Here is a 115343-nt window from a genome sequence, read left to right as displayed (position 1 = left end):
CTGTAGCATATAAAGTAGAAGTTATGGATGAAAGTGGACAGTGGAAAACAGTATCAGATAAATCTGAGGATTATTCTAGTAAGGGAGTCATTGAAAAGGTTGATTTTACTGGAAAGGCTCAAAAAGTTAAGGTTTCACTAAGTGGGGTGAATCTAGAATTAAGTCCATCATATAAAATACCAGAATTAGCAGAAATAATGGTATATGGAGGAAAAGAAAAGGAAGATGAGTATACTAACGTTGCTTTAGGAAAACCAGTTACTGGAGCAGAGGCTGAAAATGGAAAACCATTATCTAATATTACAGATGGAGATTTAAATTCTCTTTGGGTTAGTAATAATGGACAAACTCCAGCAACTACATCTATCGATTTAAAAGGAACAGAAAATGTTGAGTTCTTAGAGCTTCACTTTGAAAAGCCAGGACTTAGATTCCAATTTAAAGTAGAAGTAGAAGATGCAAATGGAAATAAAGAAACTGTATTAGATATGACTTCAAATAAAGAAGATAATGAAAAATCATATAAAATACCTGTAGGAAAAGAAATAAATAAAGTTCATGTTACTATGACAGGAAAAGCAGAAGGTGGACAACATCCAGGGGCTTGGGCAGCTATTGCAGAAGTAAAGGCCATGTCAAAAGAAAAACCAGCTAACTATGTAAATATAGCAGAGAATAAAAATGTAAGTGGTTCTAACTCTCAAAGTGGAAATCCTTTATCTAATATTACAGACGGAGATTTAAGTTCACTTTGGATAAGTGATAATGGAGCTATGCCAGCTAATGCCACAATTGACTTAGAAGGAAATAGTTTTGTAGATTTCTTAGAGCTTCATTTTGAAAAGGAAGGATTTAGATTCCAATTTAAAGTGGAAGTTGAAGATGAGAGTGGAAATAGAGAAACAGTATTGGATATGACTTCTAATACAGAGGATAATAAAAAGTCATATAATATTCCTGTAAAAAAAGAAATAAGTAAAATACATGCTACTATTATAGGAAAAGCTGATGGTGGACAATATCCTTTAGCGTGGGCAGCTATTGCAGAAATTAAAGCTATGAGCAAAGAGGCTATAAATAAAGTTGAGCAAGCTTCCATAGCATTACCACAAGGAAATATGAAAGCTACAGCAACATCAGAGCATCCTGATGTAGGAAATGAAGGCTTAGCTAAGTTTGCTATTGATGGAAAGGAAAATACTATATGGCATACAAAATATAATCCTGTAGAAGAGTTACCACAAAGTATTACTTTAGAACTTGGAGGAAGTTACGAAATTAATAAGTTTACTTACTTACCAAGAAGTGGTGCTAAAAATGGAAATATAACTAAATATGAGCTTCATGTAAGTGAGGATGGAAATGATTTTAGAAAAATATCTGAAGGAAATTGGGATGATAGTGGAAGTTTAAAAACATTAAAATTCAATAGTACAAAGGCAACTCATGTTAAACTTGTAGCTTTAGAAGGGGTTGGAGGATTTGCTTCAGCTGCTGAATTAAATGTATTTGCAATTCCAGAAAACCTAGCTATGAAAGATGAGACTAAGGTTGAGACGACTTCAAATAATTCTGAAGCAAATAATTTAAGAGATGGAAATGAAAATACTCTTTGGGTTCCAGGACAAGAAGAGGAAAAGTCTGTAACTTTTGATTTAAGTAAGGAAAAGGATATATCCGCAATAGATATAGTAAGCAAGGGAAATTCTCCATTAAAATACTCTATAGAGATTTCTAATGATGGAACAGAATGGACAAAGATAGTTGATGAGAACAACAATGAAGAGAATAAAGCTGTATATTCTAATATATTAAAGTCAGGCAAAATAGGAAGATTTGTAAGATTTAATTTTAATAGTGAGAATGTTAAAATTGGAGAAATCAAAATTTATAAAGGAGATTCTACTTCAAGTCTTGCTTCTTATATAAGAGTAGTTGAAGATATATATAATAGTGCAGTAGTTGGGGATATGGCTGGAAACTATACTGAAGAGGCTAAGGAATCCCTTGGAAATGCTATAGATGAGGCAAAATTAGCTTTAGGAAATGATATAAATTCAAAAGAGGCTAATGAAGTTATGAGCACTTTAAAATCAGCCTTAAATGAATTCTATAAGGGATTTGTTCAAATAAACAGAACTAAACTTGCAGCTTTAATAAGTGATGTTGATATTTTACTAAATGAAATATTACCAAGTCTTATGAATAGCATGAACTATAATGAAAAAGCTATAGTAAATGCAGAAATTCAAAAGCTAAAGTTAGAAAATAATGAGGCTAAAGAAGTTTACAATAAAAAGCAAGTTTCACAAAGTGAGATAGACACAGCTTATGAGGAGTTAAAAAATACATTAGATTCATACTATGATGCTGTAAGTGCTGAAACTGCATATAAATCAATTGTACTTTTAGCTAAGGAAAAAGTAGAAAATGCAGTAGTGGGAAATGGAAATGGACAATATTCTCAAGAATCTGTAGATGCTTTAAATGAAGCTATAAGAATTGCTGAGGAAGGTTTTGAAAGTTCTACAATCTTAGAAGAGATTAGAAATATAACAAAGACTTTAAAAGAAGCTATAGATACTTTCGTTGAATCAGTTAATGTAATTGATAAAGCACAATTAGAAGAGATAATATCTTCAATAGAAAGTAAATTAGAAAATGCAGAAGGAGTATATATTCCTAATGCTATAGAAGAACTTAAAAAAGCTTTAGATAAAGCTAAGGAAGTGTTAAACAATGAAGGTGCAAATGAAGAGGATATAAATAAGGCTATTTCTGATTTAACTGAAGCAGAAGCTAATTTTGAACTTTCAAAAGTTCCTAATAAAGACGAATTAAATTCTGAGATAGAAAGAGCATATGATGTTTTAGAAAAACTTAAAGGATTTGATCATCTTGAAGGAATAAAAATAAAGTTAGAAGATGCTATTTTAGAGGCTGAAAGAGTTAAAAATGATGAAAATTCATTAAAAGTAGATGTGGATAAAGTTTTAGGTGAATTAAAGATTGTAATAGAAGAAGCTTTAAAAGCTATTGATTCCTCAGAAGTTATAGTAAGCCCAGTTAGAGATTTTAAAGCAACTAATATTTCAAAGAAAAATGTAACTGTTCAGTGGAGCGCACCTGAAAATTCATTTGGATTAGAAGGATACGTACTATATAAAGATGGTAAAAAAGTAGCTGAATTAGGAAAAGATGAGACTACCTATAAGTTTAAAGGATTAAATAGACATACTATATATAACTTTAAAATTGCAGCAAAATATAATAATGGAGAGCTTTCTTCAAAAGAATCCATAACTTTAAGAACTGAAAGATAAAATAAAAATTAAATAATTATATTTTTTATATGAAAAGGAGCTGTATTAAAAAGCTAAGTACAATTAAGTTTAATTTATTTAACTATATTTATACAGCTTCTTTTGTTTTTTATTAGAATTTTATTTTTTAAGGGAGCATATATATAATAGGGGAGGTTTATTTAAACAGAAATTAATTATTTTAAAGATATAATAAAAAGAAAAAACTTGTTTAATAATAGATTTTTAGAAAAATAGGTTTAATTATAGGAGAGGATTTATGGGGTATATTATAATTTTATTAAGTCCAATTTTAGGATTAATTTTTTCAGAAATATATGTTTTTTTAACTTCATTTATGTCATGGATATCTGCAGATGGTTTTGTTACATCCACTAGTGTGATGTTTGCTATTTTAGGAATGATAATAGTGTTTAATGATAAGGAAAAACAAAATATAAATTAGTGCTAGAAATAATTATGATTAAATTAGGTTAGGGTTTATTTAAATTTTAATGACTAAATTAAGGGAGTGTATTAAAATAACTTTTAATACACTCCTATTTTTATTAAATATAGTTTCTTACCTTAACTATTTCATTATTCTTTTTATATATTCTAGGAACTCTATGGCTGATCATACAAAGTATTTCGTAGTTTATTGTTCCCATAATTTCAGCCATATCATTAGCATCAAATTTTAATCCATTTTCTTCACCTAAAAGAATTACCTCATCACCAATTTTAACATCTTCTATATGAGTTACATCAATCATACATTGATCCATACAAACTCTTCCTATAACATTAGCAAATTGCCCCTTTATTATAACTTTGGCTTTTCCACTAAGAAGTCTTGAGTATCCATCAGCATATCCTATTGGAAGAGTGGCAATTTTACTTTTCTTTTCAGTTTTATAAGTTCTTCCGTAGCTTACATACATATCTTCATCTAACTCTTTAACAAAGGCTACATTAGTTTTTAATGTAAGTGCTGGTTTAAGTTTTAAGTTTTCTTTTTTTACTTCTTCAGATGGATAGTATCCATAAGAAATAATTCCACATCTAACTCCGTCTAAATAAGTTTCTGGTAAATCCATAATAGCCCCACTATTAGAAGCATGTTTTAAAGGAATGTGTATTCCATTGTCTTCTAAAGCTTTATTAAAAGCAGTTAATTTTGAAAATTGTTCATAAGTATAAGTTTTATCTTTTTCATCTGATGTTGAGAAGTGAGTAAATAGGCCTATTACCTCAACTCCAGGTAAAGAGCAGATTTCTAAAACTTTATTTAATCCCTCTTCATTTGGAAGGAAACCTATTCTACCCATTCCTGTATCTATTGCAATGTGTACTTTAGCTTTTTTGCCAAGCTTTAAGGCAAAGTCAGATAATTCCTTAGCATATTCCACATCATAAACTGTTTGTTCAATTTCATTATTGATTAAATTTTCAGCAAAATTTATAGGAGTATAACCTAAAATCATAATAGGTGCAGTTATTCCAGCATCCCTAAGTTCATCAGCCTCTGTGATTATAGCTACTGCCAATCTAGAAGCACCATTTTCTAAAAGAGTGGAAGCTATGTCTAAAGCTCCATGACCATAAGCATTAGCCTTAACAACGGCTATTATTTCCTTTTCACCAACTAGGTTTCTTATTTCTTTCATATTATTTGCTATTATATCTAAATCTATTTCAGCCCATACAGGTCTAACACATATATCCATTTAAAACACCTCAAATTAATTACAGCTTTTATTACTTTTATTTAATTAATTTCAACTTAAATCATTAAATTAATAAGTCGTAGCTAAATTATTATGCTCATATAAAGTATTACATATAAATCACCATATTTTTATTAAAAAACTTAACTACATATACTATTATAAGATATTGTATCATAAAGTGAAGAACCACCATAATTGTAATTTTTATATATAGTGGTTTCAATATTAAGAATATGTCATACTTTTTTATGAGTGAGTTCAATAATGTTATAATTAATATCTACAAATTAATAGGGATTTCTGTGGATATACAAATACTAGGTTGAAAAGGTATTTACTTAATTAAATTATTATTTTCTTTGGATCAATTAATATCTAGATATAAAGAATGAAAAAAAGTAGTGTAATATTAAAATTATAAGTTTAATGATAAAATTAAATATAGAAAGGTATAAGCGATTATTTATAGTCTTATTAATGAGTATCTATAAGGATAAAAATTAAGTTTCAATAGGTTATATGGTTTATCTGGAGGGGATAGAATGTTAGATAAAAGTATAGAATTTTTTAAAATAATTTTAAAGAGAGAAAAGGGAAAAGAATTAAAAGATGAAACTTTACCAGATGGTTTTAGATTTGTTAAGTTTAAAAAAGGTGATGAAAAAGCTTGGGCAGAAATAGAAAAATCTGTACTGGAATTTGAAAATGTTAAAGATGGAGAAGAATATTTTAAAAATAAATATTTACCTCATATAGATGAGTTAGAAAGAAGAACTATATTTATAGAAAATAATAATGGAGAAAAAATTGCTACATTTACAGCTTGGTGGAGATATACAGGGGAAAGAAGACATCCATTTATGGAGTGGGTTGCTGTGAAGCCTGAATATCAAGGAAAAGGATTAGGAAAAGCTCTTATCTCAGAAGGAGTTAAACTTATGATAGCTATTGAAGGAGATTGTGATATGTACATACCAACTCAGACTTGGAGTTATAAAGCAATTAGGCTATATAGATGGGCAGGGTTTGAATTTGAAACTGAAGAAAAGTTTCCAGGTGGAATTAAAAATGAAACCCTAGAAGGTATTAAAGTAATAAAAAACTTAATATAATTATAAAATAAAGTTTAAAAAGAAACAGAGGATAGAACTCTGTTTCTTTTCTTATTTTATTGTAGGTAAGTATATTGTAAACTCAGTGAATTCATCAGTACTACTTACTTGAATTTTTCCATTATATGATTCTACTAACTCCTTTACTATAGCTAGTCCAAATCCATTATTACTTTCTTTATTTTCTTTTGTGGTAAATCCACTATCAAATATTTTATTTAATATTTTATCTGGAATTTCAGGACCATTATTTTGGATTTTTAACACAAAATAATTAAAACTATAATAAGTATTAATTTTTATTGAACCACTACCATCTAAAGCTTCAATAGAATTTCTTAATATATTAGAAACTATACGTTGAAAGTCTAATTCGTTTACATTGGTTTCTAATAAATCAGCATTTTCATCTATAAATACAGTAATATCTTTTAGATTAATAGTATTTACTATCATTGATATAATTGAAGTGTCATTAGATACAACAATATTATTAATAATATTATCATTACCATCAATTATGTTTTTTAATAATTCTCCTAATTTTTCATAGTTCCCCATAAGATGTAATCCATATAAATAAGAAATTTGAGAGCCATAATCATGTTTTAATTTTCTTAATGAGCTAATATTCTGTTCTAAATTTGAATTTAGTAGTTCAATTTCTTTCGATTTTTTCTCTATATTAGAAAAATATATTATTATAAATATTATAAATATGAATAATAAAGTTAATATTATTTCTGTAAATATAGGATTATCCTTTGCATTAATAATAGCATTAAATGAAGCTATAAAGTCTAGTACTATTGTAAAGAGTATTAAATAGATAATTGAGCTATTCCTAGACTTTATGGTTTTGTAAAGTGAGTATATACTTTTCTTTTTATATAAAACTAAAAAGGCAAGTATATACTGTGGAAAATACATTATAGTTATGAAAAATATATTACTTTTATTTATTAATGATATATTTTGGGATAAGATATTATATAGAAAAGATGAAATTATTAAGGTTATAACAATGAATGAATAAATCAAACTAAATCCAATAGCAGCAGCTAAAAAATCATCTTTATATATTAGACCTCCAATGATTAACATTACTAAATGAAGAATTAATGTTGCAACACTGGAATTTCCCATAAAAAAAGTTGTTAGTGATATCATTGTCCACAAAAGAAATATATAAAATAACATCTTTGACTTTGGTTTTTTGCAATCTTCTTTACTACATAAATTTATTGTGCTTATAAATAATACACATTGTAAAAAAGTGTTTATCGTATCAGCTAAAAATATAGTTTTATTCATTTTTATCTAGATTTTTTCATAGACTCAGGCATTTCTTCTAATCCTATAGTAGCAAAAGAAGTAGTTGAAGCGTTGATAGTTAATGTAGTTAATAATGCTAACATTGATAATATTGATTTTCTCATTTTAAGAATCCTCCCTTTTATACTTATTAAATAATAGTAATGTTTGTATTAATAAAGTCCACGTTATTGTTTGAGAAATCCATGAAATTTTGAAAAATATTAAGGTTATTAAAAAAAGAATACTTGAGTTTGTAACACTTAATATTTTATTTTTTTTAATTAAATGTTCTTTAGTCAATGGAAATCTACTATCTATTACTGGAGCTTTATTATAAATACTAAAAATACTAAACAAATTTAAAATAACAATGCTAAATAGATTTAGCTTGTTAAAAGTAACAAGCATGATTATACTTGTTGTAATAATTAATGTTGCAATAAAACATTTTAATTGGCTATCTTCATGATATCCACCAATAAATGGCTTTATAAAGCACATGCTAAGAATTACTATTAAGCTCTCTTTGAAATATCCAAGTATTCCAGCAATTAGAATTACAGAAATACATTTAATAAATTCAAAGGTCAATACAATTACAACATATTGAATTTGCTCTAATAATTCTTTATCCAAGTCAAGATCTTTTGCTAAATACTCTATAGCAGATTTTAAAAATTTTCTCATAAAGAATCTCTCTTATCTATTTTTTATAAACATTAAAATAAATGTAATATGCTTACATTATAATAAAAAAATAATTGATTTACATAAGATAATTCCTTTTTTAAAGGTATATTTACAATTTTTTCATAATGTAGCCAATATATATGTTTTATATTGTAATTTTATAAGGGATTATGTAATTTTTTAAGAAAACTTATTAATAACATTAATAAGTTATACTTATAAAGTTAATTAATTTTTATTAATTGGTATTTTTAGGAGAATATTTTTGTGTTACTATTATTGAAAGCAGAAAATTAAATTGAGGTTTGAAAAGTTAAATCAAATTACAATTTAGATTAAAAAATAGGGGGCTATAATTATGAAGGTGACTGAAAGATTAGAAAAATTAAGAAAAATTATGAAGTATAAAGGAATTGACTATTATATAATTCCTAGTGAAGATGCTCATCAAAGTGAATATGTATGCGAACATTACAGGGGTAGAGCATATATGTCAGGTTTTACAGGATCAGCAGGAACTTTACTTGTCGGTTTAGAAAATGCTATTTTGTGGACTGACGGTAGATATTTCATACAAGCTTTAGAGGAGTTAAAGGGTTCTGGAATTGAAATGTTTAAAATGAGAATTCCAGGATGGCCAAGCTTATTAGAATGGCTTAAAGAAAATGCAAAGGCAGGAGAAACTATTGCTTTTGATGGAAAGGTATTTTCAGTAGGAGAATATAAAGATTTTAAAAAATTAGAGAAAGAAAATAATCTTAATATAAAAATAGATGAGGACCTTTTAGATGAGGTTTGGAAAGAGAGACCATCTCTTCCTAAGGAAAAGGCATTTTTACATGAAGTTAAGTACTGTGGAAAAAGTGCGAGAGAAAAATTAAGAGAAGTTAGAGAGGAAATGAAAAAACTAGGCGCTAATAATTATATTATAGCTTCTTTAGATGACATAGCTTGGCTTTATAATATTAGAGGAAATGATGTTAAATGCAATCCTGTAGTTTTAAGCTATGCCTTAGTTAAAGAAAATGAAGCATATCTTTATGTAGATAAATCAAAGTTCATTTCTAAAATGGATGAAGAAATTTTAAATGAAGGGGTTACTTTAAAATCATATGAGAAAATTGGAGAGGATATTAGTAATTTAGAAGGAAAGATTTTAATTGATCCAAATAAGATAAGTGCTTATTTATACGAGTGCATTAAGAATAAAAATAATATTGTGGAATTTGGAAACATAACAACTAAGTTTAAGGCTATTAAGAATGAAGTTGAATTAGATAACTTAAGAAAGTGTCAAGTTAGAGATGGAGTAGCCATGGTTAAGTTTATGAAATGGCTTAAGGATAACATTGGAAAGATAGAAATAAGTGAAATATCAGCTTCAGATAAGTTAGAAGAGCTTAGAAGTTTAGATAAGTTATTTAAAGGAATTAGTTTTGAAACCATAGCAGGGCATAAAGAACATGGTGCTATGATGCATTATTCAGCAACTCCAGAGAGTGATTACACTTTAGAACCAAGAGGATTTTTATTAATAGATTCAGGTGGACAATACCTAGATGGAACTACAGATATAACAAGAACTTTTGTTTTAGGAGAATTAACTGAGGAAGAGAGAAAAGATTATACTTTAGTTTTAAAAGGACATATAGGCCTTATGAGAGCTAAGTTCTTAAAGGGAGCTACTGGATCAGCCCTTGATATAAAAGCTAGAGAGCCATTATGGAATGAAGGAATTGATTATAAATGTGGAACAGGTCATGGAGTTGGATTTTTCTTAAATGTTCATGAAGGACCACAAAGCATAAGTCCAGTACCAAATAAGGTTGCCTTAGAGCCAGGAATGATCATAACTAATGAACCTGGAGTTTATAGAGAAGGAAAACATGGAATAAGAACAGAGAATACAATGGTAGTTGTTAAAGATACTTATTCAGAAGAGTTTGGAGAATTTTATAAGTTTGATACTATTTCACTTTGTCCAATAGATTTAGAAGGATTAGATATAAGTTTATTAAATGAAGAGGAAAAGGCTTGGCTAAGTAATTATCATAAAAAGGTTTATGATTTATTATCACCATATTTAGATGAAGAGGAAAAAGAATTCTTAAAGAATGAAACAAGGGAAATATAATTTAACATATGAATAGATTTATAAAAGAAGATGGAATAATTCTTCCACCTTCTTTTATATTTATATAGTTTACAAATTTTTATAGGAGTATAATAAAATTAATAGATAAAACTTATGAAATAGATAGAAACAAATTGGTGATTTTATGGAGAGAGAAAAAGGTTTGGCTAAAGGGAAGATTTTATCTAAAAAGAGAATAAAGGTATTATTTGTATTAAATATTATTCTTTCTATAATAATGGCAATACTACTTTTAAAAAATATATATGATAAAAATTACTCTAATATTACGGCACTTTTAGCACCTTTAATTATTATTACTTATAATTTTTATTTTTTAAATTTAAATATTAAAGCAAGAAAAAGATTAGGAGAAAATTAGAAAACTAGTTTTAAAAATTTATTGTTATTAATAAAAAAATAGTAAGTTAAAATAGAGTTCAGAAATTAAAATATATAAATTTGTATGTTTAGGAGGGATATATATGGCAGATCAAAGATTAAATAAGTTAGCTAAACTGCTTGTAAATTATTCAACAGGAGTTAAGGAAGGTGACTTTGTTTTTGTATCTTGTAATGAGGTTGCAAATCCTTGGCTTACTGAGGTAGTAAAGGAAGCTACTAAGGCAGGAGCTCATGTTGAGTATATTTTAGAATCAGAAGAAGCTAAGGAGGCAAGACTTAAATTTTCTACAAAGGATCAATTATTATCAGGGAATTTAATAATGGAAACTATGCTTGAAAAGGCAGATGTTTGGTTAAGTGCATGGGGAGCTAGAAATACTAGAGCCTTTAGTAATATAGATTCAGAAAAAATAAAAGATAGCAGAGCTGGAGAAAAGGGATGGAGAAAGTTCTATTCAGGAAGAATGGGAGATGGTTCTTTAAGATGGTGTGGAACTCAATTTCCTACATATGCAGATGCACAGGAAGCTTCAATGAGTTTTAGTGAATATGAAGATTTTGTTTATGGAGCAGGACTTTTAGACCATGAAGATCCTGTGGCAGAATGGAATAGAGTAAGCAAAGAGCAGGAAAGATGGGTTAAATATTTAGATACTAAAAAAGAACTTCATATTTTAGCAGAAGGAACTGATATTAAGGTCTCAGTAGAGGGAAGAAAGTGGATAAATTGTGATGGTAGAGTAAACTTTCCAGATGGTGAAATATTTACATCACCAGTTGAAAATAAGATAAATGGACACATAACTTTTTCATTCCCAGGTATTTATGCAGGAAAGGAAATAGAAGGGATAGAACTTGAAGTTAAAGATGGTAAAGTTGTTTCATATAAAGCTAAAAAAGGAGAAGATTTATTAAAGGCTTTATTAGAAACTGATGAAGGAGCAAGCCATTTTGGAGAAGTAGCTATAGGTACAAACTATGGAATTAAGAAGTTTACTAGAAATATGCTATTTGATGAGAAAATAGGAGGAACAGTTCATATGGCTATAGGAGATTCTATGCCAGAGGCTGGTGGTAAAAATAGATCATCACTTCATTGGGACATGCTTTGTGACATGAGAAATGGTGGAAGAATATATGCAGATGGAGAACTTTTCTATGAAAATGGAGAGTTTAAAAAAGAAATATTAGAAAAATATAATCTTTAATATTATATATAAATTATAGAATAATAATTAAATTAGGGGATGAAGAGACTCATCTCCTAATTTAATTCTAGTTGAATTTTAAAATAATAGGAGTATAAGAATTATGAGTAATATATATGAGTTTAAAAAAGAAGACTTAAATGAATGTGCTGAGCTTTTTGTTAAAACCTTTAGTAAGGAACCATGGAATGAACCTTGGGATTTTGAAAATGCTAAAAAAAGACTTAATGATGTGGTTTTAACTCCAGGATTTAGGGGTGCTGTTTTAAGAAATGATGAAAAAATAGAAGGTGTTATCTTAGGAAATTTAGAGCAATGGTATGATGGAGAGCATTTTTGTGTTAAGGAATTCTTTGTGGATTCAAGTTCACAGGGGAAAGGAACAGGAAAGAAACTTTTAAACGCTTTAGAGAATATACTTATGGAAAAGGAAGTAGGAGTAATTCACTTTTGGACTATGAAAGGAAGCACAGCTGAAGCCTTTTATAATAAGAGAGGGTATGAAATTCCAAAGGAATTAATAATGATGAGAAAAAAGTTAAAATAGTAAATTTTTAAATAATGAAGTTCTAGTGGACAATTAAAATTATTTTAATACACATAGAAATTAAAAAATTTAAAATAATACTATATGTTAAATTTTAATATAGAAGATATAAAAGAGCATGTAATAAGTTTAAAACATTAATACATGCTCTTTTTACTATTTAATTTAAATTCTATATATTATTAAACTGTAAGAGAACCATTTTTCTCTAAAACTTCAGCTTCTTTATTTTCATCTTTAGTATCAATACCATCATTTTTATATTCATAAATTACGCTTATTAGTTTACCACTTATACATACTGCTATTATTGAGAAGAATATTTGCTTAAAGTCTAAATAAACTAAAGACATTAATAAAACAATGGCATCTGTTAACATGTAGACATGTTGTACCTTAAGAGGAGTAAATTTATTACCTAATAAGGCTATTACATCATCTCCACCAGAAGCACCACCACCACGTAATACTATTCCAGCGCCAACACCAACTCCAATACCTGCTAAAACACTAGCAACTAGCATATTATTAGTAAAGTTAGGTGTTAAAAATCCTATGCTTTCCCATAATCTATAGGATACTGAGAAGCAAAAAGTTGCAAATATTGAACATGCTAAGAATTTTTTGCCAAAGAATTTAGAACCTATTGCAAATAATGAAAAATCAATTATTAAGTTTGTTATAGATGGAGATATATCAAAAACATTTTTTACTAAAAGTAATAAGCCTAAGACTCCACCTTCTGTTACATTATTTTGATAGTTAAAGTTATAGCTACCAAAGGCTAAGATACTTGAACCTAGTGCTATTAATAAAACACTTCTCAAGATCTTCTTTTTCGATTCCAAAATATCACTCTGCTACTCAAAATATGGTCAAACATATCCATATTGAGAATTTTCCTTCTTCATAAAGCCTCGCCTTGCCTAAGCTACTACGATTTTGTATGGCTCTCCAAAGGCTTAAATTCCGAAATTAGCCCTCCGTACATATATAAGTGCTTTTGATTTTAAGCTATCTTATATTCTTTAGCATTTTTAAGATTAATACTTGCGTTTAAATCTCTATCAATAGTAAATCCGCAATCGCATTTATAAATTCTATCTGATAGTTTTAAATCTTTCTTAACCTTTCCACATTGACTACAAGTCTTTGATGATGGATAAAATCTATCCACTATTCTAAGTTCTATATGATTTTCTTTGCATTTAACTGTTAACTTAGTTTTAAATTCAAAGAACTTCTGACTTGCAATAGCTTTAGATAAATGCTTGTTCTTCATCATTCCTTTAACATTTAAATCTTCAATTGTTATATAGCTTGGTTTTTGCTTTATAATTGAAAATACTGTTTTATTTATATAATCAGTTCGTATATTTGTTAATCTCTGATGAAGTTTTTGTACTTTGACTATTTGTTTTTGAATATTTTGACGAGTAGCTCTCCCTTCTTTTATATTTTTATTTCTTATTTTTAAACTTTCATATTTCCTTGAAAGTTTTCTTTGTTCTCTTTTTAATTTCTTTTCTATTTTTTTAATAGTAGATATTTTATTTATATTTTTAAACTTAATTCCATCACTACATACAGCAAATTCCTTAATACCTAGATCAATTCCTACGCCTTCATTATTGTGATTAAATATTTTTATACCTGTATTGCCATTAGATATTTCTATATCTCTTTCTTCAACAAGTATAGATACATAATATCTATCAGCTTTTTGACTTACTGTACCACTTTTAACTATTGAATTAGTTGGTATATATCCAAACTCTTTTAGTCTTACCCATCCAAGTGTTGGTATTTTGACTCTATGTCTTTCAATAGTCCAATCAGTCTTATTATTCTTAGGAAAATAAGCTTTTACATCTTGATTTTTCTTTTTTTTAAATTTTGGAAAGCCTTTAGCTTTTTTAAAGAAATCTCTAAAAGATTTATCTCCATTCATAATAGCTTGTTTAGTAGCTTTTGAAGATACTTCTTTAATCCACTTCATTTCTTGATTATTAGGAATATATTCATTATTTAACCATTTTGAAAAATCCATTCCACTAACAAACTTTCCTTCTCTCTCGTAAATTTCTTTATTACGAGCAATGTAGAAATTATATATAAATCTTGATACACCAATAGTTCGGTGTATTTTAGATTTTTGCTTATCAGTAGGATTAATCTCCATCTTGTATGCCCTTTTCAACTTCTTCATCCTCTCTAACCTTTTTCTTAAAACCTTAATAACTTCATCTAATATTATTCCTTTATCATTAGCATATTATTAAGAAATTCAATTTAATTTTTTAAATCACATTTTAGGTTAGAAGTTGAAACTTGTGTATAAATAACTATTTTTCTACTATCTGTTTCTTTACCTATTCCTATATACTAAAGATACTGTTCATAAGTGTAGTACCTTCTATTTGTAGTAGTTCTAAATGCTTTTAATTTTCCATCCTTATCCCATCTTTTCAATGTAATAACTGATACATTTAATAATTCTGCAAATTCTTTAGGTTTATAATGTTTGCTCATATAATCACTTCCTTTTGTGATTATATTATGTCATATTAGACTATATTTGATTATATTTTTATTAAATAAATAATATCTCCTAAAATTAAGGTAATTTAGCTATAAAGAAAATAGCAGACCTCATATGTCTACTATATAGAAATAAAAAATTATGAATTTTAAATTATATTTTATAGTAAATTACTGTATATTTTAATTATAATCTCAATAAATATTAAGAGCAAACTATATAAAATAAGAGTAATAAGGATTAAAGAGGTAATTCTTTAATAGAAATAAATAGCCTCTGTGGTCATCTGTTTTTCTTTAAAGTGTTCATTTTTACAAGGTTTTCCGAAAGGTTAAAATATTGTTGTTAATAGTAAGAAAACTTCAAATGAATAAATGGTTAATATATATAAATTTATTTTTATTTGAAATACTATAAATGAAAGCAAATACATAGATGGTTCTTAAATTTAAAAGTAATTATTTTACATAAAATATATCTTAATTTTTAAATTTAAGAATAAAACATATGAGAAAGGATGTTATAGTTATGAAAGTAATTGTTAGAAAAGAGTTAGAACAAGATCATAAAACAGTAGAGCTTTTAGTAGAAGAAGCCTTTAAAGATGCTGAGTACAGTGATCATATGGAACATGTTTTAGTTAGCAAACTTAGAAAGGGAGAAAACTTTATTGATGGTTTATCTTTAGTTGCTGAAAGAGAAGGGGAAATAGTAGGACACATATTATTAACTAAAGCTAATATAGAAAATGAAACAGAAAAATATGAAACTTTAGCCTTAGCACCAGTTTCAGTATTACCTAAATATCAAGGTATTGGAATTGGAGGAGAGCTTATAAGAGAAGGTATGAGAATGGCTAAGGAACTTGGATATGATTCAATAATAGTTTTAGGACATGATAAATACTATCCTAAATTTGGATTTAAAAAAGCTGGAGATTTTGGAATAAAAGCTCCTTTTGAAGTGCCAGAAGAAAACTTTATGGCAATAGAATTAAATGAAGAAGCTTTAAAAAATATAAGTGGTGTTGTAAGATATGCCAATGAATTTTTAGCAGATAATAATAAGTAATAACTTTGATATATTTATTTAAATATTAATTAAATATTGAGACTATAGTTGTATTAATTTAAGGTAAAATAATAAGGTGGTTGTATAAAAAAATTATAAGTTTTATAATTTTTTATCAATCACCTTGTTATTTTTTAGATTAAAGTTTTAAACTTTTGTTTTTTATATAGATATAGGAGAACACATCGATATACAATTAGGGTTTAAATATTTATATAATAATAAATATTTAAAATAGAATCTATTTATAATATTTAAAAAGTATTTTTATTTAAATAATTTATTCCAAAGTAAACATATATTATTGATACTAAAAAGCTTAGGGGAAGAGTAATGAGCATATTTAAGCTTAATAAATTTAGTAATGCTAATAATACTAAGCATGGAGTTATTCCATAAGTACTTAGTTTTATTATTTCCAAAAATCCAATAGGATTATTTCTTATACTACATAGAATTTTAGTTATTATAGCTAATATTAAGGTTATAATGTATGAGAAAGCAATAAATATAATAACCATTAAGGATAAATATGTATTTCCAAAGGTTCTCTCTAAACTATTTATATAATTTTTTAAGTCATTATCATTTAAAGATAGATTCATATTTGAATAATTAGCTTCAGTAATTTTATTATTGTTATATTTAATTATTAAAGATTCATTTCCAAAGGCAATTCCTGATTCATAATCCTTTAATAAGTCTTTTGCAGGTTCCTTATCATTTAGTACAAAGGTCCAATTTTCTTCTTGAAAAACTACAAAGTTAGAATCTTTTAGGTCTAAAACTCCATCCTTAATTTCAAAGGGAGGAATTTTGTCTTCAAAGGCAGATTTTCTAGAAATTAAAAATCTATTAAGTTCAGTGTAATTTCTACTAAAAGCTAAAAGTCCTAATAAAAGAGATAAAATAAGTAAATAAAAGAAAGTGCTTATTCCAGAAGTTTTAATAAGTTCTTTATATCTTTTAGGAGTAAATAAACTTATATAAAATCTTTTAAATAGGTTCATATAATCACCCTTTCTATTTTTTATTAGTTTGTTCATTAAATAGAAATTTATTAATACTGTTAACTTTTGTTTAATTAATTTGAAAACGATTTTAAAACATAGTGTCGTATGATATCATAAAAATGTATTAAATGGAAAATAAAGAATAAAAAGACTTTTAAAGGATTTGATACAATTAAATATTAAATGAAATATTGGGGGATTTTTATGATTAAAAGGGATTTTAGAAAAAGGTTAACTATGTGTTTAGCATCTGTTATGGCTTTAAACCTAGGTATAAGTGTATCGGTAAAAGCTGATGAGGGATTAAAAAATGAGATTAAGAATAATGATATTACTAAAGATATAAGCATATATCCAACTCCTAAGGATATGTCTGTAGGAAATAGTGAATTTACCTTAGAAGATTCAGTTAATATAGTTGGAGGAGATTTAGCAGATACATATGCCTTTGAACTTTTGAAAAATATGTTAACTGAATTTGGCATAAAAATTAATGAATCAGAAATTGAGGGGGCTACTACTATTTATATAGGAGAGAGCGATGACAATATTGAAGAGATGGAAAATACATTAGAAGAAATGAATGTAGACACATCTTCAATAAGCAAAGATGAGGGCTATGTATTAGTAACTGATGAAAATACAGAGGGAAATAAAATAGTTATAAGAGGAAATGATGAAACAGGAACTTTTTATGGGGTAAAAAGTTTAAAGCAATTAATTAAAAAGGAAGATAATAAGGTTATCTTAGATGAAGTTGTTATAAAAGATGAGCCGAGTTTTAAAATGAGAGCTGTAGTTGAAGGTTTCTATGGAACACCATGGTCTCAAGAGGAAAGATTGGATCAAATAAAAATGTATGGAGAATATAAAATGAATGCTTATATATACGCTCCAAAGTCAGATCCATATCATAGAGAAAAGTGGAGAGAGCCGTATCCAGCTTCTGAATTAGATAGAATGAAAGAACTTATAAAAACAGCTAATGAAAATAAGGTTGATTTTGTTTTTGCAATATCACCAGGTTTAGATATAAAGTTTGAGGGAGAAGAGGGAGAAGCAGATTTTAAAGCTTTAATAAATAAAGCGGAGACTCTATATGATATGGGAGTTAGAAGCTTTGCAATTCTTTGGGACGATATAGAAAATCGTAGTGGAGTTCAACAAGCAGAAGTTTTAAATAGATTTAATAAAGAATTTATAAAAAATAAAGAAGGGGTTAAGCCATTAATAACTGTTCCAGTAGAATATTGGGGAAGCTCAATGTTTAATGGGGAAGAGGTAAAGACTTATACTAAAGAGTTTGCAGAAACTTTAGATAAGGATATTGAAGTAATGTGGACAGGAAATGATGTTATTCCTCCAAATGGAGTTAGCTTAGAGGATGCAAAGAAGGTTTCAAATGTATACAATAGAAAAATGATGTTATGGTGGAATTATCCTGTTAATGATTATAAAGAGGATAAAATGGCTTTAGGACCAATATATGATTTAGATAGAAATTTAGATGAGGAAGTGTCAGGATTTATAGTTAATCCTATGAGATTTTCTGATGCATCAAAGATTTCTACATTAACAGGAGCTGATTATGGATGGAATTCAGTTTCATATGAAGCAGAAAAATCATGGGACAAAGCTATTGAAATTATTGCAGGAGAAATGAAAGAAGAATTTAAGATTTTTGCTAATCATTCAACTAGATTAGATACAGGAAGACCAGACTCACCAGAGATTAAAAATACTATAGATAGCTTATGGGAAAAGTGGGAAGCAGGTTCTGATATTAGTTTAGAGTTAAGCAATTTACAAAATGAGTTTTCTAAAATGGTTCAGGTACCAAATAAATTAAGAAGTAATTTAGAAAATAAAGCTTTATTAAATCAATTAGATTCACACTTATCAAAGTTTGAGATTTATGGAAATGCTGGACTTAAATCTATAGAAATATTACAAGACATATTAAATAAGGATATGTCAGAGTTTTGGAGTGATAATTTTGAAGGAATAAAACTTCTTAGAAATTTAGATGGAATAAAAGCTACAATTGCTAACAATGTGGTAGATCCATTTATAAGAAAAGTCCATGAAGTTGGAAATGAATATTTCAATAAGGAAACTACTGTTTTAGAGGACAAGGAATATTCTTATACATCAATTGGAAATATTGCTGACCATAAATATTCAGAATGGTTTATTTCTGAAGAAACGCACGTTCCAAATTATATGTTTGATGATAAAGATAATACAGGCTTTTGGTCAGCAGCACCAGTACAAAAGGATGAGTTCATAGGATTTGATTTAGGTGAAGCTGAAGAGATTAAAGACATATATCTTCTTATGGGAAGAAATAATAATGATACAGATGTTTTAACAAATGGAGTAATAGAGTATTCATTAGATGGAGAAAATTGGACAGAGTTAGAGGTTAATAAGGGAGAGAGAGAATTACTAGTTGAAACAGGAATAAAAGCTAGATTTATAAGATATAGAGCTCTTTCAGACTCTGAAAATAAGTTGTATGTTAGAGATTTTAAAGTTAATACTGGAAAGAGTAAGGAAAAATTAATAGGAAATATAGAAGTTAAAGACTCAAATATTAATAAGTCTTCAGAGGGAGAAAATGAAATTATATCTGCAAGTAATATAAATAAGATTTCCTTTGAAGAGGGAGATTCTATAGGACTTGCTATAAATGATGTTAAAAATGTAATTGGATTTGAAGTCTTAGGAGATGTAGAAAGTAATAAATTTGTATTAGAAAGTTCCTTTGATAATATAGAGTGGGAAGAAGTTTGTCATGGAACTAGCTTTAAAGATGAGACTCCTTTAGTAGGAAAGTTCTTTAGAATAAGAGCGAAGGAAAAAACTGAAGCTAATATTAATGAAATTAAGATTTCATTAGAAGGATATTCTAAGGGAATAGTTTCAACAAATAGAAGAATAAGCTCAAATGCAAATATACATCCTGATTTTGTTGCTGATAATGATTATGGCACATCTTTTGTATGCTCAGATACTATTAAAAAAGGTGACTTTGTACAATTAGATCTTGGGGTAGAAAAGAAAATTAGAGATATAAGCTTAGTTCAAGGACCAGGCGGAGATTATATGGATGGAGATATTGAGTATTCTTTAGATGGAGAAAATTGGACAAAGTTAGGTGTTGTAGAAGGAACTGATACCTTAATAAAAGATTTAGATGTAAAAGCTAGATATGTTAGAGTTATTTCAACTGGATATAAGGATCGTTGGTCAAGAGTTAGAGAATTTACTGTAAATACAACCGTAAAAGAATTTGAGACTAAGGCTACTTCAGAAGGAACCTACACAGATAGAAGTGAGAATATAAGAGATAATAATTTAAATTCTGCATATATACCAGAAGGTGAAATTAAGAGTGGAGACTATCTTCTACGCAGAATTTTTAATGAGAGATTAATTTCAAAAGTTACAGTTGCTCAGAGTACAGATAATTTATCAGGAGCGAAAGTTATTGGAAAGACTGTAAATGGAGAAACTTTAGACCTTGGAGTGTTAGATAAGGGATTAAATGAGCTTGTTCTTAAGAATCCAAGACAATTAGTATCTGTAAAGTTAGTGTGGGAAAAAGATGCTGGAAAGGTGGAAATCTTTGAAGTAAAACCTACCTTTGTATCTTTAGATTCTATAATTGAAGATATTAAAAATGAAATTCAGCGTGGAAAAGATGTTTTAGTTGAGCATAAAGATAAAGAAAATAAAGAAAGAACTCAGTTAGAAGAAGCATTAAAAAATATTGAGAATTTATTAAATAATAAAGCTTCAGATGATGAGATTGTAAGAGCATATGAGGATTTAACAAATAAAATAAATAACTTTATTGATTCAGAGCCAAATAAAGAAGAAGAGAATAAGCCAAGTAAACCAGAAGGTGGAGAAAATGGTTCTGAAGGTGAAGAAGACAAAGAAGACTCTGGAGATAAGAATGAAAATGAAGACAATAAGGATGAGAATGGAAATCTTCCAAACACTGGATCACCTTTAGGAGCAGGTGAGTTAATGCTAGTAGGTGCAGCTTTGGCTACACTTGGAGGAGTAACTATTAAAAAGAAAAAGTAATTAAAAAGAAATAAAATTATTTTATAATATAGTAGCTGTATCAAAATAAGTTTTAATTTTGATACAGCTATTTATTAATAGAAATTTTTCTTATATTAAATATGATCTTAAGAAACATATAAAATCAGTATTAAACAAAAATATAATTATACACTAAATTAAAATTAATATTTTTTATATTTTTCGTGATCAATTTTTTCACGTTTTTTTTCTTTAATTCTACTTCTAATTGTCCAAATAATTAAAATTATAGAGCCTAGGATTATAGAGCCATAAAACAAGGCAATAATTCCTAATATAATCATAAAAACACTTCCTATCTAGGCATCTTCATAAATAACTGCTGTACCATAAGCAACCATTTCAGCAGCCCCTGCAGCAAGAGAAGAAGAAACAAGTCTCATTCCTATAATAGCATTTGCACCTAAAGATTCAGCTTCATCTACCATTCTTCCTATAGCAATTTGTCTAGCCTCTGTAAGCATTTCTGTATAAGAATTCATTTCACCACCAACTAAGTTTTTAAAACTTGAAGCGATATCCTTACCTATATTTTTACATCTTACAGTACTTCCTTTAACAAGTCCTTTAACTTCTTTTATTCCTTTGCCTGGTATTGTTTCAGTTGTTAATACTAACATAATTTATACCTCCTGAAAGTATTTTTATATTTATATTTTAAATTAAAATATATTCTAAATATAAACTTAGTTAATAAAATAATAAATTGAAAAATCAACCAACTAAATTGTTAGATAAATCATATCATAAGTTAAAGTACAATTCAATATATAGTATTAAAAAACTTATTAGAAGATAACTATAAGTTTATATATTGCTAAAAATTGTAAATAATTTAATGTAATATTAATATTGTGTGAATAAGAATGGTAGTGTAAAATAATGCTATAATGTAAAATTTTACTTGAAAAGTTATTTGTTTGATAGGGTTTTGGTGTATTTAAATAGGCTTTGAAATTGAAAAAAGAATTTTAAAATTTCTTTTAAAAAACTTCATTAATAAATTACTTAATAGGTTTGGTTTTATATTAAATAATCTTAGAAAAGAGGATAAGAAGATGAAAAATATTGATAATTACACAAGTAACAAAGAGGCTAGAAATAAGATTCTTAAAGAATCTTCTGAAATTGTTGCAGATGAAATGAGAAAGTTACAAGAACAAGAGGATGAGAAGAAAAGAGAAGAAGGTATAAAAGAAACTTCTGAAAAATTAGCTAACTATATGAGAGAGCTAGAAGAAAAATAATTTTAAAATAAGGTGGATAATTAGTAAGGGTTTTTAGGGACAAAAATTATAAAATGGGGGAATTATTAGTGGCTTTAGAAAATTCTAATGAGTTAATTATAAAAATAAGAGATTTGAAGATGAATTTTGGAACAAAAGAGGTTTTAAAAGGAATAAATTTAGATATACACAAGGGAGAAATAATAGGCTATATTGGAACAAATGGTGCTGGAAAAAGTACAACAGTAAAAATAATGTTAGGAATTATAAGTGGCTATACAGGAACAGTTGAAATTTTTGGAGAAAATATTTTAAAGAGTGATGGAAGTTATAAAAGAAAGATAGGATATGTTCCGGAAATGGCAGACATATATGATACTTTAACTGCTAAGGAATATTTAACTTTTATGGGACAATTATATGGTATGGAATATAAAGATGTTTTATATAAAAGTAAGCAGCTTATGAAGATATTAGGCATAGAAGATGTTTATAATTCAAGAATTTCAAGCTTTTCTAAGGGAATGAGACAGAAAGTTCTTTTAATATCAAGTCTTATACATAATCCAGATATATTATTTTTAGATGAACCTTTAAATGGCTTAGATGCAAATAGTGTTATGGTTATAAAGGAAATATTATCTGAGCTAGCTAGAAATGGGAAAACCATATTCTATTCATCACATATAATTGATGTTGTTGAGAAAATAAGTCATAGAATAATTCTTTTAAACAATGGAGTAGTTGCTGCTGATGGTAGTTTTGAAGAGCTTAAGAAAAATTCTAATGAAGAATCCTTAGAAGAAATATTTAATGACTTAACTGGTTTTAATGATCATAAAAGATTAGCAGAGGAATTTACTGCACTTATAAAGGGGTGTAGTTTATGAAAAAGGATAAATCTTTAGCTGTAGTTCATAGATTAAGGGGATTTTATGAAAAGCTTGGTGTTGATTATGAAATGATGAGATTAATATTAGAGACTAAGCTTACAATGGACAAAAGAAGAGAACCTACAATAAACATGAATAATAAAAGTAGTGATGAGAAAGATAATAGTTTTGGCAAGGCATTAATTCTTTATGGAGTAATGGGAGCTTTTATGTCTATGCTTATAATTATTAAGCAAAATATAATGCTTCAAATGGCTGTTTATTTTGGATTTTTTATGTTTGTAATAGGTAGTAGCTTTATAGCTGATTTTGCTTATGTTCTTTTAGATGTTAGGGATAAAAATCTACTTGGAATTACTGGTGTAAGTTCTAAAACTATAAATGCAGCTAAGATTACTAATATTTTGATTTATATGACTAAGCTAAGTTTAGCTTATGGGGGAGTAGGAATACTTGTTTCTTTAAGACATGGTATATTATTTACTCTTGTTTTTATAATTGAGATTATACTTATTAATTTATTTATGATACTTATAACAGCATTTATTTATTATTTAGTTCTTAAGTTTTTTAATGGAGAAAAGCTTAAAGACATAATAAATGTAGTTCAAATAGTTCTTACTGTTGGAATAATGATTATGTATCAACTTGTAGGAAGACTTTTTGATATTTTAGATGTAGGTAGTAGATTTACCATAACAAGTTGGTGGCAAGGATTTATAGCTCCTTTATGGTTTGCTGCACCTCTTGAAATAATAGAAAGTGGAGTAATAGATAGAACATTAATAATATTTACAGGGTTAGCAATTTTGTCACCAATATTATCAATACTTATTTATTTTAAAATAGCTAAAAAGTTTGAAGATTATATTCAAAAATTAAATGATAATACTTATAAAGGTAAAGATAGAATTCCATTTTCCTTTAAGATTGGAAATTTGGTGTGTAGAAGTAATACTGAGAAAAGTTTCTTTAATTTTACTGTAAATATAATAAAAAGTGAGAGAAACTTTAAGTTAAAAACATATCCCAATATAGCTATGTCCTTAGTTTTCCCTTTCATATTCTTATTTAACTTTATTAGAAGTTATGAAAGTTTTGCAGATTGGAAAAATCATATGGCTAGTTCAAATGAGTTTTTCACATTGTATATATGTATATTTATGTTGACTCCTGTAATCCTTATGGTTAAATATTCAGATCAGTTTAAAGCATCTTGGGTTTATAAAGCTGTTCCTATAGATGATATGGCTTCAATATTTAAAGGGGTATATAAAGGTGTGTTTTATAAAATGATTCTGCCTGTATATATAGTATTGGCTTTAGTATATTTATGGGTATTTGGACTAAGGATTATTCCTCAAATTATAGCTATATTATTTGTAATAATTATTCTAAATCTAATAACAGTTAAGTTGATGGATAAACATCTTCCATTTTCAGTTAGTTTTAAAGATGGTGAAAAGATGGATGATTTAGGAATAACCTTATTTATTTTTATGCTAAGTGGAATATTTGGAGTAGTTCATTATATAATTAATAGACTTAATTATGGAGTATATATCTTTATCCTTATAGAGTTAATATTAATAGGAATTTTATGGACAATAATAAGTAAGAGCAAATATCATAAAATTAATTAAATAAAAACAAATTAGAGTTTAATAGTTATAGAATATATAAGCTAGAGTTAAATAAAATTAACCTTAACTTTATATATAAAAATAAATTTAAAAATCTTAACCTTATTTTTAAGAAGGTTAAGATTTTTATTATATATTTAAGTGGTAAGATATTTAAATATTAGGTAAGAATATATCTTCACCTAATGGAAGAATATCATTTTTAAATGGGTTGATATCCATAAGAAAATCTATAACTACCTCATGATTATAATTAGGATAGTATTTTCTAGCTATGCTATACCAAGTATCCCCTTCTTTTACAGAGTATTTTTTCCCATCTTGAAAAGCGTTAACAGGAACTAATACTATATCCCCTGATTCTAGTGATGAAGTATTGCTTATTTGATTGAGAGATTTTATAATATTCAAACTAGAATTAACAGTACAAGTATCCTTAAACTTTTTAGCCACGTCACTTAATTTTTCATCCTCTTTAAGAGTATATTTTTCTGTTTCTAAATCTTTCAAGTAAGAAGAGTAGCTTATTGTATTTTTACTTTCTGATTTAGAGTTTTCAGATTTGTTTTTATCATTATTTAATGTTTCTTTTGAATTAGTATTTTTATCAGAAGTATTTTTTTTGTTTTCATTAGTAGAATTATTTGATTTATCATTAGCAGATTTATTTTCTGAACTATTAGCAGTTTTTTCTGATTTCTTTTCATCAGTATTGTTTTTATTTTTTTCCTTCTTTTGGTCAGTTTCTTTTAATCTTTCACTTAAGTCATCTTGTGAGTTTTTATCTTTATTCTCAGAGGAGGTATCTTCAGTAACAGTAACCTCTTGAGAAACGGATTTAGATTTCATTAATGTAGAAACCGTTGAATATGTAAAATAACCTAATAAAGCTACACATGTCAATGATCCTACAAGTACTAAAATATTTTTTTTATTCATTTAATAGCCCTCCTAATATGAATTTATACTGAGATTATTGACAGCTATAAGAAAAATATACATAAAAAAGAATCTTAAAAAATATTAAATATTATTTCTAAGATTCTTTATAATCAATAAATTTAAGAGGGAGAGAAATATTATATTTAAAGTTTTCCTCTTTATTATGGATAAAAATAACTATTTTTTGAAAAAAGCTTGATTTGGTCTAAAATTAGAATTATAATGTAAACGTATTAAGATATTGGTTTATATATGTATAGATTTAGTTATATAATTTATTTTTAGCCTTCCAGAGCGGTTAAAGGAAGGCTCTTTTTTTTTATCTTTCTCCTATTAGACAAATAAGTTCATTTGAAAGTAATACCTCTTCAATAGGAGAAAAGGCAACTTCTTTCATATCTGATATAATAGAATCCTTACTTAAGGCCCCTTTATGCATACCTTCTTTCCAATCAGCAATAAAAATTTTCCCCTCTTCTTTTAATACTCTATAAGCATCTTTTAAAAGCTCCTTAGGAGATAATAGCTCATGGTGAAGGTTTATCATTACTATTAAGTCAATAGAGTTATCTTTTAATGGAATATGAGTTTCTTGCATCTTTCCAATTTTTAATCTATCACCATAATAGTCTTGAAGATTTATATCCATATAGTTTAGAAACTCATCTGAAATATCAAGGGCATACAAGGTGCAATTAGGAATCTTTTCTAAAAATGCACGTGAAAATAGTCCAGTGCCTGCTCCCACATCAGCAATTTTTGGACAATTATTTAAGTCTAAAATTTTTAAAAGTTCTCTTAAATCTATTAAGTTTAATCTTTCTGGATTATTAAGTTTTTCTAAGTTATCAGGATTAAATTTTTCACTCATAATGTTTATACCTTTCTTATAAGATTTATATACTTTATATTATTATCAAAGTAGTTAAATCTTATTATTTATAATATTATGTAAAATAAAATTTATATATTTTAATGTAAACATTAAAATCATATTGTGATTTTATCATATTATGATAAAATAATTGAAGTTAGATTAATAGAGTTAATTTTATAGTTAAGTTTATTATGAAGTTTCTTAAACCAATAAATAAAATAACAAAACTCAATGTAATAAAAATAAATTTAATTTTATAATATTGATAATAAGTATTGAAAATACATTAGTGGTATTAAGAGGTGAATTATATTATGAATAATATTGAGAATATAAAAGATATCTTTAGAGATTATAGAATAGGAATAAATGGGGAAGAGGACATGAAAAGATGTTCTGTTTTAATCCCAGTTGTAAATATAGATGGAGAAGATAATATTATTTTTGAAATAAGAAACAATAAATTAAATAGTAATCCAGGAGAAATATGTTTCCCAGGTGGTGCCATAGAAGAAGGAGAGACTCCTAAAGAAGCTGCTTTAAGAGAATGCTTTGAGGAAATTGGTTTAGGAGAAGAAAATTTGGAAATCATAAGCCAATTAGATTTTTATGTTTCACCTAACAACATATTAATTTATCCTTTTTTAGGAGTTGAAAAAAATCAAAAAGAAGATATAAAAAATCTCATTTCAATTAACAAAGAAGAAGTATCTCATATATTATTAGTTCCTTTAAAATATTTATTAAATTATGAACCTGAAATTACCTACAGCAAAATTATAAATATGCCAAAGGAGGATTTTCCTTTTCATAATATAATAGGTGGTAAAGATTATAAATTTAGAGATGGAAGATACAAAGTTATGTTCTACAAATATAATAATTTTGTGATTTGGGGAATGACAGCTAGAATATTAGAAAATTTCTTAAATGTATATAAGGAGCATTATAATAAAAATATTTAATATAGTAATTTAAAAATAAACTAAAACTTGTATTAAAACAGGTTTTTGTTAAATTTTATAAATATATAGACATTTTAAAGGAGCGATTAAGTGGACCAAAGAAGTTTAGAGAAAAAGTGTAAGTTCAATAAAAGGGTTATTCTATTTACATTTTTACTTACAATTGCTACATTAATAGCAATTTGGATTTCTACATTTAAGTATTATTACAATGAAATTAAATGCAATAATGTTACTATGGAGAAATTACCCATAGGAAGCTTTCAAGAAGAGTATAAATCTCCAAACAAAAAATATACTATTAATTCTTATATATGTAGTTCTGGAGGAGTACCTGATTGGGCCGTAAGATGTGAAGTGGTTAATAATATAAGTGGAGAAGTAAGAAATATATATTGGGATTATAAGATAAAATTAATTGATGTAAAATGGATTAATGATAATATAGTCTCAATAAATGGACATAAAATAGATGTTAAAAATGAGGTTTATGATTGGAGAAAAATATAACTAAAATAAAAAAGACAAATACTTTTAGTATTTGTCTTTTTTAATCACATTCAATAATACGTAAATAACACAAAAGTGCATTAAAAATGAAAAAATAATTGCTTTTATCGATGATAAAGTAAGAAAAGAGGGTTTCATCGATAAAACCTTTACATTAATTATAATACAATGTTTTTAAAAATGCAAGAAAATGTTTTCAGAAATAAGAAACTTTTTAGTAATAAATTAAAAAGAATAATTTGTTATTATTATTTATGTAGTATGATCATAAATAATAACTTAAAAAATATTGATTATTTATATGTAAAAATACATATTTAAGAATTAGTTTATAAATTAATACAACAGATGGGAAGGAAAATAGTTTATGGGGTTTTTAGAGAGCTTTGTTAGCTTTATAGTTTATTTGGCTAGCACTTGTGGATACGTAGGAATATTTATATTAAACATGCTTGAATATGCTTGTTTGCCATTTCCAAGTGAAATTGTATTACCTGCAATAGGTGCTAGTGTAGCAAGTGGTAAATATAGCATGATATATGCTTTGCCAATATCCGTTATAGGAGGCGTAGTTGGCCCCTAATAAGCTATTCAGTGGGAATGTATGCAGGAGAAAAAGTAATTTCATTTGCTAAGAGAAAGCATAAAAAAAGTAAATCTATATTTGAAAAAATAGATAGGTTATTTTCTAGGTATGGCAAAATAACAGTTTTCCTAGCTAGATTATTACCATTTACAAGAACATATATATCACTTTTTGCAGGAGCTGAGAAGGTTAATAAAATTATGTTTGTTATATTTTCAGCTTTAGGTATAACAATAATGGATAGTTTCTATCTTCTATTAGGATATTTTGCATATGATAATAAATCATTTATAGAAAAAGCTTTAAGACATTATTCAATAGCATTAATAATTATAATAGTAATAGCTATTTTTTCATATTATATTTATAAAAATCTAAAATTAAAGAAACTTAAAAAAGAGAATTAAGTTTTATTGACAAGTTTTTTTAAAAAGAGTATATTAAAAATAACACGATGTGGTGTTTAGAGAGCAAAGAAGCTCCATAGGAAATCCCTATGGAGCTTCTTATTTTTTTTATAAGTATATTTTTGGAAATAGCCAATTTTTATTTATAATTAAAAATTCACCTTAATTATATTAAACAAGAAAGATCAACAAAAAAACTACCCGTAAACTAAAAATATACTTATAAATAAGCTCTTACCCATAATTAATAAAAAGAGGGGAGCTAAAAATGAAAAGGTTTAAGATTAAGACAGAAATACTTTTTGGAGAAGGAGCCTTAGATTACCTAAAGGAACTTAAGAATAAAAAAGTTTTTATAGTAACAGATCCTTTTATGGTTAAGTCAGGGACTATAGAAAAATTAACTAATAACCTTACATCATCTGAGGTTTTTGTATTTAGTGAAATAGTTCCAGATCCACCTATTGAGTTAGTTGTAAGTGGAATAGAAATGCTTAAAGATTTTAATCCTGATGTTGTTATTGCTTTAGGGGGAGGGTCTGCTATAGATGCAACTAAGGCAATAATAGATTTTTCTAAAAAATTAGTTAAATTAAATGATATTAAGTTTATAGCTATACCAACAACAAGTGGTACAGGCTCAGAAGTAACTTCATTTTCCGTAATAACAGATAAGCAAAAAGGAGTTAAATATCCTTTAGTATCAGATGAATTATTACCAGACATAGCAATTTTAGATCCAGAACTTGTTAAAACAGTTCCAAATTTTATAACTGCTGATACAGGAATGGATGTACTTACTCATGCATTAGAAGCATATGTTTCTAAAAATGCAACAGACTTTTCAGATGCTTTAGCTGAAAAAGCAGCTACTTTAGTTTTTAAATATTTATTAAAAGCTTATGAAAATGGAAATGATATAGAAGCTAGAGAAAAAATGCATAATGCCTCATGTTTAGCTGGTTTAGCCTTTAATGAGGCTTCTTTAGGAGTAAACCATGGTATTGCCCATGTTTTAGGAGGAAAATTCCATGTTCCTCATGGAAGAACTAACTCAATATTATTACCACATGTAATAGAATATAATGCAAACATAACAAGCTATAATTCTAAGGAATTTAGTGAAGCTGCAGAAAAATATGCTAAAATAGCTAAAATGGTTGGATTACAAGGATCAAATACTAGAGGATTAGTAAAAAATCTTATAAATGAAATTAAAAAGATGCAAAAGGCAATGAATATGCCTACAACTTTAAGAGAGTGTAAAGTTAATTGTGATGAACTAAAGAGTTTAGAAAATGAAATAGCTCAATTAGCATTAAAGGATGCATGTACAGAAAGTAATCCAAGAGTGCCAGATGAAAATGATATAATATCTATTTTAAACAAAATTAAATAGTTTTTTTATAAGCTTCAAAATAGGATTGATATGCTTAGAAATTATCCTTTTTTGGAGCTTATTTTAGATAGGCATAGATATATACTTAATAAAGAATCAGATAAAAGACAATAAATTTATTAATATGACAAAATAATATGAAAAATATGTGAATATATTGACAAAGGGCCTATTAAAATTTATAATAAAGATATCACAAAGGTGTGATTAAGTTTTCGAGCAATGTAGCTTCTTAAAGGTATTTCATTTACTTAAAGATAGGAATGAAACTTTAAGGAGCTTTTTTATTAAATAGTTATGAAAAGGATTTAACTAGTCAATAATTTAACGTGGGAAAGTAAGGTGAGAAGCATATGGGAGAAGAGTCAAAACAGAGAATTATACAAGAATATGTACCAGGGAAACAAGTTACACTTGCTCATATAATAGCAAATCCTAATGAGGACATATATAAAAAATTAGGTCTTATAGTGGATAAAAAGGATGCCATAGGAATATTAACTATAACACCAAGTGAAGCCTCTATTATTGCGGCAGATGTTGCTACAAAGGCTTCAGGAGTTTCATTAGGTTTTATAGATAGATTTAGTGGATCTTTAGTAGTAACTGGTGATATAAGTTCCGTTGAGTCAGCCTTAAATGAAGTTTTAGATGTTTTAGGTAACATTTTAAATTTCTCATCAACTAAGATCACGAGGACTTAATATATGGGAAGAGTAATATTTATGGGTAAGACAGGATGTGGAAAAACAACCTTATGTCAAGCCTTAAACAATCTAGAAATAAAATATAAGAAAACTCAAGCCATAGAACTTTATGATAATGCCATAGATACTCCAGGAGAATATATGGAAAACAGGGGATACTATACTGCTTTAATAGTTACAGCAGCAGATGCTGATATTATAGCTTTAGTATATGATTGTACCTCAGAGGAAAATTATATTGCTCCGGGGTTTGCAAGTATGTTTTGTAAAGATGTTATAGGTATTATCACAAAGATAAATCTAGCTAAGGACGAGTCAGAAATAGAAGTAGCAGAAGAGAGATTAAATTTAGCTGGAGTAAGTAAAATATTTAAAGTTGATACAGTAGATGATGTAGGAATTAAAGAGTTATTTAATTATCTAAACAAATTTTAATTTGAGGTGAACTGTTAATGAAAAGAACTATAGTAATAGTCGATGATGAGCCTATTACAAGAATGGATACAAGAGAAATTTTAGAGGCTAATGGATACGATGTTGTAGGAGAGGCTTCTGATGGTTTTGAAGCAATTGAAGTTTGTAAGAAATATAATCCTAGCTTAGTTTTAATGGACATAGATATGCCTTTATTAGATGGAATAAAAGCTAGTAAGGTATTAACTAAGGAAAAATTAGTTGGGGGCGTAATATTATTAACAGCATTTGAAGACAAAAAGTATATTGAAATGGCTAAAGAAGTAGGAGCCTTTGGATATATGATTAAGCCTGTAAATGAGAAGGTATTTATTCCTACTGTAGAAATGTGCTTATCAAAGGCAGAAGAATTTGATGAACTAAAAAAAGATTATGATAAAATAAACAATAAATTAAATGATAGAAAGTTAATAGAGAAGGCAAAAGGAATACTTGTTAAGCAATTAAACTCAAATGAGAATGATGCTTATAACAGAATAAGAAAATTAAGTATGGATAGAAGAACTACCATGGCTGAAATAGCAAAAATAATAATTGTTGGTTATGAGGGATAATTAATGATTGGAACACTATGTAAAGAATATACTCTTTTAAGTGAAGAGGAGATAAATAAAATAAGAGAAGTTTCAAAATCTCTACAGATTATGGCTGACTTTTATGAAAGTGATGCATTTATAGATGTTTTAGATAAAGAGGGAAACTTTGCTATTGTGGTAGAGCATGCTATTCCAAAAGATAAGCCTTCATTATATAAAGAAAAAGTAGTTGGAAAAAAAGCTTTAAAGGAAAATGAGCCAGGTGTTATAGAAACATTAAAAAATGGAACAGTTAATAAGGATATAAAAGCACTGACTCAAGAAAATAAGTTTGTAAAACAAAGAATACATCCAATTCTTAATGAAGAAAAGGTTGTAGGAGTTGTTATAGTAGAAAAAGATATTAGTAATGAGCTTGAAAGTGATTTCAAAATTGACATAAGTTCTGCAAATGAAAGTTCAGAATCAAAAGGTTTTTTAAATCTTTTAAGAGAAGGTACTTTAATAACAAATAATCTTCATGATGGAATACTTGTTTTTGATAAAAAAGGAAAGCTTGTTATAAAAAATACTAAAGCAGATAATATATATAGTAGTTTAGGATATAAAAGTATAGACTATGGAGATGATTTTAATAAATTGTCTTTAGATAATTCCAAGTTTGAAGATCTTTCAAATGTTATTGGAGAAAAGAGTGACTTAAAACAAATAATAGAGGTTCAAGTGAAAAATTCTTATTTTGAATTAAGTAGAACCTTTATAGATAAAGAAAATTTAAGAATAATTGAGATAATAAAGGACATAAGTGATGTTAAAAATAAAGAGGCTGAGTTAGTTTTAAAATCAGTGGCACTAAGAGAAGCTCATCATAGGGTTAAAAATAGTTTGCAAACAGCAGCCGCATTACTTAGAAGTCAAAGTAGAAGATGCAAAAGTGAAGAGGCTAAGGAATATTTACAGGAAAGTGTAAACAGAATACTTGCCATTGCTACTACTCACGATTTATTATCTAAATCTCAAGGAAATAATATTAAGGTTAGAGATGCACTTGAGGTACTAACAGAAAACATAAAGAAAAGTTGGTATGGATCTAACATAAACATCTATATAACAGGAAATAATTTTTATATAGATGGAGAAAAGCTAACTGGATTACTCTTAATAATGAATGAACTTATACAAAATTGTTTTGATCATGCATTTATTAATAAAGATGAAGGTACAATACAGATTCTAATACAAAGTGATGGAGAAGATAAAGCCATAGCTGTTGTGGATGATGGATGTGGATTTGACTTAGGTTTGATTAACAATAATAATTTAGGATTATTCATAGTTAATAGTTACATAAAGGATCAGCTAAAAGGAAGTATGAATATAACTTCTAACAAAGAAGGAACCAAGGTACTATTAAATTTTAAAATTGAAGAAAATGAAGAATTTAAATAACTATGAACTGCGAAGTAGTGGTTTGAATTGAGCAATGAGGCTTAAGGTTATAGAAAATAAAACTTAGATTTTTAAATCAGGTTTATTTCTGTAGCTTTAAGCCTTTTTAGTTCTTTAAAATAATTATCTAAATTAAAGAATTTAATTAAATTATTATAAGTTGATATGAAAAATAACAGCTTATGGATTTTAAAAAATATTAAGGGGGTGAAAGGATGAGAGAGGAACTTTTAAGTGTTGGAATAGATATAGGCACAAGTACAACTCAGCTTATATTTTCTAAGTTAATAGTTGAAAATGAAGCATCAGCTTTTACCGTTCCAAGAATAAGCATTGTAGATAAGGAAATTATCTATAGAAGTGATGTTTACTTTACACCACTTATTTCAAATACTGAAATAGATGGAAGAAAAATAAAAGAAATTATTGAAGAAGAATATAAAAAGGCTGGAATAAATAAGGATGATATTCAAACAGGTGCTGTAATAATAACAGGGGAGACAGCTAGAAAAGAAAATGCAAACGATGTATTACACACATTGAGTGGATTTGCTGGAGACTTTGTTGTGGCAACAGCTGGACCAGATTTAGAAAGTATCATAGCTGGAAAGGGTGCTGGAGCACATATTTATTCTAAGGAACATTCAACCAGTGTTGTAAACATGGACATTGGAGGAGGTACAAGTAACCTTGCACTTTTTTTAAGAGGTGAAGTTAAGGAGACTGGCTGTCTAGATGTAGGAGGAAGACTTATAAAGATTAATCCAAATACAAGAGAGATAATGTATATTTCACCTAAAATAGAAAGAATAATAAAAGAAAAGAATTTAGGACTAGAAATAGGAACTAAGGCAACCTTAGAAAATATTAAACCGGTGGTTAATATGATGGTTGCTTGGTTGGAGGAAAGTGTTGGTTTAAGACCTAAGGATGAATACTTTGATTACATAGTAACTAATAAAAGTATAGCTTTAGAAAATGAGATAAAATGCATATCCTTCTCAGGAGGAGTTGCAGATTATATATATTATGAGGGAGAAATCCAAGACTATTTTAAATATGGAGATATAGGAATAATACTAGGACAAGCTATTAAAAATTCAGATTTATGTAAAAAGCTTAAAGTAGTAAGATCTATTGAAACCATAAGAGCAACTGTTGTGGGAGCTGGCTCTCATACAACAGAAATAAGTGGAAGTACAATTACTTACACAAAGGATAGTTTCCCAATAAAAAATTTACCAATATTAAAGCTTAGTTTAGAAGATGAAAGTCAAGGTGCTTATGAATTAGAAACTGCTCTTAAGAAAAAAATAGAGTGGTTCAGGCTAGAAAATGATTTTCAAAAGATAGCAATAGCTATTAATGGTAAAAAGAATCCATCCTTTAAAGAGATACAGGAATATGCAAAAGGTCTTGTAAATGGAATGAAGGATTTGATTGAGAAAGAGGGACAACTAATAGTAGTTGTTGAAAATGATATGGCTAAGGTTTTAGGGCAAGCAATATATTCCTTACTTAATTTCCAAAAAGAAATTATATGTATTGATGGTATTAAGGTTGAAAATGGAGATTACATAGACCTTGGAACACCAATTGCAGATGGAAAAGTATTACCTGTTGTTATAAAAACATTAGTTTTCAACTAGTTGGAAGGAGGATAAGAAATGATTTTAAAAACAAAATTATTTGGAAAAGTCTATGCTTTCAAATCTTTAAATGAGGTTATGGCTAAGGCAAACGAAGAGAAATCAGGAGATAGATTAGCTGGATTAGCAGCAGAGTCTTCAGAAGAAAGAGTAGCAGCAAAGGTTGTATTATCAAATATAACTTTAGAGGATTTAAGAAATAACCCAGCAGTTCCTTATGAAATAGATGAGGTAACTAGAATAATTCAAGATGATGTAAATGAAAAAATATACAATGAAATAAAACATTGGACAGTATCTGAATTTAGAGAGTGGATATTAGATGAAAATACAACAGGTGCCGATATAAGAAGAATTTCAAGAGGTTTAACTTCTGAAATGGTAGCAGCTGTAGCAAAATTAATGTCTAATATGGACTTAATATATGGAGCAAGAAAGATAAAGGTAACAGCTCACTGTAACACAACAATAGGTGAAAAAGGAACTTTATCTGCAAGACTTCAACCAAACCATCCAACAGATGATCCAGATGGAATAATGGCTTCATTATTAGAAGGATTAACTTTTGGAGTTGGAGATGCAGTTTTAGGATTAAACCCAGTTGATGACTCTGTTGAGAGTGTTACTAAAGTATTAAAGAGATTTGATGAAATAAAAAGAAAATTTAAAATACCAACTCAAACTTGTGTACTAGCTCATGTAACAACTCAAATGGAAGCTATAAGACAAGGGGCACCTACAGACCTAATATTCCAATCAATAGCAGGTTCTGAAAAGGGAAATGAAGCTTTTGGATTTAATGCAGCAACTATAGAAGAAGCTAGACAATTAGCTTTAAAACAAGGAACAGCTACAGGACCAAATGTAATGTACTTTGAAACTGGACAAGGTTCAGAGCTTTCATCAGATGCTCACCATGGAGTTGACCAAGTAACTATGGAAGCTAGATGTTATGGATTCGCTAAGAGATTCCAACCATTTTTAGTTAACACCGTTGTTGGATTCATAGGACCAGAGTATTTATATGATTCAAAACAAGTTATAAGAGCAGGTCTTGAAGACCACTTCATGGGTAAATTAACAGGAATACCAATGGGATGTGATGCATGTTATACAAATCACATGAAAGCAGACCAAAATGATATAGAAAACTTAGCTGTATTATTAACAACAGCAGGATGTACTTATTTCATGGGAATTCCACATGGAGATGACGTAATGCTTAACTATCAAACTACAGGATACCATGAAACAGCAGCTTTAAGAGAAATGTTTGGATTAACAGCTATTAAAGAGTTCCAAGATTGGTTAGTTGAAATGGGATTCATAGACGAAAATGGAAAGCTTACTAAAAAAGCAGGAGATGCATCTGTACTTTTAGGATAGGAGGGAGAAGAGAGTTATGAACGAAAAAGATTTAAAACTAATGGTTGAGCAATTAGTTAGCCAAATGGTTGGACAAGTTGATATGCAATCAGTAGAAAAAGTGGTTAAGGAAGTTTCAAAAAATCAATCTCAAGTGGAAAGTGATGAGTTTATACCAGATATTACAGAGATAGATATAAAGAAACAACTTTTAGTTGATAATCCAGCTGATAGAGAGGCTTACTTAGAAATGAAAGCTAAAACACCAGCTAGATTAGGATCAGGAAGAGCAGGAGCTAGATATAAAACTATAACAGCTTTAAGAATGAGAGCTGACCATGCTGCTGCACAAGACTCAGTATTCTCAGATGTTTCAGAGGAATTCATAAAGAAAAATAACTTTATACCTGTGAAAACTATGTGTACTGATAAGGATGAATATGTAACTCGTCCAGATCTTGGAAGAAGATTTTCGCCAGAAACAACAGAGATCATAAAAGAAAAATGTGATAAAAATCCTAAGGTTCAAATAATGGTTGGAGATGGTTTAAGTTCAGCTGCAATAGAAGCTAACGTAGAAGATATTCTTCCTTCAATAGAGCAAGGATTAAAAATGTATGGTTTAAATGTTGGACCTATATTATTTGTTAAATATTGTAGAGTTCCAGCTATGGATGCTGTAGGAGAAGCAACTGGAGCAGATGTTGTTTGCTTACTAGTTGGAGAAAGACCAGGTCTTGTAACTGCTGAATCAATGTCAGCATATATAGCATATAAACCAAAGGTTGGAATGCCAGAAGCTAAGAGAACTGTTATATCAAACATTCATAAAGGTGGAACAACTGCCGTTGAAGCAGGAGCTCACATTGCAGAGTTAATAAAAACAATGTTAGATAAAAAAGCTTCAGGAATAGATCTTAAATAATAAGTTTGGAGGGAATTAAGCATGAAAAATGATTTAATACGTCCTAATGTTTTAAGCGTTAAGATAATATCAAATGTTAGTCCAGAAATGGCTAAAAAATTAGAATTAGAACCACATCACAAGAGTTTAGGGTTAATCACAGCAGACTGTGATGATGTAACTTATACAGCTTTAGATGAGGCTACAAAGGCAGCAGAAGTAGATGTAGTTTATGCTAGATCAATGTATGCTGGAGCTGGAAATGCTTCAACAAAATTAGCTGGAGAAGTAATTGGTATCTTAGCTGGACCAAGTCCTGCTGAAGTTAGAAGTGGATTAAATGCTACTTTAGATTTCATTGATAGTGGAGTTGGATTTGTAAGTGCAAATGAAGATGATTCAATTTGTTACTATGCTCAATGTGTATCAAGAACAGGATCATATCTTTCAAAAACAGCAGGAATAAGAGAAGGTGAAGCTTTAGCTTACTTAGTAGCTCCTCCATTAGAAGCAATGTATGCTTTAGATGCAGCATTAAAGGCTGCAGATGTTGAAATGTGTGAATTCTTTGCACCTCCAACAGAAACAAACTTTGCAGGAGCCTTACTTACAGGATCACAATCAGCATGTAAAGCAGCATGTGATGCCTTTGCAGAGGCAGTACAATCAGTAGCTAGTAATCCATTAGGATTCTAATAGGCTAAAGATATGGGAAAAGCTTTAGGATTAATAGAATTTATAGGATATGTACCAGCCATATGTGCTGCAGATACAGCCTTAAAAGCTGCAAGTGTTGATTTGATTGGAATAGAAAAGGTTACTGGAGGAATTGTAACTGTAAAAATTACAGGAGATGTAGATGCTGTACAAGCTGCAGTGGAATCTGCTGAAAATTATGCAAGTAGAATTGGAAGTTTAAGAAGTGCTCATGTAATTCCAAGACTTGATGATGAGGTAGAGAATCTTTTAATGAATAGTAAAAGTTCAGAAGAAGAAATTCAAGAGTTGGAAGAAGATATTAAAGAGGTTTGTGAAGAGATAAGAGAGGAAATTACAGAAGCTATTATAGAGGAAACAGAATCTAAAGAAGAAAGCCTACAAGAAGATGTTGTTGAATATGTTAAAAATGTTAATGCTGAAGTAGAAGAAATTTCTGAAAAAATAGAAGGTGAATCTCACTTAGATGAAATAGAAGTTTTTGAAATCTCTCAAAATAAAGAAAGCTCAAAAGAATCTTTAGAAGAAGTTATTATAAAACCTGAACTGACAGAGGATAAGACCACAGAGAATAAAGAAGCTGATTCTATAGATATAAAAGAAATATCTAAAATGAGTGTTAAGGAATTAAGAAAGAAAATAAAATCCTTAAATATCAACATAACTTCTAATAAGCTTAAGTCTCTAAAGAAGAAAGATTTAGTAGATATATTACTAAAATATAATGAAGAAGGTGACAGTTAATGGAGTTTTTAGATAAAGACTTAGTTTCTATACAGGAAACTAGGGGGCTTATAAGAAAGGCTAAAGAAGCTCAAAGCAAGTTAGCTATTATGAGTCAACAAGACATAGATAGAATAGTTAAAGCTATATCTGATGCTGCTTATGAAAATTCTGAAAAACTTGCTAAGATGGCAAATGAGGAAACAGGATTTGGTAAATGGGAAGATAAAGTATTAAAAAATGTTTTTGCTGCAAGAACAGTTTATGAATCAATAAAGGATACAAAAACTGTTGGAATAGTAGAGGAAAATGTTGAGAAAAGAGCATTTAAAATTATGGTGCCAGTAGGAGTAGTTGCAGGACTTATACCATCAACAAATCCAACTTCAACAGCAATCTACAAAGCTATGATTTCAATAAAAGCTAGAAATGCAATTGTTTTATCACCACATCCAAGTGCAAAAAAATGTATTATTGAAACAGCTAAGATAATAGCTAAGGCTGCTGAGAGAGCAGGTTGTCCAGAAGGAGCTATAGGATGCATTACAGTACCTTCAATAGAAGGAACTAATGAACTTATGAAGAATAAAGATACTTCATTAATCCTAGCAACAGGCGGAGAAGCAATGGTTAGAGCTGCTTATTCATCAGGAACACCAGCTATAGGTGTTGGACCAGGAAATGGACCAGCATTCATAGATAAGAGTGCAGATGTTAAGTTAGCAGTTAAGAGAATATTAGATTCTAAAACTTTTGATAATGGAACAATATGTGCTTCAGAACAATCAATAGTAGTTGAAAAAGCTATGGAAGATGAAGTTGTTAGAGAATTAAAAGAACAAGGAGCTTACTTCTTAACTGAAGAACAAGCAAATCAACTATCTAAATTTGTAATGAGAGCAAATGGAACTATGAATCCACAAATAGTTGGAAAAACTCCTCAAGACATAGCTAAATTAGCTGGTTTAGAAGGAATTCCATCTTGGGCAAGAGTTTTAATTCCAAGAGAGTGCCATGTTGGACATAAGTATCCATTCTCAAGAGAAAAGTTAACAACTATTTTAACTTTCTTTGTAGAAGAGAATGTAGATGCTGTATTAAATAGATGTAGAGAAATATTACTAAATGAAGGAGCTGGACATACATTCTGTATGCATGCAAATAATGAGGAGCTTGTTAAGAGATTCGCATTAGAAATGCCGGTTTCAAGAATGGTAGTAAATTCACCAGGAGCTCTTGGTGGAATAGGAGCTACAATCAACTTAGTACCTGCCTTAACATTAGGATGTGGTGCAGTTGGAGGAAGTTCTACATCACATAACATAGGACCATTAGATTTAATGAATACAAGAAATGTAGCTTATGGAGTTAGAGAACTTGAAGATATTAGAGAGTTAGCTGTAGGAGCTACAAAGGAAGTTGCTGCAAGTTTAGATTTAGGTGACAAGGAAGAATTAATAAACTTATTAGTTAAGAAGATTATTGAGGAACTTAAGTAATTTTTAAGATAATTGGATTCTAATATAAATTAAAGACTTATTTAATATTATAGATAATTTTCATTACATAGAAATGAAAAGATATAAAAAGGCTTAATATGTTTTAGTCTTGGGAAAATTAGGTCTTAGGACTAGGCTATATTAAAAGTCTAAAGGAAGGTTCTTTAGGCTAATAGATAAATATAAAATTTTTAAATAATTCAAATTAAAGAGATGTAAAAATACATTAATACTAAGATTTTGGAGTTAAAAGCTCTATGTGAAATTTTAACTAAAAAGGTTTAAAATTAAATTAAAGACAAATTAAAGTCTAAATTAAAAAATTAAGAAGGATATTTTGAGGAGGAATTTGTTATGGCAAACGCAAATGCATTAGGAATGATCGAAACTAGAGGATTAGTAGGAGCAATAGAAGCTGCTGACGCAATGGTTAAGGCTGCAAATGTTCAATTAGTAGGAAAAGAACAAGTTGGTGGAGGATTAGTAACTGTTATGGTTAGAGGAGATGTTGGAGCTGTTAAAGCTGCTACTGACGCTGGAGCTGCTGCTGCTGAAAGAGTTGGAGATTTAATATCAGTACATGTAATCCCAAGACCACACTTTGAAGTGGATGCTATATTACCAAAGGCACCAAAAGCTGAATAATAAAAAGTTGTAATTAGGGGTTGCATAAAGAGTCTTTTATGCACTCCTTTTATACATCTAATAGGGGATGTGATAAAATGGCTGTTTTGACAGAAGGTGAGGTAAGAAAAAGATTAAGTAGAGAAGACCTAAAAGCTCTAAAAGAATTTAAGGTTGTAAAGGGAGAAATAATAACTCCATCTGCAAAGTCTTATTTAGCTGAACATAATATAAATTTAGTTTATGTTAATTCTGAAGAAGAAAAATTAAATAAAGAAACAGAACCTAAAGAGATAATAAGAGAAGTCGTTAGGGAAAAAGAATACAAGTATGAAACTGTTTTTGGAGCTAAGTTAGATGAAAAGCCAGAGCATATGACTCATCTAACAGGCAATCTTCTTGTATTTAAAGATCATAAGAGAATAATATTTAGAGGTAAGATAGATTCTCTTGAAGCAAGAATTGTTGAAACACAAGTTCTTTGTCATAAACAAGGAATGAATAAACTTGTAGAAGACCTTCAAGAAATACTAAATCTTATAGGAAGAATATTGAGATGTGAGGTTTTAAGTGAGCCTTTAGAAGGTTTTTCTCTTCAAGGAATGACAGAAAAGGATCTTAGAGAAAAATCACATAACCCTAAAAAATACTTTGGTATAGGACATGAAATGCCAACTTATGAAATGGGTGAAATAGTGGCTGCACTAAATATTTTAAGAACTTTAACTAGAGAAACAGAGCTTTCAGCTTATGAAGCTTTTAAAGGTGAATATGGACAAGTTGAGAGAGAAGATTTAATTAGAGCTTTAAATAGACTATCCTCAGTATTTTGGATTATGATCTTTAAAGTTAGAACAGGAAAGTACGAGAAATAGGAGGAAGCTATGGACAATCTATTACAGGACATTATAGAGGAAGTAGTCAGAAGAGTTAAGGATGAAGCTTTTATAGAAGTTGAAGCTTCAGGTAGACATGTTCATTTAACTAGGGAGCATATAGAAATATTATTTGGAGAAGGACATGAGCTTACTAGAATAAAAGATTTATCTCAACCAGGTCAGTATGCTTGTAAAGAAAGAGTTACTATATCAGGGCCTAGAGGTAAGATAGATAATGTTGTGGTTTTAGGACCACCTAGAAATGAAACTCAAGTGGAAGTTTCATTTACAGATGCTCTAGTACTAGGATCTATACCTCCAGTTAAATTAAGTGGAGATTTAGAGAATACTCCAGAAATAACAATTTCAACAGAGAGAGCTTCTATAGCATTAAATAGAGGGCTAATGGTTGCTAAAAGACATATACACATGACACCAGAGGATGCAATAAAATTTGGTGTTAGTAACAATGAAAGCGTAAAAGTTAAGGTTTTAGGGAAAAGACCTTTAATATTTGATGATGTAATTGTAAGAGTTAGCAAAGATTACAGAACATTTATGCATATTGATTATGATGAAGCAAATGCCTGCGGATTTTCAAAGGGAACTTTTGCCTTAATTGTTGGAAAAGATGAAAAATAATAATTTAAGATATTAAGCTTATACATTAAGTTAAAAGTTAATTATGCTTTAGAAAGCTTTATACTAATTTAATGATATAGAAGTTTTAAAGAGTTATCTTAATTTAGTATATTAAGCTTTTGTAAAGGATTATATAGTTTAACTACCTAAAATCTTAGGAGTATTTAAATAATATTTTAGCTAATGTAAGTGAGAGGAAGCCTCTAAATGAAAGGGGGTAAGGATAATATGGACTATGAAAAGTTAGTTGAATTTTTAGTAGATGAAATATACAAGAGAATTCAAGAGGAAAATAGTAAAAGTAATTCTTTAGAAAAGAGAAAATCCATTGTTGTAATTGGAGAGAGTAATGTAAGTTTCTACAGAGAAGCCTTAAAAGGATTTGATATTAATCCATTAACATCAGAATGCAAAGATTGCGACATATTACTTATATCAAAGCTTTGTATTAAGGGACTTAGCAACATAGCTCAAGGAACATGTACAACAAAGGCAGAAAATTTTGCTTTAGAAATGCTTTTAAAAGGTAAGAAAGTTTATATTCTTGAGGATGGTATTGAGTATAGAAAATACAAAAATACGGCTCCAAAAGTTTTATACAATAAATATATTAAGTTTGAGGAAGAGCTTCTAGCTTATGGCATAGAAGTTATAGATGATTTAAATAGGATTTCAATAGAAAGCAAGGATGAAAAAGTTTCTTTTAGTGGAATTAAAGAAGAAATAAGTAAAAATCTTTGTTTATGTAGTGAAAATAAGGTTGAAGGAAAAAAGGACTTAGATACTACTGCTATTGCAGATGAGTTCACAATAAATCTTTCAAATAAGAAATTAGTATCAGAAAGTGATCTAAGAAAGCCTCACATAAATGGAGTAAGAACCTTAATAGTTGATAAAAAAGCTATAATTACTCCCTTAGCAAAGGATTATATTCGCATAAATAATTTAAATGTTGTGCTTTCTTAGAGTAGCTTAACTCTTTAAAATATGGATGATTTTTGTTTATGAAGCTAATTAAACTTAAGAATCATCCATATTTAAAATAAACAACCTTTAAAAAGGGTTAAAGTATTTAGGGAAAGTGGCAATAAGATGATTGGGAGTGAATTATTATGGAAATAGGAAGAGTAGTAGGAAATGTGTGGGCAACTAGAAAAGATGAAAAACTAAATGGACAAAAGTTTTTAATAGTTAAGCTTCTTATAAGTAAAGATAAGGAAAAAGAGGGCTTGTTTGTAGCCGCTGATAATGCTGGTGCTGGAATTGGAGATATTGTTCTTATAACTAAGGGTGGTGCTGCAAGACAATCAATTGGAAATAGAGAAGTTCCTATAGATGCTGCCATAGTAGGTATTGTAGATTCTATAGATATTGAAGAGGATTAATATGAAAAAAAGTATAGGAGCTTTAGAATTTAGAAGTATCAGCAAAGGCATTGAGGTTTCAAATGAGGTTGTAAAGAAAGCTTTTGTAGAGGTTTCTTACCTTAAAAGTATTTGTCCTGGGAAATTCTTTTTAATTGTTAATGGAGATGCTGGAGAGGTGAAGGAAGCCATAGAATTTGGAGAAAAACTTGGAGAGAAATATTTAGTTGGAAGCTTTATTATAAACTCTATTCACCATGACATAATAAATGCTCTTAAGGGAAAATATTCTCAAAAAAACATAGAGGATAAAGCAATTGGAATAATGGAAACGGGAAAGGTTTCTTCCGGTATATTAGCCCTAGATAAAACATTAAAAAGCAGTGAGGTTAATTTAGTTAAGCTTCAACTGGCTTTTGGAATTGGTGGAAAGCTTGTATATATAGTCTCAGGAGATTTAAGTAGTGTAGAAAATGGAATGAGAGAAGGACAAGCTATTTTACAAGAAAAGGACATTATAAATGTTTCTATAATTCCTTTTGTACATAGTGAGATAGCAAAAAATTTAATTAAATAAATTTATGAAAAATAATTAAGTCCATATTTTGAGAATAAGGGGGAAGAGAAATGTCTATCAATGAAATTATCGTTTATATTATGGTTGCATGTATGGCTTTAGGAGCTATAGACAAATGCCTAGGAAACAAATTTGGAATAGGTGAACAATTTGAAGAAGGTATAATGGCAATGGGTTCTCTAGCTTTAGCTATGGTTGGAGTTATATGCTTAGCACCAGTACTTGCTTCTGTTTTAGGACCAATAGTAACACCTGTATTTAATGCTTTAGGAGCGGACCCAGCAATGTTTGCAGGTTCAATACTTGCAAATGATATGGGGGGAGCACCACTTGCAGCTAGCTTAGCACAAGATCCACAAGCAGGAATGTTTAGTGGTTTAATCATAGGAGCTATGATGGGAGCTACTATAGTATTTACAATTCCAGTATCTTTAGGAATTATAGAAAAGAAAGACTATAAATTCTTAGCAACAGGAATTTTAGCAGGAATAATAACTATACCAGTAGGAGCTTTTGTTGGAGGATTAGTAGCAGGATTCCCAGCAATGATGGTTCTTAAAAACTTAGTTCCAATAATAATATTTGCAATTTTAATAGCTATAGGCTTAGCCTTTGCAGAAGAAGCTATGATAAAAGGATTTAATATTTTTGGTAAGATAGTTGTTATAATTATAACTTTAGCTTTAGCAGCTGCTATTATAGAAGCTTTAACAGGAATAGTAATAATACCAGGAATGAATCCTATAAGTGAAGGTATAGAAATAGTTGGAGATATTGCTATAGTTTTAGCTGGAGCATTCCCACTAGTTTATATAATCACTAAAGTATTTAAGAAACCTTTAATGGGACTTGGAAAAATATTAGGAATCAATGAAATAGCTGCAGCTGGTATGATTGCTAGTTTAGCAAACAATATCCCAATGTTTGGAATGTTAAAAGACATGGATGACAGAGGAAAAATAATAAACGTTGCCTTTGCAGTATCAGCTTCTTTCGTATTAGGAGACCACTTAGGATTTACAGCTGGTTTTAATCCAGAAATGATATTCCCTATGATAGTTGCTAAATTAGTTGGAGGTATCACAGCGGTTATTCTTGCAATGTTCATAGCAAAGAAAACTTTAGGAAAAATAGAGGAGGCTAAATAATTATGGAAAACATAAGTAAGGAATTATTAGAAAAACTAGTAAGACAAATAATTGAAGAAAAGCTTGCTGGAGCAGGTAATAATGATTCAGTTGACTTTATAAGAAATAAAGACAAAAGTGGAATAATGTCAATTAAGCTTCCAACAGTTAAGGTTGATGAATCCAATAGATTAGATACTGGAAACCCAAGAGATGTAGTTTATACTAAGGATTTATTTACATTAGAAGAAAGTCCAAGACTAGGCGCTGGAATAATGGAAATGAAAGAGACTACTTTTGATTGGACTTTAAACTATGATGAAATTGATTATGTTATAGAAGGTCATTTAGATATAATAATAGATGGAAGAAAGATTTCAGCAGATGCTGGTGAAATCATTTTAATACCTAAAGGATCAAAGATTCAATTCTCAGTTCCAGATTATGCTAGATTCATTTATGTAACTTATCCAGCAGATTGGGCAAGCCAAGCGTAATAATTATTATAAAATAAGATTGAAGTATAAAACATAGAGCTTACTTTTTAATAAAAGTAAGCTCTATTTTGGTATTAGGTTAGGTAAATATTAAGATTTTATTTGATGTAGAGTTTGGCGAATATTGTGCTGTGAGAAGTTTTTTTTGCATAATTTATGAAGAAGCAGACAAATTAGTACATTATCAAAAAACTCCCCTACTATGATATTTATATGCAGAGAATTTCAAAATTATTACTAAAAAATGGAAAAATATTATTTTTAGATTAATGCAAATGTATATTGACATATTAATCATATAGAATTAAAATAATTGTATAAAATTAAATTTTAAAAAATATAATTTAGAATATATGGGGTGAGTAGTATGGAAATTTATGATATTAGCGTAAAAGATATTAATGGAGAAAATGTAAGTTTAGAAAGATATAGAGGAAAGGTTCTTTTAATAGTTAATACTGCTAGTAAATGTGGTTTTACAAAACAGTTTGATGGATTAGAGGAGTTATATGAAAAATATAAGGATGAAGGCTTCGAGGTTTTAGGATTCCCTTGTAATCAATTTAAGGAACAAGATCCAGGAAGCAATTCAGAAATAATGAACTTTTGTAAATTAAATTTTGGTGTAACATTCCCTATGTTTGAAAAAATTGATGTTAATGGAGAAAATGAATCTCTATTATATTCATACTTAAAAGAACAGAAAAGTGGAATGTTTGGAAGTAAAATTAAGTGGAATTTTACTAAGTTTTTAGTGGATAGAGAGGGAAATGTAATAAAGAGATTTTCGCCACAAACTACTCCAAAGTCAATAGAAAAAGATATTGAGGAACTTTTAGCTTAAGGTTACATATTAATTTAATATTACTTTTAAACAAGCTTTATTTTTTAGGTGCACAAACCATCTTTTCTTTTGGCATTACAATAGATGATTTTAAACAATATTTGCTTTTAGGTCTATTTACGAGCAAATATTAAATAAAATCTAAACTAGATACTTTTAAACAATATTTGTTTTTAGGTGCTAACAGCTTTTTAGTAGTTACTATTAATAGAATATTGATTTTAGGTTAGAAATTTTAATCACACATAAATCCTTAAATGAGAACATAGTATGACATTGTTTAAGTATTAGGGGAGAGGGTATAATTAACATTGGATGAAAGAGATAAGCTTTAAAAAAGCAAGACTTTCTCTTTTATATAGGTGTAATTAAACTTATATGAAAAATACATGTAAGATTTAGTGATTTATTTGAAGTTAGGAGGAGTTTGAAATGAATCTTAAAAGAATAAATTCAAATGATAATTGCTTTAATAAGGCAATGGAAATATACAATGGAAGCTTCCCAATATTTGAAAGAAGAACAATGGATGATCAAATAAAGGCATTAGATGATATAAACTATCATTTTGAGGTTATATATGATAAAGAGGAAATAGTAGGAATATTACTCTATTGGGATATGGGTAGGTATAAGTATATAGAACACTTTGCCATAGATTCTAAGTTAAGAGGAAAAAACTACGGATCTAGAGTGTTAAAAGAGTTTTGTGACCATAATAAAAATGTAATTTTAGAGATAGATCCTCCGATAGATGAGATATCAATAAAAAGATTGAATTTTTATTTGAAATTAGGTTTTAAATTGCAAGATTTTGATTATACACATCCATCCTACAGAAAAGGCTGTAAGAGACATAGTTTAAAGATTATGACTTTTAATCATAATATGCCTAAAGAGGATTATGATACTTTCAATATATTGTTGAAAAGAGATGTTATGAAGTATTCTGAATTTAAAGATAGGTTAAATAATTAGTTTAAAGTATATTTTTATATAAACTAAATAGAAATTGATTTAAGTAGAAAATACAATGGTACTAAATTTAGGCCATTGTATTTTGTTTTTTAGAGCAATAAAACTTTATAATACTCTAAAAAATTAGAAGCATAATAGAATAGCAATATAGACTTTAGAGTAACAAAACTTTAGAAGGATTAGTATAAAAGCTTTTTAAATTTCTAGAAAAAAAGGTTTTTTTTATTTATAATAAAAAAGATGTAGATTTTAGAGTATTAATATAAATTACTAATAGCAAAGGAGCAAAATATGAAGAAGGTTTTAATTGGAGTTTTAGTGTTTTTAATTTGTATTATTTCAGTCTTTTTGTTTTTTGATAGAGAAGAGGAAAGCATAGTTACTGATGTAGTTGAAAAATCTCAATATGGTCTTTTAGTTAATTATGAAGATGGACTTATTGCAGTTGATACTGAAGACGCTGAAATAATTGATAGAGATGGAAAAGAAAATACTCTAGATTGTATAAATGAGGGAGATAGAATAGAAATTATTTATGATGGAAAAATAGAAGAAACTTATCCAGCTCAGATTAATAATGTTTACAAAATAATAATTTTTTAGTTTATATTAAGAGTCTTATAATAAATATATTTTTGAGTTTTGTTGAAAGTTTTATAAGAAAAAGCACTAAATTTATTTAATAGATTTAGTGCTTTTTTATAAATATTTATATTGTTTAAATTTTAATATAGTTTTATATTTATTTATTAATTTAGATAAAGAAAAATTAGTTAATTGCTTTAATTTCAAAAAAGAAGAGATAAAAATATCAATTGCTTAAATCAAGTTTATTAGAAAATTATGTTAATATTTAAATAGAGTAAAAATTTATTTAGAGATAAGGTTATATGAGAGGTTAGGGAAGTGTTACTTTATGAAAAAAAGGGTGTTTTGGGTAAGTATAGTATTTTTAATAATTATAACGGTTTTAGGTATTACAATTAAATTTGATGGTAAGAAAGTTAATTGTAACAGAAAAACAGTTAAAGTAGGATTTTATGAATATTATCCTTATTATTATCTTAATAAAAATTCTATGCCAGATGGCTATTATAATGAAATACTAGAATTAATATGTAATAAGTTAGATTTAAATTATAAGTATGTAGATTGTAATGTAACAGATGCTTTAGAAAAGCTTAAATCTGGACAGATAGATTTAGTCTTTGGAATAAGTAAGACTCCTGATAGAGAAAAGGAATATGAATTTACTGACCACTATCTAAATAATGATAACTTTGCTATATATACTAATAAGAATATAAAAAATGGTGATTTAAAAGCTTTAAATGGATTAAAAATGGGATTTTTAAAAGGAGAAGAAAATAATGAGTGGATTTTAAGGCTTTTAAAGGATAAAGGCATAAATGTGAAACCTATAGATGTTTCTAATTATCCTGAAGATGAAGAATATTTACATGATAACAAAGTAGATTTTGTAGTAGAAAATACAAGAAGCAATATAAATTATGAAAATAAAAATATTAAAAAAATTTTTGAGTTTTCTTCTGGACCAGTTTATATAACTAGTAGAAAAGGTAATGAAAAATTAATTGAAGGAATAGATTCTGTCCTTGGAGAGCTTGAAGAAGATGGGGAACAAAAAGATACTAATTTATATTCTAAGTATTTTGATGAGCATTTAGATAAATTAAAAAATGAAAAGTTATTAGTTGTAATATTTTTAATTATAATATCATTATTTATTTATAAAAAAAGAAAAAATAAAATATTCGCTATAAGAACTAAAAGAAAAATTAGAGACTATATGAAAAATGATAAATATATATTATATTATCAACCTATAGTAGATCCAAAGACAAATGGAGTAAAGGGATTTGAATCTCTTTTGAGATTAAATAAGGATGGAAAAATTTTAACTCCCTATAGCTTTATAAGGGAAATTGAAGACAATAATATGTCTTTAGAAGTTTCTTTATGGCTTTTAAAGAAGGTTATTTTAGATTACAGAATAATAAAAGATTATGATATGGTTAAAGGAAGAGATTTTTATATATCCTTAAATGTTTCATTTAAAGAAATAGAAAATCCTAAGTTTTTAAGATCCTTAATGAAAATTGCAAAAGATTATAAGATTGATGATTGTAATATTTGTTTAGAGATAGTAGAAAAGTTTGGTATGGAGGATATAGGAAGAATACAAAGTGCAATAAGAATAATAAAGGAATATGGATTTTTAATAGCTATAGATGATTTTGGAGTGGAATATTCTAATTTAGATTTATTAAATAAAATTGATTCTGATATAGTGAAGCTAGATAAGTACTTTGCTGATAATTTAGATAAGTCTATTATAAATGAAAAGACAGTGGAATTTATATCAGAAATATGTATCATAGCTAATAGAACTATAGTATTTGAAGGTATAGAGGAACAGTATCAGGTTGACATTGTTAAGGCATTTCCATATGAAAAAATATATATTCAGGGATATTTCTATTCAAAGCCAGTAGATATTGAGACTTTAAAGGATTTTAAATTTAAGGATAGTTAATTTTTAAAGGATAAAAATAGTAAGAATTAAGGAGAAGGATTTATAATATAATAAGGTGGTTATAATTAGGAGGTACAAAAAATGAAAGTATTATTAGTTAATGGAAGTCCCAATAAAGAGGGGTGTACTTATACAGCATTAAAGGAAGTAAGTAAAACTCTAGAGGAAAATGGAATAGATACTGAAATATTTCAAGTGGGTAATAAGCCTATAGGTGGATGCATAGGATGTGGTTCTTGTAAAAAAACAGGGGAATGTTTTATGAAGGATGGTGTAAATGAATTTGTAGAAAAAGCTAAGGATGTAGATGGATTTGTATTTGGTTCACCAGTTTATTATGCAGCAGCTTCAGGTTCAATAACTTCATTTTTAGATAGAGCATTTTATTCTGGGGGCAAGCATATGGCCTTTAAGCCAGGAGCAGTTATATGCAGCGCAAGACGTGCAGGGACAACCTCTACTTTAGATCAATTAAGTAAGTATCTTACAATATGCAATATGCCAGTTGTAAGTTCACAATACTGGAATATGGTTCATGGAAATACTCCAGATGAGGTTAAAAAGGACCTAGAAGGTATGCAAACAATGAGAGTGCTAGGAAGAAATATGGCATGGCTTATTAAGTGTATAGAATTAGGTAAGAATAATAATATTCTTAAACCAGAATTAGAAGAAAGAGAAAGAACTAATTTTATTAGATAATGGAACTATAAAGAGTTATATCATCAAAAGATATAACTCTTTATTTTTTTATATAATTATACTTTGGTTGTTTTTTAAAATTTTCATATAAAAATATTTATATATTTTAAAACAAAACAATAAGGGAAATAAATTAATATTATTTTTATTATTTTGTTTTTTTAGTAATAAAAATACATAGTCTTTAATAATGTTTATATAGATTTAAACTTTAAAATTAAAAAATATATTTTATAGGAGAGTGATTATGAATAGTGTACGTAAAATAAAGTGTTTATTTCTAATATTCTTAGATATTTTATTTATAAATTTAGGGTATTTCATAAGTTTATGTTTTGAATATGGAAAAGAAATGAAAATAGAGTATTTTTTTAATATTAGAAATTTAATTATATTAGCAATTTTTACGAATATATTGATATTTTGCTTTTTTAATCTTTATAAAAATATTTGGCACATGGCAGGGATTAGCGAGTGTATAAGGTGTTTAATAGCGTCTTCAATAAGTTCTATATTATTAATATTATATAAATTTATTTTTAATATGGATGTAACAATAGTATTTTTAATTAATAGTAGCATTTTAATTTGTATGTTTTCATTACTTACACGTATGTCTATAAGAATTTTTAGGAAAATATATTTTCCTTATAAACTTGAATCCAACTTAAGAAAAAATGTTCTTATAGTTGGAGCTGGTCACTGTGGGCGTATTGTTATAGATGAGATGAATAAAAATAATAAATTTAATCCTATTGGTATAGTTGATGATGATTTAAATAAAAAAGGAACTTTTTTAAATGGTGTGAAGGTACTTGGAAATAGAGATGATATAGAAAAAATATGTAAAAGAATAAAAGTAGATATTATTTTAATTGCGATTTCAAATTTATCATCAAATGACAAGGATGAAATTATAAAAAGATGTGAAAATACAAAGATAAAAGTAAAAATAATTCCAAGTATATATGATTTAATTGATGGAAATGTTAAATTAACTAATATTAGAGACATTGATTTAAGAGATTTATTAGGAAGAGATGAAACTAGATTAGACAAAGAGGAGGTAAATAATTATATAAAAGAAAAAATTGTTATTGTAACTGGAGGAGGAGGTTCTATTGGTTCAGAACTTTGTAGGCAGATAGCAGTGTTTAATCCTAAAAAGCTTATTATATTAGATATTTATGAAAATTATGCTTATGAATTAGAAAATGAATTAAAAAGAAATTTTAAAAATTTAGATTTAGAAGTTATTATAGCTTCTATAAGAGACAAATCTAGATTAAAGAAAATATTTGATAAATATAAACCAGATTTAATATTTCATGCGGCAGCTCATAAGCATGTACCTTTGATGGAAAATAATCCAGAAGAAGCTATAAAAAATAATGTTTTAGGAACTTTAAATGTAGCAGAATGTGCTGATGAATTTAATTTAGAGAAGTTTGTATTTATATCTACTGATAAGGCAGTTAATCCAACTAATATAATGGGGGCAACTAAAAGAATTGGTTAGATGATAATACAAGCTATGAATGAAGTTAGTAAAACAGATTTCGTTGCAGTAAGGTTTGGAAATGTATTAGGAAGTAATGGTTCAGTTATTCCACTATTTATAGAACAAATAAAAAATGGAGGACCTGTTACTTTAACTCATAAAGATATAACAAGATATTTTATGTTAATTCCAGAAGCAGCACAACTTGTACTTCAGGCAGGAGCTTATGCAAAAGGTGGGGAAATTTTTGTTCTTGATATGGGAAAACCAGTAAAAATTTATGATCTAACAGAAAAATTAATAAGATTATCAGGGTTTGAACCGAATAAAGATATACAAATAAAGATTGTAGGACTTAGACCAGGAGAAAAGCTTTATGAGGAACTTATTTTAAGTGAAGAAGAGCTTAAAAAGACTAAGAATGAAAAAATATTTATATTAAGTCCATTTAATTTTGATATTAAAGAGATTAAAAAGAAAATAGTAGAACTTTTAAATGTAGCTTTAAATGAAGATAAAAAAGCCATTAAAGAGAAGCTTAAAGAAATTGTGAAAAATTATAGAGATTTAGAGCAAGTAGATTTTATATAAAAGTGTATTAATATATAAACTTTATAAATTAGCTTTTGTCATAATTGTTAATTTTTTATCAGTTTAAGATGTAATAAAAATAGTTTTAAAATAAAAAAGGAGATAAATTTTAATGAATATACCATTTTCACCCCCAGATATTAGAGAAAAAGAAATTAATAATGTAATTGAAGTATTAAAATCAGGTTGGATAACTACAGGAAATAAAACCAAAGAATTTGAAAGAAAAATAGCAAAATATTGTGAAACTAAAAAAGCTATATGCTTAAATTCAGCAACAGCTGGATTAGAACTTATTTTAAGAGTTTTGGATATAGGAGAGGATGATGAGGTAATAACAACAGCATATACTTACACTGCGTCAGCAAGTGTAATAAATCATGTTGGAGCTAAAATTGTTTTAGCAGATACTTCAAAAGATACCTATGAAATAGATTATGAAAGATTAGAAAAATTAATAAATGAGAGAACAAAGGCAATAATTTTAGTGGATTTGGCAGGAATACCTTGTGATTATGATAAAGTGTTTGAAATTGTAAATTATAAAAAGAAAAATTTTAAAGCCAAAGGTATTATTCAAGAATTTTTAGGAAGAATTGCAATTATATCAGATGCTGCACATTCTTTCGGAGCAATCTATAAAGGAAAAATAAGTGGAAGTATAGCAGATTTCACTAGTTTTTCATTTCATGCAGTAAAGAATTTAACAACTGCTGAGGGAGGGGCAGTAACTTGGAATATTAAAGATAATGAATTAAATGATATTTTATATAAAAAATTCAGTTTATTTTCTTTGCATGGTCAGACAAAAGATGCTTTATCTAAAACTCAAGTAGGAAATTGGGAGTATGACATAGTCTCTTTAGGATATAAATTTAATATGACAGATATAATGGCAGCAATAGGGTTAGCACAATTTGAAAGATATGATGAGATACTTAAATATAGGAGAAAAAATATTGAATTATACGATAAATTATTAAATGTTGAAAATATAAAAGTTTTAGATCATTTTAATAATATATTAAAATCTAGTGGCCATTTATATTTCATAAATATAAATGGAAAAGATGAAAATTTTAGAAATAATATAATAAAGAAACTTGCAGAAAGAGGGATTTCAACTAATGTACATTATAAGCCTTTACCTATGTTTACAGCATATAAAAAATTAGGATTTAAAATTGAAGATTATAAAAATGCATATAATTTATATAAAAACGAAATAACTCTTCCTCTTAATACTATATTAACAGAAAGTCAAATTGAATATATATGTAATGAGTTAAAAGGAGCTTTAATTTAAATAATATGTTAAATATTGCAAAAAGGATGTTTGATTTATTTTTCTCTTTGATAGGAATAATTATTACAATACCTATTTTTATTTTAGTAAGTATTATGATAAAACTTACTTCCAAAGGACCTATTATATTTAAACAAGAGAGAGTTGGTAAAAACAAAAAAATATTTTATATATATAAATTTAGAACTATGACAGATTGTGATGATAGAGCTAGTGATAGACAAGTAACTGTTATAAATGATCAAAGGATAACAAGAATAGGAAGAATACTTAGAAAATATAAAATAGATGAATTACCTCAACTATATAATGTATTAAAAGGTGATATGAGTTTTGTAGGGCCTAGGCCTGAAGTTAAAAAGTATGTAAAGTTTTACGAAGAAGAATATGATGAAATATTAAAAATTAAACCAGGGATAACAGATCTAGCTTCAATAGAATATATAGATGAAAATACAATTATATCTAAGTATAGTGATCCTGAAAAAATATATATTGAAGAAGTATTGCCTAAAAAACTAATGTTAAATAAAAGGTATATAGAAGAAATGTCTATAAAAAATGATATTCTTCTAATTTTAAAAACTATTAAAAAAATAATTAATTGATTATAAATTAAGGGGTAAACTTATGTTAGTTTCATTTATTATAATAGCTCATAATGAGGAAAAAAACTTAAAAAATTTATTAGAAGATTTAAATGGACAAACTTATCCTAAGAAATTAATTGAAGTGATATTAATTGATAGTATATCTAGTGATAATACTAAGAATGTAATGAATGAATTCAGAAATTCAAATAAGGAATTTAATAAAATAATAATAAAAAGCAATGTTAAAAAAATACTACCTTGTGGATGGAATATTGCAATATCAGAATCTAAAGGGGATATCCTTTTAAGGGTAGATGCTCATTCTAGAATTCCTAAAAATTTTATTGAAGAAAATGTTAATTGTATAAAAAGTGGTGAAAAAATCTGTGGAGGATATAGAGAAAATATTATATTAAATAAAAATCATTGGAAAGAGACGTTGCTATTAGCTGAAAAATCTATTTTTGGTAGTAGTATTGCACCATATAGAAGGAATATAAGTAAAAGGTATGTCTCTTCTATATTTCATGGTGCTTATTCTAGAGAAGTTTTTGAGAATACAGGACTTTTTAATGAAAATTTAGCTAGAACTGAAGATAATGAAATGAATTATAGAATAAGAAAAAAAGGATATAAAATATGCTTTGACCCTAATATAAAATCATATCAATACACTAGAAATGATCTTTTAAAAATGTTAGAGCAAAAATTTTTAAATGGTTATTGGATAGGACTAACCTTAGGGGTATGTCCTAAATGTATTTCTATATATCATTTAATTCCGTTTTTATTTGTATTAGCTGTAGCATTTACAACCATTAATATATTTTTAAATTCATACTGGCTATTTATAATTTTAGGAGTATTATATAGTTTTTTAATCTTAATAAATACTTTATTTATTATTAAAAATAATAAATTTAATATATTTTATATTTTTTTGCCTATTATATTTTTATTATTACATCTAAGTTATGGAATAGGTACATTTATAGGAATTATAAAATTACCATTTTTTAAGATTAAAGTTTATAAGGGGAGAAAAATAAATGAACAAAATTAGAGTTTTGCATATGGTTTCAACTTTAAGTAATGGAAGTGGAGTAATGGGCTTTATAATGAATGTTTATAGAAATATTGATAGAAATAAAATTCAGTTTGATTTCATTTATTTTGATAAGGAAGAGAGAAGTATAACCTATATAGATGAAATATTAAAGCTTGGTGGAAAAGTAAATTATATAACAAAACCAAATAATTTAAGGAATATAAATGAATTTAAAAATGAATTAAGTGAAATTCTAAAGAAAGAAAATTATAAAATAATTCATTTACATGAAGTATATTTAAATAAATTTGTAAATGATGAAGCGAAAAAAGTAGTAGGTGCTAAGATAATAGCCCATAGCCATGCAACAAAATATTCAGATAACAAAATAAAGGCTATTAGAAATAAAATATTATGTTTTAATTTAAAGAAGAATGTAGATATATTTTTTGCTTGCTCTAAGGCGGCAGGAAAGTTCTTATATGGGAAAAAAGCTTTTTATAAGAATAGAGTATTTGTAATTAATAATGCAATTGAAATTGATAAGTTTAAATATAATGAGAATATAAGAAATAAAGTAAGAAAAGAACTTAATTTAGAAGAAAAATTTGTTATTGGTAATATAGGAAGATTTGCTAAACAAAAGAACCATAAATTTTTAATTGATATTTTTTATGAGGTTAAAAAGAAAAAAGAAAATGCTTTTTTATTATTAATAGGAGAAGGAGACTTAAGAGAAAGTATAGAAAAAAAATTAGAAAAATTAAATCTAAGAAATTCTGTTTTATTTTTAAGCTCTAGAAAAGATGTTAATGAAATTTTACAAGGTATGGATGTTTTTGTATTACCATCATTATATGAGGGACTTCCGGTATCTGTAATTGAGGCGCAAACTTCAGGGTTACCTTGTATTATTTCTAATAAGTTAACTGATGAGGTCAATATAATTGATTGTAAGTTTTTAAGTATTACTAATGCGAAAGTATGGTGTAAATATATTTTAAAGTCAGAGGATCACCTTAGAGTAGATACTAATGAAAGTATTACAAAAGCAGGATATGATATCAAATATGAAGCTTTGAGAATTCAAAACATTTATGAAAAACTTTATGCAGGAAGGGATATTTAAAGTATGTATCTTTATTATTTTTTCATAATATATATCTTTTTATGTGCATTAATTATATATAACAAAAAAAACAAATTAAAATTAAGTGAAAAAAATAATATATATTTATTCTTAAATTTTAGCATGTTTATTTTTATTAGTGCTTTTAGGGGAAGAAATATAGGAAATGATACTTGTAAATATTTAGATTTATTTAATAAGGTCAGATTTAAAAGTATAACTGAGCTAAAAGATAGGTATGAAATAGGATATTTATATTTAAATAAGATGCTTTCATTAATATCTGATAACCAGCAAATAATATTAATAGTAACCAGCTGTATTATATTAATTTGTTATGCATATTTTATAAAAAAATATTCTGCAAATGTTTGGTTGAGTGTATTTCTATTTTTTATATTAGGTTACTTTACATCAAGTATGAATACAATAAGACATCAAATTGCTTTAGGATTAGTATTAATTTCTTATAAATATATAAAAGAAAATAAAATTTTTAAATTTTTAATTTTAATTTTAGTTGCATCAACATTTCATAGTACCTCAATTATATTTTTAATTTCATATCCAATATCTAAATTGAAAATTAATTTTAGAAATATTATGATGTTTTTTTGGTTTGCTATATTAGGATATGCTCTATTTGATAAGATATTTAGATTTATATTATTAGGAACAAAGTATGAATATTATTTAAAAACTGATTATCTAAATGGTGATGTAAGATTAGCAACTGTAGTCAATATATTGATAATAAGTACAGTTTTATTATTTGGAATTATTTCATCAAATAATATAAAAAAGAGTAGAGATTATAATATTATGTGTTTATTTTTGTTTACAAGTCTATCAATAAGTATAATATCACTAAAGTTTAATTTATTGGATAGAGTTGCTGATTATTTTCAAGTCTTTATTATAGTATATCTCCCTAATGTTATTAGTAAAATAAGTAATCAAAAGAAAAGGATTATTGCAATATATTTAGTTATTGTTATGTTTTTTTTATATGGAATATCAATACAGTATTTAAAACCAGAGTGGAATAAAGTATTTCCATATAGCTTTTTTTGGAATTAGAATTATATAAATATACAAATTTAAAGAGGTATTTAAATGAATATAAAAGAAAATATATTAAGGATATTTTCAGCTAACTTTTTAGAAGTTATTTCACGTATAATCATATCTTTTATTATTCCAATTATATTATCTATAACTGAATATTCTAATTTAAAAACATATATGTTATACATTTCATATATAACTGTTTTTACATTAGGATTTGAAGAAGGAATGTATATAAAATATGGAGGAAAAGAGTTTAATGAAATAAATTTAGAAACATTTAAGTATGAACATAGATTATATATATTATTACAAATAGTATTTTCAACTATAGTTTTTCTTTTGGGAGTATTTAATGAAAATTTAATCTTAATTCTTATGGCAATAACAATAGTTCCTTATAATATAGTAGTTTTTTTTAAGGCTAATTATAAGGCTTTAGGAGAATTTAAAATATACACTAAAATAGTATATTTACAGACAATTTTAGATTTAATATTAAATATATTATTAGTTTTTTTTATAAAAAGTAGTAGTTATATAATGTTTTGTTTAGCTATTATAGTTATTAATTTAGCTGGAGCTTTTTATGTTGAAGGAAATTTTTATAAAAAATTAAAGGGTATAAAATGTGTTTATAATAAAAAAATAAAAAATAACTTTAAAGTTGGATTTGTTATACTAATTGCTAATTTATCTATAATGATATTTTACGGTTTAGATCGTTGGTTTATAAAAATATTCTTTACTGAATATGATTTTGCGTATTATTCATTTGCTATATCTATGCTAAATTTAATAAATATTTTAATAAATTCTATATCAGTAATATTTTATAATTATATAGCTAAAGATGAAAATAAAACTATAATAAATAATTTAAAGAGGTATTTATTAATTTTAGGAGCTTTTGCAAGTTTATCTTATTTTGGATTTGCAGCAGTTATTAATATATTTATAAAAAAATATATACCTTCTTTGAATATAATAGCAATATCTTTTTCTGCATATCCTTACATCATAGTGATAAATATAGTAATTGTTAACTTGTATAAGGCAAGAAAAGAAGAAAGAAAATATTTGAAAGTAGTATTAAAAATGCTTGGAATAGCATTTCTATATAATTTAATTACAACAATTCTATTTAAAAATTCAATATTAATAGCGGCATCTACGACAGCTTCATTTATTACGTGGTATTTTTATTCTTTAAAGGATTTTAGTTATTTATTTAAAGATAAGAAAGAATTAAAATTTTTAACTATTAATTTAATAGGATTCTTGATATCATCCCATTTATTTAATTGGTTTTTAGGAGGAATAATCTACTTAGCAATTATATTATTAACAGTGAAAATATTCTTTAAAAATGAATTCTTAAAAGGAATGGATTATATAAGGAATAATAGATATTTAAATTAAATAAAATTATATCGGGGGAATAAATGAGAAATTTAGGAGAACTTCAAAAAATAAATTTAGAAATGCTTTTAGAAACAAAAAGAATTTGTGAAAAAAATAATATAAAATATTTTTTGATTGGAGGATCTTTAATAGGAGCAGTAAGACATAAAGGGTTCATACCTTGGGATGATGATTTAGATATAGGAATGCTTAGAGAAGATTATGAAAAATTTTTAAGTGTTTGTAAAAATGAATTAAGCAATGATTATTTTTTACAGAATAAAGATACAGATAGCAATTTTGGTTTCTGTTTCACTAAAATGCTTAAGAATAATACTTTGTTAATTGAAAAAGCAACAGTAACCTCAATGTGTAAAAAGGGAATATTTATAGATATAGTACCTTTTGATAATGTACCTAATAATTTTTTGCTTAAAATATTACAAGCTTTGAGAATAGACGTACTAAAAAGATTAATTTTATTAAAAACTAATTATGATATATCCATGGGGAGAAGAGGAATAAAAAGAATTATATTTGTATTTTTTAAGTGGTTGTGTAAATTTTGGAGTAAAGAGTTTCTTTTCAAAAAAATATTTACCTATATAAAAAAATATAATACAAAAGAATCAAAAGAAGTTGTTTATATAAGTGGTGCATATGACTATTTAAAAGTTTGCGTCAATAAAAAATGGGTTGAAGAAACTATATATTTAGATTTTGAAAATGAAAAAATAAGTTGTCCAAAAGGATACCATAATTATCTTAAAAAGGTATATGGAGATTATATGAAGTTTCCATCTAAAAATAAAAGAGGAAATAAGCATAATATTATAAAATTGGAAATAAATTAATTAGGAGAATTTGATTTGAGAGAGGATAATATAGGTATAGAAAGATATATTAATATCTTTAGGAGTAAAGCTAAAGTTATATTTTTAATAATGATGATTTTTGTATTAACATCTACATTAATAAATTTTTGTTTAATAAAACCAAAGTATGAGATAAAGTCTAAAATATTTATAGGAAAAGAAGATAAACAAAATAATGGAAATTATGATAATAATGATGTTGAAATGTATAGAAGACTTGTAGGAACATATTCAGAAATTATGAAATCGGAAGATTTAATTATTAATGTTATAGAATCAAAAAACTTAAATTTAAATTCAGAAGAGGTTTATAAAAAATTAAAGGTAATACCAAGAGATGAGACTCAAATTATTGAAATTTCGTATAGAGATATTGATAAGGAACGGGGGTTAACTTTAATAAATGGTATTATAAATGATTTTACTGAAAAATCAAAAGAATTAATTCCAAACGGAAATGTCCAAGTTATAGAAAAAGCAAAACTTCCAACAAAACCAGTTAGTCCCAATAAATTTTTAAATATATTTATAGCTTTTATTTTAGGAATAGTCTTTAGTATAGGGTTAATTTTAGTTTTAGATTTTTTTGATAATACAATTAAAACTAGAGAAGATATTGAAGATGACATAGGGCTTATACTTATAGGAGATATACCGGAAATAAGAGGAAATGATATTGAAAATTTAAAGGAGGAGCTAAAAGAATAATGTTAATAAATAAAGAAACAAGTTGTTCTACAGCAGAAAGCTATAGAAAATTAAGAACTAATATAAAATATTTATTTAAGGATAAAAGTTTAAAAAAAGTATTGGTAACAAGTACAGAAAAAGGGGAAGGAAAATCAACTATAGCATCAAATTTAGCTTGTATTTTTGCAAAAGATAGTAAAAAGATTTTAATAATTGATTGTGATTTAAGATCTCCTAGTATACATGAAATTTTTGAAGTTTCCAATGAAATAGGTTTTTCAGATGTGATTATAGATATTACAAAATTAGAAGAGTCAATAATAAATTATTATGAATATTTAGATATACTTCCATCAGGAAAAATTCCTAAAAATCCTTCAGAACTTTTAGGTTCAACAAATATGGATATTTTACTAGAAAAACTTTCCGAGAGTTATGATTTAATAATAATAGATAGTACTCCTTTACTTTCAGTAACAGATGCTCAAATTATATCAACTAAAGTAGACGGAACTTTACTTGTAATTAAAGCTAATAAAGTATCTAAAGAAAATGTTTTAATATCAAAATCTATATTAGAGAAATTAAATTCAAAAATTTTAGGAGCAGTTTTAAATTGTTCTTATAAAAAATAAAATAGATAGATAATTATAAAATATTTATGATAAAATATAATTAAGGAAATGATTACATTAATATATATAATATGGGATTAAAGTGTTTTATTGTTTATTATAATATATTAAGTAGTTTTATTTTAATTTAAGGTTTATTTTAGAAGATTAAGGAGTTTACTATGGAATCAAAGGAAATGAGATTAGCTAAAAAAGCAAAAAAACTTATAGATGAGTTTGAAAGGGTTCAATCGGTTCTTCTAAGTGGAGAATTACCAGAGCAAGAAGTGGAAATAAGAGATGATGGAGCTATTATTGTTCTTAAAAATATAATGCCAGGATATAGTGGAGAAGCTATGTTTAAGTTAACTCACATATCTGATGTGGTTAAAGCTTACATTGATGATATGGATGAAGAAAATGATGAAATGATTAAGAGTTACGAAGTTGAAAATACTAATTGGCATGAAAGTGACTTAGGAGATATTTACAGAGAATCTGCTATGGAACATTTAGAAAAGGTTGAAGTAGTAGGAGATAAAGTTAGGCATACGTATAAGGAACTTAAAAAGATAGAAGAGAAAGCTAGAGAAATAGAAGGACTATAGGATTTAGTTTTTATTTGTAAAGTAAGGTTATATATTAAATAAACCTTACTTTATTTTATTTATAAATAAAATAACAATATTAATTAAATACATATTTAGGAGATATATTTGTTTGGATTCTATATAGTAAATAAAAGAATAATGAGAGTTAAGTACTTTAAAATAAGGAGAAGATAATTTTGAGGGGAATAGTTTTAGAGAAAGGGCAAGAATATTATACAAATTTAAGAAAGGTTTTTAAAGCTTTTAATAACATTCATCTTGAGTATAACTGGCTTATTACAGATTGTTGTGCTTATCCAGAGAATGAAGATATAGAGGAACTATTATCAAGAGAATATTGCTTTATATCTGGAGAAGAACTAGACACTATAATTAAAAAAGAGGATTTTCAATTGACTTGGGGTGTTTTAAGTGGGTTCAATAAGAAAATTACCTTAGAAGAGATTATGAAATATACTTTACCTTATGTAGAAGATAATAAAGATATTTGGGAGAATCCAGTTTGCATTCAACATCCTCTTTCAGAGATAGAGATAATTTCATGGGATAGCGATAAAACAGTTCTAATAAGCAAAGATGAAAATTTATTAGGTAGTTTTAAAAGCAATTTTCCCTTAAGTGAAGATTTAGAATTTTACAATAGAAAGTTAAAAAATAGATTATAAAACTTTAATAAAAAAGAAATTATTAAAAATTTTATGCTTTTTAGAAAGTAGGAAAATACAATGTTTCATTAGGTTTTTAATAGTTTAACTAAAATTTTCTTTGAGTTTTTTGAAAAAAGTTAAGAGGTTCAAAGAACTTAGATTATAAGAGACATTAAGAGTATTTCCATAAAAAACAAATAATTAATTGATTATAAACATATAGGTATATGAGTATTTATTATAATACTTTGAACTGATGTATAATGTCAGTATAAATAAAAGGGATGTAAAAAAGGATGTGAAAAATATGTTATCTAGTAAGAAAATAGTAGATGATTATATTAAAAAAATAGATTGGAGAGTCAATGAAAATTCCAATTCACCATATAGTTTTGGGAGTCTCAATAAACATATAATAGCTGAGGTTTCTAAAGATTACTGGCTTAATGAAGTTTATAAGGATAAAAGAATAATAGATGCTTATAAAAATGGAGATATGCATATTCATGATCTAGGAGGATTAACACTTTATTGTTGTGGATATTCCTTAAGAAACATAATTTTAATGGGAGTACAGGGAATTCCTAATATTCCAACTAGTAGTCCTGCAAAACATTTTGATGCTATATTAAATCAAATAGCTAATTTGGTTACAATATATCAAAATGAGATTATGGGAGCCGTTGCTTTTAATTCATTTGATACATTATTAGCACCTTATATAAAGAAGGATAATTTAACATATGAAGAGGTTAAACAAAATCTACAAAACTTTATATTTAGTATAAATAGTAATAGTAGGGCAGGAGCTGAACCAGCTTTCACTAATATTACCTTTGATCTTTTTCCACCAAAAGACTTAGAAAATGACCCTGCTTTAATTGGAGATAAAATTCAAGAGTTCACATATAAGGAATGTCAAAAAGAAATGGACATGTTAAATAAGGCATTTTATGAACTTATGAATGAGGGAGATTATAATGGAAGACCATTTTCTTATCCAATACCAACTTATAATATAAACAGTAATTTTGATTTTGATAACCCTAATAATGATATGTTATTTGAGATGACAGGAAAGTTTGGTTATCCTTACTTTGCAAACTTTGTTAATTCAGATATGGATCAAAGTGATGTAAGATCAATGTGTTGTAGATTAAATCTTGATTTAAGAGAGCTTAGAAAGAGAAATGGTGGTCTTTTTGGAAGTGGAGATAGTACAGGAAGTATAGGTGTTGTTACAATAAACTTACCAAGATTGGCATATAAACACAAAAATAATGAAAAAGAGTTTTTTAATGCTTTAAAAGAAATATTGATTATAGCAAAAGATAGCTTAGAAAAGAAGAGAAAATGGTTAAATGACAATATTATAAATAAAGATATGTTGCCGGCATTTTCAACTTATGTAGGGACTTTGAAAAATCATTTTAGTACTATAGGAATAGTTGGATTAAATGAGATGTGTGAAAACTTTAATGGAAATAATATATTAACTGAAGAAGGAATGGAGTTTTCAATAAAGGTTTGTAATTTCATAAGAGAAGAATTAATAAACTTTCAAGAAGAAACAGGAAATCTTTATAATTTTGAGGCTACTCCAGCTGAATCAACTTGTTATAGATTAGCTAAAAAGGATGTAGAGGACTTTGAGGATATTATAGTTAGAGGGGGAAGAGAATATCCATACTATACAAACTCATGTCATATGCCGCCTAATGAAGTTAAAAACTTAAAGCAATTATTTGATCACCAAGATAAGCTTCAAGTGTTATTCACAGGAGGAACTGTGGTGCATATTTATTGTGATGGAGCTATAAGTGGAGAAAAGTCAAAACACATAGTAAATACAGTTTGTAAGAAATATAGAACACCTTATGTAAGTATTTCTCCTTTAAATAGATACTGTAAAGAGCATGGATATGTAAAGGAAAGGGTAGAAGAGTGTCCTATATGTGGCAAAAAGCTAGATTTATATCAAAGAATAACAGGCTACTTAAGAAAAGTTGAATTCTTTAATGATGGTAAAAAATCAGAATTTAAGGATAGAAATCAGTTAAGCCTATGATTATAAAAACAAAGGGCATTGTTCATGAGAGAGTAGAGGATGCACCTTTTATGGGAGCATTAATAAGTGCAGTAGATTGCAACTTAAACTGCAAAGGATGCTTTAATCAACATTTAAAGGATTTACCAAACATAGAGATGGATTCAGAAGATATATTAGATGAAGTGACAAATGATCCTTTTAATGAAGGAATTATACTTGCAGGACTTGAATGGTCACTTCAACCTAAGGAGTTAAGGGAAATGGTTAATTCGGCAAGGAAGAGAAAACTTAAGGTTATAGTTTATTCTGGACTAAGTGAAGAAGATTTTAAGAAAAAGTTCCCTGATATATATGGTTTAAAAGGAGACATGTACTTTAAGTTTGGAAAGTATGATGAAAAATTAAAGGTGAATAATAATATTCAATATGATGTTAAGTTAGCCACATCAAATCAAAAGATATTAAAGAAATAAAGGTAAAGAACTGTACCAAGTATTATATAGGTTTTTATACTTTGGTATAGTTCTTTTATTTTGTAAAAATTATTTAGAATAATATTGTTAACTAAATAAAAAAGTTTCATTATTTATAGATAATATCTAAATGATATATATCCCAATAAATATTCATATAATTTTACTATAGATTATTAATAAAAGGTGAATTTATGAAAGATAGAAAATCTTCAAAGTATCATAGTAGGAGTTCAAGAGTATTTGCACCAGTTCATATTAATTCAAAGGGAGTTATAGACTATAAACTCCCTTTATGTGATTTAATGGATAGTATTCTTAGCAAAAAGAGTTTTAATACAAGTGTAATAATAGAAACATTAGATGAAATTCAATATTATTATGATTATGATTTTGATGGAAAGAATATTATAGTATCTAAAAGCCAGATAATTAATGATTCTCCTGGATTAAAGTTAATTGAGAGATATAAAGGGAATTACTTAGGAAAAGAATTATATAATGACTCAATTGTTTTATTATTATATAAGGATGATAAAAAGGTTACTGAAACAATCTCCTATAAGAAAGATTTAGGTTTAAATGTTGATATGATTATAGAGGTAGGCAGTTATTTTTATAGACTACCATTATGTGAGTTTATGGACAATATTATAAGGAAAACTCCAGATATTTTAAAATTTATATATTTTGGATTTGAAGGTGATATGTATTATATTACTCTTGAGTTTGATGGAAAAGATATAAATTATATAAAATATAGTGTTAATAATTCTAAGCTAGATGAAATTGAAAAAGCTATAGGTAATAGATTGGTTAAAGAATTTAGTGGTCATAATAATATTATTCTTAGTTTATATGACGATAATACTTGTGTAAAAGATATTGTTGCTTATAGTAGTAAGTTTTTATATTGAATATTATAAGTAAGCAAGGTATTTATGGTGATATTTTAAAAGGATGGGTTATTGAAAAGTATAAAAATAAATGATTATAATTTAAGATTTGAGCATCTTATTTAAAATAATATTTAGAAGAAACTCAGTTATTACTGAGTTTTTTATGTATTTTATAAAGAAATCTACTAAAAGATTTTTAGAATATTATAGAAATATAAACTTCTTAATTGTTTTTATTTTTAGTTTTTCCTCTAATGAAATTTTTTAAGCTAGATATAACTAATACTAAAACTACAAAATACATTAATATGTAGTTTAAGGATAATAGATTACCATTTCTATCAAAACCGAATCGGTATAATAAAAATGATATTGTTACTAATATGATAAAAATTAAATTAACTTTATTTTGGTATTTTATATTAATCTTTTCGTCTTTCATATAAAAGCTCCTTTTTTTAAGATTATTAAATATATTCTTGCATTAATTTTTAAAATTTTCAATTACATGTGTAAAACTGGCAATATTTTATGAATAATTGGGCAAATATAGAGTTTTATAGTGATTAAAAGTATGACATTGCTTACAGCATACCTTTCAAATATGTAATATAAGTGTAATCTAATTAAATATGAGATTTTTACTTAAGAATATATAATTAAGTCAAGGGTTGAGAGAAACAAACAAGAAAATAAATTAAGATATACAAAAGGAGAGAATAGATTATGAAAAAAGCAATGGATTTAGTAAGAATATTAGTTAAGGTAACATTTTTAGGATATAACGAAAAGGAAGATTTAAGATAATAGAAAAAGTGTACAAGCTAGTAAAATAGTTGAAACTTAAGAAAAAAATAGAAACTTAAAAATAAAGAATTAAAAGGAGAGATAACATTATGAAAAAGGCCATGGATTTAGTGAGAGTATTAGTTAAGGTAACATTTTTAGGATATGACGAAAAAGAGGACTTAAAATAATAAAGACAGATGGACAATATAAATAGGATTAGAAAAGAGAATTATTATGTATATGTTAGAATGAAAAAGATTTAGAGCAGAGTAAGCTTTAAATCTTTTTTTTTGCTTAAATCTTTATTTAGTTTATAAGAATTCATTTTAAGTGAGTTTTGATTTTAACTAGGGAATAATTAATCTTAAAGTAGGCTGTATATGATTTTGGGAATAATTTCATTTCTGACTTTTTTTCTATATTTTAGTTCACTTTCAGTTTTCCCATTATATATTGATTTATTTTTTATTGAATTATCAGAGACATTAAAAATAGCTGCTATTGGTATATTGCAAATTGAACAAGCTTTAAAAGCAGCAGCAGTCTCCATTTCAATACTTTTACAACCTAATTTCATTATATAATCTAAATGTGCAAATTGAGCAAATATAGTATCTACACTAAAATTGGGTACTATATGATAGCTAATATTATTATCTTTGCATATTTTTTCTGTATTCTTAATTAGAATTTTATTAAGCTTAGTATCTGGATAGTATTTTTCACCAAAACAATCTTTTGTTAAGTCTTTTTCTAGGTATCTGCATACCCCATCACCACATACTGATAAGGTAGGTATAATAATATCACCAATATTTATTTTCTCATCTAAAGCACCAACAGAACCAATAAATATAATCTTCTTACAATTAGAGTTTCCTAAGGCTAATATTACATCAGTACAGACACTTGCCCCAATTCCAGTTTTTATATATGTAATATTTTTATCAAATAACTTACAATTCCATATCTTAATAGAAGTATCCACAATTAATTCAGATTCAATGTCTTTAAATATAGTTGGCTCCCACCAAGGAGCTATAATAACATTTTCTTTAATTGCTTCATCGTCACATTTCAATACAGATTTACAAAGCGTATCTTTCTTTAAACCATACTTTGTATGTCCAGCTATTAGAAAATTATACATATTACCCTCCTAATATATATTTCTATAATATTATCTTATCATAAATTGGGATGATTGCTTATATTAGTGAAAAAGATAATTAACATTTAAATTAATTATTTACAGTATTTTGTAGGTTGTATATAATAGTTTTTAATTACTTAATTTCAAATATTTTCATTAAGGTTAAAGAATTATTTAATTTTGATTAATTAATGGTGAATAAAAGTTTGTAAGGCATAACTTGTTTTATACCGTAGTTTATTTTAAAGAAAATTATGAGAAGAGTTTTATTTATACTTTTATTAATGTTAGAATAAGTTATGTTTTATAGGATAAAGTAAGAAAATTTATGGTGTAAGATAGGGGGAAATACAATGAATAGATGTGAATTGTTATTAATTGTAGATGGGGACACAATTGAAGTAGAAGCAAAAGTGACATTAGAAAAAGAAATGAAGCTTAGTTTTGCATTAAAAGACTCTTTTAATATGTTATATTCTTCTGCTGAATATGACACAGAACTTATGGAACCTAATTTTATTGGCAAGTGCAATAAATATATTTTAAAGGAAGAAACTGATAATTTTACTTTAAGATACAGGGGAAAACCCTATGGATTTTGTACTGAATGCAGTGATGAAAAAGTTTTATTATCATTTTATTGTGCTTGGTATCCAATTTTAGATGATTTTTTATTTGATGATATTAAAGTAATTATAAAAGGTTTAGAGAATTTTATAGTATTAGATGCAGTAAAAGAAAAGGATTTCTGGATATTTAATAATAAAATACCCTTTGATTGCAATATAAGAGCCTTTAATAAGGATAAAGTATTTTCCTCAGAATGTGATTTCATAAAAATATATTCTGGAAGGGAAAGCGAATTAGGATATATAAATAAAATAGTTGGAGAGTTACATAAGATAAATGAATATTATAAAAGAATATTAGGAGAAAAGGAAAATAATAAGCTACAATTAATTTCTACTGGTATAGAAAATAGTGGTGGATATTTTAGAGAGGGATTTATTGTATTACCCTGCTTAGAGGATAATGATAAGTTTATATATTCATTTTTAGGACATGAATTGGCTCATGCATGGCATATGGGATATTCTGTTACAACATATGATGATTGGCTTAATGAAACTGGAGCTGAATGGAGTAGTTTATCATATATATTAAGTATTGGTAAGAATGATTTATATAACGAACAAATTCAATATGCAAGAAAAGCCTTTGAGGAATATCCTATAATGAAACCAGAGGATGGATCAAGACCTATAACAGCACACTTTGGAGGAGTTTTGTTATTTGATAAAATTTACGAAAGGTATGGGTTAGATACAATAAATAAGTTATTAAGGTTAGCCTATGAAACAACTCCTAAAAATACTGATGAATTTTTAAAAAGAGTAAAGGGTGATTTTCATACTGAAATTTATAATATATTAAGTGAGCCTTTTAGATAAATTTTGATTTATAGAAAATAATTTAATAGTTTCAATAATGTTTGTAATAATCTATGCAAATATAAGTAATCGTTTCTAAATGAAATTTTAGGGGGATATAATATCAATTAAAATTAGAGTAATCTTATTAAGATTAAAGTTATTTGTGTATTAAATAACCAATCAATTAAATAAAATTTGTAAAGGTGGAGTTAGCATTGAGAACATATGAGAGTAAAGAAGAATTAAAAAAAGAAATTGACAAGTATTATAAAAAGTATATTGCTGAATTTGATAATATACCAAATGATTTAAAAGATTCAAGGTGTGAAGAGGTTGATAGAACACCTGCTGAAAATCTTGCATATCAAATTGGATGGACAACTTTAATTTTGAATTGGGAAAAGGATGAAAAAGCTGGTTTAAAAGTAAAAACTCCATCGGATAAATTTAAGTGGAATCAATTAGGGGATTTATACAATTGGTTTAATGAAGAATATGCATTTCTTTCATTATCACAATTAAAGCTTCTTTTAGCTGAAAATATAGAAAATATATATAAAATGATAGATTCTATGTCAAATGATGAATTATTTAAACCACATCAAAGAATATGGGCAGATGAAGCCACAAAAACAGCAGTCTGGGAAGTATATAAGTTTATTCATGTCAATACAGTAGCTCCTTTTGGTACATTCAGAACAAAGATAAGAAAATGGAAAAAGTTAATGTTATAAATTTATTAATTATTTTGAGTATATGGAGTGAGAAATATGAAATTTAGAATAGTTGGAAGCGGAGGCTGTGTTTCATTACCTAAGCCATTATGTAATTGTGAGGTATGTAAAGAGGCAAGGAGTAAGGGAAGATCTTATTCAAGATGTGGTTGTAGCTTGTTTTTAGATGATATAAATCTTTTAGTTGATACTCCTGAAGATATTACTTATGGAATAAATTATTGTGATATCAAAGAGATTGATAGAGTTTTATTTAGTCATGTTGATCCAGATCATACTTTAGGAATGAGAGTTTTTGAACATCTTAGGCTAAATTGGTTAGAATTATCTTGTGGTAAGAATTGTGAAAACCCAATAGAAGTATTTGCATTAGAAGATGTTATGAAAGATATAAATTCAATAGGATTTAAGTTTGGCTCTTATTTAGATTATTACGAAAATGTGAGAAATCTTATTAAGAGAAAAAGTGTAGAGGACTATATATTTATTAAAAATATAAAAGTGAGTTTTATTAAAGTAAATCATGCAACAGTATTTGTTTTTGAAAAGGAAGGAAAGAAATTAATATATGCACCTTGCGATGTTAAGCCATTTCCAGAAAGCAAACTCTTTCTGAATGCAGATTGTTTAATTATAGGAAATACCATTGTAGGGGAAGTATTAAAGGATGGTTTTATTTTGAAAGAAGATAACCCTTTAAGAGATGAATTATTTACTATAGGTGACATTGAAGAATTGAAAAATAAATATAATATTAAGAGGGTGATAATAACTCACTTAGAAGAGGATTGGGGAAAATCCTATGATGACTATGTTGAGCTTGAGAAAGGATTAGATGGAATAGAGTTTGCTTATGATGGAATGAAGATAGAAATCTAATTTATGAGGTGATTTTATGAGTATGAAGATATTGATGATTGCTTTATTTATTTTATTAGGAATAATGTTCTCCTTAGGTAAATGGTCATTTTTAATAGCAGGATTTAATACTATGACCAAGGAAAAAAAGGCAAAATATGATGTTATGTCTTTATGTAAATTTATGGGTAAACTTATGTTTATAATTGCTTTTTGTATAACATTATTTACCTTAAGTGATATTTTTATGATGAAGATACTATTTAATATCGGAACTGTTATATTAATAGTTTCAATAATATTTACAATAATATATGCAAATACAGGAAATCATTTTGAAAGAAAAAATTGAAATTATATAGTAATATAAATTAAAATGGAGCAAAAAACTTTTGCTCCATTTTTGATTGGATTTTACTGGAATTTATGTTGATATTTTCAATGTGAATTAATGTTATATTAAATTAAGTTTAACTTAAAACAAGAACTTAGTGTATATTATGTACACTATGTTCTTGTTTTAAATAAGATAAATATGGTTTATTATTTATTTGGTGTATTAAGAAAGTTTTGGATTAAATTCTTAGAGTTTATTATATCTGAATCTTTATTTACTATTTCTAATATTATTTTTCCATTATATTGAGGCAACAGCTTACTAAATATATGCTGGAAGTCTATTTCTCCATGTCCTATAGGTAAATGCTCATGAATAACATCAAAATGTCTATCTGCAATATGAAGAATTTTAGGATATTTAATATTAATTAGATCTTGTAAGTGATTAATATTATCTATATGAGCAATATCTAATAAGAATTCTAAATCAGCATTTTGGCTAAATATCTTTTGAATTTCATCAGTAGTTGTAAAAATTGGATCAAGTTTACTATTGTTTTCTAGAAAAAGATTAATTCCATGTGGTTTAAGTATATTTAAAGCGTATTTAATATTTAGGTTTAATTTGTTTAAGGTTTCTTCGTCTATATCTTCATTTTCACATATTGGATGGATTATTAGTTCTTTGTGATTTAATTTATTTAGGATATCTAATAGTTTGGGTATGTGCTCTTCAAATTCATTTATGTTTAAAACGGCATGAATAATAGTAGGAAAGTTATATTTATTTATAGTGTTAATAAAATCTTTATCATCTTCATGTAAGCATAATCCCCTATTGTCATACCATAATTGCATAAAGTCAAAATTATTTTCTTTTGCAAATTTAAATTCATCCTTATATCTATTGAAAAATCGTGCTAAACAACCTAACTGTGGCATAAGTAATCTCTCCAATCATTTAAAGTAAGTTTTAGTATACATAAATATATAGGTACGCTTATTCTTAAAACTTCATCTATATTTTGTAAAAAAGTTCTTTTTAGCATAAAATATAGAGATTCTATAATTTATTCCATCCTCTTTTAATAATTCACAATTTACATTTGCTTAATAATAATATTATAACATAAATTACAATATTTTCCTCGGTGGACTTTTATAAATTAATAAAATACATTTAAATTTTAGGAAGATATTAAAAGCTTAATTTTATTAAATTGTTTAAGTTTTTTTAGAGTGTTTGTATTAAAGAAAATTTAGAATAATTTAGTTAAGTATTACAAAAAATATTTTGAGGTGATTATTATGAGAAGGTATAAAATGGTAATAATTAGCATTATTATTTTACTTTTAATAAATAATATTATGCATAGTAAAGTTAGTTATGCCTTAGATATAGCTAATTCAAAAAATCAAGTATTACTTTCAGAAATACCTAATGAAGAGATATATTTATATGCTTTAGATTCTGATGAGGGAAAGAGTGTATATGAAGATATACTTCTTAATGTTAAAGGTAAAAAGAAAAGATTTAATTGGATTGTTGATTCAGGATTATCTTTTAGACCTGAGTTGATACTAACTGATATTAATAATGATGGAAAAAAAGAATTAGTTATAATAATAACCACAGGACATGGCACAGGAATAAATACTCAAGAAGTACATATATTCAAGGAAGAGACTTTGGAAGAAATTAAGGTACAGAATCCGTTTGATATTATATCTAAAAATGTTAAAACAAAAGTATATAAAGATGAAAATAGTGTTAAGGTCTATATTAATATAAATGGAAAAGAGTCTGTCATTAGCAGTAAAAAATTAAATGAATTATATAATGATCAAAACAATAAAAAGAACTTTGGTGATACGTTATTTTTTAGAGATTTTTTAATATATGAAGTTTACAATGAAAAGCTTAAGGCAATTGTAGGTGGAGATATTTTCTTTTGGAATTATCTTGTTAATATAAAAATAGAGTATAAATTTGAAAGTAATATGTTAGTAGTTGATAAAATTTATTTTGATGTAACTGAATATTTTAAGGACTAAAATGTTAAGTTATATAATAAAATTTCAAATATGAAACCTAATCATAGCCTACTCAAATATGAGATTTTTATTTTAATTAGTTCTAGAGAAATCAGAAATATTTTAGTATGAGATGAGACTAGAGAAATTTTATTTTTATATAAATTTTCTTCTAGTCTCAAATTTTGTGGCATTCTATTAATTACTTTGATTTGTTTTAGTATAATGTAGAATTTTATTATTGTTTATTAATTAGTGAGTAATAAGGTGTTAAGTCTTGATATTCTATATTTCCATTGGCTTCATAAACAATGCCTAGATGGTTATTTTTAAATGATAGACAAGAATAGCCACCGCCTAATTTGTTACCATCTTTAGGGTAAGGAATACATATTTCATGAACTCCTTTAGATAAATCATCAAAGTCAATCATATAAACAGCAATATTGTCTCTTATATATTCACCTTTAGTGTTTTTAGGTGCTGAAATTAATCCTATTCTATGTCCATTTGAAGTAGTAGCCTTAATAAAGGAACCTTGGCATCCAGAGCCCTTACCAGTTAAAACTTTACCGTTTAAAGGTTCATATATTTCCCAGGTGCTTCCTAAATCGTGAGAGATGTATGCTGCCCTATAACCAGAGTAATCATATCTTGTACTCATAATTAAAGCTCCATCTAATTCTATGACCATATTTTCAGAAGTGTTTGAATTAGGAACCTTATTTCCCATTGTCCATGTTTCACCATTATCCTTTGAATAGATAATTAATGAATAATAGTTATTTTCATTATTTTCTCTTAAGGAAATTTGTGCTGGCATAACTATTGTTCCATCATCCATTACAATACCTGAGCCAACTCCCCCTAGCCATCCAATTGTATTACTTGGTTGATTTTTTACTTTTGAGGAGTCCTTAGTTAAATCTATTTTATTAGACCAAGTTAATCCATTATCATCAGAATAAATCATTTGGACAGACCAATCACTCCTTCTTGCAGAAGTAGTCATTGCCCAGTTTCCATTTGTATTCCATGAGCCTGCAATTAATATTATTCTACCTGTATTTGTAATAACTGTTGTGGAGTCCATTACACGAGAATAAGTAGAGTCAATACGATTGTTTTTCATTGCTATGTCATAGCTCCATGTCTTTCCAAAATCAGTGCTGCGTGCAGAAGCTATGTCTATATAAGCATGGTCATCAGGACCATTATAACGAATATCTGAAAAAGTTAAAATTGTACCATCATTTAATAATTGTATATTGGGAATTCTAAAATACTTTGAATTCCATGTGTTATTATCCTTGTTAAATAGTATTAGTGGTTCTGGTTTATGGCTTATATCTAGATTCTTTTCAAAGGTATTGTTTTTGTTACACATAAATATAATCTCCTCCATAAATTCATATTTACCCATTAATTTAAAAGTTATTTTTCATATAAATAGCTTTAGAAACCTAACTATTAAAAACTTCTATATTGAAAATTATAGAAGTTTTTCAAATAAATTATAACAGTATTTGAAATTCTTTACTATGGAATAATGTAAATATAATTGTTTTTGGAGTTTTCTATAAAATTTTAGTTTTTATAACTTTAAGAAGGTTTAAGTTTAATAGCTTTAATTTAAGGAGATTTTAATAAAATAATAGTTTTTAAAGAAAGGAAATGGGAGTGAAAAAATTTTATATTTCAGAGAATCTTTAATAAAGTAATAATTTCTAGAGAAGTTATTAAAGATAATTAGCCTTCTTTAACAGTTAGGATGATGTAGAAGGATTGAACTCTAAAAGTTTTAAAATACAAGGTATTAAACAAAGGACTTATATTTTTTGATATAATTAAAAGGTGAGACTTAGAATTATTATAAACTGTGAGGAAAAAGATGAAAGTAAGAGTACCAAATTATTTTAATGAGTTTAAATGTATAGCATCAGAGTGCGAAGATACTTGTTGTGCTGGATGGGAAATTGTTATTGATGATGAAACCCATAAGCGTTATGAAAATGTGGAGGGTGAATTTGGAGAAATCCTAAGAAGTAAGATAGTTAAAAGTGATGGGGAAAATATTTTCCTTTTAAATAATGGAAACTGTTCCTTCTTAAATGAAAAAAAGATGTGTGAGATTTATATTAATCTTGGAGAGAATCATCTTTGTTATACTTGTCAGCAATTTCCTAGATATACTGAAGAATTTTTAGATTTAAAAGAAGTAGGACTATCTTTATCATGTCCAGAGGCTGCAAGAATTATTTTAAGAAAGGCTGAAAACACTACTTTTAATTTAAGTGAAGAGGATAAGTGTGAAAGTAAGACACAAAAAGAGTTGGAATATGATTTAAGCTTATCATGTGAAAATATAAATTCATCAAATTGTACTTTAGGTGAGTGTTCTAACTCAAAAGATAATGAAAATAGAGAGTCTTTTAACTTAAGTGAAAGTGAAAATAGACAGTGCCTTGATTTAAAAAATAGTGAAGATATTGAAGGTAATAATAGTGAAGTGGATAGCTTAACTGAGGATGAAGACTACTTTGATGAGGGCATTGATGAAGAGGTTCTTTCAGAGTTTTTAGAGTGTAGGAATATTGTATTTAAGATTATAGAAAGAAACGATTTAGATTTAGGAACAAAGGTAGCTTTAGCTCTTGAATTTGTTAAAGAGGTTCAAAACAAGATAGATTTAGGGGATATGGATGAAATCCCAGAGCTTATGGAAGAGTATAGGGATGAAAATTTCATAAATACACTTATAAAGGAACTAGAAGGTTTTAAAGGAAAAGAAAGCATAAAACATAAAAATCTATGTGAATATTTAAAGATTTATAAGAGTATAAAACATATAAATTCAAATGATCCTTTAGGACTAGAAAAAGCATTAAAGTATTTTGAAGGAAATGAAGAGTTTTATTTAAGAAAGCACAAGGAGTTTAATGAGTATTACAAAGAAAACTTATATAAGTTTAAAAACATACTTGTATACTTTATATTTAGATATTTCATGAAAGCTATTTTTGACTATGATGTCTCAGCTAAGATAAAGCTAGCCATAATAAGTACATTAATGATTAAGGAACTGGCTGTAGTAAGGTTTATAGATAATAATAATGAATTTACAGAGGAAGATATGGTAGAGGTTAGCCGTATTTACTCTAAAGATATTGAACATTCAGATGAAAATATAGAAAATCTACAAGAGATATTTGAGACAGAAGAAATATTTGAAGTTGATGAAATACTACCTATGTTAATGAATGACTTCTAAGTGTAGATAATAACAATTATATTATTTATGAAAAAATACTATAAGTATTAAGAAAGACTTTTTTAATTTAATTATAAATATTTATAATTTAAGCCTCAATAATTTTTCTATTAAAGAGGATATTTAATAAAATGATTAATTGAAAAAGTGCTACAGGTTTAATGAGTTAATTTTAGTTATAAAAAAGCTTAAGATTTTAAAAACTTAGGCTTTTTAAATTTATTAATGATTTTATATAATATAATTTGCTTAACTTTTAACTTATTTAAAAGTGTTTATTTAATAAGTTGTAATCTTGTATAAGGTTTTGGAATATTTTAAAGGGCTAAAAAAATTAAAGAGAAATTAAAAGAGAGGCTAAAATATAAAGTTAAATAATAAAAAGAGTATTTTAAGTTATATATTTATGTAATTTAAAACACTCTTTTTTTAAAAGTTTTGTTTAAAAGGTTATTTAAACCATTCACTTGGAGATGGATTAAAATAGTGAGCATTAAACTCTACAAATTTATAATCTTGAATTCCATAAAGTTTAAATGGTTCCTTTGATAAGTAGGATTTTAATTTTTCTACAGATTCTGATTTAATAACAAATATACCTCCACTCATGTCTGATTTAAGTCCAGAGACTAAGATCATTCCTTCATCCATTGCCTTTTGAGTATAGGCCATATGTTTTTCATTATATCTTCATTAATCTTATCTGAATCTTTTAATATACCTTCAACAATAAAATATTTCATTTCTTATCCTCCAAAATTAAGTATTATAAATATATTATAAACTAATAATTAATAGTATTTAATAATATTTACTAAAATAAACTTTTGGGGTTAGAGGTAGAACTTCTTTTAAATATGTTTGGACTTAAAAAATGATTGTAAATATATTATTGTGTTAATTTAAGAATCTATATATAAGTCTTATTATTTGATTGTTAGTGCTTAAAATTTTTTAAAGAGTTGTACTTTTAGGAATTAAGGTTATTTAAAAAGTTTTTATTATTAATAAAGGAATTTTAATTGAGCATTAAATTAAGATGTTTTTATGTACACTTGAAAAACATCTTAAAAGTAATAATCATAAATATCCTTAAATTTATAATTATAAATAACCTTAAATTAAAATTAAGCTTAGCTTGTTAAAGAGCCTTTTTTGTATAGCTTGTATAATAGATAGGCCATTGGAACTATGCTAATTATTTGAAAGCCATTAACAAACTGTAATATTTCATGCTTAGCTAGTGGAGGGGGAAGGGTTGCAACTAGGTTATTTAGCATATGCATGAATATAACTAAAGGAAGAGAACGAGTTTTACTGTATACAAAGCCTAAAATAATTCCTAATATAGAGGCATAAACAACTTGGACAGGCTCCCTATGGAATAATCCAAATAAAAGACCAGAGAGAATTATAGGTGCTGCTCCTCCTTTTATCTTATCTATTTCGTTAAAGATTAATCCTCTAAAAAGTAACTCCTCAACAATTGGGCCAAATAAAATTACAGATAAAAATATAAATATATAGGCTTCATTATTTAAGCTTTCAGATATTTGAGAAAAATTTTGCAAGCTATTTTTTACAAGGGTAATAGAGGATAATATTGTATCTGCAAATATGAGCCATAGAGCAGAGAGACCTCCCATACCCATTGAAATTAAGGCGTATTTAGGAATATCTTTTCTTGGAAGTTTATTAATAATTTTGTTCTTGTTGTATTTCTTACATTTATATATAAGGAGATAAACTAACATGGTTAAAAAACAAGCAAATCCATCAATCATAAAGAAATTTGAGTCAATAAAATTAGGAGGTAATAGTCTTAAGGAAGTCTTTGTTATAAAGCAGCAGAATAATAAAAATAAAAGAGATCCTATAAAGGATAAAATGTAATATAGAGCTAAAAAAATAAATATGTTTAGTATGGCTTGAAATAGTTTAATGATTTTTTTCATGATTCACCTCAATTTATAAAAAATAGTCTAATGAGCTTTTGTGATAAACTTTTCCTTAAATTTTCTTATTAAAGAAACTTACATAGCAAGGGTTAAGAAGATATTATTATAAATTCTCTTTTAAATGGAGGTTAATATATAAAGTATATAAAAATAAGTTTAATAAGTTTTTATTACAAACCCTTACTTTTCTTTGTGGAGATAATAAAGATCTTATATCTAAATTTAATAAGCCTTATGATAAATCCTTAATTTTATTTTTAAGTATTGCTGCAAGTTTCATAATTTTTAGCTTGGGAAAGAACCTAGATGAGATAATATATGGAATATAAACTAATTATATGCATAATGTTTAGGGGAAAATAGCTTAGCTATTTATAGAATTAATTAGGGAATAACTGATAGTATCAATGGGATTACATATTATTTATAAAAGCTAAAATTTTTATGGTGTTAGGAATAATGGATTTTACAAGGAGGCTTAGAGAGAAAAGATAATTACTGTTTATAATATATTTATTGATAATATGTTATAAGAAAATGGTTGTTTCAGAAGAAAAAACTTGTAATAATTTATATTTATTGATAATTACTATTTTAAAATAAAGTTTTATGGTATATAATGTAAGAGTAGTAAATTTTATTGAGAGATTTAATTTTTAGGTAGCTTAATATTATCTGCCTAATACATACAAAATTATTACTCGACATAATAATTTTATGAGCTAACTAAAAGTTAATATTTTCAGAAAGAGAATTAAGCAGTTGTAGGATGAATTAAAAGTTTGTCTTATAACTGCTTATATTTTTTCGTTGTCTTAATTTTGTAATATTTTCTATCTAAAATATTAATAGAGATATATTTAGAGGGATAAATTGTTTTTTTTATTAATAACAGTAATAAAAAGGGATTGGCTTTTAAAATAATTATGAGTAATTAGATCTTAAGATGAGGTGGTAGTATGGATTCTATTAAGGAACAAATATTTCAGCTAGAGAATGATTTAATAAAGTCTGAAGTGAGAAAGTCAGCAGAGAAAATAAATGAAATATTATCAAATGATTTTGTTGAATTTAGTAGTTCAGGAAGTGAATATCATTATAAATGTGGAGATGTTTTTCAAGATGAAGAGGATGAGAGAACATTAGATTGGGAAATATTAAATTTTAAGGTGAAGAAGGTTGCAGAGAATTGTATTTTAGCCACTTACAGGGTAATAAAACATGATGAGTTAGATGAGAGAAAGAGATATTCCCTTCGTAGTTCTTTGTGGACAGAGGAAAATGGAAAGTGGAAGATGTCTTTTCATCAAGGAACACTACTAGCAGGTAAAGAAGGAAGAAGTATTTTTTAGCATAATTAAATAGAATATTTGATTAATATATCAAAGAGCTTGTATCAGAATTTAGTAAGTATAAGACTTTATTAATATGTTTTTAGAGGTTTTATAATTTAAATTTTGATAGAAGCTTTTTTATTTAGTATAAAAAATTTGTATTGATAAAGTGAGTGGTGAATTTATAAAAAAAATGGTAGAATATACATAAGAAGGTGTGCTAAATGAAATTAAGAAAGTTTAATTATTTTTAAAATACTTCCTTAAAACTTTTATATAGACTTAATGGAATATTTGTAGGGAGAAGAGTTTAGGATTATTAAAAAATACTTAAGTAAGGGGGAATTATGAAACATAAAAAAGAAGTGTTTATAGCTGCACTTATAATAGTGTTTTTAATAGCTATAGGACCAAGTATTAAGAAGCAAGTGGGGATTTATACAAAAGGTAAAAATATTGATAAGAGTTATTCTAAAGATTCATTATATGATATTTATATAACTAATGGTGAGGGATTAGGATTAATTCAAATTAGTAATATTCAGAAGGGAAATATAAATTACTCGAAGATAGATAATATCAATGTAAAGTATGATTCAGCTAACTTTTTATTTATTGAGAAGGACTCTAGTGGAAAGATATATGTTCCTTATTCCTCTGATATAGAAAATCCCAAGAATGCAAATAGACTCTTAATTTTTAATGAGGGAAAGTTAGAGGATGAGATAGAGTTTGATGATATAAGAAATCCACAGACAGTAATAAGTGACAGGGAAAATAATAGGATTTTCCTTGAGCAGAATATTACTGTTCAACATGAAGATTCTCAAGGATTAAAGCTAAAGGTGATTGATACAAATAGCAAGGAAGTAATTAAAGAAATTTATTTAAAGGGATATATTAGAGATTATTATGTGGGAGAAAAAGAAATAGTTCTAAGCCTAGAAGGGGCTAAGAAGTTAGGTTTTTTAGATGCACAGGACAGAAGTTTATATGCCATAAATAGAAAAACTTTAGAAGGAAGAGTAATTAGTAAAGAACCAATATGCAATGTTGTTAATGCCCTATGTGGAGATTCTAAAGGGAATAATGTAATATTTACTAATATAACTTTAAAAGAAAGTGGAGATTTAAATAAAAATGAAATTATTGTCATGGACAGTCATGGGGAGATCAAGGAGAGAAAAGAGGTTCCTTATGATATGAATGGTAGCTTTTATGGCAATGAGAAATATGAGTATGTATTAAATGGAAAAATTCATAATAAGAATAATGGTTTTCTTATTTTTAATAAGGAGACACTTGAGTTTGAAAAATTAGTTGATGATGTAAAGGATATAAGTTATATAGAGAGTTTGGATGGTTACTTATTTATATTAACTAGAGATTCAAAGTTATTTATATATGATGAAAATACTCTAGAGCAAATAGGAAGCATAGAGTTAGAGGGGGAGGTTTCACACAGAATGAAGGTTATTAATAGAAAGGTTAAATTGTCTTAAGAATATGATTAAATATATAGATTAATTTTATGGGGGGGAATTTCAAATGAATACTGCTCTTTGGATTTCAATAGTCGGTGCTATTTTTTGTGGGGTTATAGCTGTATTTATTGAAAATAAAGAAAAATAATTATATTTATTATGGAGAAATTAGTAATGGGAAAAGGTAGCGTTGAAATAAATATTGATAGAGTAATATTTATAGGCTTAATAATAGAATTTATTTGTACAGCATTTATATTTTTTAACTTTACAACACTTTATGAGAATTTGAACTTAATAATAGATTGCTTAATGATTTTAAATGTAATTATATTTATACTTAGTATAATTTACTTTAAGTACAATAAGAAATTAGCTTTAAGATATACCATAATAAGTTTAATATTCTTTTTCTTTTCAGATAAATCAATGTATAGCTTAATACTAGTTATTATTTTAATAATGCAAGGTAAGGGAATGTACTAAAAACAGAAAATAATTTTAAAAGAGAATTGAATTTTTCATTCTCTTTTTTTATATTTATTTATAAGATAAGAATTTTTATTTGGGGTAAATTATTTATAAGATAAAGAGAGAATTTTAAGTATCTAAAAAGAAAATATAAGTTTATGCTTTTTACAGATAAGATGTTAAAAAAGAAGTTTATAGATTAAGATAAAGATAGGATATAAAATTATGGAACACATAGATAGAATGTTGCATAGATGGATTATTTACAAATTGAAAATTACATAGAATGTGTTTTTATATGGATAAGATAAAGAATGAAGTTACTAAGGAAGTTAAGTGTCTTACAAAAGAGGATTATTTAAGTATATTAGAATTTTTAAAGAATCATGCAGGGGAAGAATATAGTAACCCTGAAAATGAGGAAAATATTGAGGAAAAGAATAAATATATAGCTTTGAGAGAAGAGGCACAGGAGACTTTAAGTAAATTTAGAGCTATTGGGGATTTATTTAAAGAAGAGGGCTTAGTTTATGAAAAAAAGGGAGCTTCAAAGTGGTTAGTTGCTGCAAGGGTTACAAGGGTTAGAAACTATCTTTGGATTGAGCTTAAGGAGCCAGAGAAGATAGGATTTTCAACTAGCATATCCATATTTGCAGATAAGATTGAGGAGGGAAATAAGCTTAGATTTAGGGTGGTTTTAGAAACTAAGGATTTAAAAAGTGATGAAGGGGACTATGTTAGACATTTTAGATTTTTAGAGGAGTTAGATCCTTATGAGGATAAATTTGAGTACTGGGATAATTATAGTGATTATAGTTATTTAGAGAGAGGAAAAACAAGTGATATAAGGGCTTTAATACAGGATGTTAAGGAAAGAAAAGAGTTAAAACTTCAAATAGGAAGAACCTTATATTATGAAGATATTAAAAGAATTAGCAAAGAGGAAATAAGAGAGTTTTTTGAAGATGCAGTTAAGGAGCTTAAGCCTTATTATGACTTAGCTGTTGAAGGAGAGTATTCCTTATCAGGGGAGGAAGAGCTAGGAATTAATGAGGATGGAGAAGAGTATTTAGAAGAACCAAAGATTCTTAAGGTGAAAAATCAAATTCTATATGGTCCTCCAGGAACAGGGAAAACTTATAATGCCATAAATAGAGCTTTAGAGATTATTGATTTTAAAAAGTATAAAGAGTTAATAGGGAATGAAGGGGAAAGAGAAAAAGTAATTAAGATTTTTAATGAACTTTTAGAGGAAGGACAAATAGCCTTTTGTACATTTCATCAAAGTTATGGATATGAGGATTTTGTGGAAGGCTTAAGAAGCAATGAAAGTGGAGCAGGATTTGTTCCTAAGGATGGGATTTTTAAAAAGCTTTGTAGAAAAGCTTCAAAAAGTCCTAAAAACTATGTGCTTATTATAGATGAAATTAACAGAGGAAATATTTCTAAAATCTTTGGAGAACTTATAACCTTAATAGAGGATGATAAGAGACTTGGGGAGAAAAATCAGCTTAAGGTTACTCTTCCATATTCAAATGAAAGCTTTGGAGTGCCAAAAAACTTGTACATATTAGGAACTATGAATACAGCAGATAGATCCATAGCCTTACTAGACACAGCCTTAAGAAGAAGATTTGAGTTTTTTGAATACATGCCTAAGGAAGAACTTTTACCTGAAGATGCTTGTGGGATTAATTTAAGAGAGTTTTTAAGGGTGATTAATGAGAGGATAGAGTATTTATTTGATAGGGAACATACAATTGGACATTCTTACTTTTTAAAAGAAGACCTTACTTTTGAGGAGCTTGTTTCTATAATGAAAAATAAGATTATTCCTTTAGTGCAGGAGTATTTCTATGGAGATTGGGAAAAGGTAGAGCTAGTCCTTGGAGGTGCTTGCAAAAAGGGAAGAGCTAATAGATTCATAGAAAAGAGTAGAATTGACACAAGAAAACTTTTTAAGGGAATGAGGGTGGATTCTTATGGAGAAGAGTATAAGTATTCCGTAGTGGAAAATCCAGAAAAAGAGGCCTTTCTAAATATCTATGAAGATGAGGAATAGACAATGAGGTATATAATTATTAAGGAAAGCTATGAATCACTTAGGATTGTAGATGACTTTATATTAGATACAATAAGAGAACAAGGGGATTTAGGGAGTAGAAAAGGTTCTGAAAAAGATAGTGATCACTTGGAAAGGCTAAATTTAGGTGATGAAAATTCTAATGACTTCTATAATCATAGAGGGAAGAATTATGAAAAAGAGAGTTTAACAAATAAAGGTGACTTTCTTGATAATAATTTTGACAAAAATTTTACTAACAACAAGGGTAGTTTTAGTAAGGTTGGAGAGTTTTTTAGAGAGCAAAGTTCTTTAAAGGATAACTTTAAGAAAGAATTTCAAGAGAAACGGTCTTTAGGTGAGAATTTTAAGAAGAGGGTTAAAGAGAAAAGTTTTCAAAGAGAAAATGATTTTTATAGAGATAAAGAAGAGGATTTTTATGATTATGAAGGAGAAGATTTTTATGGGAATTATGGCTGTGAAAAGATAATAAGCAGAAGAGAGGCTAATGAACTTTATAATTATGCTATGTCTGAAAAGTTAGATATGGATAATATCCTTTGGGAAAGAGATACCTTAAGATTCATAAACTATGTTGGGTATATAAGACTTTCAACAGTTTCTATAGAAATACTTCCTAAAATAAGCCTAAATGGTAGTGTAGAGCTTGAAAGAAAAGCCCTGTTAAATATGCTTTCTAAGTGTGGAATTTTGAAAGTTAATTATTCAGAAATCAGTTCATTAAAGTTATATAAGCAAAGTCTAAATGAGATACTGGCATATTTATTTAGTAAAAAACTTCAAAAAGAGCTTAGAAAAGGAGTATATGGGGAGTATGTTTATATTGAGGAGAATATAAATTCCTTAAAGGGAAGCTTAAGGGTTCAGGAGCAGATTAAGAACATGGCTTCTCATAGCTTAAAGGCTTTTTGTAGATTTGAGGAGTTTTCTAGAGATAATAAATTAAATAAGATATTGAGCTTCTTTGTGAAAGAAGTCATGAAGAATATAAAAAACAGAGAAACTTTAAAGCTTTTAAGAATTTCAGAGATGATTTTAGGAGAAGTTGATGAAAGAAGTATCACCTTAAATGAGGTGAATAATTTTAGTTTTAACAGGTTAAATAAACCCTTTGAGGATGCTTTTACCTTAGGAAAGATGATTGTTTTAGGAGAGTCAGCCCTTGGAAACTTAGGAGAAAATAAGGTTTATTCTATACTTTTTAAGATGAATGAAATCTTTGAAATTTATATAGGAAAGCTTTTAAAGGAACTTCTTTATAAAGAAACTGTTCATATTCAGCATTCAAAATACAAGCTTTTAATAAAGGAAGAAAGCAATAGAGGAGTGTTTAAACTTATTCCTGATATAGTAATTGAAAAGAATGGAATAGAGAGGGTAATAATAGATACAAAGTGGAAGAGTGTAGAGAGTAAGTTTAATAGGCATGGAGTTAAGAGAGAAGACCTTTATCAAATGTATGCTTATCTTACTAGATATAAGAATGCAAGTACAGTTATACTTCTTTATCCTTATAATGAAAGAATAGAGGGGGAAGATGGAGAATATTTAGAGTCTTGGTATTTAGAGGATGATCAGCATAAAAGGCTTAGAGTTTATGCAGTAAACCTTGAAAATGAGAAAGAAACTTTAAAATCCTTAGATAAAATAGTTAGAAAGTATGTTGAAGAATAAATTAGATTAAAAGGGGAGATAGAAAATGGGATTTTGGATTTTTATGATGGTTATGGAATTATTAATACCACTTATAATGATTATTTTGGGTAAGCAATTTAGCAAAAAGGCACCAAAGGAAATTAATCATTTTTATGGTTACAGAACCTCAATGTCAATGAAAAATAAGGACACTTGGGAGTTTGCACATAAATATTGTGGAAGGCTATGGCTTAAAATAGGATGGATTATGTTTGCTATAACTTTTATTATTATGTTATTTGTCCTTGGAAGAGGTGAACAGGCTATAGGAACCTTAGGTGGAGCACTTTGTATGATTCAGTGTGTAGTTTTAGTTGCCTCAATATTTCCTACAGAGAGAGCTTTAAGGAAGAATTTTGATAAGTATGGCAATAGAAAAAATGTGTAGTTTTTTATTTATTGATTAGTCCTGATTCATTAAAGAAATTATAGGTGGATTGTCCACCTATAATTTTTTATATAAAAACTTTGTAAATTACTATTTAATATTTTTTCCTATATTAAAAGCATTGCCAATAAAGTTACCTATTTCCCAATAATTATTGTCCATAGAGTAAATAAGTGGATTTATCTTCTTTGTATCTGGAAAACTATTTGTAAGCAGGTCTTGGTTAACATAAGTTTCTATTATTTCACCAATAAATACTTCCATATCATAAATTTCAATTATCTTTGTTACTTTACATTCCATATTTATTGGATATTCCTCAATCATTGGAATTTTATTATTACTTTCATAAAAACACTTAAAAATCTGTGATTTATCAATATTATTTCCTGAAACAAGTCCGCAATAATCAACTTTTTCAACTAAATCTGCTGAAGGTATATTAATACTAAACACTTGATTTTCTCTTATGCTTTTATTTGTATAATGATTCTTTTCCATTGATATATAGATAACAGCAGGGTTAACGCTTATTATTCCGCAGTTTCCTATAGTTGCAAAATTAGGCTTATCATTTATAACTGTTCCTATTAATACTGATGGTATAGGATAAACTAAAGGAAGTTTATTAAATTTAACTTTTGACATTTTACCACTCTCCTAACCTTTTATTCCATATAAATATATTAACTTACAATTGTTCTAAAAAGTAGTAAGTTAATATATAAATTAGAATAGCTATACCAATAGTTCTGAAAAGTATTTTAGTCTTTTTTACACCTCTTTTTTGCAAACCCTTATCTTCTCCAAAGGGAAATATTACATGTAAAGTAGGTGCTATTAATGAAATAGCTATGAATAAATATTTTGATATAGGATTATTAGGTAAAAACATTATATTAATAAAGAAAATTAATAATAGTATTATAGAAAAAATCTTTACTGGAGTTTCAGTTTTTTCTCTTTGTTTCATATATTTTTGGTATTTAATATTGCAAGGCTCAGAGCAGCAACAGATTTCACTTGTTCCTTCATATGTTTTGTCACAGTATTTACATCTCTTAAGTATTAGATTATCCATAGATTGCCCCTTTTCATAAACTAGAATATTTCTACTTTATAGCTATTATAATTCTAAGAAACTATGAAGATTCCTTTTTATATTTAATATTACAGTTATTGTAAAGTTGGATTTTGATATATTGTAAAAAATATAAATAAAAAATAACTATTTTTAAGTAAATGTTAATTATTGTTATAAATTAGAAAAAAATACATGGGATTTAAGGTTAAATAGAAAATTAAAGGAAGAAATTAATCTTTGTCATTGGTATATAATTGAAAAAGTAAAAGGAATAAATACATTTTAAAAGGAGTTATGATATGAAGAAGAGAAATTATTTAATTAGTTTATTGGCTGTGGTACTTAGTTTAGGAGTTTTAGTTGGCTGTGGAGATAAGACAAACACTTCTAATGAGTGGGCTTCTGTAAATAGCTCAGAAAATAGTGAGGCTGCTAGTTCAAAAGATTCTGCTGATGTGGTAAAGGATAAGGGGGAAGCAGATAAAGCACAGGCTAAGGATGCTGATCCTAAGGATAAAGAAGCTACAAATAAAGATGAGGGTGAAAAGAAAGAAGAGGATAGTAAGAATGATAGCAGCACTAAGGAGACTGCTAAAGTAGATAATTCTAATAAAAAGGAAAGTAAAGGATCAAGTAATTCTTCTAAGAAGGAAGAGAGTAAGAGTGCTTCTAAAAAGGAGAATTCAAAGGATGAAAGTAGCTTAGCAAAAGCAAAATCAGAGTATCTTCAAAAGATGAAAAAGATAGATAGTGAGTCTGAGAAGTTAGATAAAGAGTATGATAGTAATAGAGGATCAACACAAGCAGGAATGAATGGTATAAGTGGTGAACAAGCTAAATTATATGATAATGAGTTAAATCAAATTTATGATTACTTAAAACAAAATTTAAGCAAAGAAAAATCTAAGGAACTTGAAAAGAGTGAAATGGCTTGGATTAAAGAAAAAGAAAGTAATATAGCTGAAATAAAGAAACAATATGAAGGTGGTTCAGTTACTCCTCTTATGGTAAATTCAGAGGTGGCAAAGGAAAGTAAGGAAAGATGCTATTATTTAATAGATAATTATATGAAGTAGAGATATATTACATATAATTTCTTTAGAAGAAAGTTATTAATTTAATAGGAATTTTATAATATAGTTTATGAAGAAAAGAAGTGGTTTAATTTTATATTAAATCACTTTTTTTATAAATATGAGTCAATGAACGTTGAGGTAGAGTGGGTTTCTTTTAATTAATGGTTTTAAAATATAGTAGTAAATAAAATATTTTTATGTAGATAGTAAGAAGATATAAGGTTAGGGAAGTTAAGGGTTTTTATAGGTAAGAGATTATTACAAAAATCTAACCTATAAAAACTTATCTTTATGAATATTTTGTTTTGAAGATAATTTAGAATGTAGTTTTGATTTTTAATAATTTAAAATTTATCTATTAATAGTGTCTTTTAGGGGCTTAGACTTTACTTTCTTTGTAGAGTTTTCTTAATAAATATATCATTGGAATTATTGAAAGTATTTGTATTATAGAAATAAATGTTGAAAATGGTTCAGGGAAAAGGGTAAGTAAATTATTTAGCATATGTAAAAACATTACAATAGGAAGTGAATGAGTTTTACTATATACAAATCCAAAAATAAGTCCAACTATAAAAGCATATACAATTTGTATTGGTTGCATATGAGCTAGTCCAAATAATAATGCAGATATAATTATTGGAAAGGAACCACCTTTATATTTAGCAGCTTCATTAAAGATTATTCCCCTAAAAATAATTTCCTCAACAATTGGAGCAAGTATTGCCACTGATATAAAAGCAAGAATAGGATTAGCGTTAAATATTTCATCATGCTCAATAAAACTTTCTAAGCTGCTTTTAATAGTAGGGGAGTAGGTTGATAGAAATTGCATAAGAAAAATCCATAAATTTGATATTCCACTAACACCGAGAGAAATTAAAGCATATTTTCCAAGGGTTTTTAAGGACATATGATTATTAATCTTTGGTACATTGAATTCCTTTTTTCTATAGATTTTAGTAAAAAAATATATTCCTAAAACTTGATCGGTGCAATTTACTATAAGATCTAAAATACTATCATACTGATTTCCCAACAAATTTACTTTAAATATTAGATCTAATACTATGGCAAATGGAATAAGAATAATAGCAGCTAAAAATTCTATTCCTATATAAATAAATATTAATGAGAAAATACTTTTCGTAAGTTCTAGTGTTTTATTTTTAGATAAAGTCACAAAATCCCTCCTTTGAATTCTTTTATATGAAATATTTTAACATTATTTAACATTATATTCAAATATTATTAAAATATAGAATTTAGTTTTAAATTATTTTAAGTGTATTTTAGTTTTATAACTTTATTGATCTTAAGTTAAATATTGTAAGATAATTTTGGATGGATTATATTTAATATAGAACATATTAGATTATATTAAAAAAGTTAAGTATGAAGTGGAAAAAGAGGATATATAAAATTATTAAGATTAAATATAATTTTAACTTAAGGGGATGGTAAAGTGAAGAGGCATGTTATGAATTTAAGTCCAGATTCATTTGAAATGATAGAAGTTGGAATAAAAACAATAGAAATGCGATTATATGATGAAAAGAGAAAGAAAATTTCAAAAGGTGATTATATAAATTTTATAAGCACTATGAATAATAAGAAGTAATTAGAGGTTAAGGTAATAGATATTTATAAGTACAATAATTTTGAAGAATTATATAAAGAATTCAATAAAGTAAAACTTGGCTATAGGGAAGATGAGATTGTACATTATACTGATATGGAACAATATTACTCAAAAGAAGATATAGATAAGTATGGTGTAATTTGAATTGAAGTAGAAGTGATTAGAAGAATATATTTATAAGAAATAGTAATAATATGATATACTTATAAAATATATTAAATAATTAAGGAAAGTAGGACTTTATGGATATAAACCCTATAGAAGTTCAATTCTTTACAGAAAGAGATTATATATTTAATATGTGGCTTCATAAGTATGTTTATAAATACAAAGATAATAGTATAGGAATTAAGTTAAGAGAATTATATGATAAAAATATAATTATGATAGAGGAAGATTTTAAGGAGGAATTTAATAAATGTATTATATATTAGTAAAAGATTTTAATTCTGTTGGTTCAGTAGTATATGCATCAGAAGATTCAAAGGAAATAGATATTATAGATGATTTATTAAACTATAAATTAGATAGTCAAAGTAAGCAAGTAGTTTTATTATCTAACTTAGCAATGTGGAAAGAGTATGAGCCTTTTGACATAGTAAAAAATGCAGGTGAGTTTATTGATAAGGCTATAATGAATTAGAGATAACTTGTTATAATTAGCGGTTTTTTAAAATCTATCATTTAATAACAAAGGCTATAACTGGAACTTAAATTTCAGTTAGATACATAATATTTAATAACATAGAGTATTAAATTATAAAGTTAGAGATTGCAAGTTATAGACTATAAATTAATAATTTATAGTCTATAACTTTTTATGTTTTTTATTTTGTTTATGTTTTGGGGAATTTTTTGAAGAAAGTTTTTAAGCTAACTTTTTTATCTAAGTATATTATCAAATTCTTCAAAAATAGGTTTGTAATTAAGTTTACTTATGGTCTTGAAGCCAACGCATTGCTGTGTAGGCGTAAACTGCACTACCACTTGATAAAACTTCTTCATCAAATTTAACCATTGGGTGGTGTTGAGGGTATGGATATCCTTTGTCTGGGGTTCCAGCAGCTAAAACTAACATGATAGCAGGGATTTTTTGGCTTATGTAAGCAAAGTCTTCTGAACCAGAGGTTTTAGCAGATTTTTGATTTCCAGCCATGGCATTTAGTTTGGCAACAGAGAATGTTTTATCTTCCCCTAAAAGTTCTTTTATGTATTTTTCAGAGCATACAGTTAAGTCTTTATCGTTAACTAAGGTTGGGCATCCACTTCCCCAGATTACCTCAGCTGAAGCTCTAAAGGATTTTGCAGTACATTCTGTAATTTCTTCAATTCTTTCCTTTATAAATGAGCGTGTTTCTTCATCAAAAGTACGAATAGTTCCACCCATAGTAGCTGTGTCAGGGATTACATTGGCAGCAATACCAGCATTCATTGTTCCAATTGTTAAAATTGCTTGATCGCTTATGGCAAGTTCTCTAGCATGAATTTCTTGTAATGCAATTAAAATGTGAGCAGCTACATTAAGTGGGTCAACTCCAGTGTTAGGCATAGAACCATGACATCCTTTTCCTTGAACCTTTATTTCAAAATAATCAGCAGCTGGAGCTCCAATTCCAGGTACAGGAACAATAACAGTACCTGCATTAAAAGGCATTCCTGCCATTACATGAATCATTAGTGCCTGATCAACCTTTGGATTTTCTAATACTCCTGCTTTAATCATATCCTTAGAACCTTCAAAAATTTCCTCAGCAGGTTGGAACATAAGTTTAATAGTTCCTTCAATTTCATCCTCATGTTTTTTTAATAATCTTGCAGCACCAAGCATCATAGATGTGTGCATATCATGGCCACAGGCATGCATTTTTCCACTTTGGCAAGAAAACTCAACATCTGATTCCTCTTTAATTGGTAAGGCATCCATGTCACCTCTTATTAAGAAAACCTTTCCTTTCTTTTTTCCACCTGCTAAAGCAATAAGTCCTGCTTTACCACATTCTATTGGCTCATAGCCCATATCAATTAACTCTTTTTTTACAAAGGCAAGAGTGTTTTTTAAATCAAATCCTGTCTCAGCATGTGAGTGTAAATATCTTCTGTTTGAAACAATAGTTTCTTGAAGTAAATTAGCTTCTTTTAGTAATTCTTCTGGTTTCATTTATGTTCTCCTTTCAAAGTTCTTTTTTTGGGTAATATTATTATTTTATCACATTCATAAATTTAAATCATTTTTAAAAATTTGAGTAAACAGACTTATTATCTCCAATTAATTAAGAATAAAACCATTATTCAAAACTATATTAAAAATTAAAGGCTAATAATGGCTTTTTTAAAATTTTAATTATTACTAAAGATAAGATGTTAAAAAACAAGATTTCTATAAGGAAGTTTTAAATAATGAGAAATTAAATAGAGTTAAGAATTTTTTTAGATAATTATTATAAACAAATTTATGGAGGTGGAAAGTAATTAATTCACATGGTATATTTAAAGAAAGCGTTTTAATTACATGAAAAGGTAATTATTTTAAACTTAAAAGATAAAACATTAAGGTGAGGATTAGAGAATGAATGTTAGAATATACAAAATTAATACAGGAATAACAGGAAGAAATTTTAGTAGTGATAAGAGGAGCAATTTTCCTATAGGAGGAAAAACTAATTCTTTTTATTCAATTGGTAACTTAATGAGAGGAATAGAGGACTTTTATTTGGAGGGAAATCTTTATTTTATAGATAAGGAAGAGGAACTTGAGAAGTTTTATAATCCTTTGGGGGATAGATGGGTGGCAAAGAAGAAATATTACATAAGTCATCCTAAGAAAGAGAGAGAAAATTATCTTTTGGAGGCTAGTAAGTTTCATGAGTATATAGTTAGAGAGCAACTTTTGGAGATAGCAAATTACTTGCATCATGAGCTTAATATAAATTCTTTAAAGATAGAGGTTGAAGAGGGAAATGACTTTTCATCCTATACTAATATAGTTCTTGAGGAAATGAATCTTAATGATGATGGGAAAGTAGAACTAAAGGAAGATAAGACTTTAGAGATTAAGTGGAGTGGAAATGATACAATGGATTATGAAGCTAAGCAGGGGATGAAAGATGCTAATGGTTTAAACAAAGAAAGGGACAGTAACCCTTTGGAGGAATCTGGAGAGAAATCTTTTAAGGAAGATAAAGCAAGAAATATTTTAGAAAGTGGAATTTTAAATGGTAAAAATGAATTTCTGTGGATAGAGGATTTTGAAGGCTTAATTAATAAGGTTCAGGAACTTAAGGCTTCTAATAAAAGAGGAGAGAAGGAAAGTTTAGAGGGAAATTCTTTAGGTAAAGGAGAAGCTTCTTATATATTGGAAATAGATAATTCCTTTGGAATTAGTGAAAAAATAGGAAAGAAGATAGGGGTTAATCCTACTTGGCTTAAGAAATGCTCTTTTAAAATAACATTTTAGAATTAAGATTTAATAAAAGGTGATGTATCAAAACTTTTATATAAAACTTATAATAAGTTTTATTTTTAGGTTATTTTTATACAATGAAGTTGGTGCAGTTAAGGCATTAGATTGTCATTTATAGCTTTGTTTCTGGCTATGTTTAAGAATAGTGTTGATAGTATGTAATTTTTTAAGGGAACTTGTTAAAAAGTTCCCTTAATGTACATTTTCTCACCCTTCTACCACTTAAGAATATTACGAATCAACAATCATAATATTGTATTCTTATTAAGAATATTACGAAGCAATAATAATATTTTAGTCTTATATAGCCTATTAATTATGCTTAGGATAATATAATGCCTTTTTCTATTTTATTTCCTTTTAAAAATTCTTTTACCTCAAGAAGTTTTCCACCTGGAATTTGTAATATTTCTATAATCAGAATACCGTTCTTGGTAGCCACTTTAATTCCTTCATCATTTGCATCTATTATACAACCAGGCGGGTCAATAATATTTGCTTCTAATGACTTAGATTTGAATATTTTAAATGGAATATCTTTATAGTAAGTATAGGCAGTTGGCCATGAGTTTATATTTTTATATGGCCAAGAACTCAATCCTCTTATTAAATTATGTATGTTAGTACTACTGTCATTCCAATTAATCTTTGCCATTTGTTTGTTTAACATCTTTACATAAGAACTTCCATCATTAGGCTGTTTTACCCCACAAATTTTACCTGTTATAATTCCATTTATTGTTTCTTCTAACAGTTCAGCACCGTTTATTTTTAATAAATTATATAATTCTCCTGCTGTCATAGATTCAGATATTTCAACTTCACTTCTCATGAGCATATCACCTGTATCTATACCAGTATCCATTAATATGGTTGTATTTCCAGTTTTTGTTTCTCCATTTATTAAACACCAATTTATTGGTGCTGATCCTCTATACATTGGAAGGAGAGAGGCATGTAGACAAATACATCCTAGTCTTGGTATATCAAGTATCTCCTTAGTTAATATTTGACCATATGCTACAACAATAATAAAATCAGGTTCTATTTCTTTTAATTTATTAATAATTACAGAGTCTGTTCTTATTTTTTCGGGCTGAAAAATTGGAATTTGATTAGATAGTCCGACCTCTTTGATTGGTGAAATTGATACCTTTTTACCTCTTCCACTTGGCTTATCAGGTTGTGTTACAATGGCGCTTACATTATATTTCTCTATCATTTTCTTCAATGAGGGAACTGAAAAATCAGGAGTCCCCATAAAAACTATTTTCATTATTGCTACCTCCCTTTTATACCCAAAAATATATTTCATAGTTATTTATTATTTACACAATATTTTACAGTTATTCATTTACTTGAGTATATAATATATAAGTGTTCAATTTCAAGTATTTAACATATATTATGTAAATTGCCTCCCTAATCCTAAAATCTTTTAATTATGGAAGGAAACTATAAACTAGTAACATACTTGTTAGAGTTTGCTGAATCTTTTGAAGCGTATAATGGGTTTGCAGTACGAACCATTCCCTTAAATTCTTTATTAAGCTCTGAAAATGCTAGATTAACCTCATGAGGTATAGAAACATGTGCAATAAAATTTTTCCCCTTAGGCCCATATCCATTTGAATTATCAGAGAGTCTTGGAATTTCACCCATTAGAAGTGTTATATAATGGTTAATGTCCCACATTCCTAAAATATCATTTTCATAAGCAAGTTCACCATCTTTAAGGATTACTTTTGCATCATAGGTAGCAAAGTTTATAATCTTAACATCACTAGAAACATATTTACGAAGTCCAGCTTTCATGCGGTGTTGCATAGTTGCATCTTGCATGATTATTATGCTATTAAACTGGATGTTATTTTCCTTTAATAGTTCTAAAAGATATGTAATATTATTACCACAATTTGTGGAGTTACATTCTAATAAATCTGCTTTTAAGTTATATTTGTATTTTAAGTATTTATCAAAAATTTCAGCCTCTGTTAAGTCTGAAGTATCTACATTTGGAAGTTGAGAATGCATTTTCTTACGTAATACTTCTGTTGTATGACCAGCACCTCCAACAATTACATACTTTTTGGCAATATTATTTTTAATTCCTTCTGCTAAAAGGTCACCCCCACAGAGGATGCTTCCACCAAAGAGTACCATTACATCAGCTTGATCTATACCATACTTCTTTTTTAGTTCTTCTTTTCTTAAAGAAGGAATGTCTCTTTTTCCACAAAACCTTCCTAGCACATTAATATATTCTGCTGTTTTTTCCTTCATAAATTTTACCACCAAAAATAAAATTAACCCAATTAAGCTTAGAAAAACATAAAATTTATAAAGATTTATAAATCTTATAAAGGTCTTTTATTTCCTAAAAAAATATCATGTTTATTATTAATAAAACTATAGCTATGGAGCTAAAGCCTATGGAAAAATAGTCATAGTATTTTTCCTTTGAATTTTTAGTTTCTTTTAAAAGTCTACTTGATAATACTAGTTGATCACCTAACAGTATTATTAAGAGTAAGTTGATTTTCCCTTTTAAAAATACATATTCTGCAAAGCCTATAATTAATAAAAATATATAGATATAGCTGTAGGCCTTTGGTAAGGTTTTTCTTATTTTACCTTCTAGTTTTACATTTCTTTTGATTTTAAATCCAAACCTTAATACTATAAGAGCTATTAAATATAATGACAATAAAATTAATGCTGTTATAAGTTCAATTTGATTTTTAGACATTAAAATTCCTGCTACTCAAAATATGGTCAAATATATCCATATCGAGATTATTCCTTCTTCATAGAGCCTCGCCTTGCCTAAGCTACTACGATTTTTTATGGCTCTCCAAAGGCTTAAATTCCGAAGTTAGCCCTCCGTACATATATAAGTACTTTTGATTTTAAGCTATCTTATATTCTTTAGCATTTTTAAGATTAATACTTGCATTTAAATCTCTATCAATAGTAAATCCGCAATCGCATTTATAAATTCTATCAGATAGTTTTAAATCCCTCTTAACCTTTCCACAACTACTACAAGTTTTACTTGATGGATAAAATCTATCAACTATTCTAAGTTCTATATGATTTTCTTTACATTTAACTGTTAACTTAGTTTTAAATTCAAAAAACTTCTGACTTGCAATAGCTTTAGATAAATGTTTATTCTTCATCATTCCTTTAACATTTAAATCTTCAATTGTTATATAGCTTGGTTTTTGCTTTATAATTGAAAATACTGTTTTATTTATATAATCAGTTCTTATATTTCTTAATCTCTGATGAAGTTTTTGTACTTTTACTACTTGTTTTTGGATATTTTGACCAGTAGCTCTCCCTTCTTTTATATTTTTATTTCTTATTTTTAAATCTTTATATTTCCTTGAAAGTTTTCTTTGCTCTCTTTTTAACTTCTTTTCGATTTTCTTAAACGTTGAAGTTTTATTTATATTTTTAAATTTATTGCCATTTGAACATATTGCAAAATCTTTTATACCTAAATCAATCCCTATCCCTTCATTATTATGATTAAATATTTTTATACCTATATTACTATTAGATATTTTTATATCTGTTTCTTCAACCAATATAGATACATAATATCTATCAGCTTTTTGACTTACTGTACCACTTTTAACTATTGAATTAGTTGGTATATATCCAAATTCTTTTAGTCTAACCCATCCTAAAGTTGGTATTTTGACCCTATGTCTTTCAATAGTCCAATCGGTCTTATTATTCTTAGGAAAATAAGCTTTTACATCTTGATTTTTCTTTTTCTTAAATTTTGGAAAACCCTTAGCTTTTTTAAAGAAATCTCTAAAAGCTTTATCTCCATTCATAATAGCTTGTTTAGTAGCTTTTGAAGATACCTCTTTAATCCATTTCATATCTTGATTTTTAGGGATATATTCATTATTTAACCATTTTGAAAAATCCATACCACTTACAAACTTTCCTTCTTTCTCATAAACTTCTTTATTATGAGCAATATAAAAGTTATACACAAATCTTGATACACCAATAGTTTGGTGTATTTTAGACTTTTGTTCATCAGTAGGATTAATCTCCACCTTGTAAGCCCTTTTCAACTTCTTCATCCTCTCTAACCTTTTTCTTAAAACTTTAATAACTTCATCTAATATTATTCCTTTATCATTAAAATATTATCTAAAAAATTCTACTTGATTTTTTAAATCACATTTTAGGTTAGAAGTTGAAACTCGTGTATAAATAATTATTTTTCTACTATCTGTTTCTTTATGTTTTCCTATATGCTCAAGATACTGTTCATAAGTGTATTACCTTGTATTTATAGGATTTCTAAATGCCTTTAATTTTCCCTTATTATCCTATCTTTGTAATGTAATAATTGATAAATTTAATAATTCTGCAAATTCTTTAGGCTTATAATGTTTAATCATATAATCACATGCTTTTGTGACTATATTATATCATATTAGACTATATTTAATTATATTTTTATCAACTAATGAGAATCTCCTTTGTAAAGATTGTATTTTTTGTAAAATTAAATAAACTTGTCCAATAGTTTATGTTTTTATTATACAGAATTTATGGCTTATAATTTCAATAATATATAAATTCAATAAAATTCATTTAGGTATAAGGAAAATTTAAGAGAAATAATCTTGGGAAATACATTGTAAAGCGATGTATATTTGGATGAAATTAAAAAAGTATAGATAACAATAAAAAAGACTAGTTAATAAAAAATAACTAGTCTTTGGTCATTTTAGGAGCAATAAAACCAACCTAAATAAGGTTAACTTGTGGTTTTATAAAAGTTAATTTATGACTTTAAAAATTTTTATTGGTGTTTTATATCTTGATTATAGACATAAATAAGAATTTTATACATTTAAAAGTAAAATTTATAATTTATATTTTTCGAAGGCCTTTGTTGCGCTAATATGGACATCTTTAAAGAAGAGAATTAGCCAAATAATAAAGGCTATAATTGCACAATATTGGCTTACAAAATAGGAGAAGAGTGCCCCTATAAATAAAATCATTGCCCATAGGAAAAAAGAGTTTCTCATATCTAGGCTTATTCTTTTTTGATCATATTTTTCCCTTTCAGCTTTGGAAAATGAGTTGAATCCACTAACAAGGATTGCTCCTTTTTCTTTTAAAATAGCAAAGCAGATTGAAAAAATTAAGAAAAATATACCTAAGGTTAAACATGCTATCATACCTACATTCATATACCTATCCCCTTTAAAATAAATTTTTTTCTCTAAACAGTGTTTATAATTAAATATATTATACAGCAAAAAAACAATTAGTTTTTAGATTTTAAAGCAAGGTCTTAATTTAAAAGTAAGTTTTAGGTTTTAAAGTAAAGTTTTAATTTAAAATAGAGCATTTACTTGAAAGAAAATATGGGTTTCCTTTTCAAGCAAAGCTCTAATTTAAAAGTAAGTTTTTAGAATTTTAACCTTTTGAGGTTTTATGGTTTTAATTTTTATGGTTTTTTAATTCTTGAGTTTTAAGCTTTTTTATTAAATTTGGATTTTTTAGTTTTTTAGGCAAAGAGCCTCCAAAGCTGAGTGGTGATGAAGCAAATAACTATGCCTGCCACTGTTGGGATTAGGAAGCTTAGGGCTGTCCATTTAAAGCTCTTAGTTTCCTTTTTGATTGTCCAGAGGGTTGTACCACAAGGGTAGTGCATTAGGCATAGTATCATAACATTAATTGCAGTTAGGATTGTCCATCCATTAGCAACTAATAATTCTTTAAGCTCATATAGATTATCTAATTCTAACATTGTGGTGGCTCTCAAATAGCTCATTATTATTATAGGCATTACTATTTCATTTGCTGGTAATCCTAAAATAAAGGCCATTAATATATATCCATCTACCCCTATGGCATTGGCAAGTGGACTTAAATAGTCAGCACATATTGTTAGGATTGAGGCATCACCAATCATTATATTAGAGAATATCCATATAACTGCCCCTGCTGGAGCTGCAATTGCTATGGCTCTACCTAAAACATATAGAGTTCTATCAAATATTGATCTTACTATGACCTTTCCTACTTGAGGTTTTCTATATGGAGGTAGTTCTAATATAAAGTTTGAAGGCATTCCTTTTAGTATTGTCTTTGATAGGATTTTTGATACTAGTAATGTCATTAAGACTCCTAAAATTATAACTACAGTTACTGTAAGGGCTGATATAAAACTTTCTTTTATTCCTACAGATATTCCACCTATGAATATGGCTGCTATGGAAATTAGCATAGGAAATCTTCCATTACAAGGCATAAAGGCATTGGTTAGTATAGCTATAATCCTTTCTCTAGGAGAGTTAATTATTCTACATCCTATGATTCCTGCTGCATTGCATCCAAGTCCCATACACATGGTAAGGGCTTGTTTACCACAGGCACAGCATTTCTTAAAACATTTGTCTAGGTTAAATGCTATTCTTGGCAAGTATCCTAAGTCCTCTAAGAGAGTGAACATAGGGAAGAAAATTGCCATAGGAGGTAGCATTACTGAAATTACCCAAGCTAAAGTAACATAAATGCCGTCTATTAATATTCCTGATATCCAAGAAGGTAAGTTTAGTCCAGAGAAGAAGTCTCTAATGTAAATTTCTCCATGGGCGAACATATTAGCAAGCATTTCAGATGGGTAATTTGCTAAGGTTATGGTTATCCATAAGACAACTAATAGGGTCATTATCATAATAGGTATTCCTGTTGATTTTGACACAAGTATTTTATCTATTTTTCTCTGGAAGTCAGTATATTCTTCTCCACCTTTAACAACCTTATTTCCTATTCTTTCAGCTTCTTTTATTATGGATTTTATTATTATATCTTCTACTAATTCATCCTTATAATTTTTATTAAGCTCATCTTTTATTTTACTTATCATATTTATATACTTTTCTTGAATATTATATTTATTGTATAAGGATTTTAAGATGCTTGTATTTCCTTCTAGCATTCTAAGGGCTATCCATCTTTTCTTTCTTTTATGAACTTCAAGGGTTTCATCTAGTATGATTTCTATTTCTTCTATTACTTTTTCTATAGGAGAATCATAATTTATTGCATTTTTTTTGGAAACTTTTAGGGTGATTTCTTTAAAGATGGCTTCTTTTAATTCTTCTATGCCAACTCCATTTCTAGCAGAGGAGGAAAGAATAGTGGAATTTAATTCCTTTGATAACAAATCTAAATCTATTTTTATGTTATTTTTTTCTGCTTCATCAGTTAAGTTTACGCAGAGGATTGCCTTTTCTGTTATTTCAGATATTTGTATAAAAAGGTTTAGATTCCTTTCTAGGGAGGTTGCATCAGCCACAACAACCACTATATCTGGATCATTAAAGCATATATAATCCCTTGCAATTTCTTCTTCTTCTGAATTTGATAGCAATGAGTATGTTCCAGGTAAATCTACTATCTTTATGGTTGAATCCTTAAATTCATAGTATCCTTCTGCTTTAGCTACTGTTTTTCCAGGCCAGTTTCCAGTATGTTGATTTAAACCAGTTAGAGCATTAAAAACTGTACTTTTACCTACATTGGGGTTTCCTGCTAATGCTACAACATAGTCTTCCTTGGTGTTTCCTTTTGATTTGTCTTTAGATAATAAGCTAATTCCAGTAGAATTTTTGTTTAAACTCATATCTTTTTCTCCTACTATTAAATTACTTCTATCTCTTCACATTCTTCTTCCCTTATGGCTATTACAGTTCCTCTTATTAAATAGGCTCTAGGGTCACCAAAGGGACCAGCATATAAAACTTTTATATCTGTTCCTTCTATTATTCCTAAGTCAAAAAATCTTCTCCTTAGTTCTCCCTGTGCCTTTATGTCAATTACCTTAACAGTTGACAATATTTTAGCTTCATGTAATTTCACCTTTATTCCCTCCTAAGGCTTAATCTAAGACTATTTTTTATGAAAGAAGTTTAGGGCTTTTATTAATTAACAGTACTGTCCATATATAATAAACTATGATGAATAATAATTTAGTGTGATTGAAACTTTAGGGAGGATTGAGATGGTTTGTATATGTGGATTAATAAGGAGTTAAGAGACTATGCTTTAAGCTTAAAGGGAGATTTAGTTAAATTTTTAGAGTGAGTGTATAATTTTGAAAAAAGTTATAAAGCTTTATCTTACATATATGAGTTATTTTATTGTCTTAAATGAGTATGTAATTAAAGAAAGTTATAAAAAATTTATAGGGAAGGGTTATAAGAATAAAGAGTAATAAATTTAAATTATTAACAGTTTTGTTATATAATATTAGTAATATTATGGGGGTTTATGGGGTGATTTTTAATGAGTAAATTTTATGATGAAGCAATTAAGAAACTTGATTATGTGGTGAAAGACCATTATGTTATTTAAAGTGTTCTTTTTTAGCTTTTGTATGCAGAAAAGGTTATTAAAGAACAGCATGGAGTGAAGCTAGGTTCTCTTTTAACTTTTGTATGAAGAAGAGGATATAGATAAGGGATACTCATTATAGCAAATAAAAGAGTGTTTTTTTATGAGTTGAATTTAGGCTTTTGGCATACAGAAAGCTTTTTATATGAGGATATTTCTTCTATTAAAGAAAGGGAAGGAATACTAAGGAAATCTATAGTTATGAATGTAAATGGAGAAGTAGTTAAAATATGTAATATACTTTATGGAAATGTTTAAAGGTTTATTTGCGTTGTAAAGGGTAATATTAAGGTAGGAAAAGGAAGAGGTTAATGAGGAATAAAAAGTTTTTAAGAAGAATTATAGAAATTTTATTTATATTAGTATTAATAGTGCCTTCACAGCCTATTTATGCAAGAGCAGGAGGAGGCGGTGGAGGTGGAGGAGGCGGTGGTGTCAGTTTTAACTCCGCAAATAGCAGTAGTGGTGGGGGAAATGGGTCTAGTGGTGTAGATTTTACATTTATAAAGGAACATAAACTTCTTTTTGGATCAGTAGCTTTTTTCTTGCTGTCTGGAGGGGGAGTTTTAATGTTTGTTGAGATGGATAGGTATAGTAAAGTGGTTAAGCGTAAAAGTGACAAGCTAAAGGAGTTAGCCTTAAAGGATCCTTGCTGGAATATTAATTATATAAAATCTGTTGTGGAGGATACCTTTTATAGTATTCAGTATGCTTGGAATGATGATGAATATGAAAGGGTAGAGAGTTTACTTACAACTTCATTATATAATAAGCATCTTAAGGTTTTAGAGGAGCTTAAGAGGGAAAATAAGAAAAATGTTTTAAAGGATATTCAGTTTAAGGGGTGTAGAATAATAAGTCTCTTTGAGGGGGATGAAAAGCAATGGGGATTTATTTGGGTTGAGGTTAATTTCTCCATGATAGATTACATAGTTAATACAAAGGGGAAAAGAAGTATAATAGAGGGAAATGATAATTATAGCAGAAGTGACTTTGAGTATTGGAAGTTTGTGTATATTGAGAATACATGGCTACTTTCAAATATATTGCAGAAAAATGAAGTGGGCTCAGGCTATAAGAAGTTATATAGAGAGGCTGAAAATGCCTATGGCTCTATTAATATGAAGAAAAGTTAGAACTTAGGAGGGGGAAAAAGATGACTATTGATATGGGATGGATGATTTTAGGCTTTGGAGCATTTATGTTTTTAATTGCTTCAGTAGGTCAGCTAAGAAATGAAGTTAAACTTATGAGAGGAACTTTAAATAGGATTGCTGAAAATGTAGGAGTAACTGAGATAGTAACAAAGGAAGAAAAGGAGGAATTAAAGAGGTTGCTTTCAGAAGGAAAAAACGTCCAAGCTGTAAGAAGGTGCAGAGAGATTACAGGCCTTGGCCTAAAGGAAGCTAAGGAGTATGTTGATGGACTTAGTGAGGAGAAAAGAGAGTAGCGTGTGAGAGAGGATTATTTAATATTATTGAGAAGATAGTATTTATATAGTGTATTTAATAAAAATAAAAGAGAATCGGACGCATCCAATTCTCTTAGGTGTAGTCCGAAGACAACCACCGCAATTCAATGTGTTAATTATATCATTAATACATAATATATGAAAAGTTTATTTTGAATTTCTATAAAGTAAATTTAGATAGTAAAGTTTATAAGGTTTATTCTCCAAAGATAAAGTGGAAACTTACGGGAGAAATAGATGAAGAAGCTTTAGAATTATTTCCAGAAATAAGAACTTATATTGTAATAGAAAATAAGATAGAAAAAACTCAATTAATAATAGATGCAAAATATTATGAAGAAACATTAGTTTCAAGCGGATAGGAAAGTAGAAAGAAAATAATAACAAGCCATCTATATCAAATATTAGCTTATGTAAATAATAGTGATTTTGAGGGTGGGTAAAGGAATGCTTTTATATCCAACTGTAGACTATAACATTAATAGTGAATATATAATTAAATCTAAATATATTTATGTTAAAACAATTAATTTTAAAAATAATTGGAATGTTTTACTGAAGGACTTGAATATTATAGAATATATTTGAGATGATATAGTGAAAAAAATAATAAGAAGAGGTGTGTTATGGTATTAAGACCTTTTAATTTAGAAGAACTTAAAGAGATTTTTGATGAAACATCAATTCAAGTTTTAGAATTTTTTATGAGAAAAGCAATGTTTTCACAACCAGAAAGAATAATAGGACAAGATATATTACCTATACAAGTTCCTAAAGAACATCTAGAACAATGGGTTGTACAAGCTATTGGGGCTTTACCAGTTGGTGCAGGAAATTATGGTGTAGATGTAATAAAAGAAGGTGAATTTGGAGCAGATATAAAAATGCTTTCATGCAAGATTTCTAAAAAGGGAAACTTAACAGATTCTGAATCAGGAGAAACATCTTTAGCCCAAAATTTCAAAGATACTGGGGATTCTTTAGATACTATGTTTGAAAATAAGAGATTTGATGAAATTGTAGATGGTTGGAAAGAAATTATATACAATAAATTAAATAAGGTAAAAGAAGAACAAAATGTAGAAAATATATATTATATATTTATATTAAGAGCTGGAACTACTTTTAGACTTTGTGCTATGGAGGTTGATATAGATAAGCTTAAAGATATAGGGGTAGGAAAAGTCACTAGTAATAGTGTTTTTATAAACAATTTTATAGATGAGAATTATGGAAGTGTTAAGATATATAAATCAAAAAAGAGAATTGAATTAAGATTAAGACCTAAATTCTGGGTGGATAACAATATGACAATAGATTTTGAATTAAAATCTAATTCAGAACCTGTGAACATTAGAGAGTTAGTAGAAAATAAAGAAATATATGAGTATCAAGAGAAAATAATTAAGGATATATTTCCATCCCTAGTTAATGTATAGGAGGAAAATGGATATAATTTCATCGCTTTACCCTAAAATATTGCTTCTGGAGTTAAAAAGTTTGAGTTCAGAAGATGTATTTATAAAGATAAAACAGTAAAAAAAAGCATATGTATATGCAACTGTACCAATAAAAAAGATAGTGGCTACATTTGATGTTATTCAGATTATAGAAGGAAGTCCAGAAGATGTTTGGAATAGGTGTGGACAAGATTCAAGTAGTACAAAAGATAGTCTTATGAATTACTTTGAGGGAAAGAATTTAGTATATGCATTGAAAGTTGGAAATTTTAAATGGTTAGAAAAGCCGATTGATCCAAGAGAGTATATCGATAAGTTTTATCCACCACAATTTTTTCAATATGTTAACGGTGAAAAAATATTTAAATTAGAAGATTAAAATTAAAAATTATTGGAGAAAATAAAAAAGCGGCATAATGCTGCTTTTTGTATTACTTAAAATAAATACATATGTTATAATAAAACTTTGAAGTATATGGGGTATAGGTAAGGAAGGTGGACACAAATGATTAAAAGAAAATTAAGAGTAGGAAGTTTATTTGCTGGTGTAGGCGGCATTTGTTTAGGTTTTAAACAGGCTAATTATAATGATTTAGGATATGAATTAGTATGGGCTAATGAAATGGATGAATATGCAGCGACAACATATAATAATAATTTTAAACATGAATTAATAGTTGGGGATATAGAGAAAATTTTAAATCCTAATATAATTGAAAATGAAAAAGAAGAATTTATAGAATTAATGGCTAGTGCTAAAGATGAGAAAGAAAAAGAGAGGTTCAGAAAATTAGTAGAAAAATGTGAGTTCGAAAAAACACTATATGAAGAAAAGAAAGAACAAATATTAAGTCATAGAATAGATGTTTTGAATGGAGGATTTCCATGCCAAGCATTTAGTATAGCAGGACAGAGAAAAGGATTTGAAGACCACAGAGGAAATCTTTTCTGGAGCGTAATAGATTTAATAAAGATGCTTGAACCTTTACATGGAAAGCCTAGGGTTTTACTTTTAGAAAATGTTAAGAATCTAATGAGTCATGATTCTGGAAATACATACAAAGTTATTAAAAATGAACTTGAAAAAGTAGGATATATAATTAAAGAACAAGTATTAAATACTATGAATTTTTCACATTTACCTCAAAATAGAGAAAGAATTTATATTGTTGGTTTTTTAGACAAAGAAGAAGCGGATAAATTTACTATGTTTGAAAATATAAATGATTATTTTATATCCAAGACACCTAACGAAAGGATTAAAGATATAGAAAATATATTAGATAGTAGCATAAATAAAGAAGAAAATATTAAGTATTATTATACTAAAGATAAGTATCCAAATTATTTTATAGAAGAAGCACAATACCTAGCAATGCCAGAGGAGGAAAGAAAATCGGTAAGAATAAACTTAGTTGAAGACATTATTGAAGAAAATCAGTTTTATCAAGTTAGAAGAGGTATGTACGTAAGAAAAAATATGAGTAATGTATGTCCTACTTTAACTGCTAATATGGGAACTGGTGGACATAATGTACCACTTATTAAAGTGAAAGATGGTATAAGAAAGTTAACTCCTAAGGAAACTTTTAAGCTTCAAGGTTTCCCAATAGGAGAAGGATATGAATTCCCAGAAAAGTTTAATAATAGAGCATATCCAGAAAGTCATTTATATAAGCAATCTGGAAATGCTGTTTCAGTTCCTATTATTAAACTTATAGCAGAAGAAATATTAAAGTCATTAAAATAAAAAAGAGATTTCTCCTTGAACTGCTTCCTTTAAAGTAGACAGTATAAAAAAGAACTGTTAAAACCTACTTTAAAGGGAGTATTTTTGTTTATAGAAAAAATAAAAATTATTTTATTTATAAAAATTTATATGGTATATAATTAAAAGGTAAGAATTTATAGTGTAAATAAAAGGAGGTTTGAATTTATGAAAAATAAACAAACTTATACAACAAGTGGGAAAAACTTGGTTAAATATATATATCCGTATCTATATGGAGGTGAATTTACAGGAATAAATAATTCTGGTATGGAGAATTTTTCTAAAAATCCTAATGGGCATCTTGTAAAAGAAGTCATACAAAATTCCTTAGATGCAAAAGATAAGTATAATAATTTACCTGTAAAAGTTTCATTTAAATTATTAAAATTAAATAATAAAAGTATACCTGATATAAAAGGTATGAAAAATACTTTAGAAAGTTGCAAAAAATCTGATGAAAGTGAAAAAGCTCAAAATATAATTGAAGATGCACTAAAAATTCTTGATAATGAAGAAATATACGTTTTAGAAATTTCAGATTATAATACAACTGGATTAAAGGGTGCTAATAGTAGAGAAAAAAGTGATTTTAAGAATTTAGTTGGAACATCAGGATTAAGTAATAAAAGTGATGAAGCAGGTGGTTCTTTTGGAATAGGGAAGAACGCACCTTTTCTATGTTCTAAGCTTAGAACAATAATTTATTCAAGTCTTGATGATGAAAATGTTTTAGCTTTACAAGGAGTATCAAGATGGGCTAGTCATACTAGTGATGGTATAGATAGACAAGGAGTAGGTTATTTAGCAATAGAAGAAGAAAATGGAGAAAATATTAATTTTAGACCTTTTATAGGCGAAGAACTTAATATTTTTGATAATACTTTTATTAGAAATAAAGTTGGAACTAGCCTGTTTGTGTTGGGTTTTAATGAAAATGAAGATTGGAAAATAGATTTTATAAAAGCTACTATTGATAACTATTTTGTTGCAATTTTAAATGGAAATTTAGAAGTAGAAATAGAAGATGTTAATATTAATAAAGATACTATTGAAGAAATTATAGATAAATATTTTGATTATAAAAAAGATAGATTAACAATTAGTTATAATGAAGTTTTAAAATTAGGGAAAGTTTTTAATGAGGAAATAGAAGAATTAGGGAGTGTTAAACTCTATTTATTAGTAGGAGAAGAGTTAGATAAGAAAATTGCATATGTGAGAAGCAATGGAATGAAGATAATAGACAAAGGATTTAGATTTCAAAAATCTTTTATTGGAGTATTGAAATTAAATGGTAATAGATTAAATAAGTTTATAAAATCACTTGAGAATGTTTCCCATGACGATATTATTTTAGGGAAAAGTGGGAATTTAAAATACAATAAAGTAATTATGAAAAAGATAGATGATTTTATTAAAAAGAGTATAAAAGATGTTATTGGTGAGAACAACGAAAGTAGTTTTAATTTTAGCTTACTTGCAAAACAATTACCTAGTAATTTTGAAAATGATAAAGCATCTAATGATACTGAGAGTATAAACAAAATATTAAGTGATTTGGTTTTATTAGAAAATAAAATAAAGAAAAAGTCTGAAAAGAAGATTACTAGCAAAAAGTCGAATAATTTGGATGATGTAAAATATAAAGGAAATATAAAAGGGAATAGTAATTTAGACGAAGGTTTTAATGAAGAGGGAGCAATAGTTGGAAATTGGATTCAAGGAAAAGATGAACTGCAAGGTAAAGTTCGTGATCCACTAAAACATGGTAATATAACTAATTATTCTAGCGGAGATAATGATGTTTATGAAGAAAGTAGATTATCTACTGGAATTAAAGAGAAAAATTTGGCTTCAGGAAATATAGATAAGCAAAGCGCAAAGTTTATTCAAGAAGAAAAAGTAGAGTCGAAAAAATATAATAATAAAATAAATATAAAGAAAAGTAGAGTTTTTTCTAGTGGTAATGTAAATGAATATATAGTTTTTATAGAAACTTCTAATGATTGTGAATCTAAGATTGAAGTTAAAATTATTGGTGAAGATTGTAGAGCAGAAAAGGCTACTATAATTGGGGCAAAATACATAGAAAGTGAAGAGGATATAATGTTTAATGGTTCTATAATTGGTCCTTTAATTTTTAAGAAAAATAAATTGGTTAGATTAAAGGTTAAATTAGATGTAATTAACAAATGTTCATTGGAGGTTAAAGGATATGAAGATAAAAGATAGAGATTACCCACATCCAGTATTAACATTTTTTAATGATGATTATAAGAAATGTAGGTTTTATCAAAATATAACACTTGAAAAAAATGGTGAAATTATACAGCTTAGGGTTAGAAGTGATTTACGATCTAAAACTTTGAAGAAGTTGATTAATGAAAAAAAAGCTAGTTATATGTTACATATAGAATGTATAAGAAGTAGGTTTAGAAAAAAATACATTTTTCAAGAAAATATAAAAGAATTAGAGATTGACTCAAGTCTAGTTGATGATTGTGTTGAAGTAGTATTATTTGTTATTGCAAATGAAAAGATAGAAGATTTTTATAGTGAAGAGTTTAATAAATATTTTGAAAATATACATTTTAAAATTGATAAAGGTGATATTTTAGCGGTCACAAATCAACAAAAGATAAATGTAAATAAAAATCAAATTGGAGTAAAAAAGGCAAGATCTATTTTTAATTTTAAAATATCAGAAAAAAAAGATGAAATGTTATCGTGGGAAGCTAATGATAAGTTTATAGATATTAAAATATATAAAGATTATTTTAATGAATTTAAGATTAATATTGGGAGTGGAGCTGAATGTATATTAGGAAGTATGTTTATAGCACCAGTATTAACGGAAATTTTAACTGAAATAAAATTTGATGAAGAGAAATATGAAGATGAGTATTGGGCTGAATCTTTAAAAAGCTTATTATTAAGGTTGAATTTAGATTTAAATAATGAGATTTGTATAAGCAATGTTGTTAATAAAATATTAGAAGAAATAGTGGACAAGTCCATTGAATATATAAAATTGGGGGATAAATAAAATGCAATTAAACTTTTTGAAGCATGATAGTTGTGAATTTTTAAAAGATAACATAACTAAAAATTTTTTTGCTGGGAATTATTTTAGAAGTAAAGCCTGGTTAGAAGATTTTTTTGAAAGTGATTTTAAAGGTTATACTGACATTGAATTTGAAGATTTAGAGTTAATACCTTCTGATAATAATATGGATGAACTTGAAAACTGCAAAAGAGTATATAATGCTTTTAAAAATATAACAATCCAACAAGCGACAGAACCACAAATTTGGATATATCTAACTCATAGTGTATTTTGGGATTATATGAATAAACGTTGGCCTATAGGTGAAGATAATAGTAATGATAAACAAATAAATAGAATAAAAAGTAGATATTTTTTGCATTATGAATCTAAAGATAGAAGATTGGTTAGAAATGGAATATCTAGACTTTGGTGGTTTGCCTATACTACTTATGATGAGAATTATGATAATAAATTTTATTTAACTGAGAAATTATTTTTGCATGAAAAAGATTTTGGAGAGTCATTATTAACAAGATCATTTTCTAGAAATCGAGATATAGTCAAGAATATAATTAAAGCAGTATGTAAATATGAAGAGAAATTTAGAGATAATATTATGATAAATAGAGATATTCATAGACCTTTATTTGTTGAAATAAATAGAATTGGTGCAGTAAAATTATTAGATGCACTAGAATATGAAGATATAGAAGAAATAGTATTTAGATTTATTGATAATTTTGATAGTAAAAATAAATAAAATACGTTTAATAAAACTACACAAAAAACTCTTTATCTTAAAGCATCACTTAGGATAAAGAGTTTTTATTTTTAGTATATATATTTTAAGAGTTTAATTTAATCAAAAACAAATCCAAAGGTGAATTTTTAGATATATCGTATACACTTTTCTCTTTACGTTCTTCTATCATTTCATATGATATAAGCAGGTGTGCAACAAAGATTCGGGTATATATATATCAATATAAAGTTATAATAAATATATAGATAATTATGTAAGGAGGTGAAATAAATGAAATTAAGTTTTAAATTTAAACCGAATATAAGCCATAAGCAGTTAAAAATAATTGAAGAACTATCTTATCATACAACTAAGTTATACAATATTATTAACTATGATTTGAGAGAAAAGGGTGTAAAAAAAACTTATTATGATATTGAAAAGGAATATAAGTCAAACTGGCATTGTGATTTCTTACATAGTCATACAAGACAACAAATGTTTAAAGTATTAGAGCAAAATTGGAAGTCTTATTTTGCGAGTATTAAAGACTTTGGAATAAATCCAAGCAAATATAAAGCAAAACCAAGACCACCAAAATTTAAGAATGTTGATAAGAATAAGAATGAAATTATATTTACAAATCTTGCTATAAGATATGATAATGGACTATTAAAATTATCATTATCAAAAGCTATAAAGTCATTATTTAATGTGGAAAGTCTTAATTTTGAGGTTTCTAAAAAACTTCAAGACATTATAAATTGGAATAGCTTACAACAAGCAAGATTTAACTATGACAAAGTTCAAAAATGTTGGGATTTAATTGTAATTTACAATAAAGAAGAGTTAGAAAATCATAAAACTAATGTAGCGAGTATTGATTTGGGATTAGATAATTTAGCAACTCTAACGTTTAAATATGGAATAAATCAATATATCTTTTGTGGTAAAAAGCTTAAGTCAGTTAATTCTTATACAAATAAACAAATAGCACATTTACAATCAATAGAAATGTTTAAATATGGTTCAGATAAATTCAAAAATACCAAAAGAATTAACAAAATAAGAAGATACAGAAATAACTATATTAATGACTATATGCATAAAGTTTCTAAAGCTATAATTAACAAAGCTATTGAGAATAATGTAGGTAAAATAGTAATAGGAAAACTAAAAGGTATAAAGCAAAATATGGATTTTAATAAAACTTTTGTTCAAGTTCCAATACAAAGTTTAGCAGAGCTAATATGTTATAAAGCTAAATTACAGGGTATAGAAGTTAAATTTCAAGAAGAAAGTTATACAAGTGGTTGTAGTGCATTAGATTTAGAACCTATTACAAAACAGAATTGTGATAAATCAAGAAGAATAGTTAGAGGTCTATTCCTAAGTAGTTATGGACTTATAAATTCAGATATAAATGGAAGTCTAAATATACTTAGAAAGTCAGAAAAATGTATTCCCGATTTAATTAAATTAGTGAGGGATAATGGGAAATTGGACTCTCCCAAGCGTATAAGGGTGGCTTGTTAATACAAGTGGAAACTTAAATATCAAACTACGCTAAAAGAATCTTTGTGGCTTTATGCCAAAGATAGTTCAATATAGATAAGATGAATTTTTATGGTTTTGATGGAAGTAAGCAAAAAACAGTGGGATTTTGCATAAATAAGGAACATGCCTATTATATGGCTTGTAAATTTAATGAGGCTGGTATTCCTAGCATAGCTTTAACTGGGGATCACTCCATAGACAAGAGAACAGAGGAAATAAAAAATCTTGAAAATGAAAATCATGAATTAAAGGTTATATTTACAGTGGATATATTTAATGAGGGGGTTGATATTCCTTCAATTAATCAGGTCTTAATGCTTAGACCAACTAATTCACCAATTATATTTATACAACAGCTTGGAAGAGGATTAAGAAAGCATAGGAGTAAAGAATTCTTAACTGTTTTAGATTTTATAGGAAATCATAACAAAGCCTTTTTAATAGCTTTAGCCTTAAAGGGTGGAAGATACTATGATAAGGATAGTTTAAAGGTTTCAGTTACTACAGATTTTTCTGATATTCCAGGATGCTCTAATATTCAGATGGATAGAATTTCTAAGGAGAGAATATTAAATCAGCTTAACACAGAGAATTTTAATAGCTTAAAGTATTTAAAGGAAGAATATAATGAGTTTAAATCTCTTTTAGGTGGAAAGATTCCTTATCAGTTAATGGACTATGTTAAGTTTGATGGAGCACCAGATCCCCTTAAGTTTATTAATTATGGAAAGACATATCAGGGATTTCTTAATAAGGTTGAAAAGACTTATGAGGCTAAAGAGCTTTTAGATGAGAATTTTTATAAGGTGTTAAAGGAATTATCAGATAAATTACCTCTAAAAAGACCTCATGAATTTTCTATAATCAAGGAATTAATAAATAAAAGTGAGTTAAATGTAGATGAAGCTTCAAAGGGAATAAGAAAGTATATTCAATCTGTAGATGAAGAAACAGTTAAACATGCCTTTAGAACACTAAACCAAGATTATTATGATTCAAGGGAAAAGAGTAATTGTATTAAATTATTTGATTTAATTGGAGAGAGATTAGTAAAACTAATAAGCTTTGAAAAGATATTGGCAGATAAAAGGTATAAGGAAATCATAGTGGACTTGTTAAACTATGGACTTATAACCTATGAGAAGAGATTTGGTAGTGAAAACTTTGGAGTTCCATTTTTTAAGCTATATGAGCAATATCAAATGGTGGATGCAGCACTTCTATCTAATTATGAAAAGATACACAGTTCCTTTAGAGGAAGTGGACTACTGGCAAATGGAAAGGAATACTTCCTTTTTGTGGACCTAAATAAGGATGAAGATATAAAGGAAAGCATTAACTATAAAGATGAATTCCTAAGTAGAAGCTTGTTCCAATGGGAAACACCAAACAGTACAGCACAAACATCTGAAAGAGGAAAAAACATAATATTCAATAAGGAAAGAGGAATTAACCTGCACCTTTTTGTTAGAAAATATAAGGAGATAGACAGAAAAGTACAGCCTTATATCTATATAGGAAAAGGAGATGTAGTAAAGTATGAAGGAGAGAAACCAATAAAAGTTCATATAGAACTACATAATAAGGTTCCAGAGAGTTTGTATGTGGAGTTTACAAAGAGGGTTTAAATAAAATAAAACATGTTTTGTTTCTGGAGGTATAAGATGAGTAACATCAAGTTTGAAGTTAGATCTATTTTAGAGATACTATCTCGAAAAGGATTGAATATACCCAATTATCAACGACCATATAAATGGGAAAGAAAGCATATTAGAAATTTATATTATGATATAAGAGAAGCAATTAATAGAAATACTAGTGATTATAGAATAGGAACAGTAATCTTACATAATAAAAGCGAAAAAGAATTAGATATTGTTGATGGTCAACAACGATTAATCTCTATAGTTTTATTCTTGTTGTTAGTTAATAAAGATTCACTACCAGTTGGTGCAAAAAATCTATTATCGCGAAAATATTCAGGTATATCACAAAATCATGCAAAAGAAAATTACAATGAATGGAGTAGTTTGTGTAATCTTATATCAGATAGTGAGTTGTATGAATTAAGCTATTATATTTTAAATAAATGTAAAGTATCTGTTATTGAAATGCCAGAAGATAAACTTGCAGAGGCCTTTCAATTATTTGATTCGCAAAACAATCGTGGTAAGAAATTAGAGGCTCATGATCTTTTAAAGGCTTATCATTTGAGAGCTATAGGGAGCTTGGCAGATGAAACTACTGTGGAAAAATGGGAAAAGTATAATGATATAGAGGCATATAATGGTTTGTTAAATCTAGAACAATTGTTTGATAAACACTTGTTTAGGGTTAGACGCTGGGCAAATGGAGAAACAGGTTTAACAAAGAGGAAAAATAGCAATACTAGTGAACTGAAATTTACTGCAAATTACATTGACGATTTTAAAGGCGTTGATTTAAATAAAAAATCCTATCCCTACTTAAAATTATATGAAGAGTTAAAAGAACATGGAATTGATTTTCCTAATTCGCTATGTATGCCCATAATTAATGGGGAGGCCTTTTTTAAATATATTGAGTATTCTTATGAATTATTCAATAAAAATTTTTACGAAGAA

110 protein-coding genes and 5 pseudogenes (2 of these 115 running past the window's edge) are annotated in these 115343 nt (G+C 27.1%); 86 read left to right on the top strand and 29 right to left on the bottom strand.

What is annotated here, in order from left to right; translation table 11 throughout:
• Both I6G60_RS12120 and I6G60_RS12115 read left to right on the top strand, forming a co-directional pair.
• Nucleotides 1-3323 carry the 3' portion of an alpha-N-acetylglucosaminidase TIM-barrel domain-containing protein gene (locus tag I6G60_RS12120; protein WP_197925396.1) on the top strand. Its footprint begins 2992 nt before the window's first position, so the window shows 3323 of its 6315 coding nt (coding positions 2993-6315); its start codon lies beyond the left edge, outside the window; its stop codon occupies nt 3321-3323.
• 259 nt (nt 3324-3582) lie between these two features.
• A complete protein-coding gene (locus I6G60_RS12115) occupies nt 3583-3768 on the top strand; it encodes a hypothetical protein (RefSeq protein WP_049039846.1) in 186 nt (61 codons plus the stop codon).
• Nucleotides 3769-3871: 103 nt separating this feature from the next.
• Here the strand turns inward: I6G60_RS12115 and alr are convergent, their stop codons facing one another.
• A complete protein-coding gene (gene alr, locus I6G60_RS12110) occupies nt 3872-5032 on the bottom strand; it encodes an alanine racemase (protein ID WP_049039845.1) in 1161 nt (386 codons plus the stop codon).
• Nucleotides 5033-5577: 545 nt separating this feature from the next.
• On the opposite strand from alr, the gene I6G60_RS12105 reads away from it, so the two are divergent.
• Nucleotides 5578-6147: a GNAT family N-acetyltransferase gene (locus I6G60_RS12105; protein WP_197925394.1), complete on the top strand. Its 570-nt coding sequence runs from the start codon at nt 5578-5580 to the stop codon at nt 6145-6147.
• Nucleotides 6148-6198: 51 nt separating this feature from the next.
• Here I6G60_RS12105 and I6G60_RS15340 read toward each other — a convergent pair whose 3' ends face one another.
• The 3 genes from I6G60_RS15340 to I6G60_RS12095 form a co-directional block, all read right to left on the bottom strand.
• Entirely contained in the window at nt 6199-7293 is a 1095-nt protein-coding gene (locus I6G60_RS15340; protein WP_223932431.1) for a sensor histidine kinase, read from the bottom strand.
• Nucleotides 7294-7463: 170 nt separating this feature from the next.
• Nucleotides 7464-7586, bottom strand: a complete 123-nt coding sequence (locus I6G60_RS15410) for a hypothetical protein (RefSeq protein WP_003453910.1) — start codon at nt 7584-7586, stop codon at nt 7464-7466.
• Between the two features lies 1 nt (nt 7587).
• On the bottom strand, nt 7588-8151 hold the full coding sequence (locus I6G60_RS12095) for an accessory gene regulator AgrB (RefSeq protein WP_003455702.1): 564 nt from the start codon (nt 8149-8151) through the stop codon (nt 7588-7590).
• A 361-nt stretch (nt 8152-8512) separates the two neighbouring features.
• Between I6G60_RS12095 and I6G60_RS12090 the strand changes: the two genes are divergently transcribed.
• From I6G60_RS12090 to I6G60_RS12075, 4 genes are all read left to right on the top strand, one after another.
• Entirely contained in the window at nt 8513-10288 is a 1776-nt protein-coding gene (locus I6G60_RS12090) for an aminopeptidase P family protein (protein WP_110034945.1), read from the top strand.
• Between the two features lie 145 nt (nt 10289-10433).
• Complete coding sequence (locus I6G60_RS12085) at nt 10434-10670, top strand: hypothetical protein (RefSeq protein ID WP_049039841.1); 237 nt, start codon at nt 10434-10436, stop codon at nt 10668-10670.
• A 103-nt stretch (nt 10671-10773) separates the two neighbouring features.
• The gene (locus tag I6G60_RS12080) at nt 10774-11901 is read left to right on the top strand and encodes an aminopeptidase (RefSeq protein WP_003474376.1); all 1128 of its coding nucleotides are present in this window, start codon (nt 10774-10776) and stop codon (nt 11899-11901) included.
• A 103-nt stretch (nt 11902-12004) separates the two neighbouring features.
• Nucleotides 12005-12448 (top strand): GNAT family N-acetyltransferase, encoded by a 444-nt coding sequence (locus I6G60_RS12075; RefSeq protein ID WP_003474296.1) that lies wholly within the window; start codon nt 12005-12007, stop codon nt 12446-12448.
• Nucleotides 12449-12630: 182 nt separating this feature from the next.
• Here I6G60_RS12075 and I6G60_RS12070 read toward each other — a convergent pair whose 3' ends face one another.
• From I6G60_RS12070 to I6G60_RS15510, 3 genes and pseudogenes are all read right to left on the bottom strand, one after another.
• Nucleotides 12631-13296, bottom strand: a complete 666-nt coding sequence (locus I6G60_RS12070) for a YitT family protein (RefSeq protein WP_164789757.1) — start codon at nt 13294-13296, stop codon at nt 12631-12633.
• A 161-nt stretch (nt 13297-13457) separates the two neighbouring features.
• On the bottom strand, nt 13458-14648 hold the full coding sequence (locus I6G60_RS12065; RefSeq protein WP_337250395.1) for an RNA-guided endonuclease InsQ/TnpB family protein: 1191 nt from the start codon (nt 14646-14648) through the stop codon (nt 13458-13460).
• Between the two features lie 33 nt (nt 14649-14681).
• Nucleotides 14682-14980: pseudogene (locus tag I6G60_RS15510) on the bottom strand (MerR family DNA-binding transcriptional regulator); the annotation flags it as partial.
• Between the two features lie 538 nt (nt 14981-15518).
• Here I6G60_RS15510 and I6G60_RS12055 point away from each other — a divergent pair.
• Complete coding sequence (locus I6G60_RS12055; RefSeq protein ID WP_003454040.1) at nt 15519-16061, top strand: GNAT family N-acetyltransferase; 543 nt, start codon at nt 15519-15521, stop codon at nt 16059-16061.
• 254 nt (nt 16062-16315) lie between these two features.
• Here the strand turns inward: I6G60_RS12055 and I6G60_RS12050 are convergent, their stop codons facing one another.
• Nucleotides 16316-17071: a DUF1189 domain-containing protein gene (locus I6G60_RS12050; RefSeq protein ID WP_025648726.1), complete on the bottom strand. Its 756-nt coding sequence runs from the start codon at nt 17069-17071 to the stop codon at nt 16316-16318.
• Between the two features lie 207 nt (nt 17072-17278).
• On the opposite strand from I6G60_RS12050, the gene I6G60_RS12045 reads away from it, so the two are divergent.
• Nucleotides 17279-21172 (top strand): beta-N-acetylglucosaminidase domain-containing protein, encoded by a 3894-nt coding sequence (locus I6G60_RS12045; RefSeq protein WP_197925393.1) that lies wholly within the window; start codon nt 17279-17281, stop codon nt 21170-21172.
• Nucleotides 21173-21336: 164 nt separating this feature from the next.
• Here I6G60_RS12045 and I6G60_RS12040 read toward each other — a convergent pair whose 3' ends face one another.
• Nucleotides 21337-21477: a hypothetical protein gene (locus I6G60_RS12040; RefSeq protein WP_003461987.1), complete on the bottom strand. Its 141-nt coding sequence runs from the start codon at nt 21475-21477 to the stop codon at nt 21337-21339.
• 15 nt (nt 21478-21492) lie between these two features.
• On the bottom strand, nt 21493-21813 hold the full coding sequence (locus tag I6G60_RS12035; RefSeq protein WP_003453892.1) for a heavy metal-binding domain-containing protein: 321 nt from the start codon (nt 21811-21813) through the stop codon (nt 21493-21495).
• Between the two features lie 438 nt (nt 21814-22251).
• On the opposite strand from I6G60_RS12035, the gene I6G60_RS12030 reads away from it, so the two are divergent.
• The 3 genes from I6G60_RS12030 to I6G60_RS12020 are packed head-to-tail and all read left to right on the top strand — an operon-like array spanning nt 22252 to nt 24955.
• A complete protein-coding gene (locus I6G60_RS12030; protein ID WP_003455852.1) occupies nt 22252-22440 on the top strand; it encodes a hypothetical protein in 189 nt (62 codons plus the stop codon).
• Nucleotides 22441-22493: 53 nt separating this feature from the next.
• Nucleotides 22494-23309 carry an ABC transporter ATP-binding protein gene (locus I6G60_RS12025; protein WP_168971547.1) on the top strand — a complete coding sequence of 272 codons (816 nt, stop codon included), beginning with the start codon at nt 22494-22496 and terminating at the stop codon, nt 23307-23309.
• Nucleotides 23306-24955: an ABC transporter permease gene (locus tag I6G60_RS12020; protein WP_197925391.1), complete on the top strand. Its 1650-nt coding sequence runs from the start codon at nt 23306-23308 to the stop codon at nt 24953-24955. Before I6G60_RS12025 ends, I6G60_RS12020 begins: the two co-directional genes overlap by 4 nt.
• Nucleotides 24956-25108: 153 nt before the next feature.
• Here I6G60_RS12020 and I6G60_RS12015 read toward each other — a convergent pair whose 3' ends face one another.
• Both I6G60_RS12015 and I6G60_RS12010 read right to left on the bottom strand, forming a co-directional pair.
• Nucleotides 25109-25894, bottom strand: coding sequence for a LysM peptidoglycan-binding domain-containing protein (locus tag I6G60_RS12015; RefSeq protein ID WP_111693864.1), 786 nt, complete (start codon nt 25892-25894; stop codon nt 25109-25111).
• 322 nt (nt 25895-26216) lie between these two features.
• Complete coding sequence (locus tag I6G60_RS12010) at nt 26217-26768, bottom strand: class I SAM-dependent methyltransferase (protein ID WP_197925389.1); 552 nt, start codon at nt 26766-26768, stop codon at nt 26217-26219.
• Nucleotides 26769-27088: 320 nt separating this feature from the next.
• Here I6G60_RS12010 and I6G60_RS12005 point away from each other — a divergent pair, with 320 nt between their 5' ends.
• The 43 genes and pseudogenes from I6G60_RS12005 (at nt 27089) to I6G60_RS11800 (ending at nt 66971) form a co-directional block, all read left to right on the top strand.
• On the top strand, nt 27089-27739 hold the full coding sequence (locus tag I6G60_RS12005) for an NUDIX hydrolase (RefSeq protein ID WP_003454037.1): 651 nt from the start codon (nt 27089-27091) through the stop codon (nt 27737-27739).
• A gap of 90 nt (nt 27740-27829) precedes the next feature.
• Nucleotides 27830-28249 (top strand): DUF5412 family protein, encoded by a 420-nt coding sequence (locus I6G60_RS12000; protein ID WP_003462194.1) that lies wholly within the window; start codon nt 27830-27832, stop codon nt 28247-28249.
• Nucleotides 28250-28616: 367 nt separating this feature from the next.
• Entirely contained in the window at nt 28617-28832 is a 216-nt protein-coding gene (locus tag I6G60_RS15330; RefSeq protein WP_223932433.1) for a DedA family protein, read from the top strand.
• 17 nt (nt 28833-28849) lie between these two features.
• On the top strand, nt 28850-29242 hold the full coding sequence (locus tag I6G60_RS15325; RefSeq protein ID WP_236906619.1) for a DedA family protein: 393 nt from the start codon (nt 28850-28852) through the stop codon (nt 29240-29242).
• Nucleotides 29243-29510: 268 nt separating this feature from the next.
• Complete coding sequence (locus tag I6G60_RS11990; RefSeq protein WP_003455712.1) at nt 29511-30641, top strand: 1-propanol dehydrogenase PduQ; 1131 nt, start codon at nt 29511-29513, stop codon at nt 30639-30641.
• Nucleotides 30642-30994: 353 nt separating this feature from the next.
• Nucleotides 30995-31345 carry an ethanolamine utilization microcompartment protein EutS gene (gene eutS, locus I6G60_RS11985; protein WP_003453843.1) on the top strand — a complete coding sequence of 117 codons (351 nt, stop codon included), beginning with the start codon at nt 30995-30997 and terminating at the stop codon, nt 31343-31345.
• Nucleotides 31346-31348: 3 nt separating this feature from the next.
• Entirely contained in the window at nt 31349-31783 is a 435-nt protein-coding gene (locus I6G60_RS11980; RefSeq protein WP_011590423.1) for a EutP/PduV family microcompartment system protein, read from the top strand.
• 17 nt (nt 31784-31800) lie between these two features.
• The gene (locus I6G60_RS11975; RefSeq protein WP_003453802.1) at nt 31801-32376 is read left to right on the top strand and encodes an ANTAR domain-containing response regulator; all 576 of its coding nucleotides are present in this window, start codon (nt 31801-31803) and stop codon (nt 32374-32376) included.
• A gap of 3 nt (nt 32377-32379) precedes the next feature.
• Nucleotides 32380-33807: a sensor histidine kinase gene (locus tag I6G60_RS11970; protein WP_003455831.1), complete on the top strand. Its 1428-nt coding sequence runs from the start codon at nt 32380-32382 to the stop codon at nt 33805-33807.
• A 215-nt stretch (nt 33808-34022) separates the two neighbouring features.
• A complete protein-coding gene (gene eutA, locus I6G60_RS11965; RefSeq protein ID WP_197925387.1) occupies nt 34023-35456 on the top strand; it encodes an ethanolamine ammonia-lyase reactivating factor EutA in 1434 nt (477 codons plus the stop codon).
• An 18-nt stretch (nt 35457-35474) separates the two neighbouring features.
• Nucleotides 35475-36842 (top strand): ethanolamine ammonia-lyase subunit EutB, encoded by a 1368-nt coding sequence (locus I6G60_RS11960; protein ID WP_197925385.1) that lies wholly within the window; start codon nt 35475-35477, stop codon nt 36840-36842.
• A 16-nt stretch (nt 36843-36858) separates the two neighbouring features.
• Nucleotides 36859-37746 (top strand): ethanolamine ammonia-lyase subunit EutC, encoded by an 888-nt coding sequence (eutC, locus tag I6G60_RS11955; RefSeq protein ID WP_003454028.1) that lies wholly within the window; start codon nt 36859-36861, stop codon nt 37744-37746.
• A gap of 21 nt (nt 37747-37767) precedes the next feature.
• Nucleotides 37768-38421, top strand: a complete 654-nt coding sequence (gene eutL / locus I6G60_RS11950) for an ethanolamine utilization microcompartment protein EutL (protein ID WP_003461990.1) — start codon at nt 37768-37770, stop codon at nt 38419-38421.
• A 12-nt stretch (nt 38422-38433) separates the two neighbouring features.
• A complete protein-coding gene (locus I6G60_RS11945) occupies nt 38434-39186 on the top strand; it encodes a BMC domain-containing protein (protein ID WP_197925384.1) in 753 nt (250 codons plus the stop codon).
• Nucleotides 39186-40664: an acetaldehyde dehydrogenase (acetylating) gene (locus I6G60_RS11940; RefSeq protein WP_197925382.1), complete on the top strand. Its 1479-nt coding sequence runs from the start codon at nt 39186-39188 to the stop codon at nt 40662-40664. Before I6G60_RS11945 ends, I6G60_RS11940 begins: the two co-directional genes overlap by 1 nt.
• Before the next feature lie 354 nt (nt 40665-41018).
• Nucleotides 41019-41309, top strand: a complete 291-nt coding sequence (gene eutM, locus I6G60_RS11935; RefSeq protein ID WP_003453976.1) for an ethanolamine utilization microcompartment protein EutM — start codon at nt 41019-41021, stop codon at nt 41307-41309.
• A 77-nt stretch (nt 41310-41386) separates the two neighbouring features.
• Nucleotides 41387-42163, top strand: coding sequence for an ethanolamine utilization cobalamin adenosyltransferase (locus I6G60_RS11930; RefSeq protein ID WP_003453880.1), 777 nt, complete (start codon nt 41387-41389; stop codon nt 42161-42163).
• A 9-nt stretch (nt 42164-42172) separates the two neighbouring features.
• Complete coding sequence (eutD, locus tag I6G60_RS11925; RefSeq protein ID WP_003455694.1) at nt 42173-42808, top strand: ethanolamine utilization phosphate acetyltransferase EutD; 636 nt, start codon at nt 42173-42175, stop codon at nt 42806-42808.
• 207 nt (nt 42809-43015) lie between these two features.
• Nucleotides 43016-43774 (top strand): TIGR02536 family ethanolamine utilization protein, encoded by a 759-nt coding sequence (locus I6G60_RS11920; RefSeq protein WP_003455851.1) that lies wholly within the window; start codon nt 43016-43018, stop codon nt 43772-43774.
• 146 nt (nt 43775-43920) lie between these two features.
• On the top strand, nt 43921-44193 hold the full coding sequence (locus I6G60_RS11915) for a EutN/CcmL family microcompartment protein (RefSeq protein ID WP_003474302.1): 273 nt from the start codon (nt 43921-43923) through the stop codon (nt 44191-44193).
• A 1-nt stretch (nt 44194) separates the two neighbouring features.
• The gene (locus I6G60_RS11910) at nt 44195-44749 is read left to right on the top strand and encodes an ethanolamine utilization microcompartment shell protein (RefSeq protein WP_003477263.1); all 555 of its coding nucleotides are present in this window, start codon (nt 44195-44197) and stop codon (nt 44747-44749) included.
• A gap of 50 nt (nt 44750-44799) precedes the next feature.
• The gene (gene eutH, locus I6G60_RS11905; protein ID WP_197925381.1) at nt 44800-45897 is read left to right on the top strand and encodes an ethanolamine utilization protein EutH; all 1098 of its coding nucleotides are present in this window, start codon (nt 44800-44802) and stop codon (nt 45895-45897) included.
• A 2-nt stretch (nt 45898-45899) separates the two neighbouring features.
• Nucleotides 45900-46373 (top strand): cupin domain-containing protein, encoded by a 474-nt coding sequence (locus I6G60_RS11900; RefSeq protein WP_003453912.1) that lies wholly within the window; start codon nt 45900-45902, stop codon nt 46371-46373.
• A 367-nt stretch (nt 46374-46740) separates the two neighbouring features.
• Nucleotides 46741-47217: a glutathione peroxidase gene (locus I6G60_RS11895; protein WP_003454005.1), complete on the top strand. Its 477-nt coding sequence runs from the start codon at nt 46741-46743 to the stop codon at nt 47215-47217.
• Between the two features lie 432 nt (nt 47218-47649).
• A complete protein-coding gene (locus I6G60_RS11890) occupies nt 47650-48195 on the top strand; it encodes a GNAT family N-acetyltransferase (protein ID WP_003459864.1) in 546 nt (181 codons plus the stop codon).
• Nucleotides 48196-48486: 291 nt separating this feature from the next.
• Complete coding sequence (locus I6G60_RS11885) at nt 48487-48798, top strand: hypothetical protein (RefSeq protein ID WP_003459816.1); 312 nt, start codon at nt 48487-48489, stop codon at nt 48796-48798.
• A gap of 313 nt (nt 48799-49111) precedes the next feature.
• Nucleotides 49112-50752, top strand: coding sequence for an EAL domain-containing protein (locus tag I6G60_RS11880; RefSeq protein WP_110077326.1), 1641 nt, complete (start codon nt 49112-49114; stop codon nt 50750-50752).
• Nucleotides 50753-50833: 81 nt separating this feature from the next.
• Nucleotides 50834-51454 carry a flavodoxin family protein gene (locus I6G60_RS11875; protein WP_111744093.1) on the top strand — a complete coding sequence of 207 codons (621 nt, stop codon included), beginning with the start codon at nt 50834-50836 and terminating at the stop codon, nt 51452-51454.
• Between the two features lie 247 nt (nt 51455-51701).
• Nucleotides 51702-53546: pseudogene (locus I6G60_RS11870) on the top strand (polysaccharide biosynthesis protein).
• Between the two features lie 112 nt (nt 53547-53658).
• Nucleotides 53659-54852 carry a DegT/DnrJ/EryC1/StrS family aminotransferase gene (locus tag I6G60_RS11865; RefSeq protein WP_138329578.1) on the top strand — a complete coding sequence of 398 codons (1194 nt, stop codon included), beginning with the start codon at nt 53659-53661 and terminating at the stop codon, nt 54850-54852.
• A gap of 5 nt (nt 54853-54857) precedes the next feature.
• Complete coding sequence (locus I6G60_RS11860; RefSeq protein ID WP_138329581.1) at nt 54858-55460, top strand: sugar transferase; 603 nt, start codon at nt 54858-54860, stop codon at nt 55458-55460.
• Between the two features lie 22 nt (nt 55461-55482).
• Complete coding sequence (locus tag I6G60_RS11855; protein WP_138329583.1) at nt 55483-56508, top strand: glycosyltransferase family 2 protein; 1026 nt, start codon at nt 55483-55485, stop codon at nt 56506-56508.
• Nucleotides 56495-57622 (top strand): glycosyltransferase, encoded by a 1128-nt coding sequence (locus I6G60_RS11850; RefSeq protein ID WP_138329585.1) that lies wholly within the window; start codon nt 56495-56497, stop codon nt 57620-57622. The genes I6G60_RS11855 and I6G60_RS11850 overlap by 14 nt, the downstream gene beginning before the upstream one ends.
• Nucleotides 57623-57625: 3 nt before the next feature.
• Nucleotides 57626-58702, top strand: a complete 1077-nt coding sequence (locus I6G60_RS11845) for an EpsG family protein (RefSeq protein ID WP_011590436.1) — start codon at nt 57626-57628, stop codon at nt 58700-58702.
• Nucleotides 58703-58738: 36 nt separating this feature from the next.
• Nucleotides 58739-60112 carry an MATE family efflux transporter gene (locus I6G60_RS11840; protein WP_138329587.1) on the top strand — a complete coding sequence of 458 codons (1374 nt, stop codon included), beginning with the start codon at nt 58739-58741 and terminating at the stop codon, nt 60110-60112.
• A 23-nt stretch (nt 60113-60135) separates the two neighbouring features.
• On the top strand, nt 60136-60948 hold the full coding sequence (locus tag I6G60_RS11835; protein ID WP_011590438.1) for a LicD family protein: 813 nt from the start codon (nt 60136-60138) through the stop codon (nt 60946-60948).
• Nucleotides 60949-60963: 15 nt separating this feature from the next.
• Nucleotides 60964-61677 (top strand): YveK family protein, encoded by a 714-nt coding sequence (locus I6G60_RS11830; RefSeq protein ID WP_138329589.1) that lies wholly within the window; start codon nt 60964-60966, stop codon nt 61675-61677.
• Nucleotides 61677-62294: a CpsD/CapB family tyrosine-protein kinase gene (locus I6G60_RS11825; RefSeq protein WP_138329591.1), complete on the top strand. Its 618-nt coding sequence runs from the start codon at nt 61677-61679 to the stop codon at nt 62292-62294. Before I6G60_RS11830 ends, I6G60_RS11825 begins: the two co-directional genes overlap by 1 nt.
• Nucleotides 62295-62455: 161 nt before the next feature.
• Nucleotides 62456-62881, top strand: coding sequence for a (2,3-dihydroxybenzoyl)adenylate synthase (locus I6G60_RS11820; RefSeq protein WP_138329593.1), 426 nt, complete (start codon nt 62456-62458; stop codon nt 62879-62881).
• Between the two features lie 179 nt (nt 62882-63060).
• Nucleotides 63061-63549: a DUF2691 family protein gene (locus I6G60_RS11815; RefSeq protein ID WP_138329595.1), complete on the top strand. Its 489-nt coding sequence runs from the start codon at nt 63061-63063 to the stop codon at nt 63547-63549.
• Between the two features lie 238 nt (nt 63550-63787).
• Nucleotides 63788-65599, top strand: a complete 1812-nt coding sequence (locus I6G60_RS11810; protein ID WP_011590443.1) for a ribonucleoside triphosphate reductase — start codon at nt 63788-63790, stop codon at nt 65597-65599.
• Complete coding sequence (locus tag I6G60_RS11805) at nt 65596-66054, top strand: 4Fe-4S cluster-binding domain-containing protein (RefSeq protein WP_003477277.1); 459 nt, start codon at nt 65596-65598, stop codon at nt 66052-66054. Before I6G60_RS11810 ends, I6G60_RS11805 begins: the two co-directional genes overlap by 4 nt.
• 194 nt (nt 66055-66248) lie before the next feature.
• Complete coding sequence (locus tag I6G60_RS11800) at nt 66249-66971, top strand: hypothetical protein (protein WP_003477280.1); 723 nt, start codon at nt 66249-66251, stop codon at nt 66969-66971.
• Between the two features lie 1135 nt (nt 66972-68106).
• Here the strand turns inward: I6G60_RS11800 and I6G60_RS11795 are convergent.
• The gene (locus I6G60_RS11795; protein ID WP_003477359.1) at nt 68107-68892 is read right to left on the bottom strand and encodes a phosphorylase family protein; all 786 of its coding nucleotides are present in this window, start codon (nt 68890-68892) and stop codon (nt 68107-68109) included.
• Nucleotides 68893-69248: 356 nt separating this feature from the next.
• Here I6G60_RS11795 and I6G60_RS11790 point away from each other — a divergent pair, with 356 nt between their 5' ends.
• From I6G60_RS11790 to I6G60_RS11775, 4 genes are all read left to right on the top strand, one after another.
• A complete protein-coding gene (locus tag I6G60_RS11790) occupies nt 69249-70346 on the top strand; it encodes a hypothetical protein (protein WP_197925380.1) in 1098 nt (365 codons plus the stop codon).
• Nucleotides 70347-70543: 197 nt separating this feature from the next.
• Nucleotides 70544-71062: a ClbS/DfsB family four-helix bundle protein gene (locus I6G60_RS11785; protein ID WP_011590490.1), complete on the top strand. Its 519-nt coding sequence runs from the start codon at nt 70544-70546 to the stop codon at nt 71060-71062.
• A gap of 36 nt (nt 71063-71098) precedes the next feature.
• Entirely contained in the window at nt 71099-71941 is an 843-nt protein-coding gene (locus tag I6G60_RS11780; RefSeq protein WP_004457245.1) for an MBL fold metallo-hydrolase, read from the top strand.
• Between the two features lie 22 nt (nt 71942-71963).
• The gene (locus I6G60_RS11775; RefSeq protein WP_003474355.1) at nt 71964-72272 is read left to right on the top strand and encodes a DUF3784 domain-containing protein; all 309 of its coding nucleotides are present in this window, start codon (nt 71964-71966) and stop codon (nt 72270-72272) included.
• A 191-nt stretch (nt 72273-72463) separates the two neighbouring features.
• Here the strand turns inward: I6G60_RS11775 and I6G60_RS11770 are convergent, their stop codons facing one another.
• Nucleotides 72464-73201 (bottom strand): TIM barrel protein, encoded by a 738-nt coding sequence (locus I6G60_RS11770; protein ID WP_004457215.1) that lies wholly within the window; start codon nt 73199-73201, stop codon nt 72464-72466.
• A 366-nt stretch (nt 73202-73567) separates the two neighbouring features.
• On the opposite strand from I6G60_RS11770, the gene I6G60_RS11765 reads away from it, so the two are divergent.
• Nucleotides 73568-74314 carry a hypothetical protein gene (locus I6G60_RS11765; RefSeq protein WP_004457310.1) on the top strand — a complete coding sequence of 249 codons (747 nt, stop codon included), beginning with the start codon at nt 73568-73570 and terminating at the stop codon, nt 74312-74314.
• 217 nt (nt 74315-74531) lie between these two features.
• Here I6G60_RS11765 and nanH read toward each other — a convergent pair whose 3' ends face one another.
• Complete coding sequence (nanH, locus tag I6G60_RS11760) at nt 74532-75680, bottom strand: exo-alpha-sialidase NanH (protein ID WP_004457133.1); 1149 nt, start codon at nt 75678-75680, stop codon at nt 74532-74534.
• Nucleotides 75681-76184: 504 nt separating this feature from the next.
• Here nanH and fliB point away from each other — a divergent pair.
• Nucleotides 76185-77564, top strand: a complete 1380-nt coding sequence (fliB, locus tag I6G60_RS11755) for a flagellin lysine-N-methylase (RefSeq protein ID WP_197925379.1) — start codon at nt 76185-76187, stop codon at nt 77562-77564.
• 450 nt (nt 77565-78014) lie between these two features.
• On the opposite strand, the pseudogene I6G60_RS11750 reads toward fliB, so the two are convergent.
• Both I6G60_RS11750 and I6G60_RS11745 read right to left on the bottom strand, forming a co-directional pair.
• A pseudogene (locus I6G60_RS11750) lies at nt 78015-78307 on the bottom strand (YciI family protein).
• 390 nt (nt 78308-78697) lie between these two features.
• Nucleotides 78698-79210 carry a CPBP family intramembrane glutamic endopeptidase gene (locus tag I6G60_RS11745; RefSeq protein ID WP_242950361.1) on the bottom strand — a complete coding sequence of 171 codons (513 nt, stop codon included), beginning with the start codon at nt 79208-79210 and terminating at the stop codon, nt 78698-78700.
• A gap of 106 nt (nt 79211-79316) precedes the next feature.
• Between I6G60_RS11745 and I6G60_RS11740 the strand changes: the two genes are divergently transcribed.
• The 7 genes from I6G60_RS11740 (at nt 79317) to I6G60_RS11710 (ending at nt 86977) form a co-directional block, all read left to right on the top strand.
• A complete protein-coding gene (locus I6G60_RS11740) occupies nt 79317-79457 on the top strand; it encodes a hypothetical protein (RefSeq protein ID WP_003453981.1) in 141 nt (46 codons plus the stop codon).
• A gap of 1024 nt (nt 79458-80481) precedes the next feature.
• On the top strand, nt 80482-80874 hold the full coding sequence (locus I6G60_RS11735) for a nuclear transport factor 2 family protein (protein ID WP_003454100.1): 393 nt from the start codon (nt 80482-80484) through the stop codon (nt 80872-80874).
• Nucleotides 80875-81203: 329 nt separating this feature from the next.
• The gene (locus tag I6G60_RS11730) at nt 81204-82358 is read left to right on the top strand and encodes a hypothetical protein (RefSeq protein ID WP_142420563.1); all 1155 of its coding nucleotides are present in this window, start codon (nt 81204-81206) and stop codon (nt 82356-82358) included.
• Between the two features lie 156 nt (nt 82359-82514).
• Nucleotides 82515-82826 carry a hypothetical protein gene (locus I6G60_RS11725; RefSeq protein ID WP_003480670.1) on the top strand — a complete coding sequence of 104 codons (312 nt, stop codon included), beginning with the start codon at nt 82515-82517 and terminating at the stop codon, nt 82824-82826.
• Nucleotides 82827-83109: 283 nt separating this feature from the next.
• Nucleotides 83110-84873, top strand: coding sequence for an McrB family protein (locus I6G60_RS11720; protein WP_197925378.1), 1764 nt, complete (start codon nt 83110-83112; stop codon nt 84871-84873).
• 3 nt (nt 84874-84876) lie between these two features.
• On the top strand, nt 84877-86568 hold the full coding sequence (locus tag I6G60_RS11715) for an McrC family protein (RefSeq protein ID WP_110077332.1): 1692 nt from the start codon (nt 84877-84879) through the stop codon (nt 86566-86568).
• Nucleotides 86569-86593: 25 nt separating this feature from the next.
• Nucleotides 86594-86977, top strand: a complete 384-nt coding sequence (locus I6G60_RS11710) for an SdpI family protein (protein WP_070956580.1) — start codon at nt 86594-86596, stop codon at nt 86975-86977.
• 90 nt (nt 86978-87067) lie between these two features.
• Here I6G60_RS11710 and I6G60_RS11705 read toward each other — a convergent pair whose 3' ends face one another.
• Both I6G60_RS11705 and I6G60_RS11700 read right to left on the bottom strand, forming a co-directional pair.
• Nucleotides 87068-87625: a flavin reductase family protein gene (locus I6G60_RS11705; RefSeq protein ID WP_070956581.1), complete on the bottom strand. Its 558-nt coding sequence runs from the start codon at nt 87623-87625 to the stop codon at nt 87068-87070.
• Between the two features lie 43 nt (nt 87626-87668).
• On the bottom strand, nt 87669-88058 hold the full coding sequence (locus I6G60_RS11700) for a hypothetical protein (RefSeq protein ID WP_110077333.1): 390 nt from the start codon (nt 88056-88058) through the stop codon (nt 87669-87671).
• 302 nt (nt 88059-88360) lie between these two features.
• On the opposite strand from I6G60_RS11700, the gene I6G60_RS11695 reads away from it, so the two are divergent.
• Nucleotides 88361-89137 (top strand): lysozyme inhibitor LprI family protein, encoded by a 777-nt coding sequence (locus tag I6G60_RS11695; RefSeq protein ID WP_111744134.1) that lies wholly within the window; start codon nt 88361-88363, stop codon nt 89135-89137.
• Between the two features lie 379 nt (nt 89138-89516).
• Here the strand turns inward: I6G60_RS11695 and I6G60_RS11690 are convergent, their stop codons facing one another.
• Entirely contained in the window at nt 89517-90320 is an 804-nt protein-coding gene (locus I6G60_RS11690) for a CPBP family intramembrane glutamic endopeptidase (RefSeq protein ID WP_197925377.1), read from the bottom strand.
• 282 nt (nt 90321-90602) lie between these two features.
• Here I6G60_RS11690 and I6G60_RS15320 point away from each other — a divergent pair, with 282 nt between their 5' ends.
• From I6G60_RS15320 to I6G60_RS11675, 3 genes are all read left to right on the top strand, one after another.
• Nucleotides 90603-90758, top strand: a complete 156-nt coding sequence (locus I6G60_RS15320; protein WP_223932436.1) for an ASCH domain-containing protein — start codon at nt 90603-90605, stop codon at nt 90756-90758.
• A gap of 263 nt (nt 90759-91021) precedes the next feature.
• The gene (locus tag I6G60_RS11680; RefSeq protein WP_004457183.1) at nt 91022-91213 is read left to right on the top strand and encodes a hypothetical protein; all 192 of its coding nucleotides are present in this window, start codon (nt 91022-91024) and stop codon (nt 91211-91213) included.
• Nucleotides 91198-91422 (top strand): DUF6718 family protein, encoded by a 225-nt coding sequence (locus tag I6G60_RS11675; protein WP_004457278.1) that lies wholly within the window; start codon nt 91198-91200, stop codon nt 91420-91422. Before I6G60_RS11680 ends, I6G60_RS11675 begins: the two co-directional genes overlap by 16 nt.
• 288 nt (nt 91423-91710) lie before the next feature.
• On the opposite strand, the gene I6G60_RS11670 is transcribed toward I6G60_RS11675, so the two are convergent.
• Nucleotides 91711-92937 (bottom strand): M20 metallopeptidase family protein, encoded by a 1227-nt coding sequence (locus I6G60_RS11670; protein WP_164818950.1) that lies wholly within the window; start codon nt 92935-92937, stop codon nt 91711-91713.
• A 408-nt stretch (nt 92938-93345) separates the two neighbouring features.
• Here I6G60_RS11670 and I6G60_RS11665 point away from each other — a divergent pair, with 408 nt between their 5' ends.
• Entirely contained in the window at nt 93346-94233 is an 888-nt protein-coding gene (locus I6G60_RS11665) for a hypothetical protein (RefSeq protein WP_164818951.1), read from the top strand.
• Between the two features lie 328 nt (nt 94234-94561).
• Here the strand turns inward: I6G60_RS11665 and fmt are convergent, their stop codons facing one another.
• The 8 genes and pseudogenes from fmt to I6G60_RS11630 all read right to left on the bottom strand — a co-directional run bounded on the left by fmt (nt 94562) and on the right by I6G60_RS11630 (nt 102156).
• Nucleotides 94562-95515, bottom strand: coding sequence for a methionyl-tRNA formyltransferase (gene fmt, locus I6G60_RS11660; RefSeq protein WP_197925376.1), 954 nt, complete (start codon nt 95513-95515; stop codon nt 94562-94564).
• A gap of 179 nt (nt 95516-95694) precedes the next feature.
• Nucleotides 95695-96522 (bottom strand): YdcF family protein, encoded by an 828-nt coding sequence (locus tag I6G60_RS11655; RefSeq protein ID WP_111744137.1) that lies wholly within the window; start codon nt 96520-96522, stop codon nt 95695-95697.
• Between the two features lie 94 nt (nt 96523-96616).
• Complete coding sequence (locus I6G60_RS11650) at nt 96617-96988, bottom strand: hypothetical protein (RefSeq protein WP_111744138.1); 372 nt, start codon at nt 96986-96988, stop codon at nt 96617-96619.
• Between the two features lie 160 nt (nt 96989-97148).
• The gene (locus I6G60_RS11645) at nt 97149-98339 is read right to left on the bottom strand and encodes an RNA-guided endonuclease InsQ/TnpB family protein (protein ID WP_337250394.1); all 1191 of its coding nucleotides are present in this window, start codon (nt 98337-98339) and stop codon (nt 97149-97151) included.
• A gap of 78 nt (nt 98340-98417) precedes the next feature.
• Nucleotides 98418-98672: pseudogene (locus I6G60_RS15505) on the bottom strand (IS607 family transposase); the annotation flags it as partial.
• Nucleotides 98673-99143: 471 nt separating this feature from the next.
• Nucleotides 99144-99476, bottom strand: a complete 333-nt coding sequence (locus I6G60_RS11640; protein ID WP_003459820.1) for a DUF3784 domain-containing protein — start codon at nt 99474-99476, stop codon at nt 99144-99146.
• Between the two features lie 320 nt (nt 99477-99796).
• Nucleotides 99797-101920, bottom strand: coding sequence for a ferrous iron transport protein B (gene feoB / locus I6G60_RS11635; protein ID WP_197925375.1), 2124 nt, complete (start codon nt 101918-101920; stop codon nt 99797-99799).
• A gap of 17 nt (nt 101921-101937) precedes the next feature.
• Nucleotides 101938-102156: a FeoA family protein gene (locus tag I6G60_RS11630; protein ID WP_003453982.1), complete on the bottom strand. Its 219-nt coding sequence runs from the start codon at nt 102154-102156 to the stop codon at nt 101938-101940.
• Nucleotides 102157-102783: 627 nt separating this feature from the next.
• On the opposite strand from I6G60_RS11630, the gene I6G60_RS15315 reads away from it, so the two are divergent.
• From I6G60_RS15315 to I6G60_RS11565, 13 genes and pseudogenes are all read left to right on the top strand, one after another.
• The gene (locus tag I6G60_RS15315) at nt 102784-102948 is read left to right on the top strand and encodes a hypothetical protein (protein ID WP_243283790.1); all 165 of its coding nucleotides are present in this window, start codon (nt 102784-102786) and stop codon (nt 102946-102948) included.
• A 53-nt stretch (nt 102949-103001) separates the two neighbouring features.
• Complete coding sequence (locus I6G60_RS11620) at nt 103002-103826, top strand: Tim44 domain-containing protein (RefSeq protein ID WP_197925373.1); 825 nt, start codon at nt 103002-103004, stop codon at nt 103824-103826.
• 32 nt (nt 103827-103858) lie between these two features.
• Entirely contained in the window at nt 103859-104140 is a 282-nt protein-coding gene (locus I6G60_RS11615) for a ribosomal protein L7/L12 (protein WP_371830505.1), read from the top strand.
• A gap of 173 nt (nt 104141-104313) precedes the next feature.
• The gene (locus I6G60_RS11610; protein WP_164802822.1) at nt 104314-104523 is read left to right on the top strand and encodes a hypothetical protein; all 210 of its coding nucleotides are present in this window, start codon (nt 104314-104316) and stop codon (nt 104521-104523) included.
• Between the two features lie 264 nt (nt 104524-104787).
• Nucleotides 104788-105600: a hypothetical protein gene (locus tag I6G60_RS11605; protein ID WP_197925370.1), complete on the top strand. Its 813-nt coding sequence runs from the start codon at nt 104788-104790 to the stop codon at nt 105598-105600.
• Between the two features lie 142 nt (nt 105601-105742).
• A complete protein-coding gene (locus I6G60_RS11600; RefSeq protein WP_223932437.1) occupies nt 105743-106000 on the top strand; it encodes a hypothetical protein in 258 nt (85 codons plus the stop codon).
• A 126-nt stretch (nt 106001-106126) separates the two neighbouring features.
• Nucleotides 106127-107371 carry a DNA (cytosine-5-)-methyltransferase gene (gene dcm, locus I6G60_RS11595; RefSeq protein ID WP_164802911.1) on the top strand — a complete coding sequence of 415 codons (1245 nt, stop codon included), beginning with the start codon at nt 106127-106129 and terminating at the stop codon, nt 107369-107371.
• 186 nt (nt 107372-107557) lie between these two features.
• On the top strand, nt 107558-109624 hold the full coding sequence (locus tag I6G60_RS11590; protein WP_197925368.1) for a hypothetical protein: 2067 nt from the start codon (nt 107558-107560) through the stop codon (nt 109622-109624).
• Entirely contained in the window at nt 109608-110438 is an 831-nt protein-coding gene (locus tag I6G60_RS11585; protein WP_197925366.1) for a hypothetical protein, read from the top strand. The genes I6G60_RS11590 and I6G60_RS11585 overlap by 17 nt, the downstream gene beginning before the upstream one ends.
• A gap of 1 nt (nt 110439) precedes the next feature.
• A complete protein-coding gene (locus I6G60_RS11580; RefSeq protein ID WP_197925364.1) occupies nt 110440-111201 on the top strand; it encodes a DUF6339 family protein in 762 nt (253 codons plus the stop codon).
• Between the two features lie 273 nt (nt 111202-111474).
• Complete coding sequence (locus tag I6G60_RS11575; RefSeq protein ID WP_164802869.1) at nt 111475-112719, top strand: RNA-guided endonuclease InsQ/TnpB family protein; 1245 nt, start codon at nt 111475-111477, stop codon at nt 112717-112719.
• A gap of 65 nt (nt 112720-112784) precedes the next feature.
• A pseudogene (locus I6G60_RS11570) lies at nt 112785-114368 on the top strand (DUF3427 domain-containing protein); the annotation flags it as partial.
• A 36-nt stretch (nt 114369-114404) separates the two neighbouring features.
• Nucleotides 114405-115343 carry the 5' portion of a DUF262 domain-containing protein gene (locus I6G60_RS11565; protein ID WP_197925362.1) on the top strand. It continues 393 nt past the right edge of the window, so only the first 939 of its 1332 coding nucleotides appear in the window; it begins with the start codon at nt 114405-114407; its stop codon lies beyond the right edge, outside the window.

The organism is Clostridium perfringens (assembly GCF_016027375.1).
Classification (GTDB): domain Bacteria; phylum Bacillota; class Clostridia; order Clostridiales; family Clostridiaceae; genus Sarcina; species Sarcina perfringens.
The sequence above is the reverse complement of the archived record's forward strand: the minus strand, read 5'-3'. Positions and strand labels throughout refer to the sequence as shown.

Coding starts and splice junctions, on each gene's coding strand:
- I6G60_RS11580 (WP_197925364.1), top strand. CDS start 110,440: ATGCAATTAAACTTTTTGAAGCATGATAGTTGTGAATTTTTAAAAGAT.
- I6G60_RS11710 (WP_070956580.1), top strand. CDS start 86,594: ATGGGATTTTGGATTTTTATGATGGTTATGGAATTATTAATACCACTT.
- I6G60_RS11960 (WP_197925385.1), top strand. CDS start 35,475: ATGATTTTAAAAACAAAATTATTTGGAAAAGTCTATGCTTTCAAATCT.
- I6G60_RS11805 (WP_003477277.1), top strand. CDS start 65,596: ATGATTATAAAAACAAAGGGCATTGTTCATGAGAGAGTAGAGGATGCA.
- I6G60_RS11735 (WP_003454100.1), top strand. CDS start 80,482: ATGGATTCTATTAAGGAACAAATATTTCAGCTAGAGAATGATTTAATA.
- I6G60_RS11720 (WP_197925378.1), top strand. CDS start 83,110: ATGGATAAGATAAAGAATGAAGTTACTAAGGAAGTTAAGTGTCTTACA.
- I6G60_RS12005 (WP_003454037.1), top strand. CDS start 27,089: ATGAATAATATTGAGAATATAAAAGATATCTTTAGAGATTATAGAATA.
- I6G60_RS12055 (WP_003454040.1), top strand. CDS start 15,519: ATGAAAGTAATTGTTAGAAAAGAGTTAGAACAAGATCATAAAACAGTA.
- eutS (WP_003453843.1), top strand. CDS start 30,995: ATGGGAGAAGAGTCAAAACAGAGAATTATACAAGAATATGTACCAGGG.
- I6G60_RS11780 (WP_004457245.1), top strand. CDS start 71,099: ATGAAATTTAGAATAGTTGGAAGCGGAGGCTGTGTTTCATTACCTAAG.
- I6G60_RS11895 (WP_003454005.1), top strand. CDS start 46,741: ATGGAAATTTATGATATTAGCGTAAAAGATATTAATGGAGAAAATGTA.
- I6G60_RS11800 (WP_003477280.1), top strand. CDS start 66,249: ATGAAAGATAGAAAATCTTCAAAGTATCATAGTAGGAGTTCAAGAGTA.
- I6G60_RS11575 (WP_164802869.1), top strand. CDS start 111,475: ATGAAATTAAGTTTTAAATTTAAACCGAATATAAGCCATAAGCAGTTA.
- I6G60_RS12075 (WP_003474296.1), top strand. CDS start 12,005: ATGAGTAATATATATGAGTTTAAAAAAGAAGACTTAAATGAATGTGCT.
- I6G60_RS12105 (WP_197925394.1), top strand. CDS start 5,578: ATGTTAGATAAAAGTATAGAATTTTTTAAAATAATTTTAAAGAGAGAA.
- I6G60_RS11590 (WP_197925368.1), top strand. CDS start 107,558: ATGAAAAATAAACAAACTTATACAACAAGTGGGAAAAACTTGGTTAAA.
- I6G60_RS12040 (WP_003461987.1), bottom strand. CDS start 21,477: ATGATTATATTAGGAATTATTGCCTTGTTTTATGGCTCTATAATCCTA.
- eutC (WP_003454028.1), top strand. CDS start 36,859: ATGAACGAAAAAGATTTAAAACTAATGGTTGAGCAATTAGTTAGCCAA.
- I6G60_RS11585 (WP_197925366.1), top strand. CDS start 109,608: ATGAAGATAAAAGATAGAGATTACCCACATCCAGTATTAACATTTTTT.
- I6G60_RS11725 (WP_003480670.1), top strand. CDS start 82,515: ATGGGAAAAGGTAGCGTTGAAATAAATATTGATAGAGTAATATTTATA.
- I6G60_RS12085 (WP_049039841.1), top strand. CDS start 10,434: ATGGAGAGAGAAAAAGGTTTGGCTAAAGGGAAGATTTTATCTAAAAAG.
- eutD (WP_003455694.1), top strand. CDS start 42,173: ATGGACAATCTATTACAGGACATTATAGAGGAAGTAGTCAGAAGAGTT.
- I6G60_RS11940 (WP_197925382.1), top strand. CDS start 39,186: ATGGAGTTTTTAGATAAAGACTTAGTTTCTATACAGGAAACTAGGGGG.
- I6G60_RS11825 (WP_138329591.1), top strand. CDS start 61,677: ATGTTAATAAATAAAGAAACAAGTTGTTCTACAGCAGAAAGCTATAGA.
- I6G60_RS11640 (WP_003459820.1), bottom strand. CDS start 99,476: ATGAATGTAGGTATGATAGCATGTTTAACCTTAGGTATATTTTTCTTA.
- dcm (WP_164802911.1), top strand. CDS start 106,127: ATGATTAAAAGAAAATTAAGAGTAGGAAGTTTATTTGCTGGTGTAGGC.
- I6G60_RS11605 (WP_197925370.1), top strand. CDS start 104,788: ATGGTATTAAGACCTTTTAATTTAGAAGAACTTAAAGAGATTTTTGAT.
- fmt (WP_197925376.1), bottom strand. CDS start 95,515: ATGAAAATAGTTTTTATGGGGACTCCTGATTTTTCAGTTCCCTCATTG.
- I6G60_RS11810 (WP_011590443.1), top strand. CDS start 63,788: ATGTATAATGTCAGTATAAATAAAAGGGATGTAAAAAAGGATGTGAAA.
- I6G60_RS11990 (WP_003455712.1), top strand. CDS start 29,511: ATGAAAAGGTTTAAGATTAAGACAGAAATACTTTTTGGAGAAGGAGCC.
- I6G60_RS11835 (WP_011590438.1), top strand. CDS start 60,136: ATGAGAAATTTAGGAGAACTTCAAAAAATAAATTTAGAAATGCTTTTA.
- I6G60_RS11675 (WP_004457278.1), top strand. CDS start 91,198: ATGTATTATATATTAGTAAAAGATTTTAATTCTGTTGGTTCAGTAGTA.
- I6G60_RS11655 (WP_111744137.1), bottom strand. CDS start 96,522: ATGAAGGAAAAAACAGCAGAATATATTAATGTGCTAGGAAGGTTTTGT.
- I6G60_RS11845 (WP_011590436.1), top strand. CDS start 57,626: ATGTATCTTTATTATTTTTTCATAATATATATCTTTTTATGTGCATTA.
- I6G60_RS12015 (WP_111693864.1), bottom strand. CDS start 25,894: ATGAATAAAAAAAATATTTTAGTACTTGTAGGATCATTGACATGTGTA.
- I6G60_RS11900 (WP_003453912.1), top strand. CDS start 45,900: ATGGAAAACATAAGTAAGGAATTATTAGAAAAACTAGTAAGACAAATA.
- I6G60_RS11670 (WP_164818950.1), bottom strand. CDS start 92,937: ATGAAACCAGAAGAATTACTAAAAGAAGCTAATTTACTTCAAGAAACT.
- I6G60_RS12050 (WP_025648726.1), bottom strand. CDS start 17,071: ATGAACCTATTTAAAAGATTTTATATAAGTTTATTTACTCCTAAAAGA.
- I6G60_RS11945 (WP_197925384.1), top strand. CDS start 38,434: ATGGGAAAAGCTTTAGGATTAATAGAATTTATAGGATATGTACCAGCC.
- I6G60_RS11680 (WP_004457183.1), top strand. CDS start 91,022: ATGGATATAAACCCTATAGAAGTTCAATTCTTTACAGAAAGAGATTAT.
- I6G60_RS11910 (WP_003477263.1), top strand. CDS start 44,195: ATGAAAAAAAGTATAGGAGCTTTAGAATTTAGAAGTATCAGCAAAGGC.
- I6G60_RS12030 (WP_003455852.1), top strand. CDS start 22,252: ATGAAAAATATTGATAATTACACAAGTAACAAAGAGGCTAGAAATAAG.
- I6G60_RS12080 (WP_003474376.1), top strand. CDS start 10,774: ATGGCAGATCAAAGATTAAATAAGTTAGCTAAACTGCTTGTAAATTAT.
- I6G60_RS11765 (WP_004457310.1), top strand. CDS start 73,568: ATGAGAAGGTATAAAATGGTAATAATTAGCATTATTATTTTACTTTTA.
- I6G60_RS12115 (WP_049039846.1), top strand. CDS start 3,583: ATGGGGTATATTATAATTTTATTAAGTCCAATTTTAGGATTAATTTTT.
- I6G60_RS11930 (WP_003453880.1), top strand. CDS start 41,387: ATGGCTGTTTTGACAGAAGGTGAGGTAAGAAAAAGATTAAGTAGAGAA.
- I6G60_RS11865 (WP_138329578.1), top strand. CDS start 53,659: ATGAATATACCATTTTCACCCCCAGATATTAGAGAAAAAGAAATTAAT.
- I6G60_RS11875 (WP_111744093.1), top strand. CDS start 50,834: ATGAAAGTATTATTAGTTAATGGAAGTCCCAATAAAGAGGGGTGTACT.
- I6G60_RS11740 (WP_003453981.1), top strand. CDS start 79,317: ATGGTTAAAAAACAAGCAAATCCATCAATCATAAAGAAATTTGAGTCA.
- I6G60_RS11620 (WP_197925373.1), top strand. CDS start 103,002: ATGAGGAATAAAAAGTTTTTAAGAAGAATTATAGAAATTTTATTTATA.
- I6G60_RS12020 (WP_197925391.1), top strand. CDS start 23,306: ATGAAAAAGGATAAATCTTTAGCTGTAGTTCATAGATTAAGGGGATTT.
- I6G60_RS11885 (WP_003459816.1), top strand. CDS start 48,487: ATGAAGAAGGTTTTAATTGGAGTTTTAGTGTTTTTAATTTGTATTATT.
- eutM (WP_003453976.1), top strand. CDS start 41,019: ATGGCAAACGCAAATGCATTAGGAATGATCGAAACTAGAGGATTAGTA.
- I6G60_RS11970 (WP_003455831.1), top strand. CDS start 32,380: ATGATTGGAACACTATGTAAAGAATATACTCTTTTAAGTGAAGAGGAG.
- nanH (WP_004457133.1), bottom strand. CDS start 75,680: ATGTGTAACAAAAACAATACCTTTGAAAAGAATCTAGATATAAGCCAT.
- I6G60_RS11880 (WP_110077326.1), top strand. CDS start 49,112: ATGAAAAAAAGGGTGTTTTGGGTAAGTATAGTATTTTTAATAATTATA.
- alr (WP_049039845.1), bottom strand. CDS start 5,032: ATGGATATATGTGTTAGACCTGTATGGGCTGAAATAGATTTAGATATA.
- I6G60_RS12090 (WP_110034945.1), top strand. CDS start 8,513: ATGAAGGTGACTGAAAGATTAGAAAAATTAAGAAAAATTATGAAGTAT.
- I6G60_RS11855 (WP_138329583.1), top strand. CDS start 55,483: ATGTTAGTTTCATTTATTATAATAGCTCATAATGAGGAAAAAAACTTA.
- I6G60_RS12045 (WP_197925393.1), top strand. CDS start 17,279: ATGATTAAAAGGGATTTTAGAAAAAGGTTAACTATGTGTTTAGCATCT.
- I6G60_RS11915 (WP_003474302.1), top strand. CDS start 43,921: ATGGAAATAGGAAGAGTAGTAGGAAATGTGTGGGCAACTAGAAAAGAT.
- I6G60_RS15325 (WP_236906619.1), top strand. CDS start 28,850: ATGTATGCAGGAGAAAAAGTAATTTCATTTGCTAAGAGAAAGCATAAA.
- eutL (WP_003461990.1), top strand. CDS start 37,768: ATGAAAAATGATTTAATACGTCCTAATGTTTTAAGCGTTAAGATAATA.
- eutH (WP_197925381.1), top strand. CDS start 44,800: ATGTCTATCAATGAAATTATCGTTTATATTATGGTTGCATGTATGGCT.
- I6G60_RS11615 (WP_371830505.1), top strand. CDS start 103,859: ATGGGATGGATGATTTTAGGCTTTGGAGCATTTATGTTTTTAATTGCT.
- I6G60_RS11975 (WP_003453802.1), top strand. CDS start 31,801: ATGAAAAGAACTATAGTAATAGTCGATGATGAGCCTATTACAAGAATG.
- I6G60_RS12035 (WP_003453892.1), bottom strand. CDS start 21,813: ATGTTAGTATTAACAACTGAAACAATACCAGGCAAAGGAATAAAAGAA.
- I6G60_RS11980 (WP_011590423.1), top strand. CDS start 31,349: ATGGGAAGAGTAATATTTATGGGTAAGACAGGATGTGGAAAAACAACC.
- I6G60_RS11795 (WP_003477359.1), bottom strand. CDS start 68,892: ATGTATAATTTTCTAATAGCTGGACATACAAAGTATGGTTTAAAGAAA.
- I6G60_RS12095 (WP_003455702.1), bottom strand. CDS start 8,151: ATGAGAAAATTTTTAAAATCTGCTATAGAGTATTTAGCAAAAGATCTT.
- I6G60_RS11695 (WP_111744134.1), top strand. CDS start 88,361: ATGAAGAAGAGAAATTATTTAATTAGTTTATTGGCTGTGGTACTTAGT.
- I6G60_RS11700 (WP_110077333.1), bottom strand. CDS start 88,058: ATGGATAATCTAATACTTAAGAGATGTAAATACTGTGACAAAACATAT.
- eutA (WP_197925387.1), top strand. CDS start 34,023: ATGAGAGAGGAACTTTTAAGTGTTGGAATAGATATAGGCACAAGTACA.
- I6G60_RS11860 (WP_138329581.1), top strand. CDS start 54,858: ATGTTAAATATTGCAAAAAGGATGTTTGATTTATTTTTCTCTTTGATA.
- I6G60_RS12010 (WP_197925389.1), bottom strand. CDS start 26,768: ATGAGTGAAAAATTTAATCCTGATAACTTAGAAAAACTTAATAATCCA.
- I6G60_RS11705 (WP_070956581.1), bottom strand. CDS start 87,625: ATGTCAAAAGTTAAATTTAATAAACTTCCTTTAGTTTATCCTATACCA.
- I6G60_RS11770 (WP_004457215.1), bottom strand. CDS start 73,201: ATGCCACAGTTAGGTTGTTTAGCACGATTTTTCAATAGATATAAGGAT.
- I6G60_RS15410 (WP_003453910.1), bottom strand. CDS start 7,586: ATGAGAAAATCAATATTATCAATGTTAGCATTATTAACTACATTAACT.
- I6G60_RS11715 (WP_110077332.1), top strand. CDS start 84,877: ATGAGGTATATAATTATTAAGGAAAGCTATGAATCACTTAGGATTGTA.
- I6G60_RS11890 (WP_003459864.1), top strand. CDS start 47,650: ATGAATCTTAAAAGAATAAATTCAAATGATAATTGCTTTAATAAGGCA.
- I6G60_RS11920 (WP_003455851.1), top strand. CDS start 43,016: ATGAAAGGGGGTAAGGATAATATGGACTATGAAAAGTTAGTTGAATTT.
- feoB (WP_197925375.1), bottom strand. CDS start 101,920: ATGAGTTTAAACAAAAATTCTACTGGAATTAGCTTATTATCTAAAGAC.
- I6G60_RS11840 (WP_138329587.1), top strand. CDS start 58,739: ATGAATATAAAAGAAAATATATTAAGGATATTTTCAGCTAACTTTTTA.
- I6G60_RS11820 (WP_138329593.1), top strand. CDS start 62,456: ATGGAATCAAAGGAAATGAGATTAGCTAAAAAAGCAAAAAAACTTATA.
- I6G60_RS11650 (WP_111744138.1), bottom strand. CDS start 96,988: ATGTCTAAAAATCAAATTGAACTTATAACAGCATTAATTTTATTGTCA.
- I6G60_RS11665 (WP_164818951.1), top strand. CDS start 93,346: ATGAATGTTAGAATATACAAAATTAATACAGGAATAACAGGAAGAAAT.
- I6G60_RS15340 (WP_223932431.1), bottom strand. CDS start 7,293: ATGGGAAATTCCAGTGTTGCAACATTAATTCTTCATTTAGTAATGTTA.
- I6G60_RS11775 (WP_003474355.1), top strand. CDS start 71,964: ATGAAGATATTGATGATTGCTTTATTTATTTTATTAGGAATAATGTTC.
- I6G60_RS11850 (WP_138329585.1), top strand. CDS start 56,495: ATGAACAAAATTAGAGTTTTGCATATGGTTTCAACTTTAAGTAATGGA.
- I6G60_RS11790 (WP_197925380.1), top strand. CDS start 69,249: ATGAATAGATGTGAATTGTTATTAATTGTAGATGGGGACACAATTGAA.
- I6G60_RS11745 (WP_242950361.1), bottom strand. CDS start 79,210: ATGGGAGGTCTCTCTGCTCTATGGCTCATATTTGCAGATACAATATTA.
- fliB (WP_197925379.1), top strand. CDS start 76,185: ATGAAAGTAAGAGTACCAAATTATTTTAATGAGTTTAAATGTATAGCA.
- I6G60_RS15330 (WP_223932433.1), top strand. CDS start 28,617: ATGGGGTTTTTAGAGAGCTTTGTTAGCTTTATAGTTTATTTGGCTAGC.
- I6G60_RS12025 (WP_168971547.1), top strand. CDS start 22,494: ATGGGGGAATTATTAGTGGCTTTAGAAAATTCTAATGAGTTAATTATA.
- I6G60_RS11730 (WP_142420563.1), top strand. CDS start 81,204: ATGAAACATAAAAAAGAAGTGTTTATAGCTGCACTTATAATAGTGTTT.